The sequence below is a fragment of the Streptomyces sp. RK9 genome (assembly GCF_045070545.1).
Classification (GTDB): domain Bacteria; phylum Actinomycetota; class Actinomycetes; order Streptomycetales; family Streptomycetaceae; genus Streptomyces; species Streptomyces alboflavus.
Genome location: NZ_CP173704.1, coordinates 421354 through 534229, shown reverse-complemented (window position 1 = coordinate 534229; position 112876 = coordinate 421354). Strand labels below are relative to the sequence as shown.

99 protein-coding genes and 2 pseudogenes (1 of these 101 cut by a window edge) are annotated in these 112876 nt (G+C 72.9%); 53 read left to right on the top strand and 48 right to left on the bottom strand.

Going from position 1 to position 112876, the window contains the following annotated elements:
* Both AB6L24_RS22460 and AB6L24_RS22455 read right to left on the bottom strand, forming a co-directional pair.
* Positions 1–206 carry the beginning of a FecCD family ABC transporter permease gene (locus AB6L24_RS22460; RefSeq protein WP_405663248.1) on the bottom strand. The gene continues 883 nt to the left of window position 1, outside the view, so only the first 206 of its 1089 coding nucleotides appear in the window; it begins with the start codon at positions 204–206; the stop codon falls past the left edge of the window.
* 11 nt (positions 207–217) lie between these two features.
* Positions 218–1216: a FecCD family ABC transporter permease gene (locus tag AB6L24_RS22455; protein ID WP_405657725.1), complete on the bottom strand. Its 999-nt coding sequence runs from the start codon at positions 1214–1216 to the stop codon at positions 218–220.
* A gap of 123 nt (positions 1217–1339) precedes the next feature.
* Between AB6L24_RS22455 and AB6L24_RS22450 the strand changes: the two genes are divergently transcribed.
* Complete coding sequence (locus AB6L24_RS22450; RefSeq protein WP_405657723.1) at positions 1340–1996, top strand: HAD family hydrolase; 657 nt, start codon at positions 1340–1342, stop codon at positions 1994–1996.
* Here AB6L24_RS22450 and AB6L24_RS22445 read toward each other — a convergent pair.
* Positions 1960–2223, bottom strand: coding sequence for a hypothetical protein (locus tag AB6L24_RS22445; RefSeq protein WP_380846252.1), 264 nt, complete (start codon positions 2221–2223; stop codon positions 1960–1962). The two genes, AB6L24_RS22450 and AB6L24_RS22445, sit on opposite strands and share 37 nt — an antisense overlap.
* Positions 2224–2433: 210 nt before the next feature.
* Between AB6L24_RS22445 and AB6L24_RS22440 the strand changes: the two genes are divergently transcribed.
* Positions 2434–2817, top strand: coding sequence for a cold-shock protein (locus AB6L24_RS22440; RefSeq protein WP_030363393.1), 384 nt, complete (start codon positions 2434–2436; stop codon positions 2815–2817).
* A 216-nt stretch (positions 2818–3033) separates the two neighbouring features.
* Here the strand turns inward: AB6L24_RS22440 and AB6L24_RS22435 are convergent, their stop codons facing one another.
* The 4 genes from AB6L24_RS22435 to AB6L24_RS22420 all read right to left on the bottom strand — a co-directional run bounded on the left by AB6L24_RS22435 (position 3034) and on the right by AB6L24_RS22420 (position 6746).
* Complete coding sequence (locus AB6L24_RS22435; RefSeq protein WP_380846249.1) at positions 3034–3897, bottom strand: 1,4-dihydroxy-6-naphthoate synthase; 864 nt, start codon at positions 3895–3897, stop codon at positions 3034–3036.
* Entirely contained in the window at positions 3890–4720 is an 831-nt protein-coding gene (locus tag AB6L24_RS22430; RefSeq protein WP_405657720.1) for a futalosine hydrolase, read from the bottom strand. Before AB6L24_RS22430 ends, AB6L24_RS22435 begins: the two co-directional genes overlap by 8 nt.
* Entirely contained in the window at positions 4684–5184 is a 501-nt protein-coding gene (locus tag AB6L24_RS22425) for a hypothetical protein (protein WP_030363390.1), read from the bottom strand. Before AB6L24_RS22425 ends, AB6L24_RS22430 begins: the two co-directional genes overlap by 37 nt.
* Positions 5185–5336: 152 nt before the next feature.
* Complete coding sequence (locus AB6L24_RS22420) at positions 5337–6746, bottom strand: MFS transporter (protein ID WP_405657718.1); 1410 nt, start codon at positions 6744–6746, stop codon at positions 5337–5339.
* 747 nt (positions 6747–7493) lie between these two features.
* Here AB6L24_RS22420 and AB6L24_RS22415 point away from each other — a divergent pair.
* From AB6L24_RS22415 to AB6L24_RS22390, 6 genes are all read left to right on the top strand, one after another.
* On the top strand, positions 7494–8432 hold the full coding sequence (locus AB6L24_RS22415; protein WP_405657716.1) for a DUF3027 domain-containing protein: 939 nt from the start codon (positions 7494–7496) through the stop codon (positions 8430–8432).
* 950 nt (positions 8433–9382) lie between these two features.
* A complete protein-coding gene (locus AB6L24_RS22410) occupies positions 9383–12667 on the top strand; it encodes a molecular chaperone Hsp90 (protein WP_405663246.1) in 3285 nt (1094 codons plus the stop codon).
* Between the two features lie 169 nt (positions 12668–12836).
* Positions 12837–13691, top strand: coding sequence for a calcium-binding protein (locus AB6L24_RS22405; protein WP_405657714.1), 855 nt, complete (start codon positions 12837–12839; stop codon positions 13689–13691).
* Positions 13692–13799: 108 nt separating this feature from the next.
* Positions 13800–14576, top strand: coding sequence for a DUF5707 domain-containing protein (locus AB6L24_RS22400; RefSeq protein ID WP_405657712.1), 777 nt, complete (start codon positions 13800–13802; stop codon positions 14574–14576).
* Between the two features lie 79 nt (positions 14577–14655).
* Positions 14656–15486 (top strand): calcium-binding protein, encoded by an 831-nt coding sequence (locus tag AB6L24_RS22395; RefSeq protein WP_405657710.1) that lies wholly within the window; start codon positions 14656–14658, stop codon positions 15484–15486.
* Positions 15487–15656: 170 nt separating this feature from the next.
* Complete coding sequence (locus AB6L24_RS22390) at positions 15657–16436, top strand: calcium-binding protein (RefSeq protein WP_405657709.1); 780 nt, start codon at positions 15657–15659, stop codon at positions 16434–16436.
* Positions 16437–16525: 89 nt separating this feature from the next.
* Here AB6L24_RS22390 and AB6L24_RS22385 read toward each other — a convergent pair whose 3' ends face one another.
* Positions 16526–18928 carry an HAD-IC family P-type ATPase gene (locus AB6L24_RS22385; RefSeq protein WP_405657707.1) on the bottom strand — a complete coding sequence of 801 codons (2403 nt, stop codon included), beginning with the start codon at positions 18926–18928 and terminating at the stop codon, positions 16526–16528.
* A 109-nt stretch (positions 18929–19037) separates the two neighbouring features.
* Positions 19038–19331 carry a DUF2530 domain-containing protein gene (locus AB6L24_RS22380; RefSeq protein ID WP_405657705.1) on the bottom strand — a complete coding sequence of 98 codons (294 nt, stop codon included), beginning with the start codon at positions 19329–19331 and terminating at the stop codon, positions 19038–19040.
* Positions 19332–19557: 226 nt separating this feature from the next.
* Here AB6L24_RS22380 and AB6L24_RS22375 point away from each other — a divergent pair, with 226 nt between their 5' ends.
* Positions 19558–21003 carry an NCS2 family permease gene (locus AB6L24_RS22375; RefSeq protein WP_380846768.1) on the top strand — a complete coding sequence of 482 codons (1446 nt, stop codon included), beginning with the start codon at positions 19558–19560 and terminating at the stop codon, positions 21001–21003.
* Positions 21004–21060: 57 nt separating this feature from the next.
* On the opposite strand, the gene AB6L24_RS22370 is transcribed toward AB6L24_RS22375, so the two are convergent.
* Positions 21061–21237: a ribbon-helix-helix protein, CopG family gene (locus AB6L24_RS22370; RefSeq protein WP_078619340.1), complete on the bottom strand. Its 177-nt coding sequence runs from the start codon at positions 21235–21237 to the stop codon at positions 21061–21063.
* Between the two features lie 165 nt (positions 21238–21402).
* Between AB6L24_RS22370 and AB6L24_RS22365 the strand changes: the two genes are divergently transcribed.
* Positions 21403–21840, top strand: a complete 438-nt coding sequence (locus AB6L24_RS22365) for a MarR family winged helix-turn-helix transcriptional regulator (protein WP_030361471.1) — start codon at positions 21403–21405, stop codon at positions 21838–21840.
* Positions 21841–21865: 25 nt separating this feature from the next.
* A complete protein-coding gene (locus AB6L24_RS22360; RefSeq protein WP_405657703.1) occupies positions 21866–23215 on the top strand; it encodes an MFS transporter in 1350 nt (449 codons plus the stop codon).
* A 108-nt stretch (positions 23216–23323) separates the two neighbouring features.
* Here AB6L24_RS22360 and AB6L24_RS22355 read toward each other — a convergent pair whose 3' ends face one another.
* The gene (locus AB6L24_RS22355; protein ID WP_405657702.1) at positions 23324–23857 is read right to left on the bottom strand and encodes a GNAT family N-acetyltransferase; all 534 of its coding nucleotides are present in this window, start codon (positions 23855–23857) and stop codon (positions 23324–23326) included.
* A 17-nt stretch (positions 23858–23874) separates the two neighbouring features.
* Between AB6L24_RS22355 and thpR the strand changes: the two genes are divergently transcribed.
* On the top strand, positions 23875–24465 hold the full coding sequence (thpR, locus tag AB6L24_RS22350; RefSeq protein WP_405657701.1) for an RNA 2',3'-cyclic phosphodiesterase: 591 nt from the start codon (positions 23875–23877) through the stop codon (positions 24463–24465).
* Positions 24466–24593: 128 nt separating this feature from the next.
* Here thpR and AB6L24_RS22345 read toward each other — a convergent pair whose 3' ends face one another.
* From AB6L24_RS22345 to AB6L24_RS22335, 3 genes are all read right to left on the bottom strand, one after another.
* Positions 24594–25586, bottom strand: a complete 993-nt coding sequence (locus AB6L24_RS22345) for an aldo/keto reductase (RefSeq protein ID WP_405657700.1) — start codon at positions 25584–25586, stop codon at positions 24594–24596.
* A 62-nt stretch (positions 25587–25648) separates the two neighbouring features.
* Positions 25649–26131 carry a Uma2 family endonuclease gene (locus AB6L24_RS22340; protein WP_405657699.1) on the bottom strand — a complete coding sequence of 161 codons (483 nt, stop codon included), beginning with the start codon at positions 26129–26131 and terminating at the stop codon, positions 25649–25651.
* A gap of 113 nt (positions 26132–26244) precedes the next feature.
* Entirely contained in the window at positions 26245–26820 is a 576-nt protein-coding gene (locus tag AB6L24_RS22335; RefSeq protein ID WP_405663243.1) for a MarR family winged helix-turn-helix transcriptional regulator, read from the bottom strand.
* Positions 26821–26834: 14 nt separating this feature from the next.
* On the opposite strand from AB6L24_RS22335, the gene AB6L24_RS22330 reads away from it, so the two are divergent.
* The 3 genes from AB6L24_RS22330 to AB6L24_RS22320 all read left to right on the top strand — a co-directional run bounded on the left by AB6L24_RS22330 (position 26835) and on the right by AB6L24_RS22320 (position 28537).
* The gene (locus AB6L24_RS22330) at positions 26835–27347 is read left to right on the top strand and encodes a carboxymuconolactone decarboxylase family protein (protein ID WP_405657698.1); all 513 of its coding nucleotides are present in this window, start codon (positions 26835–26837) and stop codon (positions 27345–27347) included.
* A 132-nt stretch (positions 27348–27479) separates the two neighbouring features.
* Positions 27480–27893 carry a VOC family protein gene (locus AB6L24_RS22325; protein WP_087887669.1) on the top strand — a complete coding sequence of 138 codons (414 nt, stop codon included), beginning with the start codon at positions 27480–27482 and terminating at the stop codon, positions 27891–27893.
* 116 nt (positions 27894–28009) lie between these two features.
* Positions 28010–28537 (top strand): iron chaperone, encoded by a 528-nt coding sequence (locus tag AB6L24_RS22320; protein WP_405663241.1) that lies wholly within the window; start codon positions 28010–28012, stop codon positions 28535–28537.
* Between the two features lie 25 nt (positions 28538–28562).
* On the opposite strand, the pseudogene AB6L24_RS22315 reads toward AB6L24_RS22320, so the two are convergent.
* Positions 28563–30043, bottom strand: a pseudogene (locus tag AB6L24_RS22315) (helix-turn-helix domain-containing protein).
* A gap of 237 nt (positions 30044–30280) precedes the next feature.
* Between AB6L24_RS22315 and AB6L24_RS22310 the strand changes: the two are divergent.
* On the top strand, positions 30281–30904 hold the full coding sequence (locus AB6L24_RS22310; RefSeq protein ID WP_405657696.1) for a hypothetical protein: 624 nt from the start codon (positions 30281–30283) through the stop codon (positions 30902–30904).
* Between the two features lie 107 nt (positions 30905–31011).
* On the opposite strand, the gene AB6L24_RS22305 is transcribed toward AB6L24_RS22310, so the two are convergent.
* The 5 genes from AB6L24_RS22305 to AB6L24_RS22285 form a co-directional block, all read right to left on the bottom strand.
* Entirely contained in the window at positions 31012–33249 is a 2238-nt protein-coding gene (locus tag AB6L24_RS22305; RefSeq protein ID WP_405657695.1) for an FG-GAP-like repeat-containing protein, read from the bottom strand.
* 2 nt (positions 33250–33251) lie between these two features.
* A complete protein-coding gene (locus AB6L24_RS22300) occupies positions 33252–34727 on the bottom strand; it encodes an integrin alpha pat-2 (RefSeq protein WP_405657694.1) in 1476 nt (491 codons plus the stop codon).
* A gap of 112 nt (positions 34728–34839) precedes the next feature.
* A complete protein-coding gene (locus AB6L24_RS22295) occupies positions 34840–36198 on the bottom strand; it encodes a DUF418 domain-containing protein (protein WP_405657693.1) in 1359 nt (452 codons plus the stop codon).
* 47 nt (positions 36199–36245) lie between these two features.
* On the bottom strand, positions 36246–36437 hold the full coding sequence (locus AB6L24_RS22290; RefSeq protein ID WP_405657692.1) for a DUF397 domain-containing protein: 192 nt from the start codon (positions 36435–36437) through the stop codon (positions 36246–36248).
* Complete coding sequence (locus tag AB6L24_RS22285) at positions 36434–37210, bottom strand: helix-turn-helix domain-containing protein (protein WP_405657691.1); 777 nt, start codon at positions 37208–37210, stop codon at positions 36434–36436. The genes AB6L24_RS22290 and AB6L24_RS22285 overlap by 4 nt, the downstream gene beginning before the upstream one ends.
* 119 nt (positions 37211–37329) lie before the next feature.
* Between AB6L24_RS22285 and AB6L24_RS22280 the strand changes: the two genes are divergently transcribed.
* On the top strand, positions 37330–37749 hold the full coding sequence (locus AB6L24_RS22280) for a hypothetical protein (protein ID WP_405657690.1): 420 nt from the start codon (positions 37330–37332) through the stop codon (positions 37747–37749).
* 69 nt (positions 37750–37818) lie between these two features.
* On the opposite strand, the gene AB6L24_RS22275 is transcribed toward AB6L24_RS22280, so the two are convergent.
* The 3 genes from AB6L24_RS22275 to AB6L24_RS22265 form a co-directional block, all read right to left on the bottom strand.
* Positions 37819–38634: a phosphotransferase enzyme family protein gene (locus AB6L24_RS22275; protein ID WP_405657688.1), complete on the bottom strand. Its 816-nt coding sequence runs from the start codon at positions 38632–38634 to the stop codon at positions 37819–37821.
* 65 nt (positions 38635–38699) lie between these two features.
* The gene (locus AB6L24_RS22270) at positions 38700–40712 is read right to left on the bottom strand and encodes a tetratricopeptide repeat protein (RefSeq protein ID WP_405657686.1); all 2013 of its coding nucleotides are present in this window, start codon (positions 40710–40712) and stop codon (positions 38700–38702) included.
* Positions 40713–40803: 91 nt separating this feature from the next.
* On the bottom strand, positions 40804–41643 hold the full coding sequence (locus tag AB6L24_RS22265) for an SDR family oxidoreductase (protein WP_405657685.1): 840 nt from the start codon (positions 41641–41643) through the stop codon (positions 40804–40806).
* A gap of 308 nt (positions 41644–41951) precedes the next feature.
* Between AB6L24_RS22265 and AB6L24_RS22260 the strand changes: the two genes are divergently transcribed.
* Positions 41952–42617 carry a TetR/AcrR family transcriptional regulator gene (locus tag AB6L24_RS22260; protein ID WP_405657684.1) on the top strand — a complete coding sequence of 222 codons (666 nt, stop codon included), beginning with the start codon at positions 41952–41954 and terminating at the stop codon, positions 42615–42617.
* On the opposite strand, the gene AB6L24_RS22255 is transcribed toward AB6L24_RS22260, so the two are convergent.
* The 3 genes from AB6L24_RS22255 to AB6L24_RS22245 all read right to left on the bottom strand — a co-directional run bounded on the left by AB6L24_RS22255 (position 42586) and on the right by AB6L24_RS22245 (position 44148).
* On the bottom strand, positions 42586–43203 hold the full coding sequence (locus tag AB6L24_RS22255) for a hypothetical protein (RefSeq protein WP_405657683.1): 618 nt from the start codon (positions 43201–43203) through the stop codon (positions 42586–42588). The two genes, AB6L24_RS22260 and AB6L24_RS22255, sit on opposite strands and share 32 nt — an antisense overlap.
* A gap of 106 nt (positions 43204–43309) precedes the next feature.
* Positions 43310–43669 (bottom strand): hypothetical protein, encoded by a 360-nt coding sequence (locus tag AB6L24_RS22250; RefSeq protein ID WP_405657682.1) that lies wholly within the window; start codon positions 43667–43669, stop codon positions 43310–43312.
* Positions 43666–44148 (bottom strand): hypothetical protein, encoded by a 483-nt coding sequence (locus AB6L24_RS22245; protein ID WP_405657681.1) that lies wholly within the window; start codon positions 44146–44148, stop codon positions 43666–43668. Before AB6L24_RS22245 ends, AB6L24_RS22250 begins: the two co-directional genes overlap by 4 nt.
* A gap of 222 nt (positions 44149–44370) precedes the next feature.
* On the opposite strand from AB6L24_RS22245, the gene AB6L24_RS22240 reads away from it, so the two are divergent.
* On the top strand, positions 44371–44844 hold the full coding sequence (locus AB6L24_RS22240; protein ID WP_405657680.1) for a profilin: 474 nt from the start codon (positions 44371–44373) through the stop codon (positions 44842–44844).
* Between the two features lie 9 nt (positions 44845–44853).
* Here AB6L24_RS22240 and AB6L24_RS22235 read toward each other — a convergent pair whose 3' ends face one another.
* Entirely contained in the window at positions 44854–45939 is a 1086-nt protein-coding gene (locus AB6L24_RS22235; protein ID WP_405657678.1) for an AraC family transcriptional regulator, read from the bottom strand.
* Between the two features lie 126 nt (positions 45940–46065).
* Here AB6L24_RS22235 and AB6L24_RS22230 point away from each other — a divergent pair, with 126 nt between their 5' ends.
* The gene (locus tag AB6L24_RS22230) at positions 46066–47040 is read left to right on the top strand and encodes an MBL fold metallo-hydrolase (protein ID WP_405657677.1); all 975 of its coding nucleotides are present in this window, start codon (positions 46066–46068) and stop codon (positions 47038–47040) included.
* 79 nt (positions 47041–47119) lie between these two features.
* Complete coding sequence (locus tag AB6L24_RS22225) at positions 47120–48373, top strand: serine hydrolase domain-containing protein (protein WP_405657676.1); 1254 nt, start codon at positions 47120–47122, stop codon at positions 48371–48373.
* A gap of 90 nt (positions 48374–48463) precedes the next feature.
* Here AB6L24_RS22225 and AB6L24_RS22220 read toward each other — a convergent pair whose 3' ends face one another.
* Entirely contained in the window at positions 48464–49135 is a 672-nt protein-coding gene (locus tag AB6L24_RS22220) for a GDSL-type esterase/lipase family protein (protein ID WP_405657675.1), read from the bottom strand.
* A gap of 112 nt (positions 49136–49247) precedes the next feature.
* Between AB6L24_RS22220 and AB6L24_RS22215 the strand changes: the two genes are divergently transcribed.
* Complete coding sequence (locus AB6L24_RS22215) at positions 49248–50294, top strand: WD40 repeat domain-containing protein (RefSeq protein ID WP_405657674.1); 1047 nt, start codon at positions 49248–49250, stop codon at positions 50292–50294.
* Here AB6L24_RS22215 and AB6L24_RS22210 read toward each other — a convergent pair.
* Positions 50291–51052 (bottom strand): TetR/AcrR family transcriptional regulator, encoded by a 762-nt coding sequence (locus AB6L24_RS22210; RefSeq protein WP_405657673.1) that lies wholly within the window; start codon positions 51050–51052, stop codon positions 50291–50293. The two genes, AB6L24_RS22215 and AB6L24_RS22210, sit on opposite strands and share 4 nt — an antisense overlap.
* Before the next feature lie 154 nt (positions 51053–51206).
* Here AB6L24_RS22210 and AB6L24_RS22205 point away from each other — a divergent pair, with 154 nt between their 5' ends.
* Positions 51207–52256: an ATP-binding cassette domain-containing protein gene (locus AB6L24_RS22205; protein ID WP_405657672.1), complete on the top strand. Its 1050-nt coding sequence runs from the start codon at positions 51207–51209 to the stop codon at positions 52254–52256.
* A gap of 23 nt (positions 52257–52279) precedes the next feature.
* Positions 52280–53131, top strand: a complete 852-nt coding sequence (locus AB6L24_RS22200; protein WP_380846762.1) for an ABC transporter permease — start codon at positions 52280–52282, stop codon at positions 53129–53131.
* A 154-nt stretch (positions 53132–53285) separates the two neighbouring features.
* On the opposite strand, the gene serC is transcribed toward AB6L24_RS22200, so the two are convergent.
* Positions 53286–54404, bottom strand: a complete 1119-nt coding sequence (gene serC / locus AB6L24_RS22195; protein WP_405657670.1) for a phosphoserine transaminase — start codon at positions 54402–54404, stop codon at positions 53286–53288.
* A 313-nt stretch (positions 54405–54717) separates the two neighbouring features.
* On the opposite strand from serC, the gene AB6L24_RS22190 reads away from it, so the two are divergent.
* The 9 genes from AB6L24_RS22190 to AB6L24_RS22150 all read left to right on the top strand — a co-directional run bounded on the left by AB6L24_RS22190 (position 54718) and on the right by AB6L24_RS22150 (position 67674).
* Complete coding sequence (locus AB6L24_RS22190) at positions 54718–57567, top strand: FAD-binding and (Fe-S)-binding domain-containing protein (RefSeq protein ID WP_405657669.1); 2850 nt, start codon at positions 54718–54720, stop codon at positions 57565–57567.
* Positions 57568–57792: 225 nt separating this feature from the next.
* Positions 57793–58698 carry an EamA family transporter gene (locus AB6L24_RS22185; RefSeq protein ID WP_405663238.1) on the top strand — a complete coding sequence of 302 codons (906 nt, stop codon included), beginning with the start codon at positions 57793–57795 and terminating at the stop codon, positions 58696–58698.
* A gap of 228 nt (positions 58699–58926) precedes the next feature.
* Positions 58927–59733 carry a TIGR03084 family metal-binding protein gene (locus AB6L24_RS22180; RefSeq protein ID WP_405657668.1) on the top strand — a complete coding sequence of 269 codons (807 nt, stop codon included), beginning with the start codon at positions 58927–58929 and terminating at the stop codon, positions 59731–59733.
* 89 nt (positions 59734–59822) lie between these two features.
* Positions 59823–61505 carry an acyclic terpene utilization AtuA family protein gene (locus AB6L24_RS22175; RefSeq protein WP_405663235.1) on the top strand — a complete coding sequence of 561 codons (1683 nt, stop codon included), beginning with the start codon at positions 59823–59825 and terminating at the stop codon, positions 61503–61505.
* Positions 61502–63103: an acyl-CoA carboxylase subunit beta gene (locus AB6L24_RS22170; protein ID WP_405657667.1), complete on the top strand. Its 1602-nt coding sequence runs from the start codon at positions 61502–61504 to the stop codon at positions 63101–63103. The genes AB6L24_RS22175 and AB6L24_RS22170 overlap by 4 nt, the downstream gene beginning before the upstream one ends.
* A gap of 21 nt (positions 63104–63124) precedes the next feature.
* Positions 63125–64999, top strand: coding sequence for a biotin carboxylase N-terminal domain-containing protein (locus tag AB6L24_RS22165; protein ID WP_405657665.1), 1875 nt, complete (start codon positions 63125–63127; stop codon positions 64997–64999).
* 91 nt (positions 65000–65090) lie between these two features.
* The gene (locus AB6L24_RS22160; RefSeq protein WP_405657664.1) at positions 65091–66254 is read left to right on the top strand and encodes an acyl-CoA dehydrogenase family protein; all 1164 of its coding nucleotides are present in this window, start codon (positions 65091–65093) and stop codon (positions 66252–66254) included.
* 9 nt (positions 66255–66263) lie between these two features.
* Positions 66264–67025, top strand: a complete 762-nt coding sequence (locus AB6L24_RS22155; protein ID WP_405657663.1) for an enoyl-CoA hydratase family protein — start codon at positions 66264–66266, stop codon at positions 67023–67025.
* A gap of 13 nt (positions 67026–67038) precedes the next feature.
* Positions 67039–67674 carry a TetR/AcrR family transcriptional regulator gene (locus AB6L24_RS22150; RefSeq protein ID WP_405657662.1) on the top strand — a complete coding sequence of 212 codons (636 nt, stop codon included), beginning with the start codon at positions 67039–67041 and terminating at the stop codon, positions 67672–67674.
* Between the two features lie 194 nt (positions 67675–67868).
* On the opposite strand, the gene AB6L24_RS22145 is transcribed toward AB6L24_RS22150, so the two are convergent.
* Positions 67869–68969 (bottom strand): citrate synthase 2, encoded by a 1101-nt coding sequence (locus AB6L24_RS22145; RefSeq protein ID WP_405657661.1) that lies wholly within the window; start codon positions 68967–68969, stop codon positions 67869–67871.
* Between the two features lie 262 nt (positions 68970–69231).
* Here AB6L24_RS22145 and pdxH point away from each other — a divergent pair, with 262 nt between their 5' ends.
* Positions 69232–69981 (top strand): pyridoxamine 5'-phosphate oxidase, encoded by a 750-nt coding sequence (pdxH, locus tag AB6L24_RS22140; RefSeq protein WP_405663233.1) that lies wholly within the window; start codon positions 69232–69234, stop codon positions 69979–69981.
* Positions 69982–70033: 52 nt separating this feature from the next.
* Here the strand turns inward: pdxH and AB6L24_RS22135 are convergent, their stop codons facing one another.
* Positions 70034–70900, bottom strand: coding sequence for an alpha/beta fold hydrolase (locus AB6L24_RS22135; RefSeq protein WP_405663231.1), 867 nt, complete (start codon positions 70898–70900; stop codon positions 70034–70036).
* 552 nt (positions 70901–71452) lie between these two features.
* On the bottom strand, positions 71453–72145 hold the full coding sequence (locus AB6L24_RS22130) for a metal-dependent transcriptional regulator (protein ID WP_030361523.1): 693 nt from the start codon (positions 72143–72145) through the stop codon (positions 71453–71455).
* 178 nt (positions 72146–72323) lie between these two features.
* On the opposite strand from AB6L24_RS22130, the gene AB6L24_RS22125 reads away from it, so the two are divergent.
* Positions 72324–73142 (top strand): SIS domain-containing protein, encoded by an 819-nt coding sequence (locus AB6L24_RS22125; RefSeq protein ID WP_078619350.1) that lies wholly within the window; start codon positions 72324–72326, stop codon positions 73140–73142.
* Here the strand turns inward: AB6L24_RS22125 and AB6L24_RS22120 are convergent.
* Entirely contained in the window at positions 73130–74449 is a 1320-nt protein-coding gene (locus AB6L24_RS22120) for a sensor histidine kinase (RefSeq protein ID WP_405663228.1), read from the bottom strand. The genes AB6L24_RS22125 and AB6L24_RS22120 overlap by 13 nt on opposite strands.
* A 113-nt stretch (positions 74450–74562) precedes the next feature.
* Positions 74563–75231, bottom strand: a complete 669-nt coding sequence (locus AB6L24_RS22115; RefSeq protein WP_405657660.1) for a response regulator transcription factor — start codon at positions 75229–75231, stop codon at positions 74563–74565.
* A gap of 153 nt (positions 75232–75384) precedes the next feature.
* Between AB6L24_RS22115 and AB6L24_RS22110 the strand changes: the two genes are divergently transcribed.
* Genes AB6L24_RS22110 through AB6L24_RS22095 form a run of 4 tightly spaced genes read left to right on the top strand, consistent with a single transcriptional unit; the run spans position 75385 to position 78954 of the window.
* On the top strand, positions 75385–75876 hold the full coding sequence (locus AB6L24_RS22110; RefSeq protein WP_405657659.1) for a hypothetical protein: 492 nt from the start codon (positions 75385–75387) through the stop codon (positions 75874–75876).
* On the top strand, positions 75873–76943 hold the full coding sequence (locus tag AB6L24_RS22105; RefSeq protein WP_405657657.1) for an efflux RND transporter periplasmic adaptor subunit: 1071 nt from the start codon (positions 75873–75875) through the stop codon (positions 76941–76943). Before AB6L24_RS22110 ends, AB6L24_RS22105 begins: the two co-directional genes overlap by 4 nt.
* Entirely contained in the window at positions 76940–77743 is an 804-nt protein-coding gene (locus AB6L24_RS22100) for an ABC transporter ATP-binding protein (RefSeq protein WP_405657656.1), read from the top strand. Before AB6L24_RS22105 ends, AB6L24_RS22100 begins: the two co-directional genes overlap by 4 nt.
* Positions 77740–78954, top strand: a complete 1215-nt coding sequence (locus tag AB6L24_RS22095; RefSeq protein ID WP_405657655.1) for an ABC transporter permease — start codon at positions 77740–77742, stop codon at positions 78952–78954. Before AB6L24_RS22100 ends, AB6L24_RS22095 begins: the two co-directional genes overlap by 4 nt.
* 572 nt (positions 78955–79526) lie before the next feature.
* Here the strand turns inward: AB6L24_RS22095 and AB6L24_RS22090 are convergent.
* The 4 genes from AB6L24_RS22090 to AB6L24_RS22075 form a co-directional block, all read right to left on the bottom strand.
* Positions 79527–80891 (bottom strand): PAS domain-containing protein, encoded by a 1365-nt coding sequence (locus AB6L24_RS22090; RefSeq protein WP_405657654.1) that lies wholly within the window; start codon positions 80889–80891, stop codon positions 79527–79529.
* 439 nt (positions 80892–81330) lie between these two features.
* Positions 81331–82947, bottom strand: coding sequence for a transporter (locus AB6L24_RS22085; protein WP_405657652.1), 1617 nt, complete (start codon positions 82945–82947; stop codon positions 81331–81333).
* A complete protein-coding gene (locus AB6L24_RS22080) occupies positions 82944–83735 on the bottom strand; it encodes an ABC transporter ATP-binding protein (RefSeq protein WP_405657650.1) in 792 nt (263 codons plus the stop codon). The genes AB6L24_RS22085 and AB6L24_RS22080 overlap by 4 nt, the downstream gene beginning before the upstream one ends.
* A 238-nt stretch (positions 83736–83973) precedes the next feature.
* Positions 83974–84660 (bottom strand): bifunctional DNA primase/polymerase, encoded by a 687-nt coding sequence (locus AB6L24_RS22075; RefSeq protein WP_380846093.1) that lies wholly within the window; start codon positions 84658–84660, stop codon positions 83974–83976.
* 390 nt (positions 84661–85050) lie between these two features.
* Between AB6L24_RS22075 and AB6L24_RS22070 the strand changes: the two genes are divergently transcribed.
* Together AB6L24_RS22070 and AB6L24_RS22065 are read left to right on the top strand one after the other, a co-directional pair.
* A complete protein-coding gene (locus AB6L24_RS22070) occupies positions 85051–86439 on the top strand; it encodes a transcriptional regulator (RefSeq protein ID WP_380846090.1) in 1389 nt (462 codons plus the stop codon).
* Positions 86440–86684: 245 nt separating this feature from the next.
* Positions 86685–89327, top strand: coding sequence for a hypothetical protein (locus AB6L24_RS22065; RefSeq protein WP_405657648.1), 2643 nt, complete (start codon positions 86685–86687; stop codon positions 89325–89327).
* Between the two features lie 104 nt (positions 89328–89431).
* On the opposite strand, the gene AB6L24_RS22060 is transcribed toward AB6L24_RS22065, so the two are convergent.
* Positions 89432–90856, bottom strand: a complete 1425-nt coding sequence (locus AB6L24_RS22060; RefSeq protein WP_405657647.1) for an ABC transporter substrate-binding protein — start codon at positions 90854–90856, stop codon at positions 89432–89434.
* 118 nt (positions 90857–90974) lie between these two features.
* On the opposite strand from AB6L24_RS22060, the gene AB6L24_RS22055 reads away from it, so the two are divergent.
* The gene (locus AB6L24_RS22055) at positions 90975–91475 is read left to right on the top strand and encodes an SCO4402 family protein (RefSeq protein WP_078619351.1); all 501 of its coding nucleotides are present in this window, start codon (positions 90975–90977) and stop codon (positions 91473–91475) included.
* Between the two features lie 109 nt (positions 91476–91584).
* Positions 91585–92478: a formyltetrahydrofolate deformylase gene (gene purU / locus AB6L24_RS22050; protein WP_405657646.1), complete on the top strand. Its 894-nt coding sequence runs from the start codon at positions 91585–91587 to the stop codon at positions 92476–92478.
* A gap of 299 nt (positions 92479–92777) precedes the next feature.
* Here purU and AB6L24_RS22045 read toward each other — a convergent pair whose 3' ends face one another.
* Positions 92778–94037 (bottom strand): zf-HC2 domain-containing protein, encoded by a 1260-nt coding sequence (locus tag AB6L24_RS22045; RefSeq protein ID WP_405663226.1) that lies wholly within the window; start codon positions 94035–94037, stop codon positions 92778–92780.
* Positions 94038–94498: 461 nt separating this feature from the next.
* Positions 94499–95092 (bottom strand): sigma-70 family RNA polymerase sigma factor, encoded by a 594-nt coding sequence (locus AB6L24_RS22040; RefSeq protein WP_405657645.1) that lies wholly within the window; start codon positions 95090–95092, stop codon positions 94499–94501.
* Between the two features lie 314 nt (positions 95093–95406).
* On the opposite strand from AB6L24_RS22040, the gene AB6L24_RS22035 reads away from it, so the two are divergent.
* The gene (locus AB6L24_RS22035) at positions 95407–95781 is read left to right on the top strand and encodes an STAS domain-containing protein (RefSeq protein WP_405657644.1); all 375 of its coding nucleotides are present in this window, start codon (positions 95407–95409) and stop codon (positions 95779–95781) included.
* A 306-nt stretch (positions 95782–96087) separates the two neighbouring features.
* A complete protein-coding gene (locus AB6L24_RS22030; protein WP_380846072.1) occupies positions 96088–96585 on the top strand; it encodes an EF-hand domain-containing protein in 498 nt (165 codons plus the stop codon).
* A gap of 24 nt (positions 96586–96609) precedes the next feature.
* Here AB6L24_RS22030 and AB6L24_RS22025 read toward each other — a convergent pair whose 3' ends face one another.
* The gene (locus tag AB6L24_RS22025) at positions 96610–98163 is read right to left on the bottom strand and encodes a class I adenylate-forming enzyme family protein (RefSeq protein ID WP_405657643.1); all 1554 of its coding nucleotides are present in this window, start codon (positions 98161–98163) and stop codon (positions 96610–96612) included.
* Between the two features lie 158 nt (positions 98164–98321).
* Between AB6L24_RS22025 and AB6L24_RS22020 the strand changes: the two genes are divergently transcribed.
* From AB6L24_RS22020 to AB6L24_RS22010, 3 genes are all read left to right on the top strand, one after another.
* Positions 98322–99464 (top strand): acyl-CoA dehydrogenase family protein, encoded by a 1143-nt coding sequence (locus tag AB6L24_RS22020; protein WP_405657642.1) that lies wholly within the window; start codon positions 98322–98324, stop codon positions 99462–99464.
* A 7-nt stretch (positions 99465–99471) separates the two neighbouring features.
* Entirely contained in the window at positions 99472–100365 is an 894-nt protein-coding gene (locus tag AB6L24_RS22015; protein WP_405657641.1) for an acyl-CoA dehydrogenase family protein, read from the top strand.
* Positions 100366–100831: 466 nt separating this feature from the next.
* Positions 100832–101302, top strand: coding sequence for an ATP-binding protein (locus AB6L24_RS22010; protein ID WP_078619323.1), 471 nt, complete (start codon positions 100832–100834; stop codon positions 101300–101302).
* Between the two features lie 507 nt (positions 101303–101809).
* Here AB6L24_RS22010 and AB6L24_RS22005 read toward each other — a convergent pair.
* Complete coding sequence (locus tag AB6L24_RS22005; protein WP_405663224.1) at positions 101810–102754, bottom strand: cyclase family protein; 945 nt, start codon at positions 102752–102754, stop codon at positions 101810–101812.
* 137 nt (positions 102755–102891) lie between these two features.
* Here AB6L24_RS22005 and AB6L24_RS22000 point away from each other — a divergent pair.
* The 4 genes and pseudogenes from AB6L24_RS22000 to AB6L24_RS21985 all read left to right on the top strand — a co-directional run.
* Positions 102892–103800 (top strand): annotated as a pseudogene (locus AB6L24_RS22000) (SDR family NAD(P)-dependent oxidoreductase); the annotation flags it as partial.
* 212 nt (positions 103801–104012) lie between these two features.
* A complete protein-coding gene (locus tag AB6L24_RS21995) occupies positions 104013–105308 on the top strand; it encodes an acyl-CoA dehydrogenase family protein (protein ID WP_405657639.1) in 1296 nt (431 codons plus the stop codon).
* Positions 105305–106354 (top strand): Zn-dependent alcohol dehydrogenase, encoded by a 1050-nt coding sequence (locus AB6L24_RS21990; protein ID WP_405657638.1) that lies wholly within the window; start codon positions 105305–105307, stop codon positions 106352–106354. Before AB6L24_RS21995 ends, AB6L24_RS21990 begins: the two co-directional genes overlap by 4 nt.
* Positions 106355–106445: 91 nt before the next feature.
* Entirely contained in the window at positions 106446–107654 is a 1209-nt protein-coding gene (locus AB6L24_RS21985; protein WP_405657637.1) for an MFS transporter, read from the top strand.
* 71 nt (positions 107655–107725) lie between these two features.
* On the opposite strand, the gene AB6L24_RS21980 is transcribed toward AB6L24_RS21985, so the two are convergent.
* Together AB6L24_RS21980 and AB6L24_RS21975 are read right to left on the bottom strand one after the other, a co-directional pair.
* Complete coding sequence (locus AB6L24_RS21980; RefSeq protein WP_405657636.1) at positions 107726–108298, bottom strand: GNAT family N-acetyltransferase; 573 nt, start codon at positions 108296–108298, stop codon at positions 107726–107728.
* A gap of 61 nt (positions 108299–108359) precedes the next feature.
* Positions 108360–109397 carry a GlxA family transcriptional regulator gene (locus AB6L24_RS21975; protein WP_405657634.1) on the bottom strand — a complete coding sequence of 346 codons (1038 nt, stop codon included), beginning with the start codon at positions 109395–109397 and terminating at the stop codon, positions 108360–108362.
* 60 nt (positions 109398–109457) lie between these two features.
* On the opposite strand from AB6L24_RS21975, the gene AB6L24_RS21970 reads away from it, so the two are divergent.
* Positions 109458–110855 carry an MFS transporter gene (locus AB6L24_RS21970; protein ID WP_405657633.1) on the top strand — a complete coding sequence of 466 codons (1398 nt, stop codon included), beginning with the start codon at positions 109458–109460 and terminating at the stop codon, positions 110853–110855.
* An 87-nt stretch (positions 110856–110942) separates the two neighbouring features.
* On the opposite strand, the gene AB6L24_RS21965 is transcribed toward AB6L24_RS21970, so the two are convergent.
* Together AB6L24_RS21965 and AB6L24_RS21960 are read right to left on the bottom strand one after the other, a co-directional pair.
* Complete coding sequence (locus AB6L24_RS21965; RefSeq protein ID WP_405657632.1) at positions 110943–111755, bottom strand: flavin reductase family protein; 813 nt, start codon at positions 111753–111755, stop codon at positions 110943–110945.
* Between the two features lie 102 nt (positions 111756–111857).
* Positions 111858–112385 (bottom strand): MepB family protein, encoded by a 528-nt coding sequence (locus AB6L24_RS21960; protein ID WP_405657631.1) that lies wholly within the window; start codon positions 112383–112385, stop codon positions 111858–111860.
* Between the last annotated feature and the right edge of the window lie 491 nt (positions 112386–112876).

The window sequence follows — 112876 nt, the reverse complement described above, 5'->3', positions numbered from 1 at the left end:
TTCAGGACTTCCAGGGGTTGTACGAAGGTTTCGCCGATGCAGAGGTAGGCCAGGCAGGCGGCTGCGAGGGTCAGGCCGAGGGCCAGGGCGACGAGGGTGGAGCGGAGGTGAACCAGGAAGTTCGCTTGCCGGAAGCGGAGTACGGCATAGCCAGGGGGACGCACCCGTGACGGTTGCCCGGCACCGTGGGCACAGCGCTTGCGCATGTCGGTTCTCGTCACGCCGCCACCGCCTTCCTGCGGACCAGGGCCACCAGGAACGGGACGCCGATGAGAGCCGTCATGACGCCCGCCGGGACCTCGCTCGGGGGGAAGACGATGCGGCCGATCGTGTCGGAGACGAGGAGCATGACCGGACCCAGGAGTGCGGCGAGGGGGAGGACCCAGCGGTGGTCGCTGCCGATGATCGCGCGGGCGATGTGGGGGACGGCGAGGCCGATGAAGGCGATGGGTCCGGCGGCGGCGACGCCGACGGCGGTGAGGACGGTGGCGCCGAGGCCGCCGACGATGCGGACCGTCGCGACCTTCTGGCCGAGGCCCTTGGCCACGTCCTCGCCGAGGGCGAGGGCGTCGAGGCCGCGGGCGACGGACAGCACGAGGAGGAGCCCGACGAGGAGGAAGGGCCAGATCCGGGCGGCGATGTCGGCGTCGCGGCCGGACAGCGAGCCGACCTGCCAGAAGCGGAACTCGTCCAGGGCGGAGGCCTTGGTGGTGAGGACGGCGGTGGTGACGGAGACGAGGAGGGCGTTGATGGCGGCGCCGCCGAGGGCGAGTTTGACGGGGGTCGCGCCGCCGCGCCCGCTGCTGGCGATGGCGTACACGGCGACGGAGGCGATCGCGGCGCCCGCGAAGGCGTACCAGACGTAGCCGGTGAGGGTGTGCACGCCCGCGTAGGCGATGGCGAGGACGACGCCGACGGAGGCGCCCTGGCTGATGCCGAGGATGCCGGGGTCGGCGATGGGGTTGCGGGTGATGCCCTGCAGGGCGGTGCCGGCGACGGCGAGGGCGGCGCCGACCATCACGCCGATGACGGTGCGGGGCACCCGCAGCTCCCGGATCACTTCGGCGGCGTCGCTGTGGCCGCCGTGCAGCAGGGCGTCGAGGACGGCGGAGGGCGCGATCGCGCGGGCGCCGACGGCGAGGCTGAACAGGACCGCGAGCAGCAGGGCCACGACGGCCGCCGTCATCGCGACAGCCCGTCTGACGGACACACGCATCGGCTGGGGCTCGTTTCGCAGGGGTTCGTTACGCAGGGTGCGCAGAGGCTGGTAAGGCTTGGCTAAGTCTAAGCGGGGCCTGGGTCTCCGCCCGGGGTCCGCGGCCCTCGGCACAATGGCCCCATGACCTCACGGACTGACCGGACCACGGCCCCCTTCACCGTCGGCTTCGACCTCGACATGACCCTGATCGACTCCCGGCCCGGCATCCACGCCTGTTACCTGGAGCTTTCCGCGCGTACGGGGACGTACATCGACGCGGACCTGACGATCACCCGGCTCGGACCGCCTCTCGAGGAGGAGTTGAAGCACTGGTTTCCAGCCGATCGTGTCGCGGCCATGGCCACGCTCTACCGTGAGATGTATCCCACACACGCGATCACCCCGACGCCCGCGCTGCCCGGAGCCCGCGAGGCCGTCGACGCGGTGCGCGCCGCGGGCGGCCGGGCCCTGGTGGTGACCGCCAAGTTCGAGCCGAACGCGAAGCTCCACATGGAGCATCTGGCCATCGACGTGGACGCGGTCATAGGCGACCTGTGGGCGGAGCAGAAGGCGCAGGCGCTGACCGAGCACGGGGCGTCGGTGTACGTCGGCGACCACACCGGCGACGTACGCGGCGCGCGTACGGCGGGCGCGCTGTCCGTGGCGGTGGCGACCGGGCCGTGTGACGCAGCGGAACTGCGCGCGGCGGGCGCCGACGTCGTACTCGACGACCTGACCCGGTTCCCCGCCTGGCTGGCGGCCTACCGGGCGGACGGCTCCGTCGCCGACCTGGCCTGACGCCGCTGCACGGCGATACCGCGCAGCACGCCCGCGCCCGCGATGAGGAAGCCCACTCCCATCAGCATGCAGACCGCGTACGCGATGGGTGGGAATGTGTCGCCGCCGAGGAACAGCGGTGCCACCGTGACCAGTGTGGCCACGGCGCCGACGAAGAAAACGATCGCGCCAATCCGTACGAGGCCGTCGCCCGGTCCGGTGGAATTCGCTTGGGTTTTGTCACGCACCGGACCAGGGTAGTTCCCAGCGCGTAGGAAGAAACCGGGGACGTCTTGTCACCGGCCCGGGGACCCATAGTCTTGGTTCCGGCGGGTCGGGGCGACCCGCTGTACTGCTATCCAGAGCCGTTTACGCCCGGCGGGCCGGACCGACCCGTCCGCCGGAACGCGTCGCGGCACAGACGAGTACGACGACGAGTACGAGGACGAGGACTTCACGTGCCTACCGGCAAGGTCAAGTGGTTCAACAGCGAGAAGGGCTTTGGCTTTCTCTCCCGCGACGACGGCGGCGACGTCTTCGTGCATTCCTCCGTACTGCCCGACGGCGTCGACACCCTCAAGCCCGGCCAGCGCGTGGAATTCGGCGTGGTCGCCGGGCAGCGGGGGGATCAGGCTCTTTCGGTGACGCTGCTCGACCCGACGCCCTCCGTCGCCGCGGCGCAGCGGCGCAAGCCGGACGAACTGGCGTCCATCGTCCAGGATTTGACGACCCTGCTCGAAAACATCACGCCCATGCTGGAAAAGGGGCGCTACCCCGACAAGGCGTCCGGCGCGAAGATCGCGGGGCTGCTCCGGGCGGTGGCGGACCAGCTGGACGTCTAGTCGCCCCCAGGGGGCTCCGCCCCCGGCCCCCGTAATCGGCGCTCCGCGCCTCGTCCTCAATCGCCGGACGGGCTAGAACTTCGCCGGTGCGGGCCAGAACCGGGCCCGCACCGGCGAGATATATAGCCCCTCCGGCGTTTGAGGAGCGGGGTCTGGGGCGGAGCCCCAGTTACGGGAAGGGGCGGGATCGGGGAGCCCCCGGCAGGGCCCCACCCGTCACGGAAAGGCCAGCGCCCCCGGCCGAAGCGCGGGCACCAAGCCCTCGGCCGCAGCCCGCGTCAGGAGCCCACGCACGGCCGCGTACCCGTTCTCCCCCAGGTCGGCGGTGAATTCGTTGACGTAGAGACCGATGTGCTGATCGGCGACGGCGGGATCCATCTCCTGGGCATGCTCCCGGACATAGGCCCGAGACGCCTCAGGATCGTCCCAGGCCATCCGCACGGAAGTGCGGGCGGCATCGGCAAGCCCCCGAAGGACCTCCTCCCCGAGCGCCCGCCGAGCAATGATCGCCCCGAGCGGAATCGGCAGCCCCGTCACGCCCTCCCAGTGCTCGCCCATGTCCGCAAGCTTGTGCAACCCGTAGTCCTGATACGTGAACCGCGCCTCGTGGATGACGAGCCCCGCGTCCACCTTCCCGTCCCGCACCGCGGGCATGATCTGGTGGAAGGGCAGGACGACGATCTCCCCGACCCCGTCCGGCAGGACGTCCGCAGCCCAGAGCCGGAAGAGCAGATAGGCGGTCGACTTCTCACTCGGAACGGCGACGGTCTTCCCCGTGAGGTCGGCCCCGGCCTCCCGCGTGAGGACGAGCGGCCCGCACCCTCGCCCGAGCGCCCCGCCGCACGGCAGCAGCGCGTACTCGTCGAGGACGTAGGGCAGGACGGCGTACGAGACCTTCAGGACGTCGAACTCGGCGGAGCCGCGCTCGGCGATGCCGTTGGTGATGTCGATGTCGGCGAAGGTGACGTCGAGTTCGGGGGCGCCCGGCACCCGCCCGTGCGCCCACGCGTCGAAGACGAAGGTGTCGTTCGGGCAGGGCGAGTAGGCGATCTTCAGGGACCGGGGCGGGGCGTCAGTCATGCCTGTTCCAACTCTCCAGTACGGGCGCGTGCTTCCCGATCACGGGCGTGAACTTCCCGAACGCGCCGGTGAGCGCGGCCAGCGCGGCCCCGATCCGCCAGGCGTCGCGGTCGCGGGGGCCCACCGGGTTGGACACGGCGCGGACCTCCAGGACGGGGAGCCCGTACAGGGCGGCGGCCTCGGCGACCCCGAAGCCCTCCATGGCCTCGGCGAGGACACCGGGGTGGCGTGCGCGCAGCGCGTCGGCGCGGGCGGCGGAGCCGGTCACGGTGGAGACGGTCAGGACGGGTCCGGCCGCGGCGCCGATGGCGGCGGCCAGGGCGCTCACGAGCGCGGGCGGGGGCAAGTGGGTGACCCGGCCGAAGCCCAGGTCGGTGACGGGCAGGAACCCGTCGGGCGTCTCGGCGCCCAGGTCGGCGGCGGTGACGGCGTCGGCGACGACGAGGGAGCCGACGGGGGCGCCGGGCTGGAAGCCGCCGCCGATGCCGGCGGAGACCACCAGGTCGTACGGGGCGTCGGCCGCGGCGGCGAGGGCGAGGGCGCGGCCCGTGGCGGCGGCAGCGGCGGCGGGTCCGACGCCGGCGACGAGGAGGTCGACGACGGGGGCGGGGTCACCGCCGGGGAGGCCGGACGGGCCGGAGTCGCCGGACGGCTCGGAGTCACTGGACGGCCCGGTGGGGCCGGATGACGCGGACAGGCCGGACGCCACCGCGTCCCGCTCGGCGGGTACCGCGGTGGCGATCAGGACGCGCGGGCCCGGGGGCCGGGTCCGTGGTGCGGTCCCGGTCAGGCGTCCGAGTCCTTCTTGAACTTGAACGACCACAGACCGGTGGCCTTGGCGCCACCCTCGGCCTTGCCGCCCTCAAGGAGGCTGACCGTGGTCGAGTTGCCGCTGCCGCCGTACTGCTGGTTGAAGAACACGCTGCCCGGGATGACGACGTACGTCTTCTTGCTGGCCTCGGTCAGCGGGCGGCCGTTCATCAGGAGCGTCCAGCCCTTGTCGGCGATCTCCGGGTCGACGCCGAAGCGGACCTTCTCGTCGGGGTCGACGGTGATGGACTTGACGTCCTTCTTGTCCTTCAGGCAGTCCTGCACCTCGGACTCCGTCAGTTCCTTGCCGTCGTTGTAGCAGGACGCCTCGGAGTGCACGGAGTCGCTGCCGACCGTCACGGTGGCCAGGGGCGTCGGCTTGTCACAGGCCGACAGGACGAGAAGTCCGGCGGAGGCGGCGCCGAGAGCGGCGACGGTACGGCGGCGACGCGCCGAGCGGGGTACCAGGATGGTCATGGCGGAAGGCTATCGGGCGCCGGGGTGACGCCTGCGAGGTGGGTGCGGCGTGCCGCCGGGTGGCGCGGCTCGGGCCGACCGGGTGGCGAGGCTCGGGCGGACCGGGTGGCGAGGCCCGGGCGGGCGCTGCGGCGGGGCGGGCGCGGTGCCGGTCAGGCGACCCGGGGGCGGCGCGCGCCGCCTCTGCGCGCCGCCGCGAGGAGCCCCTTCACCGTCGGCACCCAGCCCACCGCGATGATGCCCGCCGCGACCCACAGGCCCAGCGTGCCGTTGAGCGGAAGGGCGATGCCGATGCCGCCGCCGACCACCCACGCCATCTGCAGCAACGTCTCGGACCGCGCGAACGCCGACGTCCGCACCTCCTCCGGTACGTCCCGCTGGATCACCGCGTCCAGCGACAGCTTCGACAGCGCCTGCGCGAAACCCGCGACCGCCGCGAGTGCGGCGATGCCCACCGGGCTGACGAAGACCGCCGCGCACACCGCCACGCCCAGGACCACCGCCACCACCGTCACGATGATCAGCTCCGGCGCCCGGGCCTTCAGCCACGCCCCGACCGCCGTGCCGAGCGCGTTGCCCGCGCCCGCCGACACGCCCACGACGCCCAGGGACACCGCGGCGCTCTGCCCGGCCAGCGGATGCTCGCGCAGCAGGAACGCGAGGAAGAAGATGAGGAACCCCGAGAGGCCGCGCTGCGCGGCGTTCACGACGAGGCCGTGCGTCACGGACGGGCCGACGGTACGCAGCCCGAGGCGCCGTCTGCGGGAGCTGTCCTCGCGGTCCCGGGCGCGGGCCAGGTGCAGATGCTCCTCGTCGGCGACGAGCAGCGCCTTGCGCTCGCCCTTCGCCGAGTCCACCTTGTGGGGCAGCGTGAACGACAGGACCGTGCCCGCGATGAACAGCACGAACGCCCCGTACAGCGGCCAGCGCGGCCCCAGCGCCTGCAGGCCCGCGCCGATCGGGGCCGCCACGCCCGTGGCGAGGAGGCCGCTCAGGGTCACCCGGGAGTTCGCCTTCACCAGGGAGAACGCCGGTGGCAGCAGGCGTGGCACGACCGCGCTGCGCACGACGCCGTACGCCTTCGACGCGACCAGGACGCCCAGCGCCGCCGGGTACAGCTCCAGGCCGCCCGTCACCACCGCGCCCGACAGCGTCAGCGCGAGCAGCGCCCGCGCCAGCATCGCGCCCGCCATCGCCGCGCGGCGGCCGTGCGGGAGGCGGTCCAGGAGGGGGCCGATGACCGGGGCGAGGAGGGTGAACGGGGCCATCGTGATCGCCAGGTACAGGGCGACGCGGCCCCTCGCCTCGTCCGTCGGCACCGAGAAGAACACCGTCGAGGCGAGGGCGATCGTGATCATCACGTCGCCCGCGCCGTTCACCGCGTGCAGCTCGATCAGTTTGCCGAGGCCCGACTCGCCCGCTCCGTGGGCGTGGGTCGCCTTGCGGATGCCCTTCGCCGTGCCGGTGAACGGCAGGTGCAGGGCGCGGCCCAGCGCTCGGGCCGCCCGGGTTGTCGCACCCGGTGCGCCCGCTCTCTGAGACGACGACCTGACGCCAGTCACCCAGTCATAGTGCCCCGTCCGGGGGTGGAGTAGCGGGATAACCACTCGTGCACCAGCCTCGGCCTTCGCGGGGCGCCCCAGTCCCACCCCTTTCCCGAAACCGGGGCTGCGCCCCTGGACCCCGGGGGTGGGTGTCCCGTGCGGGTGGGACGGTCCTCCCCCGAATCGGCGCTTCGCGCCTCGTCCTCAAACGCCGGACGGGCTGAAACTACTTGGCCGGGGCGGGCTGAAAGGTGCCGGGAGCGGGCCGGAGAGGTGTCGCGCGGCGGGCGGGCTTGATGGTGCCGACTGCCTGGACGCAGTAATGGCGGGGGCGGGTGGGTGGGAGAAAGCCCGTCCGGCGAGGACGAGGCGCGGAGCGCCGATGCGAGGGTGACCCCTTCGGGGCTGAGGGTGCCGGGCTTTCGGGTAGGCCGGTGCGAGTTTGGGCGGGTGGGTGGGAGAGAGCCCGTCCGGCGCTTGAGGACGAGGGCCGCAGGCCCGAAAACGGGGGCGCGGGAGCCCACCCACGGACAGGCGCCCGGTACGCCGGTGTGGGCCCAGGGGCCAGGAGAAGGTAGCGTGCGTAACGCGCCTGCGGCAGCAGTCCTCGGCCGCGCGCCTGCCGGCCATCCCGCAGAATGGATGGCGTAGGTGCGCCCGGTGACGTCGGGCGCGGACGTCGACGCGGCCCACTGGTCCGCTCCGTCCGTGCCGCCGCGTAAGAGTGGCGCACTCGTGAGACGGCGTAGGAGAGAAGCGATACCTGTGAGCGCAGCGACAACGCGAAGCCGTACCCAGCGCACCCCGCGTACCCCCGACCGTCTCTGCGCCGAGGCGATCGGCCTGGCCCGTGCCGCCGCCGAGGAGGCCGCCGCGCCGGGTGTCGTCGGCGAGCACGTCGAGGTGGTCGTCGAGGGCGACCGCGTCGTCACGCATCTCTTCGAGTGCAAGGAAATGGGCTACCGGGGCTGGCGCTGGGCGGTGACCGTCGCCCGTGCCTCCCGCGCGAAGGTCGTCACCCTCGACGAGACCGTCCTGCTGCCGGGACCCGACGCCCTCCTCGCCCCCGAGTGGGTGCCCTGGAGCGAGCGCCTTCGGCCCGGCGACATGGGTCCCGGCGACCTGCTGCCCACCGACGCGGAGGACCTGCGGCTCGAGCCCGGTTACTCCGGCGAGGACGAGCCGCCGCCCAACTCCGTCCTGTCCGCGGACATGGCCGAGCGGGTCGAGGCCGAGGACGCCGAGGTCACCGCCGGGGCGCCCGCCGACCTCACCGTCGCGCCCGCCCGCGGGTCGCTCGCGGCGATCGCCGACGAGCTGGGGCTGCGGCGCGCCCGCGTCCTCTCCCGGTACGGGCTGCACACCGCGGCCGACCGCTGGGAGGAGGCGTACGGCCCGAAGACCGCGATGGCGCAGGCCGCGCCCGCGCCCTGCGTCAGCTGTGGGTTCCTCGTGCCGATCGGAGGGTCGCTCGGACAGGCGTTCGGGGTGTGCGCCAATGAGTTCGGGCCCGCCGACGGGAGGGTCGTGTCCCTCTCGTACGGGTGCGGGGGGCACTCCGAGGCCGCCGTCATGCCGAAGCCGCCTCGGCCGGCTCCGCCCGTGCTCGACGAGACCAAGGTCGACGTGCTGCCGTTGCGGCCCGCACCGGATTCCGGGTCGGTGCTGCCGGTCGGGGTCGGCGAGGACCTGGGCCACAGCTAGCCTCTACGGTTCCTGGGACTCCGGTACGCCCGGTCGTACCGCGCCCCGTCCCGGAGCCTCGGCTGCGTCCCACCCACCCACCCGTTTGCCCGGAGCATTCCGCTCGGGGGCTTCGCGTGCGGGCCGGTGGGTGGTGACGCCACGCTGCGCGCGGCGCTTTGCTCCCACCCGCCCACCCGTTCGCCCCTGACGTCAAGGCTCGGGGGCTTCGCGTGCGGGCCGGTGGTCGGTTGCGCCGCGCTGCGCGCGACGTGTCTCCCACCCGCCCACCCGTTGCCCCCAGAGGCGGCTTCCTGGGGCTTCGCGTGCGGGCCGGTGGTCGGTTGCGCCGCGCCGCGCGCGACACCTGCTCCGCCACGCTCCGCGTGATGCTCGCTCCCGCCCACCCCGTACCGATGTGCCCCGTGTCCGCCGTGTCCGCTGTGCTCCCCGAGCCTGCCCCTTGCCCAAGGAGCGTCCGTACCCGAACGATCCGGTGCCGAGCAACGGGTGGGCGGGCGGGCACGCCGCCGCGCGCAGCGCGGTGGAAACCGACCGCCGGGCCGCACGCGAAGCTCCTGAACGGAATGTTCGGGGTGAACGGGTGGGCGGGTGGGACGCACGTCGCGCGCAGCGCGGCGCAACCGACCACCGGACCCGCACGCGAAGCCCCAAGAAGCCGACGTTGGGGGTAACGGGTGGGTGGGTGGGAGACACGTCGCGCGCAGCGCGGCGAACAGCTGACCACCGGACCCGCACGCGAAGCTCCCGAGCGGAATGTTCGGGGTGAACGGGTGGGCGGGTGGGACGCACGCCGCGCGCAGCGCGGCGGACAACCCACCGCCGGGCCGCACCCGAAGTCCACCCCCCAGCGGGACGCGATACCGTCGCCCCCCGACGACGACCACCACCACGACCACAGCCAGCAGCGGCCCCAGGCCCGTATCCGCAGGCAGAGGGAGAGCGACCACGTGAGCAAGACCGTGCGGCCGGCCGACGAGGGCACCGACCCGTTCGGCACCGCCCGCCTGCGCCGCTCAGTCCTTGAGGCCTGGGCGGCGAGCCCGGCCCGGTTCCGCGAGGACGCGAACGCCGAGGAGGACATGGCCCTCGGCGGCTACCGCGACCGCCTGGTCGTGGAGCTGGCCCAGAACGCCTCGGACGCCGCCGCCCGCGCGGGCGTACCGGGCCGTCTGGCCCTCACCCTCCAGGACGGAGTCCTCGCCGCGGCGAACACGGGCGCCCCCCTGGACGCGACGGGCGTCGAGTCGCTGTCCACCCTGCGGGCCTCCGCGAAGCGGGAGGACCGCGACAACCGCCTGGACCGGCAGAACGGACCGCGGGCCACCGGGGCGGGCGAGCCCGGAGAGGACCCCGCCGCCAGGCGGACGACCGGCCGCTTCGGCGTGGGCTTCGCCGCCGTCCTCGCCGTCTCCGACGCCCCCGCCGTCGTCGGCCGCACCGGAGGCGTCCGGTTCTCGCTCGCGGAGGCCAGGGAACTGGCCGCCGAGACGGCCAGGTTCAGCCCGGGCCTCGGGGACGAGATCCGGCGCAGGGAGGGCCACGTACCGCTGCTGCGGCTGCCGCTGCCCGCGGAGGGCACCGCTCCGGAGGGGTACGACACCGTCGTGATCCTGCCGTTGCGGGACGCCGCCGCCGAGGACTTGGTGGCCCGGCTCCTGGAGGGCGTCGACGACGCGCTGCTGCTGGCCCTGCCGGGTCTGGAGGAGGTCACGGTCACGGTGCCGGGCGGCCCGGTCCGCACGATGCGCCGCGCGGCCGACGGACCGTACACCGTCGTGGAGGACAGCCGTGACGGCACGACCCGCTGGCGTACCGTCAGCAGCCAGGGCACGCTGGCCCCCGAACTGCTCGCGGACCGCCCCGTCGAGGAGCGGCAGCGGCCGTACTGGCATCTGACGTGGGCCGTGCCCGCGGGCCCGGACGGCGCCCCGGAGCGGCCGCGGACGAGCGCGGTCGTGCACGCGCCCACCCCCAGCGACGAGCCCCTCGGCGTACCGGCCCTGCTCATCGCGTCGTTCCCGCTGGACACGAGCCGGCGTCACGCCGCGCCGGGCCCGCTCACGGACTTCCTGGTGGAGCGCGCGGCGGACGCGTACGCCGAACTGCTCGCCTCCTGGCGGCCGGTGGCCGAGGGCGTCATCGGCCTGGTGCCGGGGCCGCTCGGCCAGAGCGAGCTGGACGGGGCGCTGCGGGGCGCCGTGCTCGACCGGCTGCCGCGCACCGCGTTCCTGCCGCCCGCCGTGCCGCCCGCGCGGACGGACGGCGCCGCCGCCGGTGACGAGTGGCTGGACGCCGAGGCCACCGAGGTCCCCGAGACGCTGCGGCCGCGCGACGCGGAGGTGGTGGAGGGCGCGGGCGCCGACACCGTGCGGGTCCTCGCCGAGGTCCTGCCGAGCCTGCTGCCCGCGGGCCTGGAGCGGCGCGGCGAGCTGCGGACGCTCGGCGTCGCCCGGGTCCCGCTGACCGAGGCCGTCGACCGGCTCGCCGGCCTTGAGCGGGAGCCGTCCTGGTGGCGGCGGCTGTACGACACCCTCGTCGGGGTCGACCCCGACCGGCTGTCGGGCCTGCCGGTGCCGCTCGCCGACGGCCGCACCACCATCGGCCCCCGCCAGGTCCTGCTGCCCGCGCCGGGCACGAGCACCGCCGACGAGAGCGGCTCCGCGGCCCTGGCCAGGATCGGCCTGAAGGTCGCGCACGCCGACGCCGCCCATCCGCTCCTGGAGAAGCTGGGCGCCCTGCCCGCCACGCCCCGCGCGGTCCTGACGACCCCGCAGGTGCGGGCGGCCGTCGCGGGGTCCCTGGACGACGACAGCTGGTACGGCGACGGCGACGGGCCCGGCGGCGAAGGGGCCCTGGACGCCGAGGAGCTGGCCGAGCTGGTCCTCACCCTCGTACGGGACGCGGATCTCGCGCCCGGTGACGAGCCCTGGCTCGGGGCGCTCGCGCTGCCCGACGAGGACGGTGAGCTCGCGCCCGCCGGGGAGCTGGTGCTGCCCGGCAGCGCGTTCGAGGCCGTCATGCGGGAGGGCGAACTCGCCGGGGTGGACGCCGACCTCGCGGAGCGGTGGGGCGAGCAGCCGCTCGCCGCGTGCGGGGTGCTCGCCTCGTTCGCGCTCGTACGGGCCACCGACGTCGTCCTGGACCCCGATGAGCTGGAGCCCCGCGACGGCGACTTCGCCGAGCCCGACGACGCGGGTCTGCTCGACGCCGTGGACGTGTGGTGCGAGGACATCCTGGACCGGCTGCCGGACACGCCGGTGCCGCCGGTCGCGACGGAGCTCGTCGCCGTCCGTGACCTCGACCTCGTCGACGACGACGCCTGGCCGCGGGCCCTCGCCCTGCTCTCCCGGCCGCCGCTGCGCGACGCGCTGACCCAGCCGGTGCGGGTGCTCCTCCCTGACGGCACGACGGAGAGCGTGCGGTCGTACACGGCGTGGTGGCTGCGAGGCCACTCGGTGCTCGGCGGCCGGCGCCCGGCGGGCCTGCGGGCGGCGGGCGGCGACCCGCTGCTCGACGGCCTCTACGACGACGCCGACGCGTCCGGGTTCGACGACGAGCAGGTCCTCAGGGCGCTGGGCGTGCGCACGTCGGTCGCCTCGCTGCTCGCGGAGCCGGGCGGGGCGGCCGAGCTGCTCGACCGGCTCGCGGACCCGGAGCGGACCGTTTCCGCGGCGCAGCTGCACGCGCTGTACGGGGCGCTCGCGGACCTCGACCCGGAGCAGGTGACGCTGCCCGACGAGGTGCGGGCGGTCCTGGGCGGCGGCCCGGACGGGGAGGTGGGGGAGATCGTGATCGTCGACGCGGCGGACGCGGTCGTCGCCGACGCGCCGGACCTGCTGCCGTTCGCCTCCGGCGTGCCGCTGCTTCCGGTCGCCCCGTCCCGCGCGGCCGACCTGGCCGAGCTGTTCCAGGTGCGGCGCCTGAGCGAGCGGGTGGCGGCGGAGGTCGACCCGGAGGGCGGGGTGGAGCACGAGGTGCCGGAGTCCGTGCGGGTGCTGCTCGGTCCTGCGACCCCGGCGACGTACCGGGAGTACGAGGAGCTGGTGGCCGACGGCGTCGACCTGGAGTGGCGCCGCACCTCCGACGGGGTCGTGCACGCGGCGACCGTGGAGGGCGTGGCCGCGGGTCTCGCGTGGGCGGCACGGCAGTGGCCGCGGCGGTTCGAGGTGGCGGCGCTGCTCGAGGATCCTTCGCGTACGGAGGAGCTGGCCCGGGACCGGTGGTTCGACTAGCCGGGGTGTGAGGGGGTGGGGTGGTCGGGAACACGAACTTCACCCCCCGTACAACCTCTGGCCAGGGTTGTGGGTCTGATCTGCCGAGTCAATCAGACTCCTAGATCACCGGGACCTCGCGAGCGGGCTTCAACACCGCGCGGCCCCCTTCTCCACCTGGGGAAAACACATGCGTATCCGTGCCACTGTCGCCGCTGTGTCCGGCACCCTGGCTCTGTCCGCTCTCGCTGTTCCGGCCGCCCACGCGGGGGATGAGCCGGTTGCCCCCAAGGCGTCCGCCGCCGTCGCCGACGCCACCGAGGCCGTGGGCGCGCAGCGTGCCGTCGCGGGCGACATCAAGGTCACCGACGTCACCGTCAACGGTGGCAAGGACGTCACGCTCGGCACGTCCGCGAAGAAGAAGTTCACGCTCACCATCACGGCCAGCGACCCGGCCGGGATCGAGCTCTCCAGCGGCTACCTCTGGCTCGGCGACGACCCCGACGCCCCGACCGGGATCATCACCCCGGCGACCCAGGCGGAGTACAACCCCACCTGCGCCGACGTGGACGACACCACCACGACCTGCACCGTGAACGTCACCGCGGACCCGGCACGGCTCCGCAACGTGGGCGCCGGTGTCCGCTGGAACGTCTTCGCGGCCGTGACCAACAAGAACGAAGAGCAGGTCACGATGGACGACCTCAAGTCGGACATCCGCCTCAAGCGCGCCTCCCGCCTGACGGTCAACGCCTCCCCGGAGCCGGTGAAGAAGGGCAAGACCATCACGGTGGCCGGTGCCCTGACCCGCGCCAACTGGGACACGAAGAAGTACGCGGGCTACACCCAGCAGCCGGTGCAGCTCCAGTTCAAGAAGAAGGGCGCCTCGTCCTACTCGACCGTGAAGACGGTGAAGTCGGACAGCAAGGGCAACCTCAAGACCACGGTGAAGGCGTCGGTCGACGGCACCTTCCGTTACGTCTTCGCGGGTACGTCGACGACCCCGGCCGTGACGTCCGCGGGCGACGCCATCGACGTCCGCTGACCGCGGCCCTTCAGCTCCCTCCAGGCCCCAGCGGCCTTCCCGTTCACCCCCGTCCCGCGGCGCCGCCACCCCGGCGCGCCGCGGGGCCCGCACCACCCGAGGAACATCATGCGTACCCGCGCCACCGTCGTCGCCGTCTCCGGCGCCCTCGCCCTCTCCGCCCTCGCCGTCCCGGCCGCGCAGGCCGACTCGGTCAAGGGCGACACCAAGATCACGAAGGTCGTCGTGAACGGCGGCAAGGACATCGTGGTCGGCACGTCCGCCAAGAAGGTCACAGTCACCGTCACGGGCACCGACCCGAAGGGGATCAAGGACGGCATGGCCATCCTGTGGCGCGGCACGAAGTTCGAGCCGGGGCACCTGAAGGGCATCGTGGACCCGGCGAACGAGGCCAAGTGCACCAAGGTCGACGCCACCACCGGGACGTGCAAGCTCGTCCTCAAGGCCACCCCGCGCAAGCTCGGGAACGGCAACGCGGGCAGCTGGAAGGTGATGGCCGGTCTGCTGGCCAACGGCCGCGCCGAGAACCACGTCATCAAGGAGACGTACACGACCGTCGGCGTCAAGCGCGCCGCGAAGCTGACGGTCAACGCCTCCCCGGAGCCGGTGAAGAAGGGCAAGGCCATCACGGTGGCCGGTGCCCTGACGCGCGCCAACTGGGACACGAAGAAGTACGCGGGTTACACCCAGCAGCCGGTGCAGCTGCAGTTCAAGAAGAAGGGCGCGAGCGCCTACACCACGGTCAAGACCGTGAAGTCGGACCGCAAGGGCAACTTGAAGACCACGGTGAAGGCGTCGGTCGACGGCACCTTCCGTTACGTCTTCGCGGGTACGTCCACGACCCCGGCCGTCACGTCCGCGGACGACGCCATCGACGTCCGCTGACCTTCGCGCTCCCGCTGACCTTCCGCTGCCGCGGCGCCCCGCGGCAGCGGTCGACTCTCCACATCCCCAAGGAACCACCATGCGCATCCGCGCCACCGTGGCCGCCGTCTCCGGCGCCCTCGCCCTCTCCGCCTTCGTCGCCCCGAGCGCCCAGGCCGCCCCGCTCGCCGACCCCGGCTTCCCGCTGAAGGACGCACAGCAGGGCGACACCAAGATCACGAAGTTCGTCGTCAACGGCGGCAAGGACCTCGTGGTCGGCACCACGGCCAAGAAGAAGTTCACCATCGCCGTCACCGCGACCGACCCGAAGGGTGTCGCCGGTGCCGGCGGCCTCCTGTGGCACGGCGAGAAGCTGAACGAGCGTTACGTCGACGGCATGCTCACCCCGGTCGACGACGAGAAGTGCACGCACGCGAACGAGACCACGGCCACCTGCACGGTCACCATCACGGTGAACCCGAAGGCGTCCCTGGAGAACAACGGCCTCGGCAACCACCTGGCGGGCGGCGGCTGGAAGCTCCTCGCCGCAGCGGGCGGCAACGACGACGACTACGTGGTCCAGACGGCCCTCAAGCCCGGCATCCGCCTCCAGCGCGCCGCGAAGCTGACGGTCAACGCGTCCCCGGAGCCGGTGAAGAAGGGCAAGGCCATCACGGTGGCCGGTGCCCTGACGCGCGCCAACTGGGATACGAAGAAGTACGCGGGCTACACGCAGCAGCCGGTGCAGCTGCAGTTCAAGAAGAAGGGCGCGAGCGCCTACACCACGGTCAAGACCGTGAAGTCGGGCAGCAAGGGCGAGCTGAAGACCACGGTGAAGGCGTCGGTCGACGGCACCTTCCGTTACGTCTTCGCGGGTACGTCCACGACCCCGGCCGTCACGTCCGCGGGCGACGCCATCGACGTCCGCTGATCCAACAGCACCTGACCCACCGCGAGTTGTGCGTAGTCGGTGAAGCTGCTGCGTACAACCAGTGATGCCCTTCGCATGTCTGATCGTGCGAGCCAACAGGCTCCTCGATCACCGGGGCCCCGCGTGCCGATCCACGCTCGCGGGGCCCCGCTTTCCAGTTGGGGAATCACATGCGCATTCGTGCCACTGTGGGCGCGCTGACCGGCGCCCTCGCCCTCTCCGCCCTCGCCGTCCCGGCCGCGCACGCGGACGAGGCCGACGGTGACGTCGAGATCACCAAGGTCGTGGTCAACGGCGGCAAGGACGTGGTGGTCGGCACCTCCGCCAAGAAGTTCACCGTCTCGGTCACCGCGACCGACCCGTCCGGGATCGAGGTGGCCGCCGCCACGCTGTGGCACGGCCCGAACTTCGCCGACAAGGACGGTCAGCTGGTCCTCGACCAGGCCTCGGGGCTTTCGTGCGTCGAGGGGAACGCGAAGACCGCCACGTGCACGGGCACCGTCATCGCCGACCCGAAGAAGAACCTCAAGAAGAACTCCCTGGCCGACGACTGGAAGGTCTTCGCCTACGCGCGCTCCGAGGACGACGACATGACCGTCGTCGACTCGTACCCGACGAAGGTCCGTCTCCAGCGCGCCGCGAAGCTGACGGTCAACGCCTCCCCGGAGCCGGTGAAGAAGGGCAAGGCCATCACGGTGGCCGGTGCCCTGACGCGCGCCAACTGGGACACGAAGAAGTACGCGGGTTACACCCAGCAGCCGGTGAAGCTGCAGTTCAAGAAGAAGGGCGCCGCGTCCTACACGACCGTCAAGACGGTCACGTCCGGCACGAAGGGCAACCTGAAGACGACGGTGAAGGCGTCGGCCGACGGCACCTTCCGCTATGTCTTCGCGGGGACGTCGACCACCCCGGCCGTCACGTCGACCGGGGACTCCGTCGACGTACGCTGAGCCCCGCGCCCCAAAAGGGGCGCGGGGAACTGCGCGACAAGCCCCCACCGGCCCGCGGGGAAGAACCGCCCAAGGCCCAGGGGCCAGAGCTAGGCCGCGAAGCGGCGGTCGACCCAGCGGAAGGCGAACTCGATCGCCGCCGCCGCGACCGCCGCGATCGCGACCGCCGCCCACGGCATCGTCGTGCCGACCAGCTTCAGGGCGAAGAAGTCCTGGAGCCAGGGGATGACGAGGACGAGCAGGAAGCCGAGGCCCATGGCGGCGACCAGGGCGATGCGCCACCACGTGTAGGGGCGGGCGATGATCGCGAGGACCCAGAGGGAGACGAGGAAGAGCGCGAGGGTGGCCGCGCTGGTCTCGGCCTCGCGGGCGCCCTCGCCGGTGTAGTGGTGGCGGGCCAGGAGGTACGTGGCGAAGGTGGCGACCGCCGCGATGATGCCGCCCGGCAGGGCGTAGCGCATGACCCTGCGGACGAAGTGCGGTTTCGCGCGCTCCTTGTTGGGGGCCAGGGCGAGGAAGAACGCGGGGACGCCGATGGTGAGGGTGGACAGCAGGGTCAGGTGGCGGGGCAGGAAGAGGTACTCCACCTGGGAGCAGACCACCAGGAGCGCGATGACGACGGAGTAGACCGTCTTCACGAGGAACAGGGTCGCCACGCGCGTGATGTTGCCGATGACGCGGCGGCCCTCCGCGACCACGGAAGGCAGCGTCGCGAAGCTGTTGTTCAGCAGGACGATCTGCGCGACCGCGCGCGTCGCCTCGGAGCCCGAGCCCATCGAGACGCCGATGTCGGCGTCCTTCAGGGCGAGGACGTCGTTCACGCCGTCGCCGGTCATGGCGACCGTGTGGCCCTTGGACTGGAGCGCCCCGACCATGTCCCGCTTCTGCTGCGGGGTGACGCGGCCGAAGACGGAGTTGGCGTCGAGGGCCTCGGCCATCTGGTCCTGGTCGGTGGGGAGCTGCCGGGCGTCGACGGTGTTCTCGGCGCCGGGCAGGCCGAGCTTGCCCGCGACGGCGCTGACGGAGACCGCGTTGTCGCCGGAGATGACCTTCGCCTGGACGTTCTGCTCCTCGAAGTACCGCAGGGTGTCGGCGGCGTCGGGGCGCAGGCGCTGTTCGAGGACGACGAGGGCGGTGGCGTGGGCGCCGGCCGCGATGTCGGGGGCGTCGAGGTCGCCCGCGGCGCGGGCCAGGAGCAGCACGCGCAGGCCCTGGTGGTTCAGGTGCTCGATCTCGTCGAGGGTCGGGTCGCCGGTGGGCAGCAGCACGTCGGGGGCGCCGAGCAGCCAGGTGGAGTCCTCGCCGTTGCCCTCGCTGAAGCTGGCGCCGCTGTACTTGCGGGCGGAGGAGAAGGGCAGCGACTCCGTGCAGCGCCACTCGTCGCTGTCGGGGTAGGCGTCGATGATGGCCTGGAGGGAGGCGTTGGGGCGCGGGTCGGACTCGCCGAGGGCGCCGAGGACCTTGCGTACGTAGGCCTCGTCGGAGCCGTTCAGGGGGCGCAGCTCGGTGACGTCCATGCCGCCCTCGGTGAGCGTGCCCGTCTTGTCGAGGCAGACGGTGTCGACGCGCGCGAGGCCCTCGATGGCGGGGAGTTCCTGCACCAGGCACTGCTTGCGGCCGAGGCGGATCACGCCGATCGCGAAGGCCACGGAGGTCAGCAGGACCAGGCCCTCGGGGATCATGGGGACGATGCCGCCGACGGTGTAGGCGATCGACTCCTTGAAGTTGTCGTCCTTGACGACGAGCTGGGAGATGATCAGGCCGATCGAGGTCGGGACCATCAGCCACGTCACGTACTTGAGGATCGTGGAGATGCCCGAGCGCAGTTCGGAGTGGACGAGCGTGAAGCGGCTGGCCTCCTCGGCGAGCTGCGCCGCGTACGCCTCGCGGCCCACCTTCGTGGCGGTGAAGGCGCCGCCGCCGGCGACCACGAACGAGCCCGACATCATCTTGTCGCCCGGCTTCTTCAGGACCGGGTCGGCCTCGCCGGTGAGCAGGGACTCGTCGACTTCGAGGCCGTCGGCCTCGACCGTCTCGCCGTCGACCACGATCTTGTCGCCGGGGCCGAGTTCGACTAGGTCGCCGAGGACGATCTCGGAGGTGGAGATCTCGGCGGCCACGCCGTCGCGCCGGACCGTCGGCTTGGCCTCGCCGATGACGGCGAGCCCGTCGAGGGTCTTCTTGGCGCGCAGCTCCTGGATGATGCCGATGCCCGTGTTGGCGACGATCACGAAGCCGAAGAGGCTGTCCTGGATCGGCGCCACGAACAGCATGATCACCCAGAGCACGCCGATGATGGCGTTGAAGCGGGTGAACACGTTGGCGCGGACGATCTCGGTGGTGGACCGGCTGCTGCGGACGGGTACGTCGTTGATCTCGCCGCGGGCGACCCGCTCGGCGACCTCGGCCGCCGTGAGGCCGGTGGCCCGTGCCGTCGGCGGCGCCACCGGGTGGACCGGGTCCAGCTCGGCGCCCGCGTCGATATGCGTCATGCAGACGACGGTACGGGGGGAGTGGGGGGTTCACCCCTTGAGTACCGGAAAGATCCGACCTCGGTAGGACGGGGTTTGCCCTCAGGTCGTATGCCGTACTGCCGACGTACTACACCGGCTCGGAGTCCTCCGACTGCACCGGCTCGGCGGTCTCCGCGGCCGCCCGCGCCCGCTTGATCGCCGCGTCGCGCGAGCGGACGTACCAGATGCCGATCAGGCCGAGGCCGCCGCCGGCGAGGCAGGTCCACACCCACCAGGTGAGGTCGCGGTCGTCGAACCAGCCGTAGAACGGCATCTGCACGACGAAGAGGACGAACCAGAGGATCGTGCCGCCGGTGATGGTGGCGACGATCGGGCCCTCCAGGGGCTCCGGCGCCTCGTGCTTGGATGTCCACTTCGCCATGGCCCCCAGCTTAGTCGGGGCCGGTTCCGGCCTCCGGCGCGCACTCACACCCCTTGTGCCACAAGGCTCTACGCGCGGAGATGGCCATTTCTCGTTCATGTATTCATACTGAAACGGCTTCTTAATGGCCAGTTGCTTTCGTACGAAGACACAATCTCGCGCAAGCGAAGACATCATCTCGCGCAAGCCCGGCACATCCCGTTCAACAGAGGTCATGAGGTCCCGCATGTCCCCCTCGGCCAGCGCTCCGGTCGACGCCAAGCAGCCCCCGAATTCCCCGCAGGGCGGGCTCGACGGCTTCTTCAAGATCTCGGAGCGGGGCTCGACCCTGGCCAGGGAAGTACGGGGCGGCTTCGCCACCTTCTTCGCGATGGCCTACATCATCGTGCTCAACCCGATCATCCTCGGCAGCGCCAAGGACATGTACGGCCATCAGCTCGACAACAAGCAGCTGGTCACCGCCACCGTCCTCACGGCCGCGTTCACCACGCTGCTCATGGGTGTCATCGGCAACGTGCCGATCGCCCTCGCCGCGGGCCTCGGCGTGAACACCGTGGTCGCCCTGCAGCTGGCGCCCCGGATGTCCTGGCCGGACGCCATGGGCATGGTCGTCCTCGCGGGCTTCGTGGTGATGCTCCTGGTGGCCACGGGCCTGCGGGAGCGCGTGATGAGCGCCGTGCCGCTCGGCCTGCGCAAGGGCATCGCGATCGGCATCGGCCTGTTCATCATGCTGATCGGCCTCGTCGACGCGGGCTTCGTCTCGCGCATCCCCGACGCCGCGCACACCACCGTGCCGCTCCAGCTCGGCGGCGACGGTCACCTGAACGGCTGGCCGGTCCTGGTCTTCGTCCTCGGCGTGCTGCTCACGCTGGCGCTCCTGGTGCGGAAGGTGCCGGGCGCGATCCTGCTGTCCATCGTCGTCATGACGGTTCTGGCCATGATCATCCATGCGGTCGCGGACGTGCCGTCCTGGGGTCTGACGACGCCGGAGTGGCCCGGCAACCCGGTGTCGACCCCCGACTTCGGCCTGGTCGGCGAGATCAGCCTGTTCGGCGGCTTCGACAAGGTCGGCGTGCTCACCGGCGTGCTGTTCGTCTTCACCGTGCTGCTCTCGTGCTTCTTCGACGCGATGGGCACGATCATGGGCATCGGCGACGAGGCCCACCTGACCGACGACAAGGGCAACATGCCCGGCATCAACAAGGTGCTCTTCGTCGACGGCATCGCGGTCGCCGCGGGCGGCGCCTCCTCCGCTTCGGCCACCACCTGCTTCGTGGAGTCCACGGCGGGCGTCGGCGAGGGCGCGCGGACCGGCCTCGCCAACGTCGTCACCGGCGGTCTGTTCGCCGTGGCGCTGTTCCTCACGCCGCTCGCCACGATGGTGCCCTCGCAGGCGGCCACGCCCGCGCTGCTCGCGGTCGGCTTCCTGATCCTGTCCGGCTCGATCGGCGCGATCGACTGGAGCGACTACACCATCGCGATCCCGGCGTTCGTGACGATGCTGATGATGCCGTTCACGTACTCGATCACGAACGGCATCGGCATGGGCTTCATCGCCTTCACCGTCCTGCGGCTCGCGGCCGGGCGGGGCCGTGAGGTGCCGGTCGCGATGTATGCGGTGTCCGCCGTGTTCGCCTTCTACTACCTGATGCCGGCGCTCGGTCTCACGTAGCACCCCGAAGGGGCGCGGGCCGGGGGCGGGGGCCCCGGCGGTGCCTCTGGGCGCCCCCTAGGCGTAGAACTTCTCCGTCGCCTCGACGGACGACTTGAACCGCTCGTCGAAGTCATCACGGATGAGCGTCCGGGCCACATAGTCCTGGACGCTCATTCCTCTTTTCGCGGCGTGCTGCCGGATCCGGTCGAGCAGATCGCCGTCTATCCGCAGGCTGAGCACTGTCGATGCCATGCGTACAGCGTTGCCGCCCTCGCGTGGGGGACGCCCGGCTTTCCGAATCCAGCTCACTCATTTGGGTGACGAAAGGGTTCTGTGTGCCAGATCACGGGCAACCCGGGCTTCCCCGGCCGGTAACCGAGTGGTCTTTAGTTAGGGTAATGAGTTACGCTAAAGAACATGCCGGACCTCTCCCATGGTGACAACGCTGCCGCCGTGAACTCGCTGCGCTCCGCCGTGATGCGCCTCTCCCGTCGACTCAAGCACCAGAGGGTCGACGAGTCGCTGAGCCCCACCGAGATGTCGGTGCTCGGCACCCTCGCCCGCTGTGGCAGCGCCACACCGGGCGAGCTCGCCCGCAAGGAGCATGTGCAGCCGCCGTCGATGACCCGCATCGTCGCGCTCCTGGAGGCCAAGGGCCTGGTCAGGCTCGAACCGCACCCGGAGGACCGCCGCCAGAAGGTGGTGACCCAGACGGAGCAGGCCGAGGCCATGCTCGAGGAGAGCCGCCGCAAGCGGAACGCGTGGCTCGCGAACCTCGCCGCCGACCTCGACGAGGACGAGTGGGAGGCGCTGCGCGCCGCCGCTCCGGTCCTGGAGAAGCTGGCCCACCTCTGACCTGACGCCAAGGAGGCGAACCCTTTTGAGTACGGGATCCGGAGCAGACTCCGCCCCCGCACCAACCGCCCTCGACCAAACCGTCCGCCCTCACAAGACCACGATGTTCAGCTCCCTGCGCATCCGGAACTACCGGCTGTTCGCAGCGGGAGCCGCCGTCTCCAACACCGGCACCTGGATGGCCCGCATCACCCAGGACTGGCTGGTCCTGAGCCTCACCGGCTCGTCCGCCGCCGTCGGTGTGACGACCGCGATGCAGTTCCTGCCGATGCTGCTCTTCGGCCTGTACGGCGGCGTCATCGCCGACCGGTTCGCCAAGCGGAACCTGCTCTTCTTCACCCAGGGCGCCATGGGCATGGGCGGCCTCTTCCTGGCCGCGATGACGCTCTCCGGCCACGTCCAGGTCTGGCACGTCTACGTCACCGCGTTCTTCACCGGCCTGGTGACCGTCGTCGACAACCCGACCCGGCAGTCCTTCGTGTCCGAGCTCGTCGGCCCCGACCAGCTCCGCAACGCCGTCTCGCTGAACTCCGCGAACTTCCAGTCCGCGCGCCTCATCGGCCCGGCCGTCGCGGGCCTCGTCACGGCCGCCGTCGGCCCCGGCTGGGCGTTCCTCGCCAACGGCCTGTCCTTCCTCGCGCCGCTGACCGGACTCCTGCTCATCCGCACCGCCGAGCTGACCCGCAGCCCGCTCGCGCCGCGCGGCCGCAAGGGGCAGCTCCGCGAGGGCCTGAACTACGTCTCCCGGCACCCGGAGCTGATCTGGCCGATCGTCCTCATCGGCTTCATCGGCACGTTCGGCTTCAACTTCCCGATCTGGCTGAGCGCGTACGCCGACGACGTCTTCCACGGCGGCTCCGGCATGTACGCCCTGTTCACCACGCTGATGGGGGCCGGGTCGCTGATCGGGGCGCTGCTCGCCGCGCGGCGGCGGTCCTCGCGGCTGCGGATGCTCGCGGGCGCGGCCGGTCTGTTCGGCGTCGCGCTGATCGCCGTCGCCGCGGTGCCCAACGCCTACGTCTTCGCCGCGCTGCTCGTGCCCGTCGGCGCGATCGGGCTCACCGTCAACGTCACCGCCAACTCCTCGGTGCAGATGGCCACCGACCCCGAGATGCGGGGGCGGGTGATGAGTCTGTTCATGATGGTGTTCGTGGGGGGTACGCCCCTTGGGGGGCCGTTGTTCGGGTGGCTCACCGATGCGTACGGGGTGCGCGTGAGCTTTGCTCTGGGTGGGCTGATCGTGGCTGTCGCCGCGCTCGGGGTCGGCCTGATGCTGGCGCGCGCGGCGAATCTCCGGTTGAAGGTGGACCTTCGGCGGGGCCGCACCCACGTGGAGTTTGTCGCCCGGGAGCGGGAGTTGGCGCCTGCGGCGTAGCGGCGTAGCGGATGGTGGGGGACTGCGCGTTCTTGTCGGGCTGCTGCTCGGTGGGGGCTTGTCGCGCAGTTCCCCGCGCCCCTTACGGGGCCCCAGCCAGGCCGGGAGTCACACGCGGCGTTCCAGGACCTGGCCCGGCCACGTGCCGTCCTTCTCCGTGAAGGATTCCGTCCGCACGAAGCCGTTGCTCTCGTAGTACGCGACGAGGCGGCCCTCGTTGCCCGCGTAGCAGTCGACCCGGAGCAGGGAGATGCCCTTCCTCCGGGTCTCGGCCGCGGCGTGGGCCAGGAGGGCGCGGCCCACGCCCAGGCCGCCGAAGCGGTGGTCGGTGGCCAGGTAGTGGACGTACTGCTCGGGCTCGGCGACCGGGGGGATGTAGGAGCCGGGGCCGTCGGTGAGCATCAGCATCCCCGCGGGCTCCCCGCCGACCTCGGCGATCCACGGCGAGCCGGTGGCCACGTACTTCTCGATCGCCTCGACGACCTTCGGGTTCCGCGACAGCGGCTCGGTGCCCCACTGCTTCGTGTGGCCCCGGGAGACCAGCCAGGCGACGGCGCTGTCGAGGATGCCGAGGAAGGCGGGGACGTCGGCGGGTCCGGCGGCGCGTATGCGTACGGAATCGGAGTGATCCAAAGCGTCCATGGAGGCAGGCTAGTCGCATGAGACTTTTCGCGGCGGTGCTGCCCCCGGAGCCGGTGGCGGACGAACTGGCCGGTGTGGTGGCGGGGTTGAAGCAGCTGCCGGGCCCCGACGGGGTGCGGTGGTCGAGCCGGGAGAACTGGCACTTCACGCTGGCGTTCCTGGCCGAGGTGGACGACGAGGTGGTGCCCGGGGTGTGCGAGCGCATGGAGCGGGCGGCGCGGCGCACGGCGCCGTTCGCGCTGTCGCTGCGCGGCGGTGGTCACTTCGGTGGCCGGGCACTGTGGGCCGGGGCGGGCGGCGCGGTCGCCGAGCTGCGGATCCTGGCGGGCCGGGCGGAGGCGGCCGCGCGGAAGGCGGGCGTCACGATGACCGAGCACCGGCCCTACCGCCCGCACCTGACGCTGGCCCGCTCGCGCGGCGACGCGGACTTCACGCCGTACGTGGCGGCCCTCGGCGCCTTCGCCGGCACCCCCTGGACCGTGTCCGAGCTGGTGCTCGTGCGCAGCAATCTGCCGACGAGCGGGGTGCCGGGGGAGCGGCCCCGGTACGAGGCGGTGGGGCGATGGCCGCTGGGAGGCGCCGCGAAGGACGCGGACGCGGCCGGTTAACCTCGATGGCGTGAACCCCAAGACCAGGAACCGGATCATGGCCGGTGTGCTCGTGCTGATGTTCGTCGTCGTGGCGCTCGCGGCGGCGCTCGGCCAGTAGCCGAGGCCGCCGCGAGGGCGACGATCCCCTACCAGGCGAAGGCCTCCGGTGACGGGCCCGGGCCCGGGAAGATCTCGTCGAGCGACAGCAGCACGTCCTTGCTCAGCTTCAGCTCGACGGCGCGCACGGCCGAGTCGAGCTGCTCCGCGGTGCGCGGGCCGACGATGGGTCCGGTGACGCCGGGGCGGGTGAGCAGCCACGCCAGGGCGACCTCGCCGGGGTGCAGGCCGTGCTTGTCGAGCAGGTCCTCGTACGCCTGGACCTGTGCGCGCGTCGCCGGGTCGGTGAGGGCGGACGCGGCCCGGCCCGAGGCGCGGCGTGAGCCCTCGACCTCCTTCTTCAGGACGCCGCCGAGCAGCCCGCCGTGCAGCGGGGACCAGGGGATGACGCCGAGGCCGTAGTCCCGGGCGGCGGGCAGGACCTCCATCTCGGCGCGGCGCTCCGCGAGGTTGTAGAGGCACTGCTCGGTGACCAGGCCGTAGCTGCCGCGGCGGGCGGCCAGCTCGTTCGCCTGGGCGATCTTGTAGCCGGGGAAGTTGCTGGAGCCCGCGTACAGGATCTTGCCCTGCTGGACGAGGACGTCGACGGCCTGCCAGATCTCCTCGAACGGGGTGTTCCGGTCGATGTGGTGGAACTGGTAGATGTCGATGTAGTCGGTCTGCAGGCGCTTGAGGGAGGCCTCCACGGAGCGGCGGATGTTGACCGCCGAGAGCTTGTCGTGGTTCGGCCAGGGGGCGACGCCGTCCGGCGTCATGTTCCCGTACACCTTCGTGGCGAGGACGACCTTGTCGCGTCGGTCGCCGCCCTGCGCGAACCAGGTGCCGATGATCTCCTCGGTGCGGCCCTTGTTCTCGTGCCAGCCGTAGGTGTTGGCGGTGTCGAAGAAGTTGATGCCCGCGGCGAGCGCGGCATCCATGATCGCGTGACTCTCCGCCTCCCCGGTCTGCGGCCCGAAGTTCATCGTGCCGAGAGTGAGGCGGCTGACCTTGAGTCCGGTGCGTCCCAGCTGCGTGTACTTCATGGGGTCTTAGCCAACGGGGTGGAGTGGGCTCTAGGCAAGGGGGTGTGGGGGAGGGGGGTGGTTCAGTCGCGGGAGAAGTCGGAGGTGTTGAGGGTGAGGCCCATGGGGGTATGGATCTCCTCACCGAAGGTGACCGTGAGCCGTCGCGCGTAGTCGCTGCCTTTGGGAGCCGAGTAGAGGTGGCTTCGCTTCGTGTCCGGGTCGACGACGAGGTAGAGCGGGATCTTCGAGGTGGCGTAGGCGGCCAGCTTCGGGCCGTAGTCCATGTAGTGGGTGGCTTTGCTGACGACTTCGGCGATGATCTCGATGTCCTGGTGGCTCCAGGGAGAGGCCGCGTCGGCCCGGTAGCGGACCACGTCGGGCAAGAGGAAGTCCTCGTACTCAGGCAGGGTGACCTGGAAGGCCCGGACACCGGACCTCCTGGGAGGGCCCACTCCCAACTGGGCGGCCAGGTTCCGGATGATCCGAACGTGGTCCGCGCGCTCCGGCGCGATGACCACGCAGTGGTCGACGATCTGCGTGCGGTAGCCCCGGCGTGCGAGCACCCTCCACATGAGAGCCCGGTGTAAATCCTGGACTCCGGCCATGGTTCTCCCCCTCCTGCGCGGGGACCGCTGTGCACGACCCCGGAGGCATAACGTGACGCGTGGCCGAGGCGTCACGCCCCGCCCAGCCACCCCGCCGCGTCCAGTCGGAACGCCTCCGGCGGGACGACCGCCCGCAGGTCGTCCTCCAGGGCGCCGACGCGGTCCGGGCCGAGCGCCCGCGTCCACTCCGCCCGCAGCTCGTCGAAGACCGCCGCCGAGCGGGCCAGGGCGTCCAGGCCGTGCGGGGTGAGGCGGACCAGTTTGCGGCGGGCGTCGGCCGGGTCGTCGGCGCGCTCGGCGTACCCGAGGGCGACCAGGCGGTCCACGGTCTTGCCCGCCGCCTGCTTGGTCACGCCGAGCCGCCGCCCGATCTCGCTGGCGCTCGCCCCGCCCGCTCCCACGGCCTGCATCGCGAAGCCGTGCGCGGGGCGCAGGTCGGGGTGGCCCTGGCGGGCCAGCTCGGCGTGCAGGCGGTCGATGAGGGTGCGGAAACCGGCGAAGAGGAGGAGGGGCAGCTCGTAGCCGGGGCGGTCCGGGGCGGGGGCCGCGGAAGCCCCTGCCCTCGCCGTCCTCTGCTCGGGGCGAGTCGACCCCTTCCCTTTTTCGACAACCTGGTTTACCTTCTTGTCGTCAACCATGTTGTCTATTTTAGGGGGACGGGATGTTCGCCGCACACACCGTGGAGACCGCGCCAGAAGGATCCCGGGCCGCCATGGAGGACGTCGTACGCGCCTTCGGCGTACTGCCGGACGCCGTCGCCAAGCTCGCCGCCTCACCCGAACTGCTCACCGGCTTCCTGGAGCTGAGCGCGAAGTTCGAGCGCACGACGCTGGACCCGCTGGCCCGCGAGACCGTCATCATGACGATCGCCGTGCGCAACGACTGCCACGTGTGCGTCACCCTGCACACCGGCAAGCTGTGCAAGCTCGGCGCCGACGCGGCGCTCGTGGCCACGCTCCGCGAGGGCGGGGAGCTGCCCGAGGGCCACGAACGCCTCGAAGCCGTACGGCAGTTCACGCTCCGGGTCGTCGAGCGTGCCGGGGGTGTGGACGACGCCGACGTGAAGGCGTTCCTCGCGCACGGCTACACGGAGCGCAACGCCCTTGAGGTCGTCATGGGCATCGGTACGTACACGATGTCGACCCTCGCGAACCGGCTCACGGGCGCCGTGTGAGCCCTGTCTGAGCCCTGTCTGAGCCCTGTCTGAGCGCTCCCCGAGCGCCATCCGAGTGTCGTCCGACTGCGGCCCGGTGACTGGTCAGGATTCGAGAAGCGCCGGTCACCGGGCCGCAGTTAAATGACGGACATGGACATCACCATTCACACCACGGCCCTTCCGCACACCGACCCGGACGCCTCCGTCGCCTTCTACCGCGACGCCCTCGGCTTCGAGGTCCGCACCGACGTCGGCGAGGGCGCGATGCGCTGGATCACCGTCGGCCCCGCCGGCCAGCCCGACACGTCCATCCTGCTCGCGCCGCCCGCCGTCGACCCCGGGATCACCGAGGACGAGCGCCGGGTCATCGCCGAGATGATGGCCAAGGGCACGTACGGCTGGATCCTGCTCGCCACCCACGACCTCGACGGCACCTTCGCGAAGGTCCAGGCCGCCGACGCCGAGGTCGTCCAGGAACCCACGGAGCAGCCCTACGGCGTGCGCGACTGCGCGTTCCGCGACCCCGCGGGCAACCTCATCCGCATCCAGGAACTCCAGGGCTGAGGGGGCGTCCCATGTGCCGTCCCGAGTGGTCACGCGCGCTCACCGCCGCGTACGTCGCAGGCGAGAACAGCGGGTCCAACGACGAGATCAGCGGGTCCAACGAGAGGGGAACTGTCATGGCCGCCACGAGGAAGACCACCAAGAGCGCCGTCACCGAGAACATCGGCAAGACCGGGACGACCGAGAACGCCGGGGCCGCCGAGAAGCACGAGGGGTTCACCGAGGACGAGCGGAGCGCCATGAAGGAGCGCGCCAAGGAGCTGAAGACCTCCTCGCGGCGCGGCCCGCGCTCGGCCAAGGCGGCCAAGGCGGACGGCGAGAGCGACGTGCTCGCGAAGATCGCCGAGATGCCGGAGGCGGACCGGGTGCTCGCGGCCCGCGTCCACGTGATCGTCAAGGCGAACGCGCCGGAGCTGACGCCGAAGCTCTGGTACGGCATGCCCGCGTACGCCAGGAACGGCAAGGTCCTGTGCTTCTTCCAGGCCGCGCACAAGTTCAAGTCGCGCTACGCCACGCTGGGCTTCAGCGACGAGGCCACCGGCCTCGACGACGGCACCATGTGGCCGACCGTCTTCGCCCTGACGGAGCTGACCGCCGCCGACGAGGCCCGCATCGGGCAGCTCGTCAAGACGGCCGTCGGCTGAGGCGCCCGCCGGACGCGCCCCGTCCTCAGCTGTAGCTCCCCCACCGGCGCCCCGCGGTGTCGTACGCGTACCGGGGCAGGCCCTTGATGGCGCTGGTGCGGAACGGGCGGCCGTCGTCGTCGACGCGCACGGTGCCCTTGTGGCCCTGGGAGGACCAGTCCAGCTCCAGGTACCAGCGGCAGTCGCACGAGCTGGTCCCGGCCGTGACCAGCAGGACCTCGGGGTCCTTCGCCGAGACGCGGTAGGGCATGCGGACGGCCGGGATGGGCGTGCCGGAGTCGTTCCCTGCGACCGCGCGGGCGAGGGGGCGGTCCTTGTCCAGGTCCACGGCGAAGGACCGGGGAGTGACCGCACCGCCGCATCCCCCGTCCATGGCGTACGCGTTGCCCTTGACCGGTGTCGTACGGCCGACCACGCGCACGCGCAGCGCCTCCAGTACGACGGCCGTGTCGCTGCGGCCCTGCACCGACAGTTGGACGAGCGTCTCGCCGCCGTGCACCGCGCCCTGCGTCGCCGCCCAGGGCGCCGCGTCCTGCGGGACCGGGGGAGGGGGGACCTGGCTCGGCGGTTTGGCGACCACGTAGTCGTGGTCGCAGCCGAGCTTCCAGGCCTGGGAGTTGACGGACCAGGTGAGGGGCTGCCCGGCGGGCTTCTCGCCGCGGGGCGGGGTGGAGGTCGCGCCGGGCGGGCGAGAGGTGCCCTGCTTCTTCTTCGCGTCCTTCGAGTCCTTCGAGTTCTTGGAGTTCTTCGGGGCGGCGGAGCCGGAGGGCCGCTCGGCGTCGGGGGCGGTGTCGTCCGGGTCGGGCGCGCCGCCCCGCCGCTCCGGCGCCGCGGCCTCCGTCGTACCGGCGCCCCGGTCGGGGCCGTCGGCGGACGCCCGCCGCCCGTCCGGCAGCACGGAGAAGGCCCCGAGCGTCGCGAGGACGGCGCAGGCGGAGGCCAGCGCGACGACGAGACGTCTGCGGCGGTACCAGGGGCGGTGCGGGGGCGAGGGCGCGTCGGGCGGTCCGGGCGGTCCGGCGTCGGGGTCCGTTTCGGCGACCGGGCCGCTGGTGGGCTTTGGCTCCGTGTCCGGCGTGGCGACCGGGCCGCTGGTGGGCTTTGGCTCCGTGTCCGGCGTGGCGACCGGGCCGCCGTCGGCCTTCGGCTCCGCGTCCGCTTCGGCGGCGCCCTCCACTCCCGCATCCGGGTCGGCGGTGCCCTCCACCGCCGCGCCCGCTCCCGCCGTACGAGGCCGACGGCGGGCCTCCACCGCCAGGAGCCAACGCCGGTGGAGTTCCAGGCGTTGTTCCGAGGTCGCCCCGCACAGGGCCGCGAAGCGTTCCACGGGGCGAAGTCGAGCGGCACCGCGTCGCCCGCGCAGTAGCGGTGCAGCGTCGAGGTGTTCATGCCGAGGCGGCGGGCCAGCGAGCCGTAGCTCCGGTCCGTGCGCTCCTTCAGCTCCCGCAGCAGCGCCGCGAACTCCGCCACCGCGTCGATGCCGTCGCCGTCGTCCTGTGCCGACACGGGTCCCCCGTCCTCGTACGCCCCCACCCGGCCCGGGACGGTATCCCAGGCACCCCATGTACCTGCACGTCAGACGGGCTGGGATGGTTCCACCGCCGCAGGTTGTTGCGCCCGGCCGCCGCGACCGCTGATGCTCTTGGTGCCGCACCGACCAGGCCCGCACCGATCTGACCCGGGCCGACCGGTCGACCTCTTCGCGGCATCCACGTCCACGCACTCACCCTCGGGGGAACTCCCATGTCCTTGCGCATCCGTACGAGCGCCTGCACCGCCCTCGCCGTCGCCGCCCTCGCGGCGGGCACGGTCCTCACCGCACCGGCCGCAGGCGCCGCGCCGCAGGCCGCCGCACCCAAGTTCCTTTCGGCGTCCCAGCTGCCGCCGCACCCGTCGTCGTCCTGGACCGCCGGGCCGGTCGAGGACGGGTTCCCGGAGGGTCTCGGCACCTGCGTGAGCACGGAGGGCGTGCCCTCCTACGACTACCGGCACCGGGAGTTCCGCACCGGCCTGGACACCAACGCCGTGCAGCTGACCGTCGTGGCGGACACGTCCGCCCACGCCAAGGCCCTGGCGAAGCACTACGACGACCTGATCCGTGGCTGCGCCGACCGCATCGAGCAGGGCTCGCCCGACATCGAGGCCAAGGGCCGGGACTACGGCAAGCTGCCGGTCGAGGAGGGCGCCCGCGTCCGCGGCGTGCACACCGAGTCGTCCGGGGGCGCCACCGACATCGCGCTGCTTTCGGTCGGGCGGGACGGCAGGACCGTCACCGTCGTGCAGTGGGCGCAGCTGGGCGACTTCGGTGACGCGCCCGTGTCCGCCTTCAAGAAGACCACGACCACGGCCGTCAACAAGCTGTACTGACCGGCGGCCCTTCGAGGGGTGGTGCCGGGGCCGTCCTCCCGTCGCGGGGGCGGGAGGACGGCCCCGTATCCGTCATGTCCCCGGGGAGGGGACCGTCAGGAAACGGGCTAGCCCAGGGAAGCCCACTGCTTCCAGTACGGCGCGTCGCCGGACGCGACGCGGTTGGCGAACGTCCCGTCGCCCTTGCCCGCGTTGAGCCACAGGCGGCCGCTCGTGTCGCGCGCCAGCAGGTCGTGCTTGCCGTCGCCGTTGACGTCACCGGCGCCTATGACGTCCGTGTACGAGGCGCCCCAGTCCTTGAACACGCGGACGCGGTCCTTGAGCTTGCCGGTGCGCAGGCCGTCGTAGCGCCACAGCTCGCCGGACTTGTCGAGGGCGAGGACGTCGCCGACGCCGTCGCCGTCGAGGTCGCCCGCGCCTATCACGCGGGTGTACCCGGTCCAGGCGGAGCGGATCTTCACTCGCGGCTTGAAACCCGCCGCCCCGTCGTGGGCGTACAGATACACATTCCCGGTGGCCTTGTCGCGGGCCAGCAGGTCCGGGCGGCCGTCGCCGGTCTGGTCCCCGCTCGCGAGGAGCGTGTCGTACTTGCTCCAGTCCCGGGCCAGGCGTTGGTACGGCGAGTCCGGGGTGGGCAGGCCGCCGCACACCGGGGTGTAGAGGCGGGCCTCGCCGCCGGGAAGGCGCACGACCAGGTCGTTGCAGCGGTCCCCGTCGGCGTCGCCGAACGGTATGACACGCGTCTTGTCGTCCCACGGGGAGGCGTAGAACGTCTCCGTGGGGTTGGTGGCGTCGCCCGTGTACAGCTTCATCGAGGCGCTGAACGACAGGCCCACGACGTCCCCTCGGGAGTCGTCGGCGTAGTCGTGCCACTTCGGCTTGGCGCGGGTGCCCGTGGTCGCCGTGTACGCGGTGCTCTTGCCGTCGGCGGCCCGCTGCGCCCACACCGCCACCGGGCGGCCCTTGTCGTCGACCGCCGCGAGACCCGTGCTCGTGCTGTCCTTCGTCTGCGCGCTGAGGGTGCGCGGCTTGGCCGGGTCACCGCCCTTCACGGTCTGCGCGACGAAGTCGCCGCGCACGGAGCGGCCCAGCTCGAAGCGCTTCTGCGTGTACGTCACGACGACCGTGCCGTCCGCCGTGGCCGTCGCGCCGAGGGAGTCGGAGTCGACGTACGAGGCGAGCTTGCGGGTCGCGCCCCAACTCCCCTTGTCGGCGGGGCGGCCGGCGACGCCCGGGGTGTCCTTGCCAATGAAGCCGACCGCCGTGACGTCGCCGTCGGGGGTGGTGAGCAGCTCGGCGGGCGCGTACGCCCGTGCCCCCACGCCGGTCTGCTCGACCGCGCCCCACTCGGCCGCCCCGGCCGTCTTGCGGGCGTAGTCGCCGCCCGCGAGCAGGTGGAACCCGCCCTTCGGGTGGGCGGCGAACGCGACCTTCTTCGGCTTCTCGCCGAGCTGCGGCAGGTCGCGCGGCGCGCTCCAGGAGGAGCCGTCGGCGGCGGGCTTCTCCAGGTACTTGTAGTGCCACTTGTACGCCGACGGGTCCGGGTCGACGCCGTCGCCGGTGTAGTGGCTGTTGCCGCCCCAGATCACGCCGACGGTGCCCGCGGGGTCCACGGCGATGCGCAGGTCCCACAGGACGTAGTTGTAGACGTTGTCGTCGCGGACGATCGGGTCGGGGAGCCGGTCGAGGGTCCTGGGCGCGGACCACTGGCCGTCGGGGCCGGTGCGGTCGACGACCGTCAGGCGGTGCTCGGCGTCCATCCACGCGACGGCCTGGTGGCCCTTGGCGTTGGTGGCGAACGTCGTCAACTGCGTGCGCCGGTGCGCCCAGTCGCCGGCGAGCGTGCCGGTGGCGACGTCCTCGGCGGGCCCGAACTCCTTGCCGTCGGGGGCGAGGCGGGCCAGCTTCAGGGTGCGGCTGCCGCCGTCGCCCGCGGCCGTCCACGACAGCAGGGAGAGCGCGCCGTCGTCGGTGCGCTGGAGCGTGGCGCCGTCCGGCGCGGGGACGGCGGCGCCCCAGGTGGTGCTGCCCGCGGGCCGCACCGCCAGGACCGTCTTGCCGTCCTGCGTGAACAGCCCGGCGACCGTGCCGCCCGAGGTCGCCTTCAGGTCCACGACGCCGCTGACGCCGGGCAGTTCCTTGGGCGCGGCCCAGGGGCCGAGCCCGGCCGGGACGGCGTTCGCGGGCGTGGGCGCCTCGGCGGCGGTGGTGGGTGCCGTGGCCGTGGCAGCCTGGGCGCCCGGTCCGGCGGTGCCCAGGGCGAGCGCGGAGATGAGCGCGCCGCCCAGGAGGGCCGAACTGGTGCTTCTGCTGGGTCTGGAGCTTCTGTTGTTTCTGCTGGTCATGGTCAGCCCGCCATCCGGTAGCCGAAGTTGCCGCCGGTCGCGGGGCCGCCGGCCGTGCCGAGGTGGAAGCTGGTGGCGCCCTCGCCGGTGACACCGGAGGCGCCGGTGGCGAGCTTCCAGACGCGGCCCTTGAAGCCGTCCTCGCCGTTGCCGCCGACGTACAGCTCCTTGGCGCCGTCCGCGCCCGAGTCGACCACGGCCACCGAGGCGCCGAAGTGGTCGTCCTTCTCCGAAGTGCTCGGTATGCCGCGGGAGTTCTGCGTGAACGACGCGGCGCCCGTCGTGGTGATCCCGTCCGCGCCGCCGCGCAGCACCGTGATCGCGCCCGAGCCCGTCGCGGCCGGGTCGGAGCCGGTCTCGTACGAGGCGCCGACGATCAGGTCTCCGTAGCCGTCGCCGTCGGTGTCGCCGATGGCGAGCGACGAGCCGAACCTGTCGCCCGCCTCCTCGGCGCCGGGGACGCCCGCGCTGGCCTGCGTGTACGCGCGGGACTTCACGGTGGTGCTGACGCCGTCCTTGCCGCCGTACGTCACATAGACCTTGTTCTGGCGGGCGTAGCCCGTGACCAGGTCCTGGTAGCCGTCCTTGTTCAGGTCGCCGAACGCGGAGGGCATGGAGTCCTCGCGCCCGTACGGGCCGCCGAACTCGCTGCCCTTGACCCAGCCGTTCGCGGAGCCCTTGAGGACGAACCCGCCCGGCTTGCCGTTGCCGAGGACGACGCCGCCGCTGGCCACGACGTCGTCGATGCCGTCGCCCGTGAGGTCGCCCACGTACACCGTGCCGATGACGAGCTTGTCCTCCTTGTCCACGGCGCGGTGCCACACCCCGGCCGGCTTGCCCGTGGTGCGGTTCAGCGGGCCGAGCAGTGCCGTGACGCCGTAGGACCGGCCGTCGGCGGCGCGGCTCACGAAGTCGTCGACGCCGTCGCCGTTGACGTCACCGACGCCCATGCCGCCGCCGAGCAGTTTCGGCGAGGCCGAGGTGTAGTCGCCGCGCGGCACGGTGGTGCCCTCGCCGGTGATGCCGTCCTTGCTGCCCCACAGCACCATGTTCTTCTCGACCCAGTGCACGACCAGGTCGTCGTACCCGTCGCCGTCCAGGTCGCCCGCGGCGCTGACCTCGCGCCACTTCCCGTCCGCGACCGGCTCGCCGGGGACGCCCGGCGTGGCCTGGCTCAGGATGCCCGCCGTCTCGTACTTCAGGCCCGTCGCCGAGCCGTACGCCACGGTGACGACGCCCGCGCGCTCGATGTCGCCCACGGTGGCGGTGTGGGCGCCGATGGCGAGGTCCTGGAAACCGTCACCGTTGAAGTCGGCCTTGTCGCCCCCCTGAGCGCCCTGCCGCTCCGGCTTGGCCTGCTTGCTCTGCTTCTTCTGTACGTCAGCCGTCGGTGCGGCCGGGGCGGCGGATGCCAGTCCGGTCGTTCCGACGATGGCGGCCGCGCAGACGGCGGCCGCGGTGAGCGCTCTGCGGCGCATGTGGTCCCCCCACTTCCCATGGCGGACCGGGCGAACCGGAGGTCCGGTTGCCCGGAATAGCCGCCAAAAGATCAAATCCAGCCAGATGATAAGCGGAGATGGGCGGGAACGCTCACGTCCGTTTCCCGTACATCAGGCGCCGCAGCAGTGTCTCCGCGGGGCCGCGCTTCCCCCGTATCTCCAGGGCGTACGCCCCCGCGACCGTCACCAGCCACACCCCGAGGGCGAAGAGCACCATGGTCGCGCTGGTCAGGTGCTCGCCGAGGCCCAGGCCCCAGGCGGCGAGGATCGGGGCGAAGAGGAGGGAGTGGGTGAGGTAGCAGGAGAGGGAGCGCTTGCCCACGGCTGAGATCGCCGTGATGGCGGTGGCGACCGGGGTCGAGGTGAGCGTCGTCGGCGTGGCCGCGGTGGCCGCCGTCGGCTTGCCCGCCGGTGTCGTCGGCCCCGGCTCTGCCTTCCGCTGCTGCTGCCGCCGCGTCCACCAGTGCACGAACAGCGCCACCAGCGCCACATAGCCGAGACCCGCCGCGCTGCCCGTCACGTCCCTCAGCGCCATCAGCGCACCCGTGTCGCTCTCCGCGTCCGGCGGCACGTCCAGCGCGCCGACGTGCGCCAGCGCGGCGGGCAGTCCGCCCAGCCAGCCGACCGCTATCCCCACGATCGCCGTGACCCGCAGCAGCTTCAGGTGCTTGCCCGGCTCCTCCAGGATCCGGCGCCGAGCCGCCCAGAACCCCAGCAGGAAGATGAAGCCGCCGCCGGTCACAAGCACGAGCGGTGCGGCCATGCCCACCAGGAAGAAGGCCGTCGTCATGCGCGTGCCCGCCGCCGCCAGCCAGCTTCCCTCGCCCGCCGCGTACGCCTCGCTGCCCGCGTCCGCCCCCGCGTCCCCCAGCGAGCCCAACTCGCCCTGGAGCGCCGCCGTCACGACCGGCTGCGCCGCCGCCGCGACCGTCACCGTCAGGGATATCCAGATCCACCACTTCAGCGCCCGGTCCCCGCGCCGCAGGAACAGCCAGCCGAGGGCCAGGCTCAGCAGTCCGTAGTACCCGACGATGTCCCCCGCCATCAGCAGGCCCGCGTGCGTCAGCCCTATGACGATCATCCACAGGCTCCGCTTGCGCAGCAGCGCGGCCGCCTTCCGCTCCGACGTCCCGCTCGCCGTCTGGCGCAGATACAGCTGCATCATTCCGTACCCGAACAGGAACGCGAAGAGCGGATAGATCCGGAGGTCCAGGCCCACGATCATCGCGAACTGCACCGTGTGGTCGAGCCAGCCGCCGTTCACCGGCTGCCATCCCGACGGCCCGTAATCCGAATTCCACAGATGGAACGCCGTGTTCGACATCGCGATGAACAGCAGCATCAGGCCCCGGGCCAGGTCCGGCGCGAGGGCTCGCTCGGTTGCGCGGACCCCTGTCGGGCGGGGAGCCACGGGACGGGTCGCCTCGTCGGCGGCGGTGTCGAAGGTCATGCTTCGACGCTATGGCTGGCGCCCGCGGTCGAGCGTCAGCCGATCGGCTATGTGCGGCTACCCAAAGGTGAGTGTGCGGCGAGGAAGGCGGTCCAGGTGGCGGGGTGGAGGTGGAGGATCGGACCGGTTGGGTTCTTGGAGTCGCGTATGTGGATCGTGGTGGTTGCTCTGGCCACCTCCACGCAGTCCCCCTGGTCGCCGCTGTAGCTGCTCCTCAACCAGTTCAGGCCGGTGCTCATACTTTGCCTGCCACCCGTTCAATCAGTTTCGCCGAGTCTTCCGGACTTAGAGCCTGGGCTCGCAGGATCCCATAGCGTGCGAACAGGTGACCTAGCTCGGGTTGCTCGTCCACGAAGAATCCGCCACTTTGGCCTTCGACGTAAGCGAGTTGCCGGTGCTCGGCCGTCTCCAGGAATGTCATCGGCCCGTTGAGTCCCGCATGGGTCTGGCGCGTGGGCGGCATCACCTGAATCTCGACATTTCGGAGCCGGGTCACGTCGAGCAGGTGGTGCAGTTGATCCCGCAGGGTCTGTGGCCCTCCGATGGGGCGAGTGAGCGTGATCTCTTCCAGGACGAAGCTGACGATGGGCGCGGGCTTGCGGTGCAGGAGTTCCTGGCGGCCCAGTCGGGTCGCCACGCGCGCTTCGATCTGTTCGTCGTCCAGTGGCGGGCAGTGACAGTCGAAGACCGCTCGTGCGTATGCCTCAGTCTGCAACTGCCCAGGGACAACGTGGTTCTGGTACACGTGCAGGGCAACGGCCTTCGCTTCCTCCTCCGCGTACTCCGCGAACCATGACGGAAGATGGCTGACCCGCAGCGCCTCGGTGGCAGCCAAGAGTGCACCCTGTGCACCCAGGACGTCATCCGCGATCTCCACGAACTGCCCCTTCGGCGACCGCTCTCCCCGCTCCACCATGGCCACTTGCGACTTGGAGTACTTCACGTACGCGCCGAGGCCGTCCTGGGTCATCCCGGCCCGCTCGCGGAAGAAGCGCAGCAACGCGCCGAACATCTTGAGGTTCCCCGAACCTCGTTCACCGGAGTGCACAGCGTCCTCCCCAGGTGCACAACATCGCACGGCCTTCACCAGGCCCTGGTCACAGTATGTGAGCGCCCGTAAGCATTTGCTCCATGAACCTGGAAAATCCCCCCACCCTCGTCCACCCCTGGATCCCGGCCCACGGTCACGCCCTGCGCCACACCGGCGTCCTCTTCGACGCGATCCGGATCCCCGGCGCCCTGGGCGACCAAGTCGCGTACGAACTGATCCAGTTCACGGACTTCAAGGCGGGCCCGATCGTCCGCGAAGCCGCAGGAGCCCGGAACATGTACTTCGTCCTGCGCGCGGGCACGGCCGCCCTGCACGTTTGGCGCGGCGGGGCCCGGGCTCTCGGCCGCGACGGCCGGGGCGTCGCCTTCGTCGGCGTACCCGCCCTGGACGGCAACACCTGGCCGCTGGACTGGCGCTCGCTGCCGACGTGGGAAGCGCCGTTCGTGGAGGGGGAGTTGCTGCGACAAACGGTGGAGCGGGTGTTGGCTGCGGCACGATGACCGTGCGATCGCGCTCTGTGCGAGAGGCCGCGAAGGCTCGGCCTGTCGGCCTCATGGCCTCTGAGCGCGTCAGTCCGACAACGCGGCTGTGAACACCTCGCGGTGAGCCGCCAGCCAGCCCTGGATGCGGTCCCAGCGCTGCCAACCGCCGTTCTCGGACAGCGCCCGGGTGAACACGGGGTCGCCGTCGGCCACTCGGCCGGCGACGAAGGCCCGGCAGGCTGCGGTGGCCTCTTCGATGACGCCGGGCAACTCGGCGCGCTCCTGCGGGGAGAGGCCGTAGCCGTCGGCGAGGATCCGCAGGCGTGCCGGGGCGTCCAGGCCTGCTGGGTGGAGGACTGTCGCGGAGGCGGGGTCGAGCATGGGGACCCAGTAGCGGGCGGTCATGGCGACGTCCCAGACCGGTCGGCCGGGGGCCGCCATGTCGAAGTCGATCAGGGCGACGGCGCGGCCGTCGCGGAAGACGACGTTGTCCGGGCAGACGTCGTTGTGGCACAGCAGCGTCCCGCCCGCCGGGTCGGACAGGGAGCGGGGCCACTCGGCGCGCGCGTCGACGGGGATGACCGCGCTGACGTCGTGCAGGCGCCGCAGCAGGCTTCCCACCGATCGCAGCGCGGTCTCGGTCATCGCCCAGCGCGGATACGGCGACAGGGCGACGTCGCCGGGGATGAAGGTCAGCTGCTCGCGGCCGTCGGCGGTGAGCCCGACCGGCCTCGGGGCGGCGTCGAACCCGTGCTCTTCGAGCGCGAGGAGGTGGGTGTGGAGGGCGCGTGCGGTGGGCGGCGCGGGGCGTTCCACCACGGCACCGCGCCGGAAGACCGCGCCCACGTTCACCATGCCCCCGACCAGGGCTTCCCCGTCCGCCGTCCCGCCCTCAGCCGTCATGTGGATCACGCTACCGCCGGGTCGACGCGTGTGCGGGACGGCCCGGAGAACGGAAACGGGCCTCGTCAGTCCGGGGTGTTGCCGGCCGCGGCCTCGCTCCGGATGGCTTCGGCTTCTTCGGGGCGGCCGGTCCGGTCCAGGAGGAGGGCGAGGTTGCGCGTGGCGTTGGGGTGGCCTTTGTTGTGGGCGTGACGGCAGAGGGCTTCGGCTTCTTCCGTTCGGTTGGTCTTGCTCAGGAGCACGGCGAGATTGTTCGTGGCACTGAGGTCGCCGTGGTCGTGGCCGTGGCGGTACAGGGTCTCCGCTTCTTCTGTGCGGCCGAGTCGATTGAGGAGGTTGGCGAGGTTGAACGTGGCGTTGAGGTGGCCGTTCTCGTGGGCGTGGCGGTAGAGGGCTTCCGCCTCTTCGGTTCGGTCGGCCTCGCTCAGGAGGTTGGCGAGGTTGTGTGTGGCATTGAGTTCGCCCCCGTTGTGGGCGTGGCGGTAGAGGGCTTCCGCTTCCTCGGTTCGGTCGGTATGGCTCAGGAGCAGGGCGAGGTTGTACGCGGCGTTGAGGTGGCCCTTCTCATGGGCCTGGCGATAGAGGAGTTCGGCTTCCTCGGCGCGGCCGGTCTTGGCCAGAAGATTGGCGAGGTTGATCGTGGCGTCGAGGTGGCCCTTCTCGTGGGCTTGGCGGTAGAGGGTTTCGGCTTCTTCGGTTCGGTCGGTCTGATTCAGAAGGATGGCGAGGTTGATCGTGCCGCCGGGGTGGCCCTTTTCGTGGGCCTGGCGATAGAGGGCCTCCGCTTCCTCGGCGCGGCCGGACCGGTCCAACAGGACTGCGAGGTTGAATGTGGCTTGTCTGTTGCCCTTGTCCGCCAGCGGCCGCACCCCCGCCTCCGCGACGTGGAACACGCCGGCTCGGTAGGCGCTTGTCGCCACGCCCGCCCGCTCGTTGTCGTGGAACGCGTGCGCGAGCGCCGTCTCCCGCACCCACTCCGGCACCGCCGCCTCCGCCCCGTCCACGAGATAGTCGAACGCCGACCACCACCCCTCCCGCACCGGCACCAGTGGACTCGTCACCCCCAGCCGCACCCGCGAAGCCCACGCGAACGCCTCCTCGATCCCCTCCGGCCGCAGCACCGAACCGCCCGCGTCCGCCAGGCACCGCTCGTGCACCTCCACCAGCAACCCCCGCGAGTACGGCCCTCGCAACCCGGCCCGCGACAGATCCACGGCCGCCGTCACGAGCGCCGCCCCCCGCGCATGCCCGCACGCCCGGCGCGCACGCTGCCACTCCCGCAACAGCACCGGCCCCGCCGCCATGTACTCGGCGATCCCGTACGTCCCGTGGTGCGCGACCGCATCCGCGATCCGTGAGTCGTCACTGTCCCCGGCGCGGGACAACTCGCCCTCGCTCCACAGCCGCTCCAGGTCGACCACCTCGGCCATCCGCAGCACCCGCGCCCCGAGCCCGGCCCAGCTCTGCGCGGCGCCCACGGCATCGGCGCCGTCGTCCTCGCCCGCGCTGAACGTCTCGTACGGCTTCAGCCGCATCGTCGCCACCACCGGCACCCGTAGCCGTACGAACTCCGCTAGCACCTCCGGCTCAAGCCCCTCCGGACCCAGGTACTGCTCCAGGTCGTCCAGCCACACCACACACCGCAGGCCCCCGCAGCCCTCAAGCACCTCCGGAGCAGGCCGCAGCCTCGCGCCCACCGGGGGCGCCAACACCCGGTACTCCGGCAGGAGGTCCCGTACCGCCTCGAACGTCGCCCGCGTCTTCCCGGCCGTGGAGTCGCCCACGACCAGCACGAGCCCGCCCTCCTCGGCCGCCTCCCGTATCCGCTCCCGCAACTCCTCGTCGACGTCCCGCGCGACGTACGGCGGCAACTTGCTGCCGTCCTCGCCGGGCCGCGCCCGATGCGCCCCGGCCGTGAGGGCGTCCCAGTCGCGGGCGCGCGGCCAGCGGTCGGGGTCCTGCAAGTACCGCTGCCGCTGCGGCCCGGCCCGTTCCCCGCCGAATGTGACGGACCCGATCGACTGCGCCTGGATGACGTCGCGCTGCTCGCCGCCGGAGATGTGGTTGTCGCCCGTCATGCCTACCTACGGTAGTCGGGGGCGTGTCCTCAATCTCCCTGTTCCCGGGGGAGATTGGGGCTGGTGGTTCAGCCGGTCGTCGTGCGGTGGCTCATCCGGTCGTGAAGTCGGCCATGTGGTCGGCGGCCCACGTCGTGAACGGGCGCGCCGGGCGGCCCGTCAGTTCCTCGACCGTGGAGGTCAGGGCTACCGGCTTGCCGTCGTTGGACTCCCACCAGTTCAGGAGCGCGTCCGCGTACTTGGCGGGGATGTACTCCGCCATTTCCTCCTTCCACTCCTCGCGTGTGACCCGCTTGATCGAGGCCGGGCTGCCCGTGACCCTGGCGAGCTGGTCGATCTGCTCGGTGAACGACAGCGACTCGGGGCCACTCAGGGTGAACGTGCCGCCGTGGTGCCGGAGTTCCCGGATGACGGCCCGGGCCGCCTCCGCCACGTCCAGCTCGTGGATCGGGTCGGTGTGCGCGTCCGGGAACGGCAGGCTCACCGGGCGGCCGGCCTTGATGGGCCACGCCCAGGCCGAGGCGTTCGAGGCGAAGGAGCCAGGGCGGAGGATCGTCGTGGTGATCGACGAGGCCAACAGGGCGTTCTCCACGGTCAGGTGGGACGCGGCGAGCGGGTCGTCCTCGGGGGCGGGGCCGAGGACGCTCGACGAGGACAGCAGGACGATGTGCTCGACTCCGGCCTGTTCGGCGTGGGTGATGAAGTCGGCGACGCGGTCGGGGGAGGCGTAGAGGAAGACCGTCTTCACGCCGGTCAGGGCGGTGGGGAAGTCGGCCGGGTCGGTGAGGGCGAGGCGGGTCGTGGGGACACCGGAGGGCGGGGCGAGGTCGTCGGGGTGGGCCGAGCCCAGGCGGAGGGGGAGGCCGTCGGCGTGGAGGAGGGCGGTGAGGCGGGTGGCTACGGCGCCGCGGGCGCCGGTGATGAGGATCATGAGGGATCGGGTCCTTTGGGGTGGTGAGGGCTGAGTGGTCCGGGCCGGTCCTGGGTGGGCCGGGCCCGGGCAGGCCGAGCGGGCCGGGCAGGGCAGGCGAGTCGGGAGGGCCGGGTGAGTCGGGCGGGCCGTGAGGGCCGTGAGGCCAACGAGTCCCGCCGTCGTCGTGCCGCCGTCGTCGTACCGCCGTCAGGAAGAACCGCTGACGACCGACGTTCGTCACGAACGGCGTTCGTTTCGATACGTCCAAGCTAGGTAACGAACGCTGTTCGTGTCAAACGGCGTTCGCCCGCAGCTACGCTTCCCCCATGACCACCCCGCCGACCAGCCGCCGCGCGCGCCCCGCCAAGGCGCCCCTGAGCCGCGACGTCATCGTGCGGACCGGCCTGGAGATCCTGGACCGCGACGGCCTGGACGCGCTGACGATGCGCCGCGTGGCGAAGGAGCTCGACACAGGGCCGGCGTCGCTCTACGTCTACGTAGCCAATCGCGACGACCTCATGACGGCCATGCTGGACGCGGCCCTCGCGCAGGTCCCTGTCGCCGCGGAGGGCACCTGGCAGGAGCGGCTCCGGGCGCTGATGGCCGCCGCTACGGAGGCGATGAGCCGCCACGAGGGACTGGCGGCCGTGGCCCTCGGGGTGATCCCCACCGGCGACAACGCGCTGCTCGTCCTGGACCGCATGCTCGCGCTGCTCAAGGAGGGCGGCCTCGACGACACCACGGCCGGGTGGGCCGTGGACCTGCTCTTCCTCCACGTCGCCGCGGCGGCGGCCGAGCGGAGCGTGCACAACACCAAGGACATCGGGAAGGTCGACGCCATCACCGCGGCGGACCGCCGCTACGCGTCCCTGCCCGCCGACAAGTACCCCATGATCACCGCACTCCGCGCGTCCCTGTTCGCCCACGGCGACCGCGACACGTGGCACCTGAACGTCCTGATCAACGGCATCCTTCACACGCCCGCGCGCTGAGGCGCGCGCCTTCGCGCTCCCCGGCGGGGGTGGCGCCGGGGCGACGGCGGCGGTAGTACGCGACGGCGAGGGCGATGATGGCGGGCCCCCACACAGCGGTCGGCGACACGCACACCGTGGCGAGCGCCTGCCAGGCACTGTTGGAGTACTCGACGGTTTCGGTGACGCCGAACAGTGAGAGCCTGCGGCGCTCGCCGATCGGTACGTCGGTGAACAACGCGGTGAGGATCAGACCGCCGACGACGGCGGGCACGACCGCCGCGAGCGGCCGCACGCGCCTGCCGCCGATGACCGGGATCCAGGCGGGCGCCACCTCTCCCCAGCCCCGCACGAGCCCGATGGCCAGGATCGCGGTCACCTCGCTCAGCACGCTGAGCGCCACCACGTACGGGACGCTCACCCAGTACGGCGGCATGCCCAGATCCTGCACCTGCCCCATCTCGAAGTGCACCGCGAACGGCAGCCGCCACAGGCACGACGGCAACAGAAGCAGCGGAAGCGCGTACGCGAGCCGCGTCGCCCAGCGCGGAACGGGCCGCTCGGTGTCCGGGACCTGCGGGGGCGTGTGAAAGATCTTGAAGGCCATGGGTCCAGCGTCGCGGGGCGGCCGAGACGAGGAATCGCCCACCGGGGCGAAGCGGCTCCGCCGCGCGGGGGAGGCGGGTGTCGCCCCGGGGTGTGCGCTATCGCCGTTATCGACGGTCGGTCGCTCGGGGGTGTGCGGTCCCCGCGTAGGTGATCCAGCAGGTCTCGCGCGCCGCGTCGACCAGGTACCAGACGCGGCCGCCTCCGGTCACCTCGATCTGCCACTGCTCGCAGGTCTGCCCGCGGTGAGTGCCGTGTGCCAGCGTGCCTTTGAGGCGATGGTGACGGGGTGTCTCGGTCGTGGGCCGGGGTTCCGTACGCATGGAGATCCACGCTCGGTACGTGTTCTCGCGGGCCTGCTGGCACAGGCTCTCCCAGCCCTTCGCCGAGGCCGCGTCGGCGAAGCGGACCTCCCAGTGACCCTCGGGGGCCGGGGGTGCGGCTCGGTTGCCGCGCCCCGGAGTCACTCGGCCTCCCGGGGGTCGGCCGCCCGGCCATAGTCCGCGTCGTGGTCCCGCGTCAGAGCGGCCAGCAGCTCGGGGTCGGAGTGGACCTCCGCCGTGTGCTGCCAGGCGATGAGGAGTTGGGCGACGGCGGCGCTGTTGGTGATGGACTCGGCTGCACGCATCGTGTCGACCAACTCGACGGCGAACGCGTGGACGTCCGTCTCCGGCAGGAAGCGGACCCAGGGGAACGCGTCCGGCAGTATGTCCAAGAGCAGTTCCATGCTGCCGGGCTCCCGTCGCGCCATGGCGACCAGCATGCGCGTCGCTGCAGACACCACCGTCTGGTCCTGCTCGGCCCGCGCGGCAGTCGTGAGCACCAGGTCCTCACCGTCCCTGCGGTGGAGCAGCAGGCGTGGTGAGTCTCTGAGCCTGGCCAGCGTCTGCTTGTTCTTGTTCACCAACTCGGAGAAGTTCACGGCTGCCGCGCGCTCAGTGCTCATGGCTTTGAAAGTACTTCGAAAGTCTCCCGGCGGCCATCGCCCGCAAGAGTGGTGTCCATCGGCCTGTGGGCATTGGCTTGTGCGCATCGGCTAGCGCCGGAAACCGGCCCCGTGGCCGGGATCTCCATATCGGAACTCGGCTCGCGGACACTACGTTTCCATGGAGAGATCCTCTCGGGGGACGCCGTCAGAAGCAGTGGAACGGTCGGCTAGGAGGCACCTGTGCGTGAGCGTTGGAAGAAGTACATGGGGCAAGGGGGCGACTTCGGGGATCAGTACCAGCGGCCCGGTGACCAGTGGTCCACGAAGCCCGGTGACGAGTGGCAGCAGTACATGGACTACTACCTGATGGGCAGCGGCGCCTTTGCCAGCGGCGTCATCCTCGACTTCGAGGGCAGGACCCTCGCCACCTCCCACGACATCCAGGTCACCGAGAAGGAGGGCTATCTCCTCGGCGCCCTCGTCGACGAACCGGAGAACCTCGGCTCCCGGTCGGTGCGGATAGGCGGCAACGAGTACGCCAACCTGGGGCACGAAGTCCGTACGCTCTACGGCTCGAACGGCTTCAACGGCTTCCTCGCCGCCAAGTCCAAGACCGCCCTCGTCGCCTGCCTGTATGTCGAGGGGCAGCCCCGGAGCGACGCCTCCAACGTCCTGGAGAAGTTCGTGGACTTCCTGGTGAAGAAGGGGCTCTGAGCGGCTGCGTCAGGGCGTGGCGCCGGAGGCCGTGTCGGGTGGGGCGCCAGGTGCGGCGCCGGGCGTGCCTGCGCGCTTCCTGTACCGGCCCGGCGTCACCCCGAACTCCCTGCTGAACGCGTGCGACAGCGCGTACGGCGAGCCGTAGCCCACCCGGCGCGCGATCGCGTCCAGGGGCGCCTCGCTGTCCCGCAGCAGCGCCGCCGCCCGCGTCATCCGCCACCAGCTCAGGTACGCCATCGGCGGGCGGCCCACCAGGGTCGTGAACTTGCGGGCCAAGGTGGCCCGGGAGACGCCCGCCCGGGCCGCGAGGGCCGCGTTCGTCCAGGGGTGGGCCGGGTCCCTGTGCAGCACGCGCAGGGCCGTCGCCACCGCCGGGTCGCCGAGCGCGCACGCCCAGCCCGGCGTCCCCGCCTCCGCCCGGTCGGCCAGCCACGCCCGGATCAGGTAGACGAGGAGCAGGTCCAGAAGGCCCGGTACGGCGATGTCCGTCCCGGGGCGGGTGCCCGTCGTCTCGTGCGCCAACAGGGCCAGCGCCGAGTGCAGTTCGGGGTGGCGGTCGGGGGCCGCCGGGAGGTGGACCACGTCGGGCAGCTCGGTGAGGAGGGGGTGGGCGCGGGCCCGGTCGAGGCGGTATTTGCCGCACATCAGCTCTGCGGTGGGGGTTTCCGGGGCGGGGGTGCCGGGGCTGTGGGTGCTCGGTCCGGGGGTGCCTGAGCCGGGGGCGCCCGAGCCGAAGTTGCCCGAGCCGAAGGTGCCCGAGCCGAAGACGCCCGAGCCGGGGGCGCTCGGTTCGTGTCGGCCCGACCAGCTCTCGAAGTCCACCGCCCGCCTCGCCGCCGCAGGACCCTCCGCCGCCGCGTCCGCGAGCACGTGCTCCGAGCCGTGCGGAAGCAGCACCACATCGCCCCGGCCCAGCGCGACCGGGCGGCGCCCCTCGTCGAGGAGCAGCTGACACCTGCCCGCCAGGACCACGTGGAAGCCCGCCCCTTCGTACGCGGACAGCCGGGCGCACCAACTCCCGCCCGCCCGCACCCGGTTCGCCGAGGGCTCGCCGACCCGCACCGCCGCGATCGCGTCGCTCACCACGTCCATGCGGACAGCGTACGCGGAGAGTGAGACGTCTGCGTATTCAGCTGAGGTCTTCTCGCATTGAGGCGCTCAGGAGTGGCTCTTAGTGTGAGGGCGTGGCGGTCGTTGGCCGACGCGAGGAGATGGTGGATGGAGGGCGGGGTCATGGAGCGGTTCACGCTGGGGGACGTCGAGGTGCTGCGGGTCGAGGAGCTGCGCGGGCGCTTCGGGTCCGGGCGGGTGCTCGTGCCCGACTGCCCGCCCGAGGTGTGGGACGCCCACCGGAAGTGGCTGGAGCCGGACTTCTGGGAGCCCGGGGACGACCAGGTCGTCGGCGTAGTACAGACGTGGGTGCTGCGCAGCGAGGGGCGGACGATCCTCGTCGACACGGGGGTCGGCAACGGCCGGCGGCGGCCCGGATCGCCGCACTTCGACCAGCTGGAGACGGACTACCTGGGGCGGCTCGCGGCCGTCGGCGTACGCCCCGAGGACGTGGACGTCGTCGTCAACACCCATCTGCACGGGGACCACGTCGGCTGGAACACGCGCGCGGAGGGCGACAGTTGGGTGCCCGCGTTCCCCAACGCCTCGTACCTCATGCCCGCCGCCGACCACGCGTACTTCTCGCCGGAGGGCGCCGCCGCCCGGCCCGTGCCCCGCGACGACGCCGGGCGCGCCCGCCGCGAGGAGCAGCGGAACATCTTCGCGGACAGCGTGGAGCCGGTGGTCCGGGCCGGGCAGGCCGTGCTGTGGGAGGGCGGCCACCGCATCGACGGGCACCTCGCCCTCGAACCCGCCCCCGGCCACACCCCGGGCTCCTCCGTGCTGCGGCTCGCCTCCGGCTCGGACCGGGCCGTCTTCGTGGGCGATCTGCTGCACACCCCGGTGCAGATCCTGGAGCCGGGGTGCAGCAGCTGCCTGTGCGAGGACCCGGCGGGGGCGGCCGTCAGCCGTCGGCGGGTGCTGGAACGGGCCGCTGATGAGGGGGAGTTGTTCGTGCCCGCGCACTTCGGGGGATCCGGGGTGGCTGAAGTGCGGCGAGAGGGCGGGAAGTTCGGGATTCGGGGGTGGGGGGAGCAGGGCTCGGGTGCCGGGAGCGGGCGGGGATCAGGGGTGGGGGCATAGGGCCCCTAGTGTGTTCCCCTGAGCGATCTCCGGGGGATTCCTGATGGAGCGGGGTGGGCCCGGCTGATGAGCTGGATCCATGAATCACAGCTCGCTGCGCTTACCGTCCCGTCGTCGCCCGGCCGTCCTCGGTGTGGTCCTCGGTGCCGTGTGCGCGCTCACCGCCGCCGCGCCGGGCTTCGCTGCCCCCGCCGACAAGCCGCACCGGCCGCCGCCGTCCCCGGGACACACGCGGCCCCCGGCACACGCCCCGACCCAGGCCGCCCTCGACCGGATCGTCGAGCAGGGCACGCCCGGCGTCATAGCCCAGGTCAGGGACGGGCGCCAGGTGTGGCACGGCCGCGCCGGGGTCCGCGACCTCACGACCGGGCAGCCGCGCGGCAGTGCCGAGAAGTTCCGCATCGCCAGCCTGACCAAGACCTTCACGTCCGTCGTGCTGCTCAAGCTGGAGGCCGAGGGGCGCCTGTCCCTGGACGACAGCGTCGAGAAGTGGCTGCCGGGCGTGGTGCGCGGCAAGGGGTACCGGCCGGGGGCCATCACCGTGCGGCACCTCCTGAACCACACGAGCGGGATCTTCGACTACAACATGGACGAGGGCTTCCGCGCCAAGTACGCGGGGGACGAGTTCGACAAGAACCGATACACGCGGTGGAAGCCCGCGCAGCTGGTCGACATCGCGCTCGCCCACCCGCCCAACTTCCAGCCGGAGCAGGGCAGCAGGCCCGGCGCCCCCGGTAAGTGGGACTACTCGGACACCAATTACATACTCGCCGGAATGATCATCGAGAGGGCGACGGGCGACACGTACAAGAAGGCGGTCGACCGGCTCGTCATCCACCCGCTCCGCCTGCGCGGCACCAGCGTGCCCGGCCACGCGCCCGAGCTGCCCCGGCCGCACGCGACGCACTACTCCACGCTGTTCGAGGACCCGCCGCACGCGAAGGTGCGTGACGTCACGGAGTTCAGTCCCACGGTCGCCTTCGCCGCCGGGCAGCTCATATCGACCACGGCCGACGTGAACACGTTCATGGCGGAGCTGCTGCGCGGCCGGCTCCTGCCGCCCGCCCAGCAGCGGGCCCTGCTCGCCGCGGTCCCCGTGGACGGCGACAAGGGGCACGGCGGCCCGGATGACGTCTACGGCCTCGGCATACGTCACTTCGAGCTGAAGGAGGGCTGCTGGGCCTGGGGCCACGGCGGCATGATCCCCGGCTCGGCGAGCCGCACGGTGGGCTCGGCGGACGGACGGCATGTGCTGACCATGAACCGCAACGGGGACTGGGGCGAGCAGAAGGGGGAGGACGCGGTGGTCGAGGCGGAGTTCTGCGGGCGCTGAGGGCGGGCTCCGCGGGAGCTGGGGCCGGGCTCCGCTGGGGCTGACGAGCCCCTGGGCCCTGCGGGACGCCCCGCAAGGTCGCGGGGCCGCCTACTCCGGAGGGCCGCCCAGCCCCCACGCCTCCCACATCGCCGCCGCGAACGCCGCCGCCAGCTTCCGCTCGCCGTGTTCGTTGGGATGGGTGCCGTCGTAGGTGTCGAGGTGGATGTCGTACGCGGAGGGGGGTGAGGCCAGGAGCAGGGCGGAGGCGGAGGTGTCCAGGTCGGCGACCGTCTTGCCGAGGAGTTCGTTGAAGCGGGCGACCTCGGTGGCGAAGTCGGGGTCGTCCTCGGCGCGGACGTTCGGTATGACCGGCAGGACGGCGAGGGCGACGCGCGGGTTGGCGCGGCGGGCCTCGGCGACGAAGCGGGCCACGTTCGCGGCGGTCTGCTCGGCGTTGGTGTAGAAGCCCAGGTCGATGAGGCCGAGGGAGACGAGGAGGACGTCCGCGCGGTCGGCCTTGACGGCGTCGGAGATCAGCGGGGTCAGGTGCTGCCAGCCCTCGCCCCAGCCGGCCAAGTGGCGGCGGGGGAAGTCGGGTTCGGCGTACTCGTACGACGTGGGGGCCTCGGTGGCCTTGTCGTACAAGGTCTCCCGAGGGCCGACGATCTTGAAGGGGGCGCCGTGGGTGGCGCACAGGTGGCGCCACATCCAGTAGCGCCAGGTGTGTTCCCCGGCGCTACCGATGGTCATCGAGTCGCCGACGAACATGAACCTGAGCATCCGCTCATCATCGCGGTACCGGGGGGTGTCCGGCCGCCCCGCCGCGTGTGAGGCTGAGCACGCCGCGCGACCCCGGGGCCGGGTGCGCCGCGCGGATGGCACGCTTGGGGCCATGCGCACGCTTCCGCCTGTGGTCCCCGGTGCCGTCGCCACCGCCGCCGTCGCCGTGTCCACGGCGCTCGCCCTCACGGTCCTCACCGCCCCGGCGGCCCACGCCGACGACGGCAAGGGGGGCAAGGGCGGAAAGGGAAACGACGGGTTCAGCATCAAGGACCCCCGGATCACGGAGTCCAGCGGGCTCGTCGCGTCCCGCGCGCACCCCGGGGTGTACTGGACGCACAACGACCAGGACAAGGGCGCGTTCCTGTACGCGGTGGACAGCGCCACGGGGAAGACCGTGGCCACGGTCACGATGACGGGGGTGGGCAAGCCGCGCGACATCGAGGCGATCTCGATGGGGCCCGACGGCGATCTGTACGTCGGCGACATCGGCGACAACCTCGGCGGCAAGTGGTCGTTCGTGTGGATCTACAAGCTGCCCGAGCCCAAGCAGCTCAAGGACCAGTCGATCCGCGCGAAGCAGTACGTCGTGAAGTACTCGGACGGGCCGCGTGACGCCGAGTCGATGATGGTCCACCCGAAGACCGGCCGGGTCTACATCGTGGACAAGAAGGAGGACGGCGAGGGCAGTCTCTACCAGGGCCCGCCGCCCGCGCGGATGTCCACGTCCCGGACCAACGTCTTCCAGCGCGTGGCCGACGTCGACCTGTGGGCGACCGACGGCGCCTTCTCGCCCAACGGCAAACAGCTCTCCCTGCGCGGCTACCTCGGCGGCGTCACCTACCGCTGGGAGGGCGACGGCAAGATCAAGCGCGAGGGCCGCCTGAGCGTGCCCCTCCAGCGCCAGGGCGAGTCCCTGACGTACAGCCCGGACGGCTCCCGCCTCATGTTCGGCACGGAGGGCCAGGAGAGCGACGTCGAGCCGAGGGACGTGGAGGGGGCGGGGGCGCCTGCGGGGTCGGCGGGCGGCGGCTCGGGGTCCGACAGCGACGACGGGGGTGCGTTCGGCGGCGGGTACAAGGGTGGTGCGCTCGCCATCGCCGCCGTCCTGGTGGCGGTGTTCGGGCTGAAGCGGCTGTTCGGGAAGAAGGGCGGCTAACCCGCGGACTCCCGCTCCCGGCGTTCCACCAGGACCTCCAAGCCGTCCAGGATGCGTTGGAGGCCGAATTCGAAGTGGTCGAAGTCGGAGCCGAAGGCGTCTTCTGAGAGGGCTGCGATCAGGGGGAAGTTGCCGCTTTCCATGATGCGTTCGAGGACGGGGCGCTGGGCCTCCCAGAAGGCCTCGTCGGAGAGTTGTGAGTCGGCTGCGGCCTGGGCCGCGTGGACGTGGTTGCGGGCGACGCCGGAGACGTATCCCTCGACCATGATCAGGACCGAGATCAGCTCGGGGTCGGTCAGGCCCATCGGCTTGATGTACGTGAGGACCCGCTCCAGGCCGCCGACCGCGCTCGGGCCGAGCACGGGGCGTGCCTGGTTGACCTGGAGCAGCCAGGGGTGGCGTCGGTACTGCGCCAGCGTCGCGCGGCCGTACGCCGCGACGGCCGTGCGCCAGCCGCCGTGGAAGGCCTCCTCGTCGTCGCCGGGCGCCTGCACGTGGTTGAGCATCAGGTCGAGCAGCTCGGCCTTGCCGGGGACGTAGCGGTAGAGGGACATCGTGCCCGTGCCCAGCTCCGTGGAGAGGCGGCGCATGGAGACCGCGGCGATGCCCTCGGCGTCGGCGAGCCGCACCGCCGCGGTGACGATCCGCTCCAGCGTCAGGGCCGGTTTGGGTCCGCGCGTGGGGCGCTCGCCGCCGCCCCACATCAGTTCCAGGCTGCGTGTGATGTCGCCGCTGCCGCTGGTCTCCGTCGTCGCCATGGATCTCACGATAAGCCCTTGGGCCGAAACTGAGTACGGTGTACTCTTAATTGGGTACGGTGTACTCATTGGTGGTGGCCCGTGCGGTGCGGGCGCCGGTGGCCCGGTCCGCGCGGATGCGGCACACGGATCGGGAACGGGAGTTGGAGGGGCAGTGAGCGACAGTGACTTCGGCGGGCGCGACGACGCCGGCGAGTACGCGGTCCGGGCCCGCGGCCTGGAGAAGCGGTACGGCGACAAGAAGGCCCTCGACGGCTTCGACCTGACCGTGGCCCACGGCACGGTCCACGGCTTGCTGGGGCCGAACGGCGCGGGCAAGACCACGGCGGTGCGCATCCTGTCCACGCTGATCCGGCTCGACGGCGGCAGCGCCACGGTCGGCGGCGCGGACGTCCGGCGCGAGCCCCGAGTCGTACGCGGCCGCATCGGCCTGACCGGGCAGTACGCAGCGGTCGACGAGATCCTCAGCGGGCGGCAGAACCTGGAGATGTTCGGCCGCCTCTTCCACCTCGGCGGCAAGCGGGCCGCGCGCCGCGCCCAGGAACTCCTGGAGCAGTTCGGCCTGGAGGCCGCAGCCGACAAGGGCGCGGGGACGTACAGCGGCGGCATGCGGCGCCGCCTCGACCTCGCCGCCTCGATGATCCTCGCCCCGTCCGTCCTCTTCCTGGACGAGCCGACGACCGGCCTCGACCCGCGCGGCCGCAGCGAGGTCTGGGACTCCGTGCGGGACCTGGTGGGCCGCGGCACCACCGTCCTGCTCACCACGCAGTATCTGGAGGAGGCCGACAAGCTCGCCTCCCGCATCACCGTCATCGACCAGGGCCGCGCCATCGCCGACGACACCCCCGACGGCCTCAAGGCCACCGTCGGCGGCAGCCACCTGGAAGTCGTCGTCGCCGAGCCCGCCGACCTGCCCGCAGCCGTCAGGGCCGTCGCCCGCGTCGCGGACGGCGTGCCCGAGACCGTCGACGCGGAGCGCCGCGTGCAGGCCGCGGTCAGCGATCGGGTGGGCGCGCTCACCGACGTCGCGCGCACCCTCCAGGACGAGGGGATCGCGGTCGAGGACATCGGGCTGCGGCGGCCGAGCCTCGACGACGTGTTCCTGCGGCTGACGGGGGGACGGCCCGCGGGGGAGCCGGAGGAGCAGGGGCAGCAAGGGCAGGGGCAGGCGCAGAAGTTGGACCGGACGGGAGCCGCGGCATGAGTGACGTGATGACGACGAGGACGATGAGTGGCGGGGGTTCCGGGGGCGGCCAGGCCGGCGGTCTCGCCGTCGGGGCCGAGCGCGGGCGGGCGTACTGGGCCGTCGCCGACACCCTCAACATCACCCGCCGCTATCTGACCCACTTCCAGCGCCAGCCCATCATGATCGCCTGGCAGCTCGGCTTCCCCATCATCAGCGTGCTCCTGTACGGCTTCGTCTTCGGCGAGGCCATGAAGGTGCCCGGCGGCGAGGGCGACTACAAGCAGTTCCTGATGCCCGGCATGTTCGTGATGACCATGGCCTTCGGCTTCATGAACACCGCGATGGGCGTCGTCACGGACGCCTCCAAGGGCGTCATCGACCGCTTCCGCTCCATGCCCATGGCGCCCTCCGCGGTGTCGGCCGGGCGCGGACTCTCCGACCTCGTCGTGGCCTGCGCGGAGCTGACGATCCTCGCGCTCACGGCCCTCGCGATCGGCTGGCGCCCGGGCAACGGCGTCCTCAACGCGGTGTCCGCGTTCGCCCTCCTCCTGCTCCTGCGCTTCAGCCTGATCTGGGTCGGCGTCTGGCTCGGCCTGCTCGTGCCCAGCGCGGAGGCCGCCGGCGGTCTGTACGCGGTGGCGTTCCCGCTGACGATGATCTCCAGCGTGTTCGTGGCGCCGTCCCTGATGCCGGACTGGCTGGCGCCCGTCGCCGCCTGGAACCCGGTGTCGTCCACGGGGACGGCGGCCCGCGAACTCTTCGGCAACCCCGGCGCGGGCGGGTCCAGCTGGATCGAGCAGAACGCGGTGCTCATGGCGGTGGTGTGGCCGCTGGTGCTGACGGCGGTGTTCCTGCCGATGGCTGTGCGGAGGTTCAAGCGGCTCAGTCGGTAAGGGGTGCTGCGCTCGGCGTTCGGGGGTTCGGGCGCTGAGGGTGCGGGGGTACGGGGACGGCCCGGGTGCGCTTGGTGCGTGCCCGGGCCGTTCTCGTGTGTGGAGTGCGGTGTGCGGAGTGCTGCGTGCTCGGTAGGTGGTGCGGTGCTCGGGGCTACAGCTTCTCGATCACGTAGTCCACGCACTTCGTCAGCGCGTCGACGTCCGCCGGGTCGATCGCCGGGAACATCGCCACCCGCAGCTGGTTGCGGCCCAGCTTGCGGTACGGCTCCGTGTCCACGATGCCGTTCGCGCGCAGCGCCTTGGCGACGGCCGCCGCGTCGATCTCGTCGGCGAAGTCGATCGTGCCGATGACCTGCGAGCGCTTCGCCGGGTCCGTGACGAACGGGGTCGCGTACTTCGACTCCTCCGCCCAGCCGTACAGCGTCCGCGCCGACGTCGCCGTGCGCCGCACCGACCAGTCGAGGCCGCCCTGGCCGTTGATCCAGTCCAGCTGCTCGGCGAGCAGGAACAGGGTCGCGAGGGCGGGGGTGTTGTACGTCTGGTTCTTGCGGGAGTTGTCGATGGCCGTCGGCAGGCTGAAGAACTCCGGTACGTGGCGTCCGCTCGCGTGGATCCGCTCGGCGCGCTCGATCGCCGCCGGGGAGAACGCGGCGACCCACAGGCCGCCGTCCGACGCGAAGGACTTCTGCGGCGCGAAGTAGTACACGTCGCTCTGCGCGATGTCCACGGGCAGGCCGCCCGCGCCCGACGTCGCGTCCACCAGGACCAGGGAGCCCGCGTCGGCGCCCGGGACCCGCTGGATCGGGGCCGCCACGCCGGTCGACGTCTCGTTGTGCGTGAACGCGTACACGTCCACGCCCTCTTCCGCCTCCGGGTCGGGGTGCGTGCCCGGGTCGGCCGTGATGACCGTCGGCTCCGCCAGCCACGGGGCCAGCTTCGCCGCCTTCGCGAACTTCGAGCTGAACTCGCCGAACGACAGGTGCTGCGACTTGTTCTCGATCAGGCCGTGCGTCGCCACGTCCCAGAACGCGGTCGAGCCGCCGTTGCCGAGGATCACCTCGTAGCCCTCGGGGAACTGGAACAGCTCACGCACGCCCTCGCGGACGCGGCCCACCAGGTCCTTCACCGGCGCCTGGCGGTGGGACGTGCCGAGGAGGGAGGTGCCGGTCGCGGCCAGGGCGTCGAGCGCCTCCGTCCGCACCTTGGAGGGGCCCGCGCCGAAACGGCCGTCGGCGGGCTTGATGTCAGCGGGAATCTGGATCTCAGCCACGGGGGGAGCGTAGCTGTTTCGGGACGTGGGGGGTCGGCCTCGTCCATCCCGCGAGACGTTGCCCGGTGCCGGGCGTGGGTGGTTTCCCGCGCTACCGCGCGGGTTTCTCTCCCACCCGCCCACCCGTTTCCAGTCGACCGATGGCTCTGCGCCCCCGGCCCGCCCCGCGTCGACCTCCGGTCCCGGCCGACCGGGCCTCCCGGTGCCGGGTTCGGTCGTTCGGCGTCGCCGGGGTGGGTGGGCACAGCCCCGGCCGACAGTGGCGTTGATGTTGGCGGTGACTAGGCACGCGGCGCTGGGCAACCTCTGGGGCATGGGCACTGGAAACGAGTTGGAGCAGGTACTGCGGCGCGCGGTCCGGGGAGAGGTGGACTTCTCCGTCACGGGGCGGGCGTTGAACACGATGGACGCGTCCAACTACCGGAGGGTCCCGCTGGGCGTCGTCGCCCCGCGCGACGCGGCCGACGTGGCCGCCGCCCTGGCCGCCTGCCAGGAGCACGACGTGCCGGTGGTGGCACGCGGCGGCGGGACGTCCATCGCGGGGCAGGCCACGGGCACCGGCGTGGTGCTGGACTTCACCCGGCACATGGCGGGGATCCTGGACCTCGACCCGGACGCCCGCACGGCCCGCGTGCAGCCCGGCCTCGTCCTGGACACCCTGCGGAGCGCCGCCGCCCCGCACGGGCTGACCTTCGGCCCCGACCCCTCCACCCACAGCCGCTGCACCCTCGGCGGCATGATCGGCAACAACTCCTGCGGCTCCCACTCCGTGGCCTGGGGCACGACCGCGGACAACGTGGAAGGCCTCACGGTCGTCGGTGTCGCCGACACCACGGGCGCACCGCGCCGACTTCAGCGGGGCACCTGGGACGGCGCCCCCGACGGGCTCCGCGCCCTGGTCGACGGCGACCTCGCCCTCCTCCGCACCGGCTTCCCCGACCTCCCGCGCCGCATCTCCGGCTACGCCCTCGACGCCCTCCTCCCGGAGCACGGCCCCGACCTCCCCCGCTTCTTCTGCGGCAGCGAAGGCACCCTCGGGATCCTGACGGAGGCCACCGTCCGCCTCGTCGAGGCGCCGCGCGCCCGCGCCCTCGCCGTCCTCGGCTACACCGACGAGAGCGCCGCCGCCGAGGCCGCCCCCGGCCTGCTCCCGTACCGGCCCCTCACCGTCGAGGGCATGGCCGCCGACCTCGTGCGCGACCCGCGCGGCCTGCCCAAGGGCGGCGCCTGGCTGTTCGTGGAGACGGGCGGCGGCACGGGGGCGGAAGCCAGGGCGGGCGCCGAGGACGTCGTGCGCGGCGCGGACTGCCTGGACGCCGTCGTCGTCACCGACCCCGCCCGGCAGCGCGCCCTGTGGCGGGTCCGCGAGGACGCCTCCGGCACGGCCACCCGGATGCCCGACGGCAGCGAGGCCTGGCCCGGCTGGGAGGACTGCGCCGTGCCGCCCGCCCGCCTCGGCCCCTACCTCCGCGACTTCCGCGCCCTCCTCGGCGAGCACGGCCTGCGCGGCACCCCGTACGGGCACTTCGGTGACGGGTGCATTCATGTGCGGATCGATTTCGATCTGCTCACCGATGCCGGTATCGGCCGGTTCCGGCGGTTCTCCGAAGACCTCGCCGATCTCGTCGTCGTTCATGGCGGCTCCCTCTCCGGCGAGCACGGGGACGGGCAGGCCCGCGCCGAACTCCTGCCGAAGATGTACGGGACCGGACTCGTCCGCCTCTTCGAGCGCGTCAAGGACCTCTGGGACCCCGCCGGACTCCTCAACCCCGACATGCTCGTCCGGCCCGCCCCCCTCGACACCAACCTCCGTTTCGCGCCCCTGCCCCGCGAGCCCGTCGATGTCGCCTTCGGCTACCCGCACGACGGCGGGGACTTCTCCGCCGCCGTCCGCCGGTGCGTCGGCGTCGCCAAGTGCCGTACGACGACCGCAGCGTCGGGCGGCGGCGTGATGTGCCCGTCCTTCCGCGCCACCGGCGAGGAGGAGCACTCCACGCGCGGCCGCGCCCGGCTCCTGCACGAGATGCTCGCCGGGGAGGTCGTCGAGGACGGCTGGCGCTCCACCGAGGTGCGCGACGCCCTCGACCTGTGCCTGTCCTGCAAGGGCTGCCGCTCCGACTGCCCCGTCGGCGTCGACATGGCCACGTACAAGGCCGAGTTCCTGCACCACCACTACGCGGGGCGGCGGAGGCCCGCCGCGCACTACGCCATGGGCCGCCTGCCGCGCTGGCTCCGCCTGCTCGCCGCGACCCGCACGGCCCGCGTCGCCAACCTCCTCGCCGCCGTCGGACCGCTGGCCGCCCTCGCCAAGCGGCTCGGCGGGATCGAGCCCCGGCGTGCGCTGCCCCGGGTGGCGCCGGTGACCTTCCGGCAGTGGTGGCGACGGCGTGCGCGCGGTGACATGTCCACCCAGGGCGCGGTCGGCAGCGTTGGCGCCGTTGGCACCGTTGGCACCGTTGTCCTCTGGCCCGACACCTTCACCGACCACCTCTCGCCCTCCGTCGCCCGCGCCGCCGTCCGCGTGCTCGAAGCCGCCGGGCTGACCGTCGTGCTGCCCCCGGACGGCGTGTGCTGCGGGCTCACCTACGTCTCCACGGGCCAGCTCGACCAGGCCCGCGCCGTGCAGCGCCGCACCCTGGAGCTGATGCGCCCGCTCCTCGCCGCGGGCACCCCCCTCGTCGTCCTCGAACCGAGCTGCGCCGCGGCCCTGAAGACGGACCTGGTCGAACTGGCCGCGCCGGACGAGCCGGGGGCGCGCGATCTGGCCGCTTCGGTACGTACGTTCGCGCAGGCCCTGGAGGAGTACGCCCCCGACTGGCGGCCGCCGCGCCTGGACCGGCCCGCCGTCGGCCAGACCCACTGCCACCAGCACGCCGTCCTCGGTGACGAGGCCGAACGCCGGCTGCGCGCCGCCGCGGGCCTCGACGGCGACCTCTCCGGCGGCTGCTGCGGCCTCGCCGGCAACTTCGGCTTCGAGAAGGGGCACTACGACGTGTCGGCGGCCTGCGCGGAGGAGCAGCTGCTGCCCGCCGTCCGGCAGGCACCGCCCGGCGCGGAGGTCCTCGCGGACGGCTTCTCCTGCCGCACCCAGCTCGACCAGCTGGCGGGGGTGCGGGGACGGCACCTGGCGGAGGTCCTGGCGGAGGCGCTGGACGAGGGGTGAGGGTGTACGCCCCGTCGTCCCGTTCGTAAGCTGCGAAAGGGTTTCACAATCCTGACCTAGTCCATTACCTTGGACGATGAAGTCCATGAGATTGGACTGTACGGCTGGTCGTCGTGGCGACGACGGCGGGAAAGGCTTGGCGTGAACATCTCGCGTACGGACGGGGCGGCGGCGCCCGAAGGAGTGGCTGCCGCCGAGGCACCGGTCACGGTCGGGCAGCCCGAGGTGGCCGGGGCGGCCGCCGAGGGTGCGTCCGGCGCAGGAGGCGGCCGCCGTGCCGCGCTCGGTCCCGTCGGCCTCGTCCTCGCGGGCTGCGTCTCCGTCCAGTTCGGCGGCGCCATCGCCGTCAGCCTGATGCCGCGCGCCGGAGCCCTCGGCGTGGTCACGCTGCGCCTGCTCTTCGCCGCCCTCGTGCTGCTGGTCATCTGCCGCCCCCGGCTGCGCGGGCACTCCCGGGCCGACTGGGGCACCGTCCTCGCCTTCGGCGCGACGCTGGCCGCCATGAACGGCCTCTTCTACCAGGCCGTGGACCGCATCCCGCTCGGCCCCGCGGTCACCCTCGAAGTCCTCGGCCCGCTCGCCCTGTCCGTGATCGCCTCGCGCCGCCTGGTGAACGTGGTCTGGGCCGGGCTCGCCCTGTGCGGCGTCTTCCTGCTCGGCGGGGGCGGCTTCGGCGAACTCGACCCGGTCGGCGTGGCGTTCGCGCTCGCGGCGGGGGCGATGTGGGCGGCGTACATCGTGTTCAGCGCCCGGACAGGACGCCGCTTCCCGCAGGCGGACGGCCTCGCCCTCGCGATGGCCGTGGCGGCGATCCTCGTGCTGCCCCTCGGCATCGTCGAGTCCGGCTCGAAGCTGACGGTCCCCAGCACGCTGGGCCTCGCGGCGGCCGTCGCCGTCATGTCCTCCGTCCTGCCCTACACCCTCGAACTCCTCGCCCTGCGCCGCCTGCCCGCGTCCACGTTCGCCGTGATGATGAGCCTGGAACCGGCCATCGCCGCCGTCGCGGGCTTCCTGATCCTCGACCAGGCCCTCACCCTCGTCGAGTCCCTCGCGATCACCCTGGTCATCGCGGCGAGCATGGGCGCGGTGCGGACGCAGGTCGGGCGGGGCAAGGCGAAGACGGCACCCTGACGCGCCGGGGATCCGGCCGGCGTCGCCCTGCGGGGTCCGGCCGCCGCCCCCTGCGAATCCGGCCGACGGCCGCCTCTCCCTCCCGTCACGACCCCTCCCTCCCCGTCGCGACCCCTCTCTCCCCGTCACGCCCCCCGCGCGGCCGGAAAATAACCAAGCACGCTTGCTTGTTTCTCGCGGCGCTGCCATGCTCCCTGGCACACCGCCCTGCCCGGAGGGGAGCGCACCGTGTCCGACGTCAGTGCCGTGCTCGACGACCTGCGTGCCGAGAGCGACGAACTCGACCAGCTGGTCGGGGACTTGGGAGAGGCGAGCTGGGCGCTCGACACGCCCGCGGTCGGCTGGACCATCGCCCACCAGATCGCACACCTCGCCTGGACCGACCGGGCCGCACTGCTCGCGGTGACCGACGCCGACGCGTTCGCCGCGCACGCGGCCGTCGCGCTGAAGTCGCCGGACACGTTCGTCGACGACGGTGCCCGTGAGGGGGCCGCGGTGCCCCCGGGGGAACTCCTCGCCCGGTGGCGGGCCGGGCGCGAGGCGCTGCGGGGCGCGCTGCGGGCGGCGCCCGCCGGGGCCCGCTTCCCCTGGTACGGGCCGCCCATGTCCGCCGCGTCCGTCGCGACCGCGCGGATCATGGAGACCTGGGCCCACGGCCAGGACGTCGCCGACACCCTCGGCGTCCGGCGCGCCCCCACCGACCGCCTCCGGCACGTCGCCCGCATCGGCGTCCGGGCGCGGAACTACGCGTACGCGGTACGCGGACTCACCCCGCCCGCCGAGGAGTTCCGCGTCGAACTCCGCGCACCCGGCGGCGACGTATGGACGTACGGGCCGGAAGAAGCGGCCCAGCGCGTCACCGGCCCCGCCCTCGACTTCTGCCTCCTCGCCACCCGCCGCGCCCACCGCGACGACCTGGCACTCCACGCGGAGGGCCCCGACGCCGACCAGTGGCTCACGATCGCCCAGGCGTTCGCGGGGCCGCCGGGGGAGGGGCGAGCGAGCGCGAAGGGCGCCGAGGAGGGCGGGGCGTGAGGGCCGGGGACGAGGGCCGAGCCGGACGTCGGCCCGAGGACGGCGCCGCAGACGCCCACCGTCCGGCCGGGACCCGGGAACCCCTCCGCGTGGGCAACGCCTCCGGCTTCTACGGCGACCGCCACACCGCCGTCAAGGACATGCTCACCGGCGGCCCCCTGGACGTCCTCACCGGCGACTACCTCGCCGAGCTGACCATGCTCATCCTCGGCAGGGACCGCCTGAAGGACCCGGACCGGGGGTACGCGAAGACGTTCCTGAAGCAGATGGAGGAGTGCCTGGGGGAGGCCCTCGACCGGGGCGTGCGGGTCGTCACCAACGCGGGCGGCCTCAACCCGGCCGGCCTCGCGGAGCAGCTCCGGGAGCTGGGAGAACGCCTCGGCCTGGACGTGCGCGTCGCCCACGTCGAGGGCGACGACCTCGGCCCCCGCTTCCGCGACGCCCTCACCGCCCACGCCTACCTCGGCGGCTTCGGCATCACGGAGGCGCTGCGCGCGGGCGCCGACGTCGTCGTGACCGGCCGCGTCACCGACGCCGCCCTCGTCACCGGGCCCGCCGCCGCCCACTTCGGCTGGGGCCCCGGCGACCACGACCGGCTCGCGGGCGCCGTGATCGCCGGGCACATCCTGGAGTGCGGCACCCAGGCCACCGGCGGCAACTACGCCTTCTTCGACGAGTTCGACCCGGCGACACTGCTCCGGCCCGGCTTCCCGCTGGCCGAGGTGCACGCCGACGGCTCCTGCGTCATCACCAAGCACGACGGGACGGGCGGGGTCGTCGACGTCGGCACGGTCACCGCGCAGCTCCTGTACGAGACGTCCGGCGCCCGCTACGCCGGGCCCGACGTCACCGCCCGCCTCGACACCGTCCGCCTCACCCAGGAGGGACCCGACCGCGTCCGCGTCGACGGCGTGCGGGGCGAGGCGCCGCCGCCCACCCTCAAGGCCGGGCTCACCCGCGTCGGCGGGCACCGCAACGAAGTCGTGTTCGTCCTCACCGGCCTCGACGTCGACGCGAAGGCCGCCCTCGTGCGCGCCCAGATCGAGGACTCCCTCGACCGCGCCAAGTCCCGCCCCGCCGAGGTGCGCTGGGAGCTGGCCCGCACCGACCGCGCCGACGCGGACACGGAGGAGACCGCCAGCGCCCTGCTGCGGCTCGTCGTGCGCGACCGGGACGCGGACGTCGTGGGCCGCGCCCTCAGCGGCGCCGCGATCGAGCTGGCCCTCGGCAGCTACCCCGGCTTCCACGTCACCGCCCCGCCCGGCAGGGGCACCCCGTACGGCGTGTTCGAGGCGGTGCGCGTCGACGCGGCCTCCGTACGGCAGGTGGCGGTGACACCGGACGGGCTGCGCGTGGACATCCCGGCGGCCACGGCGGGCGGGACGCGGGAACTGGCCGACGTCGAACCGCCGGAGCTGCCCGAGCCGTTGACGTACGAAAGGACCCGGCGGCTGCCCCTCGGGACCGTCGCCGGAGCCCGGAGCGGCGACAAGGGCGGGGACGCCAACGTCGGCGTGTGGGTGCGTACGGACGACGCCTGGCGGTGGCTCGCCCACCACCTGACCGTCGAGAAGTTCCAGAGCCTGATCCCGGAGAGCCGCGAGCTGAAGGTGACCCGGCACGTGCTCCCCAACCTGCGCGCCCTCAACTTCCACGTCGAGGGCATCCTCGGCGCCGGAGTCGCCTCACAGGCCCGCTTCGACCCGCAGGCCAAGGGCCTCGGCGAGTGGCTGCGCGCCCGCCACCTCGACATCCCGGAGGTACTGCTGTGACCGTGCTCGCGTCCGCGCTCGACCCGGCGAGCCCCGAGTACGCCGACCACCGCGCCGCCATGCTCGCCAAGCTGGCCGAACTCGACGCCGAGCAGGCCAAGGCCCTCGACGGGGGCGGCGAGAAGTACGTCGAGCGCCACCGCGACCGGGGCAAGCTGCTCGCGCGGGAACGCATCGAGCTGCTGCTCGACCCGGACACGCCGTTCCTGGAGCTGTCGCCGCTCGCGGCCTGGGGCAGCGAGTACCCGGTCGGGGCGTCCATGGTGACCGGCATCGGGGTCGTCGAGGGCGTGGAGTGCCTGATCACCGCCAACGACCCGACGGTACGCGGCGGCGCCAGCAACCCCTGGACGCTGAAGAAGGCGTTCCGCGCGCACGAGATCGGGCACGCCAACCGGCTGCCGTCCATCCACCTGGTGGAGTCCGGGGGCGCCGACCTGCCGTCGCAGAAGGAGATCTTCATCCCGGGCGGCGCCCTCTTCAAGCACCTCACGCAGTCGTCGGCCGCCGGGATCCCGACGATCGCCGTGGTCTTCGGCAACTCCACCGCGGGCGGCGCCTACGTCCCCGGCATGTGCGACCACGTGATCATGGTCAAGGAGCGCGCGAAGGTGTTCCTCGGCGGGCCGCCGCTGGTGAGGATGGCGACCGGCGAGGAGAGCGACGACGAGTCGCTGGGCGGCGCCGAGATGCACGCCCGCACCTCCGGCCTCGCCGACTACCTCGCCGAGGACGAGCACGACGCGCTCCGCCGGACCCGCCGCGTCGTCGCCCGCCTCAACTGGCGCAAGGCGCACGCCGACCCGGCCGCCCCCGCCGAGCCGCCCAAGTACGACGCCGACGAACTCCTCGGCGTCGTCCCCGGCGACCTGCGCACCCCCTTCGACCCGCGCGAGGTCATCGCGCGCGTCGTCGACGGCTCCGACTTCGACGAGTTCAAGCCCCTGTACGGGACGAGCCTGGTGACGGGCTGGGCGCGCCTGCACGGCTACCCGGTCGGTGTCCTCGCCAACGCGCAGGGCGTGCTGTTCTCCGCGGAGTCGCAGAAGGCCGCCCAGTTCATCCAGCTCGCCAACCAGCGCGACATCCCGCTGCTGTTCCTGCACAACACCACCGGCTACATGGTCGGCAAGGAGTACGAGCAGGGCGGCATCATCAAGCACGGCGCCATGATGATCAACGCGGTGTCGAACTCGAAGGTCCCGCACCTGTCCGTCCTCATGGGCGCCTCCTACGGCGCCGGGCACTACGGCATGTGCGGGCGCGCCTACGACCCCCGGTTCCTGTTCGCCTGGCCCAGCGCCAAGTCCGCCGTCATGGGCCCGCAGCAGCTCGCGGGCGTCCTGTCGATCGTGGCGCGGCAGTCGGCGGCGGCCAAGGGCAAGCCGTACGACGACGAAGCGGACGCGGCCCTGCGGGCGATGGTGGAGCAGCAGATCGAGTCCGAGTCGCTGCCGATGTTCCTGTCGGGGCGTCTTTACGACGACGGCGTGATCGACCCGCGCGACACCCGCACCGTCCTCGGCATCTGTCTGTCCGCGCTCCACACGGCCCCCGTCGAGGGCGCGCGCGGCGGCTTTGGCGTCTTCAGGATGTGAGGAAAGGTGACGGAATCACCCATGATCTCCAAGCTGTTGGTCGCCAACCGGGGCGAGATCGCCTGCCGCGTGTTCCGTACGTGCCGTGCGCTCGGCATCGCCACGGTCGCCGTGCACTCCGACGCCGACGCGGACGCGCCGCACGTGCGCGAGGCGGACGAGGCGGTACGCCTGCCGGGGTCGGCGCCGTCCGAGACGTATCTGCGCGGCGAGCTGATCGTGAAGGCCGCGCAGGCGGCGGGCGCCGACGCGGTCCACCCCGGCTACGGCTTCCTGTCGGAGAACGCCTCCTTCGCGCGGGCCGTCGCCGACGCGGGCCTGGTGTGGATCGGACCGCCGCCTCAGGCCATCGAGGCGATGGCGTCCAAGACGCGCGCCAAGGAGCTGATGGGCCTGGTGCCGCTCGCCGTGGACGCGGTCACGGAGGCCGACCTGCCGGTGCTCGTGAAGGCGGCCGCGGGCGGTGGCGGGCGCGGCATGCGGGTCGTACGGGAACTGGACGCCCTGAAGGGCGAGTTGGAGGCCGCGCGGGCCGAGGCGGCGAGCGCCTTCGGGGACGGCGAGGTGTTCGTCGAGCCGTACGTCGAGGGCGGGCGGCACGTCGAGGTGCAGGTCATGGCCGACGCGCACGGGACGGTGTGGGCGCTCGGGACGCGCGACTGCACGCTCCAGCGCCGCCACCAGAAGGTCATCGAGGAGGCCCCGGCACCCGGGCTCACCGACGCGCAGGTGCGCGACCTGCACGAGGTGGCGGTGCGGGCCGCCCGCGCCACCGACTACCGGGGCGCGGGCACCGTCGAGTTCCTGCTCGCCGCCGACGGCGGCGCGCACTTCCTGGAGATGAACACCCGCCTCCAGGTCGAACACCCCGTCACGGAGGCCGTGTTCGGCCTCGACCTCGTCGCGCTGCAGATCCGGATCGCCGAGGGCGAGCCGCTGCCGGGCCCGCACCCACCGGCCGCGCACGGACACGCCGTCGAGGCCCGCCTGTACGCGGAGGACCCGGCGGCCGGCTGGGCCCCGCAGACCGGCACCCTGCACCGCGTCGCCGTGCCCGACGGGGTCCGCCTGGACTCCGGCTACGCGGACGGCGACACCGTCGGCGTGCACTACGACGCGATGCTGGCGAAGGTCGTCGCCCACGCGCCGACCCGCGCCGAGGCCCTGCGCAAGCTGGCGGGCGCCCTGGACCGGACCGTGGTCCACGGCCCCGTCACCAACCGCGATCTCCTCGTGCGCTCCCTGCGGCACCCGGAGTTCACGGCGGCCCGCATGGACACCTCGTTCTACGACCGGCACCTGTCCGGCCTCGCCGAGCCCGCCGCGGGCCCCGACGTCCGGTACGCGCCCCTCGCCGCCGCCCTCGCCGACGCCTGCGGCCGCTCCCGCTTCGGCGGCTGGCGCAACCTCCGCTCGCAGCCCCAGGTCAAGCGCTACCGGACCGTGGCCGACGGCATCGAGCACGAGGTCAGGTACACGCACTCGCGAGGCGGCCCGGTCGCCGACGGCGTGCGCGTGGTGCGGGCCGCGCCCGACGCCGTCGTGCTCGAAGTGAACGGCGTGCGGCGGGAGTTCACCGTGACGTCCTACGGCGGCGGGCGCGTGTACGTCGGGAACGTGGCCCTCGACGCCCTGTCGCTCCTTCCCGAGCCCACCGTGCGGCAGGAGCCGGGCTCGCTGCTCGCACCGATGCCGGGCACCGTCCTGCGGGTCGCGGAGGGCCTGGTGGAGGGCGCGCGGGTCGAGGCGGGGCAGCCGGTGGTGTGGCTGGAGGCGATGAAGATGGAGCACCGCGTGGTGGCCCCCGCCGCGGGCGTCCTCGCCGCGCTGCACGCCGTACCGGGGCGGCAGGTCGAGGTGGGCGCGCTGCTCGCGGTGGTCCAGGAGGACGCGTAGCCGACGGCGGCCCGCCCGGGCGTACGGCCGCGGCGGTGCAGGAAGACGTACAGCTCACTGTGGTCAAGGAAGACGTACAGGAGGAAGAACTGTGAACGCTCCCGTGCTCGAAACCGAGGAACACCAGGCGCTGCGCGCGGCCGTCGCGGCGCTCGGCAAGCGCTACGGCCGCACCTACATGACCCGCGTCGTGCGGGAGGAAGGGCACCCCGACGAGCTGTGGGCGGACGCCGCCAAGCTCGGCTACCTGGGGGTGAACCTGCCCGAGGAGTACGGCGGCGGGGGCGGCGGCATCGCCGAACTCTCCATTGTCCTGGAGGAGTTGGGGGCGGCAGGCAGCCCGCTCCTGATGATGGTGGTGTCCCCGGCGATCTGCGGCACGGTGATCGCCCGCTTCGGCACCGAGGCACAGAAACAGACCTGGCTGCCGGGGCTCGCCGACGGCAGCCGCACGATGGCGTTCGGCATCACCGAGCCCGACGCGGGCTCCAACTCGCACCGCATCACCACCACCGCCCGCAGGGACGGCGACGACTGGATCCTGACCGGCCGCAAGGTCTTCATCTCCGGTGTGGACATCGCCGACGCGACCCTGATCGTCGGCCGCACCGAGGACGCCCGCACCGGCAAGCTGAAGCCCTGCCTGTTCATCGTGGAGCGCGACGCGCCGGGCTTCGCCCGCCATCGCATCGACATGGAACTCCAGGCCCCGGAGAAGCAGTTCGAGCTGGTTCTCGACGAGGTGCGGCTGCCCGCCGACGCGCTCGTCGGTGACGAGGACGCCGGGCTGCTCCAGCTCTTCGCCGGGCTCAACCCGGAGCGGATCATGACGGCCGCGTTCTCCGTCGGCATGGCGCGCTTCGCGCTCGCACAGGCCGTCGCGTACGCCAGGGAACGCAGCGTGTGGAAGTCCCCGATCGGCGCCCACCAGGCCATCGCGCACCCCCTCGCCCAGTCCCACATCGAGATCGAACTGGCCCGCCTGATGATGCAGAAGGCCGCCAGGCTCTACGACGACGGGGACGACCTGGGTGCGGGCGAGGCCGCGAACATGGCGAAGTTCGCGGCGGCGGACGCCTGTGTGAAGGCCGTCGACCAGGCCGTGCACACCCTCGGCGGGAACGGCCTGACCAAGGAGTTCGGGCTCGCCTCCCTGATCGTGGCGTCCCGGGTCGCGCGGATCGCCCCGGTCAGCCGGGAGATGATCCTGAACTTCGTGTCCCACCAGAGCCTCGGCCTGCCCAAGTCGTACTAGGGAGTTCTGATGGAGTTCCGGACAGCTTCGGTCCTGGTCTCGGCTCCCGACCGGGGCATCGTCACGCTCACCCTGGACTCGCCCGCCAACCGCAACGCGCTCTCGGCGGCGCTGGTGGCCGAACTGGCGGGTGCCCTGGCCGAGTCGGGCGCGGACGAAGACGTCCGCGCGGTCGTGCTCACCCACACCGGCAACACCTTCTGCGCGGGCGCCGACCTGCGTGAACCGCCGGACCCCGGGGCGTTCGTGGCGCTGCTCCGCCAACTCGTGGAGCTGCCCAAGCCGGTCGTCGCGCGGGTGCGCGGGCACGTCAGGGCCGGTGGGCTCGGGCTGCTCGGGGCCTGCGACATCGTGGTGGCGGGAGGACCGGACGTGTCGTTCGCGCTCACCGAGGTGCACATCGGGGTCGTGCCGGCGGTGATCTCCCTGACGCTCCTGCCCCGCCTGGACGCCCGGGCGGCGAGCCGCTACTACCTCACCGGCGAGCGCTTCGGCGGGGCGGAGGCGGCCCGGATCGGCCTGGTCACGGCGTACGCGGGCGCCGACGACGGGGTCGGCGTGGTCCTGGAGCCCGTGCTCGAAGGGCTGCGCAAGGCCGCTCCGGGGGCGTTGGCCGACGCGAAGAAGCTCGTCACGGCTAGGGTTCTTGACGCATTCGACAAGGAAGCGGACGCCCTCGTGGCCCTCTCCGCCCACCGCTTCGGCTCCGCCGAGGCCAAGGAGGGGATGGAGGCGTTCCTGGAACGACGGGAGCGTTCATGGGCGCTGTGACCGAGGAGAGCCGATGGGCGCCGTGAACCGAGGAGCGCCGGTGGGCGCCGCGGCCGAGGACGACCGCGCGCCCAAGCAGGACCGCAGCCGGGTCACCCGGCAGCGGCTCCTGGAGGCGGCCGTGGCCTGCCTGGCCGAGCACGGCTGGGCGGGCTCGACGGTGTCCGTGGTGGCGGAGCGGGCCGGGGTCTCGCGCGGCGCCGCCCAGCACCACTTCCGCACCCGCGAGGAACTCTTCACGGCCGCCGTCGAGTACGTCGCCGAGGAGCGGTCGGCCGCGCTGCGCGGGCTCTTCCCCGAGGGGGCCGCCGCCGGGGCCGACCGGACCGCCGTGGTCGCGGCCCTGGTCGACCTCTACACCGGCCCGCTGTTCCGGGCCGCCCTGCAGCTGTGGGTCGCCGCCTCCAATGAGCCCCAACTCGGCCCGAGAGTCGCCGAGTTGGAGGCCCGTGTCGGTCGGGAGACGCATCGCATCGCGGTGGAGCTGCTCGGCGCCGACGAGAGTGTGCCGGGGGTGCGCGAGACCGTGCAGGGCCTTCTCGACATGGCCCGTGGGCTCGGCCTCGCGAACCTCCTCACGGACGACGGGGCCCGTCGGAAGCGGGTGGTGGGGGAGTGGGGGCGGTTGGTGGAGGATGCGCTGCGCTGAGCAGTCCCCAACCCCGCCCCTTCCCGAAACCGGGGCTCCGCCCCGGACCCCGAATCGGCGCTTCGCGCCTCGTCCTCAATCGCCGGACGGGCTCTATATAGCCCCTCCGGCGTTTGAGGAGCGGGGGTCTGGGGGCGGAGCCCCCAGTTACGGGAAGGGGTGGGATCGGGGAGCCCCCGGCAAGGCCCCCCACCTCAGCCCTTCAGCTCCCCGTACCCGCCGATCTCCTGCGGCCCACGCGCGGCCGGCCCGACGTAGCGAGCGGACGGCCGCACGAGGCGCCCGGTGCGCTTCTGCTCCAGGATGTGCGCCGACCACCCGGCGGTGCGGGCGCAGGTGAACATCGACGTGAACATGTGCGCGGGGACTTCGGCGAAGTCCAGCACGATCGCGGCCCAGAACTCCACGTTCGTGGCGAGCACCCGGTCGGGCCGACGGGCGTGCAACTCGTCGAGGGCAGCCTTCTCCAGCGCCTCGGCGACCTCGAACCGGGGCGCCCCCAGCTCGCGAGCGGTGCGCCGCAGGACACGGGCACGCGGGTCCTCGGCACGGTAGACGCGGTGACCGAAGCCCATGAGGCGTTCGCCCTTGTCGAGGGCGTGCTTGACGTAGGCGACGGCGTCACCGGTGCGCTCGATCTCCTCGATCATGCCGAGGACGCGGGAGGGCGCACCGCCGTGCAGCGGCCCCGACATGGCGCCGACGGCACCGGACAGCGCGGCGGCCACGTCGGCACCGGTGGAGGCGATGACGCGGGCGGTGAAGGTGGAGGCGTTCATGCCGTGCTCGGCGGCGGACGTCCAGTAGGCGTCGACGGCCTGGACGTGCCGCGGATCGGGCTCACCGCGCCAGCGCCGCATGAACCGCTCGACGACGGTCTCGGCCTTGTCGATCTCGCGCTGCGGGACCATCGGCAGGCCCTGGCCGCGCGCGGACTGGGCGACGTAGGAGAGGGCCATGACGGCGGCGCGGGCGAGGTCGTCGCGGGCCTGGGCCTCGTCGATGTCCAGGAGCGGGCGCAGGCCCCACACGGGGGCGAGCATGGCGAGCGCGGACTGGACGTCGACGCGGATGTCCCCGGAGTGCACGGGGATCGGGAACGGCTCGGCCGGGGGAAGCCCGGGGTCGAAGGCGCCGTCGACGAGCAGGCCCCACACGTTGCCGAAGGAGACGTTGCCGACCAGGTCCTCGATGTCGACGCCCCGATAGCGCAGGGCACCGCCTTCCTTGTCCGGTTCGGCGATCTCCGTCTCGAACGCGACGACTCCCTCAAGCCCGGGTACGAAGTCGGACATCAGGCGGCTCCTCATGATGTGGGCGACACGGTGTGTACGGCGGTGTGTGTACGACTGGCATGTGTGCGACCCGAGGCCTGGGCTCTGGGGTCGGGGTAACCCGGTGATGCCCCGCGCGGCCGGAGGTCACCCAACCGACACGGCTTCGGAACGATAACCCTTGGTGCCACCCTTGGCGATGGACTGCGGCACCCAGTGCCACACATCACCTTCAGATGGGTGTGCGCGCCCGCCGACTGCCGCTGTGGGGCGAGGTGTTCGTATACGGCAGGATGACCACGTGACCGACTTCCGTGCCACCGCCCCCGACGCGCCCGGGCCTGCTGCTTCCGGCCTCGGCGGCGCCCTCTCCGACGTGGCCGCGATGCGTGCGCAGTACCGCGCCGAGGGCATCGCCGAGGCCGACTTCCCCGCCGATCCCGTCGAACAGTTCGGGCACTGGTTCGCGGCCGCGGCCGCCGAGGCCGCCGCCGACGACGGGGTGATCCGGGAGCCGAACGCCATGGTCGTGTCGACCGCCGACGCGGACGGGCGGCCCAGCTCCCGCACGGTGCTCCTGAAGGGCTACGACGCGCGGGGCTTCGTCTTCTACACCAATTACGAGTCCCGCAAGGCCCGGGACATCGACGCCAACCCGCATGTCTCGCTGCTCTTCCCCTGGCACCCGATGGCCCGGCAGGTGATCGTCGCCGGTACGGCGGAGCGGATCGGGCGGGACGAGACCGTGCGGTACTTCCGGGGGCGGCCGCACGGGTCGCAGCTCGGCGCCTGGGCCAGCGCCCAGTCGTCCGTGATCGCCTCGCGGGACGAACTGGACGCCGCGTACGCGGAGTTGGCGGCGCGCTATCCCGAGGGCGAGCAGGTCCCGGCCCCGCCCAACTGGGGCGGCTACCGCGTCACCCCGCTGACCGTCGAGTTCTGGCAGGGCCGCACGAACCGGCTGCACGACCGCCTCGTCTACAGCCGCGCCACTCCGGACGCGCCCTGGGTCCTGCGGCGCCTGAGCCCCTGACCGGGCGGCGGCGGCCTCGTGGCGCGGGGCCGCCCGTGGGGCCGGTGGAGGGCTAGGACCCCGCGAGGACGCCGTCCAGGAACGGCTCGATCGCCTCGCGCCAGCCCTCCGGCTGGTCGTAGTGCACGAGGTGGCCGGCGTCGGGCACCTCCGCGTACGCCCCGCGGGGCAGGACGCGGACCATCTCCTGGGACTCGGCCCGGCCCAGCTCGCCGTCGAGCCCGCGCACGACGAGCGCGGGGCACTGGACCTGGACCAGCTCCTCCCAGTGCGCGTCGTACACCCAGGTCTCCCGGGACTTCAGCATCTGCGCGGGGTCGAAGACCGGCCGCCAGCCGTCCTCGCCCTCGGCCATGACCTCGGAGAAGAACGCCCCGCGCGAGGGGTTCGGCCGCTCCACCCACGGATCGTCCTCGCCGAACCACTTCCGCACGTCCGCGAGCGTCGCGAACGGCACCGGCCACGACTTGAACCAGTCCTCCCACTCCCGCTGGGAGGCGGCGCCGAGGGCGGACGCGCGCATGTCGCAGATGATCAGGCCCCGGACCAGGTCCGGGCGGCGCGCGGCGAGCTGCCAGGCGGTGAGCGCGCCCATGGAGTGCCCGATGAGCACGGCGGGCGCGAGGCCCAGCTGCTCCAGGGCGGCCTCGGCGTCGTCCACGTACGCCCCGCGGTCGTACGGTCCGTCGGCCGGTTTGTCGCTCTGGCCGTGGCCCCGCTGGTCGAGCGCGACCGCGCGGTGGCGCTCGGAGAGCCAGCGTGCCGTGCCCGCCCAGTGCGAGGCGCGGCCCATCAGGCCGTGCAGTAACAGCACTCCGCCCGGGGGCGAGTCGGCCTCCCTGGATTTGGGAGGGTCGGCGTACTCCCAGGCGGCGAGGCTCACGCCGCCCGCGCCGGTCACGTCGATGCGCCGCACCATGGTCCCAGGCACCCCCCTTGACTCCGCTCGGGTCGTTCACTCACGCATCCCGGCACGCTATCGAACTCTCATTCGGTAGCGGCCGTCTCGCCGCCAACACCCCTCGTTCGGGTGACCATGCTCAAGGATTGACCGCCGCCGCCGAGGGGAGATCTTCAACGGGGGGCGGGCCGCTCGGGGAAGCCGGTCCGAGGGGGATGACCCTGGGAGCTCGGGGCTCCGGGTCAGCACAGGGGAGGACAGGCCCCGGCGCCCAAGGGCGCCGGGGCCCTCTGCGTGCCGGGCGCGTGGCGCACCGCGCCCCGCGCGCCCCATCTCGCCTGCCGGGCACATCGTCTGTCCCCTCTCCGGTGCCGTCCCGGTCCCGAGACGGCCAAGAGTCCTCAGGTCATATGCCTCACGCGACAGCCTCGCACGCAAACCGCATCGGCGCTGCGATTCGGCACACTGAATCTTGGACTCCGGCGGGTCTCGGACTCACCTCAACTGCACCTGTGGTAACGGGAGTTGATGGCCGTTACGAGACCCGCCGGGGTCCGGAGCCGGGCGCGGTCAGCGCTTGGCGACGAACACGTGCGACGCGACATCGGCCGCCAGCTCGGCGGCCTCGCCGCTGCTGCCGACGAGTACCCCCCCGGCGGACTCCGTCACACTCACGACCGAGCCGGGCTGCACGCCCGCGCGCCGGAGCGTGTACATCAGCTGGGCGTCCGTCTGGATCGGCTCGCCGATCCGGCGCACCACGACCGTCTTGCCGTCCGTGCCCGGGTCGAGGTCGATCAGGGAGACCATGCCCTCGTCCAGGAACGGGTCGGCGCCGTCCTTCTCGCCCAGCTCCTCCAGGCCCGGGATGGGGTTGCCGTACGGCGACTCGGTGGGGTGGCGGAGCAGCTCCAGGACGCGCCGCTCCACCGCCTCGCTCATCACGTGCTCCCAGCGGCAGGCCTCGGCGTGCACCTGCTCCCACTCCAGGCCGATCACATCGACCAGGAGACATTCGGCGAGGCGGTGCTTGCGCATCACGCGCGTGGCGAGACGGCGGCCCTCCTCGGTCAGCTCCAGGTGCCGGTCGCTGGCGACGGCCACCAGGCCGTCGCGCTCCATGCGTGCCACCGTCTGGCTCACCGTCGGACCGCTCTGGTCGAGCCGCTCGGCGATCCTGGCGCGCATGGGGACGACACCCTCCTCCTCCAGCTCGAGGATGGTGCGCAAATACATCTCAGTGGTGTCAATAAGCCCCGACATGGGTGCCCCTCAGATTTCGCTCGTGCGCTGGCCCTGCCCTCAATTCTGACGCATACCACTGACAACCGGGTTGCGCCGGGAAAAGAGGCGGTCGGAGGCCGTATTGACAGGGCACTGGTCCAGACCGCACCGTGATCCGCGACACGACGGGACACGGCGGGACGAAGGGGTTTCGCGGATGGGCAAGGGAAGCCAGGGCTCGGACGGCGGCAGCGGCCCGGACACGGGCGGCGGATCGGACGGCGGCGCGGACCTGCTCGCCGCGCGCTACCTCGACGCCGCCATCGACCTGCTGCGCCGGGTCCGGGACGAGGAGTCCGCGGACATCACCGCCGCGGGCGAGCTGATCGCCGACGCCGTCACCGCGGGCGGCCGCCTCTTCGCCTTCGGCGCGGGCCACTCCTCGCTCGCCGCCCAGGACGTCGTCTACCGCGCGGGCGGCCTCGCCCTGATGAACCTGCTCTCCGTGCCCGGTGTCGTCGGCGTCGACGTGATGCCGGCGACGCTCGGCTCGGCCCTGGAGCGCGTCGACGGCCTCGCGGGCGCCGTCCTGGACTCCAGCCCGGCCCGGTCCGGCGACGTCCTGGTGATCATCTCCCTGTCCGGGCGGAACTCGCTGCCCGTGGAGATGGCCATGAACGCCCGCGCCATCGGCCTGAAGGTCATCGGCGTGACCTCCGTGGCGTACGCCACGGAGACGAGGTCCCGGCACGTCTCGGGGACCTTCCTCAAGGACCACTGCGATCTCGTCCTCGACTCCAAGATCGCCGTGGGGGACGCGGAGATCGCCCTCGACTCCGTGGACGCGCCCTTCGGGCCCGCGTCCACGATGGTCGCCAGTGCGTTGATGCAGGCCATGATGGCCACGGCGGCCGCTGCGCTGGCTGAGCGGGGGATTCAGCCTCCCCTGTTGCGGTCCGCGAACGTGGATGGCGGCCATGACTGGAACGGGCGGGTTTTCTCGGAGTACGGGGATCGGATTTTTTACCGGCACTGAGTGCTCCGCTGGGTGGGTTGTGACTGTTCTGCGGGCCGGTGGGGGCTGGTCGCGCAGTTCCCCGCGCCCCTGACGGGCGCGCCTTCGGCAGCGCCCTGAGGGAAGCGCACGGTCACCCGTAGGCCGCCGCCCCTGCCGTTTGCCTCTGCCTCCGCCGTCCCGCCGTGTGCCCTCGCTATCGCCGTCACTATCGACAGGCCGAGGCCCGCGCCCTCGCCGCGGGCGTGGGTGCGGGGGCGCAGGCGGTGGAACGGCTCGAAGAGGTGGGTGACGGTGTCGGGCGGGATGGCGGGGCCCGTGTTGGTGACGGTGATCGCGTCGGGCGCCGTGGTCACCTCGACGCGGCCGCCGACCGGGACGTTGTGGCGTACGGCGTTCGCCACCAGGTTGTGGACGAGGCGCTCCAGGAGGACGCCGTCGCCGTGGACGGTGAGGGGCGCGGCCCGCACGGTGATCGCGACGTGGCGCCGGGCGGCCTCCTCCGCGAGGGCGTCGGCGACCTCGTGGGCGGTGACGTCCAGGGCGACCGGCTCGTGCCGCTCCAGGGCGCGGTCGTGGTCGGGGCCGCCCGGCGCGTCGGCGGTGGCGAGCAGCAGCAGGCCCTCGATGAGGCTCTCGCTGTCGTCGGCGACGGAGATCAGCTTCCTGCGGATGCGGGCGACGTGCGCGGGCGGCGGGTCCCCGGCGAGCCCGATCTCGGCGGCGGCCCGCTGCACCGCCAGGGGCGTGCGCAGCTCGTGCGCCGCGTTGGCCGCGAACCGCTGCTGCGCGCCGACGAGGCGCTCGATGCGGTCGAGCATCGCGTCGAAGGTGTCGGCGAGCTGCTTCAGCTCGCCCGGGGGCGCGTCGAGGGCGATACGTTCGTGCAGGTTGGAGCCGGACAGGCGGCGCGCGCTCTCGGTGATCACGGCGACGGGGCGGAGCACCCGGCCCGCCATCCACCAGGCCAGGGCGACGGACAGCACGGTGTACGCGGCCAGGACGATCACGGACATCGAGAGCAGCCGCCCGAGCGCGGCCTCCCCCGCGGCGTCGCTGACCCGCGTCACCGCCTGCGCGGGCACCGTGTCGGCGGGCAGCATGGGCCGCGCCGCCACCGCGAGCCCCGCCGTCGGCTGGATCGCCCACGGCGGCCCGAAGTCGTCCCGGTCGACCCGGGGCCCGGGCACGGCCGTGGTGACCGCCGTGCTGATCGACGAGTACAGGCCCTGCCGCACGAGGACGTACACCACGCCGGTGAGCAGCGCCCCGGCCAGGACGAGCAGGACGCCGTAGAGCGCGGTAAGCCGGACCCGCTCGCCGCGCACGCCGAGGCCGCGGGGCGCGCCGGGTCCGAGGAGGGCGCCGAGCCCGCGGAGGCGGTGGGCGCCGGGCAGGCGCGGCACGGCGGAAGCGCCCGGGGCCTCGGCATGCGCGGCCCTCACAGCGACACCCCCGAGATCCGGTACCCCGCCCCCGGCACCGTCTCCACCACCCCGGGCTCCCCGAGCTTCGCGCGGAGCTTGGAGAGGGTGACGCGGACGGCGTTGGTGCGGTAGCTGGTGTCCTCCTCCCAGACCTGCTCGATCAGGTCCTCGCCGCTGACCACGGCGCCGTCGGCGCGGAGCAGCGCCTCCAGGACGGCGAACTCCTTGCGGGACAGCGACAGGTGGCGGCCGTCGCGGCTGGCCTGGCGGCGCGCGGTGTCCAGGACGAGGCCCGCCCGCTCGATGACCGGCGGCAGGGCGGGCCGGGCGCGCCGCCCGAGGGCGAGGACCCGGGCGAGCAGCTCGTCGTACGCGAACGGCTTGGTCAGGTAGTCGTCGGCGCCGAGCCCGAGGCCCGCGACCCGGTCGCGCACCGTGCCCGCCGCCGTGAGCATCAGGACGCGGGTGAGCAGCTTCTGTCGCACGACGCGGCGGCACACCTCGTCGCCGTGCACGCCGGGCAGGTCGCGGTCCAGGACGAGCACGTCGTACTCGCCGAGCTGGAGCTTGCGCAGCGCGGTCAGGCCGTCCGCCGCCACGTCGACCGCGAGCGCGTCGCGGCGCAGCCCGACGGCGATCATCTCGGCCAGGAATTCCTCGTCCTCCACCAGCAGTACGCGCATGCCGCCCTGTGTACCCGAGGGCCACCTTTCGCCGGTGTAAAGGTTTGCCGTGAGAGAGACGAAACCCCGCTTCCCGTGAGCCTGGGCCGCGGCGGGCGCGACCGGCGCCGGCCACCGGACCCATCGACACCACCATCGACATCAGGGGAAGCCATGACACGTACGCGTACCCGCAGCCGTTCGGCCGCGTTCGCCGCGGTCGCCGCCCTCGCGCTCTTCGCGACCGCCTGCTCCGGCGGAGACGACGGCGGCGACGGCAAGAAGGACTCCGGCGGCAAGGAGAACGCCGCCGACAAGGCCTTCAAGGAGCGCGAGTGCCTGCGCAAGCACGGTCTGAAGGTCCCCGAGCCGAAGTCGGGCCAGGACGGCAACGGCATCACGATCGGCGGGGACCTCAGCAAGGAGAAGATGCAGAAGGCCCTCAAGGAGTGCACCGGCAAAGGCCCCGGCTCGGCGGGCGGCGGCATCTCGCAGGCCGACAAGGACAAGATGCTGAAGTACGCGCAGTGCATGCGCAAGAACGGCTACAACATGCCGGACCCGAAGTTCGAGGACGGCATGGCGCAGGCGATGCCCGCCCCCAAGGGCGCCGAGATGAAGAAGATGGAGAAGGCCGCCGAGGCGTGCAAGGGCATCGTCGGATGAGGCGGCGCACGGCAGTCGTCTCGACGGTCGTCGCACTGCTCGCGGTCGCGGGCGCCGGGGTCGCCGTCACCGGGACGGACGGGTCCGGCGGCGACGGCGGCGGGTCGGCGAGGAGCGCGGACCTGCCGCCCGCGACCGCCGCCGTCCAGCGCGGCGACCTCAGCAGCGGCACCCAGCTCGACGGCACCCTCGGCTACGCCAAGGAACGCAAGGTCAACGCGGGCGCCGCGGGCATCCTCACCCGCACCCCGGGCGCGGGTGACACGATCCGGCGCGACGGGCGCCTGTACGAGGTCAACGGCGTGCCCGTGCGCCTCATGTACGGCACCGTGCCCATGTACCGCACCCTCAAGCCGGGCTCCGAGGGCGAGGACGTGCGGCAGCTGGAGCAGAACCTCCAGGCGCTCGGGTACGCGGCCGGGCTCGCCGTCGACGACGAGTACACGGCCGGGACGGCGGCCGCCGTGAAGCGCTGGCAGAAGGCGCACGAGCGGCGCCAGACCGGCCGGGTCGAGCCCGGGGACATCGCCTTCTCGCCGTCGGCGGTGCGCGTGAAGTCCGTGGCGGCGGCGGTCGGCGACCAGGTGTCGCCCGGCCGTCCCGTGCTCACGACGACCGCGTCCGAGCGCGTCGTGCGCTTCCAGCTGGAGGTGTCCGACGGGAAGCTGGCAAAGGTCGGCACGAAGGTCCAGGTGTCGCTCCCGGACGGCTCGACGGCGTCCGGCCGCGTCTCCGCGGTCGGCCGGACCGCGAAGCCCGGCGACGACCCGGCCGACAAGACCCCGAAGATCCCGGTGACGGTGTCCTTCGACGACCCCTCCGACGTGCGCGGCTTCGACCAGTCCCCGGTCACCGTGAACCTCACCGGCGAGACCCGCGAGGGCGTCCTGTCCGTCCCCGTCAACGCCCTCCTCGCCCTGCCCGGCGGTGGCTACGGCGTCCAGGTCGTCGCCGGGGGCAAGGCCCGCCAGGTGCGCGTGAAGCTCGGCATGTTCGGCTCGGGCCGGGTCGAGGTGAGCGGCGGCGGGCTGCGCGAGGGGATGAAGGTCGGGGTGCCGAAGACATGAGCGCGCGGCGTGCGGAGAGCACGTACGAGAACCACGCGGAGTACGAGAAGGGCGCTGAGGGGGCGTCCGGCGGCGGCAGCCCCGGTCCCCGTCCGGTCGTCCGCCTCACCGGAGTCACCAAGGAGTACCCGGGCGGTGTCGCCGCCCTGCGCGGAGTCGACCTCGACGTCGCGGAGGGCGAACTCCTCGCCATCGTCGGCCCGTCGGGCTCCGGCAAGTCGACGCTGCTGCACATCGTCGGCACCCTGGACCGGCCGACGGCGGGGACGGTCGAGATCGCCGGGCACGACGTGGCGAAGCTCTCGGACCGCAGCCTGTCGGCGCTGCGGGCCCGCCGCATCGGCTTCGTGTTCCAGGCCTTCCACCTCGTCCCCGGCGTCAGCGCCCGCGACAACGTGGCCGAGGGCCTGCTCTACTCCGGCCTGCCGCGCGCCGTGCGCAGGGCCCGCGCCGCCGAGGCCCTGGACCGCGTCGGCCTCGCCGACCGGATGCGGCACCGGCCGCACGAGCTGTCCGGCGGCCAGAAGCAGCGCGTCGCCATCGCCCGCGCCGTCGTCGGCGAACCGGACCTGCTGCTCGCCGACGAACCCACCGGAGCGCTCGACTCCGCCTCCGGCGAGGCGGTCATCGAACTCCTCCACGGCCTCAACTCCGAGGGCGCGACCATCGCCGTCATCACCCACGACGGACAGATCGCGGACCGGCTGCCCCGGCAGGTCAGGATCCGCGACGGCCGGGTGGTGCACGACGGCGCCCGCCAGGACCAGGACGTACGAGCACAGGGAGCCGTGGCGCGATGACCGCTGACCGTACGCGGCCGAGGCGGCTGCGCGCCGCCCGGCTGAGCCCCCGCGACATCGTCCACGTCGGCGCGTCCGGGCTGCGCAGCCGCCCGATGCGGGTCGTCCTTTCCGCCCTCGGCATCGCGATCGGCATCGCCACGATGGTCGCGGTGGTGGGCGTATCCGCCTCCAGCAAGGCCCAACTCCTCGAAAAGCTCGACAAGTTGGGTACGAACATGCTGGTGGCCGCGCCGGGCGACCCGCTGTTCTCCGGCGAGGACCCGAAGCTGCCGAAGGACGCGGTGGGGCGGGTGTCCCGGATCGAGGGCGTCGAGGACGTCGGGGCCACCGGCGACATCGACCGCACGGTGCGGCGCAGCGAGAAGATCCCCGAGGGTGAGACCGGCGGGATCTCCGTCAAGGCGGCCACCGAGGACCTTCTGAAGGTCCTGCGCGGCCGCACCGCCAGCGGCACCTGGCTGAACGCCGCCAACTCCCGCTATCCGTCGATCGTCCTCGGCCACGTCGCCGCCCGGCGCCTCGGCATCACCTCGCCCGGCCAGCAGGTGTGGGTGGACGACCGCTACTTCACGGTCATCGGCATCCTCGCGCCGCTGCCGCTCGCCCCCGACGTCGAACGCTCCGCGCTCACCGGGTGGGCCGCCGCGAAGTCGCTCCTCGGCTTCGACGGGCACCCGACGTCGCTGTACGAGCGCTCGGCGGACGACGCCGTGCACGACGTGCGGGCGCTGCTCGGCGCGTCGATCTCGCCCGAGAGCCCGCGCGACGTCAAGGTCACCGACCCCTCGGCGGCCCTTCAGGCCAAGGCGGACACCGAGGGCGCCTTCTCCACGCTCCTCCTCGGCCTCGGCGGCATCGCCCTCCTCGTCGGCGGCGTCGGCGTCGCCAACACCATGATCATCTCGGTCCTCGAACGCCGCTACGAGATCGGCCTGCGCCGCTCCCTCGGCGCCACCCGCGGCCAGATCCGCGTCCAGTTCGTCACCGAGTCCCTGATGCTGTCCGGCCTCGGCGGGCTCGCGGGCGTCGCACTCGGCGCGGCGGCGACAGCCGCGTACGCCGCGTCCGGGGGTTTGCCGTGGGTGGTCCCCCTGTGGGCGGTGACGGCGGGCTTCGGCGCGACCCTGGCCATCGGAACCGTGGCGGGGCTCTACCCCGCGGTGCGGGCGGCCCGGCTCTCCCCGACCCTCGCGCTGCACGCGGCGTAGCCGACGCCGGGGTCACCCCCGAATCGGCGCTCCGCGCCTCGTCCTCAAACGCCGGACAGGCTCTCTCCCACCCACCCGCCCGGACTTGACCGACCTCGGCGACAGCCCGGCACCCCCAGCCCCACCGGGGGCACCCCCGCCATCGGCGCTCCGCGCCTCGTCCTCAATCGCCGGACGGGCTCTCTCCCACCCACCCGCCCGGACTTGACCGACCTCGGCGACAGCCCGGCACCCTCACCCCCACCGGGGGCACCCCCGCCATCGGCGCTCCGCGCCTCGTCCTCAAACGCCGGACGGGCTCTCTCCCACCCACCCGCCCCCACCTGCACTTGCTGGGCAGCAGCCCGGCGCCTTCAGCGCGAAACGGCTCACGCCGCAACGTCCCCCGAACCGCCCCGGCACATTTCAGCCCGCCCCGGGGATGTTTCAGCCCGTCCGGCGATTGAGGACGAGGCGCGAAGCGCCGATCAGGAGAGGACCGTCCCACCCGCCACGGGACACCCACCCCCGGGGTCCAGGGGCGAAGCCCCGGTTTCGGAGAAGGGGCGGGACCGGGGCGCCCCGCGAAGGCCCTACCCCCCCACCCCCGCCAGATCCAGCGCCGCCGCAACCCGCGCAGCGACACTCTCCGCGTAAGCGGCATCGGACCGCTCGAACTGCGCCCGAGCGGCCCCCCGCAGAAAGGTGATGACCCCCAACGTCCGCCCCCGGCTCCGCAGGACGGCGCACAGCGCGTGGACGGACGACTCGGGCCACTGCCGGGCAAGGGCCCACTCCCGCGCCCGCCCAGGATCGGCGGTGGCCGCCGTGGCCCGCACGGACCCGGCCCGCTCGACGCACTGCGGCGCGGGATGCCCCTCCAGATACCGCAGCGGCAACCGCGCCTTGCCCGCCGGCTGACAGGGCCCGGGCGCCCCGGCGGGCGTGACGGCGGCCCGGACGAGCCGCAGCTGGGGCTCCTCGCTGTCGATCACGTCGATCAGGGCGTGGTCGGCGAACCCGGCGAGGGCGAAGTCGAGCTGGACGGTGGCCGCCTCCATGGGGTCCTCGCACTCGGCGGCGGCCCGCGCGGCCCGGTGCAACTGCTGCGACCGGAAGCGGAGCTGCGCCGCCTCGGCCTCGGTCTGCTTGGCCTCGGTGACGTCGAGGAACAGCCAGCCGACGCCCAGCGGCACGGGCTCCTCGGCGAGCGGGGACCCAAGACGAAGGAACCCGCTGCGCCAGCAGCGCCGCTCCGGTTCACCACCGTCGCCGCGGACGGCGAGCCACATCTCCGCGGGGGCGGGCGGCGCGCCCTCCGCGAGCACGTGCGTGAGGGCGCTCTCCAACTCCTCGACGCCCTGGGTGAGGACCTCGCCGAGCGGCCGCCCGAGCAGCGCCGTGCGCCCCATGCCGAGAGCCCGCGCGGCGTGGGCGTTCACCACGGCGGGCCGCAGGTCGGCGTCGACGAGCACCACACCCCACGAGGCGTTCTCGAACAGCGCCTCGCTCAGGGCGATGGACCGCTCCAGGTCGATCTGGGTGTGCACCTCGCTGAAGGCGCAGTACACCCCGCTCGGCTTGCCGTCGCCGCCGCGCACGGCCGAGGTCTGGGTCCGCACGAGCACCCGCCCGCCGTCCTTGGTCAGGAGCGCGAACTCGTCGACCTGCCGCCCCGGCGCGTGCATGGCGGAGAGGAGCCGCCCCTCGACGTCCTCGGCGTCGGCGCTGCGCACGGCCCAGTCGGCGAACCCGCGCCGTCCGACCGCCTCCGCGGCCGTCCAGCCGAGGATCCGCTCCGCCTCGCGGTTCCAGTGCGTCACGACTCCGTCGGCGTCGAACGCGCACAACGCGGCGTCCATGCCGTCGAGCAGCGCCGCGAGGAGTTCGGCCCCGCCGGGCTCGGGCTCCTCGGGGCCCAGTTCGTCGGTGGTTCCGCTCTGTCGGGAAGCACTCACCCGGACCCCCCTGCAGGCTGTGTCCTCATCGTCCTCGTCGCCAGATCATTCAACTTGAACGTGACACAGCACACAGTAAGTTCCCGGAAGTTGAGGCAAATCGTTGCCGGACCAAGGTCTCAGAAAAACAGTTGAACGACTCGGGCGGGCTTCCTAGGGTGAGTGTCACTTCGGAGAGGAGGTGGTTCGGCAGATGTATGAATACCGGACGGAAGAGGTGACTGCGGGCTAGCGGCCCGCCACCACACCCAGTGCGGTGCCGGACCAGCGTGCGAAACAGGCACGCAGCCGGCCGTAATTCCAAGCAGTCACCCGACCCGCGAGCCGCCGGTACGTCCGGCCGGCTTCCCCGGCCTCACGGCAGGGGAACCACGGCTCGCGGGTCGCTCCGTGTCCGGGACAGGACGGGACCAGCGCGCCCCCGGGCCACCCGCTCACCTCACCCCTTGCTCACCGCCGCCAGGATCTCCGGCAGCCGCCGCGCCACCCGCGGCGCCGCGAGCCGCAGGCCCGCCGCGGTGACGGCGCCTCCGTAGAGCGCCCCGACGGGCAGCAGGACCCAGCTCAGGGAGCCGTGGTCGGCGGCGTGCAGCCAGATGGTGAGGGCGAGGACGGGCGCGCAGAGCGCGGCGGCGGCGATCATCCCGCCGAGGATGGAGATCCAGGCGAGGCCCGCCTGGCCGGGGGCGACGTTCTTGTAGCCCTGCTGCGGGATGGAGTAGGGGAAGCGGGCCGACGACCAGGCGCCGGTGGCCAGCATGGCGCCGAGGAGCGCGAAGGACAGGCCGAGCGCCTCCGGCAGGGCCTGCCACTCGCCGAGGAGCGCCGTCGTCAGAACGGTGACGAGGGTCGCGTACGGCAGTGTGATCACGAGCAGGGCGAGCGCACGGGCCCGCAGCTCCTCGTACGCGTCCCGGGCGGAGGAGATCGTCATCGCGACCATCCAGAACGCGGACGTGTCCTGCCCGAACTGGTTGTACATCTGGATGCCGAGCATCCCGGCGGCGAAGCAAGCGAAGTAGACGGAGCCGGTGCCCTGGAGGGCGTTGAACAGGGGCACGATCAGGCCGATGGCCAGGGATGTCACCCAGGCCGCCTTGGTCTTGGGGTCGCGCCAGACATAGCGCAGGGTGCGCTCCATGACGGGGCCGGTGCGGCCCGCGGGGAGCCGGGCGAAGAGGCCGCCGCCGCGGCCCTCGCGGGACGGCTCCGCCGCGGCGAGCGTGGAGCCGTCGGGCGCGGTCATCAGGCGGGTGAGGCTGCGCTGCCACAGGTGCAGGAGCAGGGCGAGGGCGGCGCCGGACAGGGCGAGTTGGGCGACCGCCGTGGCGTACCGGGCCTCCCCGGCCGCGTGCACCGCGGAGAGCGCCGACGACGGCGGGATCCAGCCGAGCACGTCCGCCGCCGGGTCCAGCTCGCCGAGCCCCGCGTCCGAGGAGCCGAGCCGCTGCGCCCCGAAGTTCACGACCTGTGCGCCGACGGCGATGACGAGTCCGCTGAGGACGGCGAGGTCGCGGCCCTTGCGGCTGGTCAGGAGCCGGATGTTGGCGGCGGCGACGGCCCGCGCGAGCGCCACGCAGACGAGCAGCGTCAGCGGTACGGCGACGACACCCACCGCGACCGCCGCCCCGCCGTCCGCCACGGCGATGACCGCGCCGAGCGCCAGGCAGAGCGTGAACAGGGGCCCGATGCCGACGAGCGAGGCGACCAGGAGGGCGCGGACGAGGGGCCGCGGGCGCAGCGGCAGCATCACGAGCCGGGTGGGGTCCAGGGTCTCGTCGCCGCTGGGGAAGAACAGCGGCATCACGGCCCAGCCGAGGGCGAGGACGGCGACGAGGATGATCGACACGGTGGCGGCGTGCTCGTTGCCGCGCAGCAGGATCAGGCCGAGGAGCTGGAGCGCGGCGAACAGGAGCGCGACGACGGCGGACGCCACGTACGCGGCGCGGCGTCCCGAGGACTGGCGCAGGCCGTTGCGCAGGAGGGACAGCTTCAGGCGTACGAAGACAGGGGTCAGGCCGGTGCCGGGGGTCGCGGTGGTGGCCGGGGCGGTCATCGGGCGCCGCCGCCCAGCCAGTCGAGGTCCGAGCCCGTGTCGCGGCCGTTCGCGCCGACGAGTTCGAGGAACGCCTCCTGGAGCGTCGCGGCGTCGCCGCGGACCTCGGCGAGGGGGCCCTGGGCGCGGATGCGGCCCGCCGCGATGACGGCGACCCAGTCGCACAGGGACTCCACCAGCTCCATCACGTGGCTGGAGAAGACCACGGTCGCCCCGGAGGCGGTGTAGCGCTCCAGGACGCCGCGGATGGTCTGCGCGGAGACCGGGTCGACGCCCTCGAACGGCTCGTCGAGGAACAGCACTTCCGGGTTGTGCAGCAGGGCCGCCGCCAGGCCGATCTTCTTGCGCATGCCGGTGGAGTAGTCGACGACCAGCTTGTGTTGGGCACCCGCGAGGTCCAGGACGTCCAGGAGCTGGGTGGCCCGCTTGTCGACCTCCTCGCCGGGCAGGCCCCGCAGCCGTCCCGTGTACGCGAGGAGTTCGCGGCCGGACAGGCGCTCGAACAGGCGCAGGCCCTCGGGGAGTACGCCGATGCGGGCCTTGACCTCGGCGGGGTCCCGCCAGACGTCGTGGCCGACGACCTCGACCGTGCCCTGGTCGGGGCGGAGGAGGCCGGTGACCATGGAGAGGGTGGTGGTCTTGCCCGCGCCGTTCGGGCCGACGAGGCCGATGAACTTGCCCGCGGGGAGGGTGAGGTCGATGCCGGCCACGGCGAGTTGCTGGCCGAAGGCCTTCCACAGGTTGTGTACGCGCACCGCTGCCGCGGGGGTTTCCGTCGGGTCGGCCACCGTTGCCCCTTTGTCCTTGCCGTCGTCCTGTGCGCACGATACGTCGGCGTGGTGGAGCTTGGACGATGGTGGCTGTCGGCCGGGCTGCGCCCGCCCGTGCCGCCCCTGGCGGCCCAGTCGCCCGCAGGGCAGAGCAGAGCGCGCAGGGCAGGGCAGAGCAGAGCGGCCGCAGGGCAGAGCAGAGCGGCCGCAGGGCTGACGGAGCGGCCGCAGGACTGAGCAGCGCGGCCGCTGGCTGCTACTTCCTGCGGGCCTCCCTGCCGCAGGCGTAGGAGAGGGGGGAGATCACTTCTTCGGCGTCGGGGAGCCAGCGGTTGGCGGGGGTGGGGCGGTTGGCCCACTGGACGGCGCCGGAGGCGCCGAAGCGGGTGGGGGGCGCGGCCACGTAGCCGCCTTCACCGAGGGTGACGAGGTCGAGGGCGGCGGGCGGCCAGCCGAGCTTGCGGACGAGGTCCGGGACCTTCGCCGCGGCGCCGGGCAGGACGAGGAACTGCATGCGCCGGTCGGGCGTGCACGTCACCGGGCCGAGCGTCAGCTCCATCCGCTCCATGCGGGCGAGGGCGAGGAAACCGGCTGTCTCGGGCACGTCGATCGCGTCGAACGTGCGGCCCGTGGGCAGCAGGATCGAGGCGTTCGGCTGCTTCGCCCACATGCGCCGGGCGACCGTCGCACTGCCCGTGGCCTGCGTCGGCCAGTCGTCGCGCACGGGGTGGGCGCCGGGCGCGGGGCAGGCGGCCTCGCCGCACGAGCAGCGCCACGTGCCCTCGACGGACTCGAGCCAGGCGCCGGGGAAGACATCCCAGTGGCGTTCCTCCGCGTACCGAACGGCCGTGTCCTGCAGGGCCTCTCCGCGCTGCTTCGGGATCTGCGCGGCTGACGTGACTCCGATGGTCTCTTCCACGCACCTCTCAACTGCGCGCGTCATGTCGGGTTACGGGGTGTCACGTGCGCGGGGGAGGAGCATCGATCCTGCGGCGGGGCGCATGGGTGCACGGGTGGGGGCGCGCATGGGCAAGCGGGGCCGGGCGCGGGTAGCCACGTCTGGGGCAGTCGGAGTTCGACCGAGTTCATCCTTGTTCATCGGACAGCCATGTTCACCCGGCTCGCTGACGTGTGCCGCACTCTGCCGTGTTGAGGTGCGAAACATCAAATTCAGGCAGGTTGCTGTGCATCTGTGGTGTATGTGGTGCATCTTCCGGTTGTTCCCAGGGCATTGATCATCTGGGCGATGCGGGCAAACCGGCCCGGACCGTTCCTCATTCGACATCCACATCCGAAGTTCCAGATGGTCCACGGTGCACACAGGGGGTACGCCATGGCCGCCAGGCCTCTCGTCGCACGGCAGCCGAACGAACGGCTGCAGGCGCTCATTCAGGAAGCCGGCTGTTCCAACGCCGGCCTGGCCCGTCGCGTGAACATGTGCGGCGCGGAGCACGGTCTCGACCTTCGATACGACAAGACGTCGGTGGCTCGCTGGCTGCGCGGCCAGCAGCCGCGCGGGCGCGCGCCGGGCATCATCGCCGAGGCGCTCGGCCGCAAACTGGGGCGCACGGTCACGATCGACGAGATCGGCATGGCGAACGGCAAGAACCTCGCCTCCGGCGTGGGGTTGCAGTTCTCGCCCACCGTTCTCGGCGCGATCGAGCAGGTCTGCGAGCTGTGGCGCAGCGACGTGGGCAGGCGGGACTTCCTGTCCGGCTCGTCCGTCGCCGCGTCCGCGCTCGTGGAGCCGAGCAGGGACTGGCTCATCTCCTCGCCGGACGCGCAGGTCGGCCGCACGGCCGGGCCGCGCGTCGGGCTCTCGGACGTGGCCGCCGTGAAGGCGATGACGGAGGCCCTGACGCAACTGGACCACCAGTACGGCAGCGGGCACGTGCGCCCCGTCGTCGTGCACTACCTCAACTCCGTCGTCTCCGGGCTGCTCGCGGGTTCCTACCGCGAGGCCGTGGGCCGGGAACTGTTCGCCGCGGTCGCGCGGTTGACGGAACTGGCCGGATACATGGCCGTCGACACGGGCCAGCCCGGCCTCGCCCAGCGGTACTACATCCAGGCCCTGCGCCTGGCCCAGGCGGCGGGCGACCGGGGGTACGGAGGGTACGTACTCGCGGCGTCCATGAGTCATCTCGCCGCGCAGCTCGGCAACCCGCGCGAGATCGCGCAGTTGGCGCGGGCGGCGCAGGAGGGGGCGCGCGGGCGGGTCTCGCCGCGCGCGGAGTCGATGTTCTACGCCGCGGAGGCGCGGGGCCACGCCCTGCTCGGCGACGCCCGGTCCACGCAGATCGTGGCGGGGCGCGCCGTCGAGGCCATGGAGCGGGCCGTGGGCGAGGAGGACTCGGGCGACGACCCGGTGTGGATCCGCCACTTCGACCAGGCGTATCTGGCCGACGAACTGGCGCACTGCCACCGCGACTTGGGCCAGGCCGACGCCGCCGCCCGGTGTGCGGAGGAGTCCCTGGCCGGGCATCCGCCGACGCGGGCGCGCCGCCGCGCCATCGGTCTGGTGCTGCTCGCCACGGCCCAGGTGCAGCGCCGCGAGATCGAACAGGCCTGCCACACCGGCCTGAAGGCCGTCGAACTCCTCGGCACGCTGCGGTCCAACCGCGGCGCGGAGTACCTGGACGACTTCCAGCAGCGGCTCGAACCGTTCCGGGAGGAGCCGGTGGTACGCGAGTTCGGGGCGCGGCTCGACCTGCAGGCGGCGTGACGGTCGCCACGGCGAGTACGGCCGCCGACGGCCTGTCGGGGGGCGTGTGGCGTGAAAGGGGCGCAGGGAGTCCTGCGCCGGGACGCACGCCCCCTTCAACAGCGTCTGTCGTACGACTTCTGTTACTTCTGTGACGCCTGCGTCAGGGGTGGCGTCCGGCGCGCTCTGAGCTGCGTGGCCGAGCGCCACGGGGACCCGGTAGCGTGAGCCGACGTTCCGAAGGTCCCCCATTCGTAGGAGTCCCGGTGACGCAGCAGAGCGGGCAAGGCGCTGCTTCCTCCGAACCGCAGCAACCCGCGGCGCGGCACGCGCACGAGGGCATCGTGCTGCCCGCGGACGGCAGCGAGCCGCTGATGCCGGGCACCACCGGCGACCACGCCGCCCCACCGGTCGGCAGCCCCTGGGGCGAGCCCTGGGGCCCCGACACCGCGGCCCCCGCACCGGGCGCGGGCCAGTCCTGGGGCGCACCCCAGGAGCCCGCCGCACCTGCGCCGACCGGCGCCGGGATGCCGCTGCCGCCGGAGGGCACACCACTGCCGCCCGCGACGCCGCCGACCGCTGCTTCGTACGAGGGCGCTTCGTACGGCGGGTCGTACGGATCCCCGCTGCCGCCCGAGGGGGCGGGGCAGGGGTACGCGCCGGGAGCGGGCGCGATGCCCGCGCAGGGGCCCGGCCCGATGCCCGGACAGGACTCGGGTCGAATACCCGGCCAGGGCCCGATACCCGCCGAGAGCGGACCCATGCCGCCCCAGGGCCAGGGACCGCGACAGGGATACGGCCAGGGACCGGGGCAGGGTCAGGGGTACGACCAGTTCTCGGGCCAGGCCCCGCTTCCGGACCAGGGCTCGCTGCCGGGCCAGGCTCCCCTCCAGGGCCAGGGCCAGGGCCAGGGCCAGGGCTCGCTGCCGGGTCAGGCTCCTCTCCAGGGTCAGGGCCAGGGCTCGCTGCCGGGTCAGGCTCCCCTCCAGGGTCAGGGCCAGGGCTCGCTGCCGGGTCAGGCTCCTCTCCAGGGCCAGGGCCAGGGCTCGCTGCCGGGTCAGATACAGGGCCAGGGCCAGGGCCAGTTCCCGGGCCAGAGCCCGCTGCCGGGTCAAGGCTCACCTCATGACCAGGGCTCGCTCGCGGGCCAGGCGCAGGGCCAGTTCCCGGGCGAGGGCTCGCTGCCGGACCAGGCGCCGTTCCAGGACCAGGCCTCGCTCGCGGGTCAGGGCCAGTTCCAGGGCCAGGCCCCGCTTCCGGGCCAGAGCCCGCTTCCAGGTCAGGGCTCGCTTGCAGGCCAGGCCTCACCTCAGGGCCAGGCCTCGCTCCCGGGCCAGGCACAGTTCCCGGGCCAGGCGCAGCCCCAGGGCCAGGCCTCGCTCCCGGGCCAGGCACAGTTCTCGGGCCAGGCGCAGCCCCAGGGCCAGGCCCCGCTTCCGGGGCAGGCCCCACTCCCCGGCCAGGGCTCGCTTCCGGGCCAAGCCCCCCTCCAAGGCCAGGCGCAGGCCCACTTCCACGGCCAGGGCCAGGCACAGACCCCGCTCCCCGGACAGGCGCAGGCCCATGGCCAGACCCAGTTCCTGGGCCAGGGCGCCCACCAGGGCCTTCCCCCCGCCGGTCACGCCCCCGCGCAGGGGCACGAGTTGCCCGGTGGCTCGTACGGTGGGCAAGCCCCCGCGCACCTGCCGCCCGCAGGGTCGGGCGGCATGCCGCTCCCGTCGGCAGGACAGGCAGGACCGGCAGGACCGGCAGGGCAGGCAGGGCGGGGCGCCGGGCCGCACGACGGCGGCGGATACGGGACGCCGTCCGCCGTGAACGGGGGCGGGCGGCACGCGGCGCCCTCGGCGGCGCCCAGCGGGCCCGACGCCGAGGCCACCCAGTTCATCTCCCCCATCGGCGGCCCCGCCTCCCCGGGCGCGCTGCCGCCGGAGATGCCCGCCGACGGCTCCACCCAGTTCCTGGGCCGTGCCGCCGACGTCATGCCGGGTGCGCCCGCCGCGCCGGACGACAACGCGCCCACCCAGTTCATCGCGCCGATCACGGACGGCGGCCCGCCCGCCGCCGCCAACGCCGCGTACGGCGTGCGCCCCGGTGCGCCGGGCGACCGGCAGCCGCCCGCCGAGTTCGACAGCCTCTTCCGCCGGGAGCCGGAGCCCGACGAGGGCCCCGCGTCCACCCAGCAGATGCCGCGCTTCCAGGCGGCCGCCGCCGCGCCCGCCCCGGGCCCCGCGGCCGAGCCGGAGCCCGTGCCCGGGCGCGCGGGCCGGGGGCGTACCGGCTCCAAGATGCCGCTCCTCGTGGCCGTCGGCGTCGCCATCGCCGTGCTCGGCGTCGGCGCGGGCGCGATGCTCTCCGGTGGGGGCGACGACGACAAGAAGGACGACAACGAGCCGCTCGCCGCGACCGCGTCTGCGGGCGACGAGGAGTCCAAGAAGCCGTCGCCGAGCGCCGACCCCGCCAAGAAGCAGGCCGTCGCCCTGGACAAGCTCCTCGCGGACAGCAACAACAGCCGCGAGTCGGTGATCGGCGCCGTCCGCGACGTCGGCAGGTGCGACAACCTGGGGAAGGCCGCCACCGACCTGCGGGACGCCGCCAAGCAGCGCAACGGCCTCGTCGGCAGGCTCTCCGGCCTCACCGTCGACAAGCTGCCCTCGAACCAGCGCCTGACCACCGAGCTGAACAAGGCGTGGAAGGCGTCCGCGTCCGCCGACAACCACTACGCCGCGTGGGCCGACCAGGTCGCCCGCAAGAAGGGCTGCCGCAAGGGCCACGCCCGCCAGACCAACCACTCGGCCGCGGGCAACCGCGCCAGCGGCGAGGCGACCCGCGCGAAGCAGCAGGCGGCGACGTTGTGGAACGCCATCGCGACGCAGCACGGGCTCACCAAGCGGAGCCCGACGCAGCTGTAGCCCGTGCCAGTCCCGTGCCAGTCCCGTGCCAGTAGGGGAGTGGACGCAGACGTGGAACGGCCGGTGGCCCCGATCTAGATCGGGGCCACCGGCCGTTCGTGGGTTCAGCGGGCGGACTCCAGGGTCTTCGCCACGTTCACGAACTGCTTGCGGGCGAGGATCAGGCGGCCGTCCCGCACCACCTGGAAGGTGACGTCCGCGTTCACCAGACGCGGGTAGTCGCCCGCCGCCAGCATGTCCTCGAAGCGCCAGCGCAGCATCGGCGTGAGCCCGCCGGTGTCCACGCGCAGACCCTGGTCGAGGGTGCGGCGCAGCGAGCGGGCGGTGACGGCGTCGCCGTTCAGGGACTCGACGGCCTGCCGCAGGACGGTGAACGCGATCCACGTGGTCTGGGTGCCCGCGTCCGTCGCGTCGACCCGGTTGTCGCCGAAGGCGTGCTCGCGGATGACCTCACGCATCTTCGACCAGCGCGCGTCGCTCGCGGCCGGGTACCAGCCGGTGACGTACGCCCCCTCGTACGGCCCGTTCGCACCGCCCGTGCGGTCGACGAGCGACTGGTCGACACTGCCGAGCACGGAGGCCGTCCGCACCGGCGGGTACGCGTCCTCGGTGCGCCGGAACGAGTCGAAGAAGGTGTCCGTGCGGGCGCCGAGGGCCGCCGCGACACAGCCTTCCTTGTCGCCCGCGCGGGGCGCGGCGGCGTCCCGCGTACCGATGGCACCGCCACTGCTGCTGCCGGAGTCCGACCCGGAGCCGGAGCCGGAGCCGGAGCCGGAGCCGGACCCCGAGCCGGACCCCGAGCCCGCGCCGCCCGACGCGCGGTCCAGCGCCTGCTCGGCCTGCGCCGTGTAGTCCGTGCCGTCCTCGGGCGCCCGGATGTCGGCGGACGCCGCGCGGTTGCCCTGGGCGAGACCGGAGTCGAGGAGCTTGGAGAGGTTGTCGCCCGCTATGGTGTCCGGCCGCACCAGCGAGACGCGGTCGCAGACGTCGGCGAGCTGCCGCCCGTTGCCCGCGAGCAGCGCGGGCTGCCCGCCGTTGACGGGGTACGACAGAGGGCTCGAGAACTCCTCGTCGGTGAGGCCGTAGCCACCGATGTACGGGATGCCGGCCGACTCGAGCGGTCCGAAGAACGCGCGGCCGTGCTGGCTGTAGGAGCCGACGACGGCGGCGACGTCCTCCTCCACGGCCCGCCGGGCGCAGTTGCCCGCGCCGACCGGGTTGTTGCGCTCGTTGCAGGTGATGACTTCGAGCTTGCGGCCGTCGAGGCCGCCGGTGTCGTTGACCCAGCGGGCGTACGCCTTGGCCATCGCGGGCATGCCGGGCTTGTTGGTCGCCCGGGTGTGCTCCGGCGCCCACGTCATGACCGTGACGGGGTCATCCTCGGAACCCCCCGTGGTACCGGGGATGACCCCACAGCCGACGGCCAGGGACGCACACGCCGTCACGACCACCGCACTGAACAGCGCTTTTCGCGCTCGGGGCGCGGTCTGGACGGGGCGGGGAGGGAAGACGCGTCGCAAGGCGGTCATGGACACGCACGATTCCGGCAACGGACCAACCGCGGAGTGACGCGTATTCAACGGTTGGTGACCAGAGGGTGAACTGGTGGGGCCGTAACCGCGCAGGTGATGTGGGAACGTACGATCGATGACCGTGCAAGGAACGGAGAAGTCTTCCCGTCGCGGCCGTCGGTCGACGACCATAGGCGGCATGCCAACGAACGACATGCCGTGGTGGCGCTGGCGCAGCAACGTGCGCTCGGCGCTGCACATGCTCTCCGACCCGGTCTTCCAGCGTGAGTGCTGGCTCGCCGGGCGCGAGGAGTACGGGGATGTGACCGACGCCGTGTACCGCCTGGTCGAGGACACGTGGCTGGACAACTGGTCCGCGGAGAAGTACGTCGGGACGATCTTCCGGGACTCCCAGGAGGCGGCGCTCGTCGACGCCGCCGTGCTGCGGGTGCTGCGCATCATGCACGAGGTCGGCGCGGACGCGGCGGTGTCCGTGTATCTGGACCACCCCGGCTGGCCGGACGCGGTGCGGGCGGCGCGGGACGCGCATGTGCGGCTCGCGGCGGCGGACGGGGAGGATCCGGACGGGGCGCCGCGGACGCTGGAGGTCCTGCGGATCCTGACGCGGTCGGGCTGAGGGGTTCGCGTACGCGGGCGGGTTCGGGGGTTCCCGTACGCGGCCGGGGTGACCGTGGGGGGTTCGGCGGCGGTCCGTGGGGTGCCCCCGGGTATGGGACCCTGGGCGGATGAACGAGCAGTCCGCCGTCGCAAGGGACCAGCGCGCCGACAGCGCCGAACAGTACGTCCTCACCCTCTCCTGCCCCGACAAACAGGGCATCGTGCACGCCGTGTCGAGCTACCTCTTCATGACCGGCTGCAACATCGAGGACAGCCAGCAGTTCGGCGACCACGACACCGGACTCTTCTTCATGCGGGTGCACTTCTCGGCCGAGGCGCCCGTCACCCTCGACAAGCTCCGCGCGAGCTTCGCGGCGATCGGTGACTCCTTCCAGATGGACTGGCAGCTCCACCGGGCCGACCAGAAGATGCGGATCGTCCTGCTCGTGTCGAAGTTCGGGCACTGCCTGAACGACCTGCTGTTCCGCTCGCGCATCGGCGCGCTGCCCGTCGAGATCGCGGCGGTCGTCTCCAACCACACCGACTTCGCCGAGCTGGCCGCCTCCTACGACGTTCCCTTCCACCACATTCCGGTGACGCGGGACACCAAGGCCGAGGCGGAGGCGCGGCTGTTGCAGGTCGTGCGGGACGAGGACGTCGAGCTCGTCGTGCTCGCCCGGTACATGCAGGTCCTCTCGGACGACCTGTGCAAGCAGCTCAGTGGGCGGATCATCAACATCCACCACTCGTTCCTGCCGAGCTTCAAGGGGGCGCGGCCCTATCACCAGGCGCATGCGCGCGGTGTGAAGCTGATCGGGGCGACCGCGCACTATGTGACCGCCGAGCTCGACGAGGGGCCGATCATCGAGCAGGAGGTCGAGCGGGTGGGGCACGGGGTCACGCCCGACCAGCTGGTGGCTGTCGGCCGGGACGTCGAGTGCCAGGCGCTGGCGCGGGCCGTGAAGTGGCACGCCGAGCACCGCATCCTCCTCAACGGCCACCGCACCGTCGTCTTCGCCTAGCCCCCGCTGTACCTCCGGCGCGGGGTCCGGTCGTTCGGCGTCGACGGGGCCGGTGGGTGGTTCCCCGCGCTGCGCGCGGGGCCCGCCCCACCCGCCCACCCGTTTACCTCGCGCCGCACAGTCACCCGGGGGCGGACATCCTCGCCCGCCCCCACCGCTGTGGGCAATCGTCCCGCAGGGCGATAGGGGTCTCCCCTGCTCGAGCGAAGCCGAGAGCTTGGGGAAGGGTGGGCACAGCCCCCGGCCTACGGCACCGTTTACGTCGGCCTTGACGTGGACGAGCCGGAGGCGCCCCCGCCCTACAGCCGGCTCAACGACGCCGCCGCGAACAGCACGTCCCGGATCGCCTCCCGGTCTCCCAGCTGCCCGGCCGCCGCCTCCTCGGGCGCCACATGCCCCGCCGCCAGGCGGCAGAACTCCACGCCGTCCAGGGCGATGTGCGCCACCTCGGACTCGGCCGACCCGCTCGCCCCGGGCGAGTCCAGCGGGATCAACCATTCGCCGCCACCGACCCCCTCGACCTCGAGGCGCAGGCTGCGCCCCGGCGCCCCCGCCGCGACCAGCTCCCGCGAGGGCGCGGCCCGCCCGGAACGCCGCCGCTCGGCAAGCGTGGTCGGCAGCATCCGGGCCGCCAGGTCGATCATGTGGTGCAGATGCCGGGGCGACGGCGGCTCGTAGGGATAGTCCACCGCCTCGGCGATGTCCTCCGCGTGGATCCAGCACTCGAAGGCCCGCTCCACCATCGAGTCCCGCAGCGGAAGTTCGACCCGCTGCCCGTCCTCGCCACCGGCGTCGTCCACGGTTCCGTACCCCACGGCGAGCCGCCCGGACCCGCCGCCCGCGAAGGACACGGTCCGGATCAGTTCGTGCGTCTGGTCCCGCCAGGGCTCGCGCACCGCACGGGTGGGCGGGAAGTGCGAGGCCCGCCAGAACGCCTCCGTGCGCCGGGTCGGGTCCGGCACCGGCGGGGCCTCCGCGCCGAGCGGGTCCTGGAGGCCGAGCGCGGTGCCGACCAGGCCGTCGACGGCGAGGAGGTGCGCGATCACCCCGGCGACCGTCGTCTTGCGGCTCACGGGCCCGTCGTTCTCGAACCACCGCAGCCGCACCGGCGCGTGCCACTCGGCGTCCCCGATGTCCTGGAGGAGCGCGTCGAGCCGTGCGGTCTCGGCGTCGTACGGAGCGGCCCACTCGGGCAGCGGGATGCGCGGTGGGCGCCGCCCCAGGCAGCTCTCCAGGACGCGGGTGCGCAGGCCGGGGTCGAGGTCGAGGCTCTCCTCGGGATGCAGCAGGCCGACGGCCTCGCGCAGCCGCAGGGCCTCATCCGCGCACGGCCCGCAGGTGCCGAGGTGCTCCTCGACGGCCGCCGACTCCTCGGCGGAGCAGGCGGCGAGCGCCCAGGCCCCGAGCAGCGACTTCAACACGTGATGGTCGAACCCGTCGACGTCCCGCGCCCCCATACCCACACCCCCGTCCGACGCGGCCCCCGCCCCCGTCCCAGCTCCCGATCCCGTACCCACCCCAGCGCCCCTACCCGCGCCGTCTCCATCCCGGACACTCACATCCGGACGAGCCTCCGCCCCCGAACCCGCCCCCCGACCGACCTCCGGCCCAGCATCCCGCCCGGGCGGCACGTCCGCCCCTGACTCCGCGGAGGCACCGGCCCCCGAACCCGCTTCCGCCCCCGAATCCGGTATGCCCGCACCGCTCTGCGGCCCCACGTCCCGCCCGGGCCGCAGCTCCGGCTCCGGCTCCGGGTCGGCACTGGCCTCCGAGCTCGCGTCGGCGTCGGAGTTCGCGTCGGCCTCCGGGTCCGCCCCGGCCCCCACCGAACCACCCCCGGCCCCCCGCCCAGGGGACCCCCACCCCTCCGGCAGCGGTCCCCCGCCGTCCTCCACCGACACCCGCGGCGCGGGTATGCGCGGTGCGCCGCCGCCGGTGCGTCCCGCTGCGCCCGGGGGCTCCCCGCCGTCCGGGCGGCCCGTGTTGTCGTCCTCGTACGGGTCCGGCTGGTCGGGCCTGGTCACAGTGCTCTCCCGTAGCCGTGGGCTCCGGTGTCGGTGGGCTCGTCGGTGGGCGCGGTGTCGTGCGCGGTGGAGAGGAGCTGGAGGCCGAGGCGGAGCCTGCGGCGGGCCTCGTCCTCGGTGACGCCGAGGTCCGCGGCGGTCTGGCGATAGTCCCGGCGCTGGAAATAGGCCAACTCGAGGGCGGCGCGCAGCGGGGCGGGCATGGCCGTGACGATGTAGTCGGCGCGGGCGGCGGCGGAGGCGCGGCGGACCGTGCGCTCCAGGTCCTCGGTGGTGCCCTCGCCGCCCCGGGCGAGCGCCGCGGACTCGGTCCTGCGCAGCCGGCGCACGGCCTGCTGGTGGGCGAGCATGGCGATCCAGGAGCGCAGCGGGCCCTGCTTGGGGTCGTACGCCTCGGGGTTCTCCCAGACGTGTGTGAAGACCTCGCGCGTGATGCGGTCGGCCGCCGCCACGTCGCCGAGGACGCGGTGCGCGAGGCCGTGCACCAGCGACGCGAAGTGGTCGTACAGCTCCCCGAGCGCGGCTGCCTCTCCGTGCGCCAGGCGCTGCTGCATGCGGCGGTCCCAGCGGCGCGGCGCGTCCTTCGGCATGCGGCCCCCTCGTGCGCTCGCCGTCGTAAGTCCTCATCCTCACCGTTACATCGAATGTAGTCGGCGGCACTGACAGCGCACCGCCCTTTCCCCGCGCTTTCCCGTTCTTTGCGGCAATACGGGCCCCGGCGGCGCCGTGGATGATATTGAACTCGGCCATCGTCACCGGCCCGCTTCCGGGGCGTGTGGGGCTCTGGTGTTTCATGGAAGAGCCGTGGGGCAGCCGCGAAAGAGGAACCGAAGGAGCTGCTTCCGGATCAGTCGGCATCGGTCGACATCGACGAGAGTCGGATCCACGGACGAGAGGCTGACGCGTGGCGCTGAAGGTGGCCGTGGGCGAGCAGGGCGACTGGGTCGTGCTGCGGGTGTCGGGGGAGATGGACCTCCTGGCGTCACCCGTGCTGCGCCAGCGTGTGCACGACGCCGTGGCCGAGGGCCGCCGCAGTGTGGTGCTCGACCTGTCCGACGTGTTCTTCTGCGACTCCAGCGGCGTCGGCGTGCTGATCACCACGCGCCGTCTGATGCGCTCCTGCCGCGGCCGGCTGCGCCTGATCCTGCCCGCCCAGGGAGCCGTCGACGGCTCGCACGTGAACCGCGTCCTCGCCGCCCTCGGCGTACGCCGCCTCTTCGAGGTGTATCCGGACGCCGAGTCGGCCGTCGACGACAGCGCCGCGCCGCTGACCGCGTAGGCCCGCGCGACCGGGATCGAAGGACAAGCGGAGGGCAACGGAGCCCCACGTCCCGGTCAAGATCGCGATGCTGATACAACCGTCCCGAGCGGATGCCCCGACCGGCGCGCGCCGCGTCGGGATCGCGCCCGTGACACACCTGTGTCCCGGAATTCCAGCGGTCTTGGCACAGGCGTCGCTTTTCCGCCTCCCGGCGGGCGGCGGCGTCGTACGCTCCTGGACAGATACCTGTAGTACGGCCGCCAGGCTCCGGCTCGCGGCGGCCGAACCCCCCAACCGCATGAGAAGTGAGGCGGCCCGAAGACCATGGACAGTGCCGAGTACGAACGCAGGATCGCGGCCCGTTTCGCCACCTTCGACCAGGACGGCAACGGCTACATCTCCCGTGAGGACTTCAGCACGGCGGCCAAGGCGCTGCTCGCGGAGTTCGGGGTGACGGCGCGGTCCGAGAAGGGCCAGGCCCTCTACATCGGGGCCGAGGCGTTCTGGCAGGGCATGGCGGGCATCGCCGACCGGGACGGGGACCAGCGGATCACCCGGGACGAGTTCGTGGGCGGCGCCGTGAAGCGCCTTCGCGACAACCCCGCGCGGTTCGCGGAGATCGCCCGGCCGTTCCTGCACGCGCTGATCGCCCTGGCGGACGGCGACGCCGACGGGTCGGTCACCGGCGCGGAGGTCGAGCGGGTCCTCCGGGTCCTCGGCGTGCAGCCGGGCGTCGCCGCGCAGGCCTCCGCCGACCTGGGCACGGTCACCGAGGACCAGGTGGTCAGCGCCTTCGCCTCGTACTTCACGGTTCCCGAGTAGCTCGTCACCCCGCGTGACCCCGCGTCACTCGGCATAGCGCTCCCGCAACTTGTACTTGAGGACCTTCCTCAGCGCCTCGTTGCGGGGCAGCGCCGTCACCAGCTCCAGGCGCTCCGGCAGCTTGTGCACGGACAGGCCCTGCCCGCGCAGGTACGCGGTGGCCTCCGGGAGCGTCAACGCGGGGGCGTCCGGGGCCCGTTCCACGACCGCGCACACCCGCTCGCCGCGCTCGGGGTCCGGCAGGCCGATCACGGCCACGTCGGCCACCGCCGGGTGGGTGTGCAACAGGTCCTCGATCTCCTTGGCGGAGATGTTCTCGCCCTTGCGGATGATGATGTCCTTGGCACGGCCCGTGAGCACGAGGTGCCCCGACTCCCGTACGTGCCCCAGGTCTCCGGTGATCAGGAACCCGTCCGCGTCGAAGGCTGCCCGGGTGGCGGCCGCGTCCAGATAGCCCGCGCAGACGGCCTCGCCGCGCAGCCGCACCTCGCCGTCGGTGCCGGCCGGCAGTTCCTTGCCGTCGGCGTCGGTGATGCGGATCTCCATCCCGGCGGGCGGGCGTCCCTCCGTGGTGGCCAGGTGCTCGGCGCTGTCGTCGGGGTCGCCCATCGTGATCATCGGGACTTCGGTCATGCCGTAGCCGTGCGTCAGTTGGCAGCCGAGTTCGGTCACGACGGCGTGGTAGATGTCGGGTGGCTTGGGGGCGCCGCCGCCCGCGAGCAGGCGGAGCGTGGGGATCAGCGGTTCGGCGGGCCGCTCGCGCCGCTGGGTCAGGAACATCGAGTAGAACGCCGTCGAGCCGCCCGCGACCGTCACCCCGTGCCGCCGGTAGCCGGCCAGCGCGTCCGGCAGCGCGAAGTGCTCGAACATGACGGCCGGGAAGCCGTACAGGAGCAGCATCACCGTGTAGTCGGGGCCCGCGATGTGCGCGAAGGGGAAGGCCATCGAGCCCACGTCGGCGGGGGTGAGGCGCAGGGCGTGCGCGAGGCAGGAGCCGCCCGCGATCAGGGAGCGGTCGGTGTGCAGGACGCCCTTGGGGTCGGACGTCGTCCCCGAGGTCCAGTAGATCCAGCGCACCGCGCGGCCGTCGGTGGGCGGCGGGGGCAGGATGCCGGGGTCGCCCTCGGGCAGGTCGTCGTAGGCGGTGAACACGCCGCGCGCGCCGAGCCGTCGGGCGAGTTCGGTGTGGTCAAAGCCCCGCCACACGCCCGGCACCGCGAAGTACGCGGCCTTCGACTCCCGGAGCGCGAAGCCGACCTCGCGGTCCCGGTAGAAGGGGATCACGGGCGACTGGACGGCGCCGACGCGGGCGAGCGCGAAGGACAGGACGGCGGTCTCGATCCGCGTCGGCAACTGCCAGGCGACGACCGTCCCGGGCCGCACCCCCATCCCGTACAGGCCCGCCGCCACCCGCTCGCAGCTGTCCCGCAGTCCGCCGAAGGTGAGGACGCGGTCGGCGGCGGGGTCGGCGGCGGCCTGGATCAGGGCGGGTGCGTCCGGGGTGAGGGCGGCGCGGCGTTCGATCAGCTCCCAGAGCGTTCCGCAGGCGCTCAGGGCGTGGGCGGTGTCGTCGTGCACGGCGGCCCCCTCGTGGTCGCGGTGGTGCCCGGGACAGTGATTCTGACGGGTTGTCAGATGGTGCGGTGAGCGTAGAGCCCCACTCCTTGTCGGTCCAGGGGTGCGGGGCTAGCCTGCTGCTGACGATCCGTCAGAAATGGTCGGGCGAGGGGACCTCGATGGACCTGACGTACACGGAGGAAGAGGAAGACTTCCGGGCCGGGCTGCGGACCTGGCTCGCCGAGGTGCTGCCGAAGCTGCCCGGGAAGCCGTCGCCCGACGACTGGCCGGGACGGCGGGCGTACGACACCGCGTGGCAGCGGACGCTGTACGACGCGGGCTACGGAGAGGTGCACTGGGACGCGTCCCCGACCCGGCGGCTGATCTTCCTGGAGGAGACGGAGAAGGCGGGCGCCCCCTATGTCGGCGCCAACTTCGTCGGCCTGCTGCACGCCGGACCCACCATCGCCTCCGAAGGCACCGCCGAGCAGCGCGAGCGGTGGCTGCCGCCGATGCTGCGCGGCGACGAGGTGTGGTGCCAGGGCTTCAGCGAACCGGACGCCGGATCCGACCTCGCGTCGCTGCGCACGCGCGCGTGGAGGGACGGCGACGACTACGTAGTGAGCGGTTCGAAGATCTGGACCTCGCACGCGGAGGTCGCCGACTGGTGCGAACTCCTGGTGCGGACCACCCCCGTGAGCGCGGACGTGCCCAAGCACCGGGGCATCACCTGGCTCGCGCTGCCCATGGACGCCGCCGGGATCACCGTGCGCCCGCTGCGGACCCTCGCGGGCTCCGCCGAGTTCGCCGAGGTGTTCCTCGACGAGGTGCGGGTGCCGGTCGCGCATCGCGTCGGTGCCGAGAACGACGGGTGGCGCGTGACCATGGTGACCCTGTCGTTCGAGCGGGGCACGGCCTTCGTGGGGGAGGTCGTGGCCTGCCGCAGGCTGCTCGGCGAACTGGCCCGCGCGGCGCGCGCCAACGGACGCTGGGACGACCCGGTGCTGCGGCGCGGCCTCGGGCGCCTCAGCGCCGAGTTCGCCGCCCTGTGGCGGCTCACCCAGTGGAACGTCAGCGAGGCCCAGCGGACCGGCGGGGTGCCCGGCGTCGGCGGCTCCGTCTTCAAGCTGCGCTACTCGCACGCCCGCCAGGAGCTGTACGACACGGCGGCCCAGGTGCTCGGCCCCGGCGCCCTCGACCTCGACGAGGCCTGGACGCGCGAGCGCCTCTCCTCGCTGTCGTACACCATCGCCGCCGGGACCTCGCAGATCCAGCGGAACATCGTCGCCGAGCGGATCCTCGGCCTGCCGAAGGGCCGGTGAGCGGCGCGTGGACTTCCAACTCAGCGAGGACCAGCGGGCGTTGCGGCGCGGGCTGCGGGACGTGCTCGAAGGGCGGTTCGGGCGGGACGCGCTGCGGGCCGCCGTCGACGCGCCCCGCCTCGACCGGGAGCTGTGGCGGGCGCTCGGCGACGCCGGGTTCTTCGCGCTCTGCCTGCCCGAGGACGCGGGCGGCGTCGGACTTGGCCTGCCCGAGGCCGTGTTGGCCTTCGAGGAGGCCGGCCGGGTGCTGCTGCCCGGGCCCGCCGTGGCGACGTTCCTCGCGGCCGGCGAGGTCGCGGGCGCCGCCGAGGGCAAGACGGTCGTCACCGCGGTCGACGGGCCGTTCGTGCCGTGGCTGGAGGCGGCCGACGTGGTGCGGGGGGAGGCCGCGGGGGCGGTGGCCGTGCGGTCCGTCGATCCGCTGACACCCCTGCACCGGGTACGGGAACGTGCGCCGGGCGGGGGCGCGCGGGACCTGCCCGGCGGGGCGGCCCAGGACCCCCGCGCCGTCCTCCTCCGCGCCGCCGAACAGCTCGGCTCCGCCGTCCGCACCGGCGAACTCGCCGTCCAACACGCCCGGCAGCGAGAACAGTTCGGCGGCCCAGTCGGCCGCTTCCAGGCCGTGCAGCACCTGTGCGCCGACATGCTGGTCCGCGCGGAGCTGGCCCGCGTCGCCGTGTACGCCGCCGCCGTCACCGGCGACCCCCTCGAAGCCGTCGGGGCCCGGCTGCTCGCCGACGACGCCGCCGTGCGCAACGCCCGTGACTGTCTGCAAGCGCACGGTGGCATGGGGTTCACCTGGGAGTCCGACGTCCATCTGCATCTGAAGCGGGCGTGGGTGCGGGCGGGGCTCGGCGGGGGCGCGGCGGAGGCCGAGGAGGCGCTGGCGGCGGCGCTGTGAGGGGCCCGGTGCGGGCGGACGGGGGTGCGCCACGGGGCCGGTGTCATGATCGACTTGTGCGGCCGGGAAAAGGCGGTAAGGCTACTGAGCGTCGCACCGAGCGTCGATATCGGGTTGTGTCCTAGGCGTGACTCGTCACGACGCGGAGTCGGCGCCCGGCTCCGGTACCTTGTGTCAGATGCGAGAGGTCCTGAGGCCGAGCTGTGCCGGTGTTGCCCCTGAGGCAACTCCGTGCCTGGTAACGCGCTCCTCTCGCCGCGCAGGACGAGGCCGAGCGCCCGCCTGTTCGACACCCTGCGGCGCGCGTCGCACAGTATGCCGCACGCGTACTCCTTCGCGCTGGAATATGCCCGAAGCGCTTGTTGGGGTGACTGAACGTCAACCATGCTGTCTCTCAAGGGTTTCACGTTCTGTGACCTTGTGGAGTCGCGAGGCGATGTGTCCGCCGGTTCGGATGGTGTGAGCGGTGCAGGTGCTTCAAGTTCAGCTGGAAGTCGGTCCCGATCCCGCAGAAGTGGGCCGGGCCCGCAGATGGGCCCGGTCGCGGCTCGCCGGGTCGGGCATAGCTGCCGACGAGCCGGTGGCGGAGACGCTGATCCTGCTGATCTCGGAGCTGGTCACCAACGCCGTTGTGCACACCGGCTGTCCGGCGGTCCTGCGCATGCTGCTCCCCGGAGTCCCCGCCGACGAGCCCGGCACCGTCCGCGTCGAGGTCGCCGACCGCAGCACCCGCCCGCCCCGCCCCCGGCACGCCGAGGGCGACGACACCAACGGCCGCGGCCTGGAGCTGGTCGACGGGCTCGCCGACCGCTGGGGCTGGCGGCACGAGGGCACCGGCAAGAGCATCTGGTGCGAGGTCGACCGGTGCGAGGCGGGCACCCCCGCCGTCACCTTCGACGGGACCACCCACGAGGACGTCGCGTACGAAGCGGTGTAGCGCACCCGCGCGGGAAGCCGCGTGACCCCACGTACGAACCCGTGTGACCCCAGGGGCGCAGCCGTGTCACCCCCGACCGCCCCCGCTCCCCGTCTGCCTCGCTCCGCCTCCGCCCGCCGCCCCGCGCACCCGCGCCGCCCGGTGTGTCGTCGCATGCGCCGTCCCGTGCCCCGATGCGCGGCCGTGCGCGGGCAGGGGTAAAAGCCGCAAACCCCATAAATCCCCGACTCGGTGTTGACGTACCGTGACCAATTGATCACGCTGGTGTGCAGCGATTCGCCGCGAGGGGACGCCGAGGGGCGCTGGCGCCTGTGGCCCGGTCCTTGGCGAGGTGCGGGTCGTGATTCGGCGTGGCGCTCCTTCAGGGCAGAAGGGGGGCGGGGGCTCGTACGCCGGAGCCGGATGGCGGCGCGCGGTACAGCGCTCGGGGCGGGCGCCGACGCGCCGCCACCCGAACTCCGACCCCAAGGTCCATGCTCGGACCCGGGGCCCGGTGACTCAGGCGACTCAGAAGATCGCGACCGGTGCCACCGGTCCGCCCGTCGCGCCCGTGAAGGGCTCCGGGGTCGCCGACAGCAGGAAGCTGTGGCGGCGCTCTTCTCCACAGGCTGTGGACAACTCTTCGAGATTCCAGTTCTGCCCCTGCGGCATGCCCATCTCGACCAGGTCCAGGGCGTGCACGGGCAGCCACAGGTTCTCGATCTCCGGCGGGAAGATCTCGAAGGTGAGCGTGTCGTTGGCGACGGCCGCCACGTCCCGCGCGTGGAACCACTCCGGCGTCCGCACCGAGAGACCCGGCGACGGATAGCCGTAACGGCGCCGGTCGCCCGCCAGATACGCCCGGATGTGCCCTGTCCGTACGAGGACGACGTCCCCGGCGCCGACGGTGACGCCCCCGAACTCCGCCGCCTCGTCCAGGTCTTCGGGCGTCACCGCGTGCGCCGCGGGCAGCCGGTCGACGCCCTTGGCGCGAGCCACGTCGAGCAGGACGCCGCGCGACACGACGGACGCGGCCGTCCCGATGCCGCTGAAGCGGGCGCCCCCGTGCGCGGTGATCGTGTCCGCCGGGCGGCCGTTGTAGATCACTCCCGAGTGCGAGACATGCGGCAGGGCGTCCCAGTGCGTGGCCGCCTGCAGGCCCATCGTGACGGTGTCGTCGCTCGTCGCGACCGAACCGGGCCCGAAGAGCGGCTGGTTGATCTGCACCATCGTGTGCAGCGGATTGACGCGGCCCGGGATCGACCCGGTCTGCACGCCGTCCCGGCGCAGCGGCAGCGCGAGCGGCACCCGGCGGCCCGAGCGGACCGTCGCGGCCGCCGCGCGCACCACCGCGTCGGTGATCAGGTTCAGGGTGCCGATCTCGTCGTCGGCGCCCCAGCGGCCCCAGTTGTTGACGCGCTCGGCGATGTCGAGGAACTCGGGTGGCAGGGGCGGGTCGGGTGGCGTCGGCATGGACGGGGCGGATGGCGCGGCCGGGGCGGCCGCGGGGTCGGACGGCGCTGACATGAGTGCTCCCCGGGGCTTGTCTTCCGGTGTCTGACGGGTCATAAAATCTAACGGTCCGTCAGAAACCGCGGGAAGGGGCCGGTGTGGGGAACTTCTTGGCAGGCAAGGTGGTCGCCGTCACCGGCGCCGGACGGGGCATCGGCAGGGCGGTCGCGCTCGCCGCTGCGGCCGAGGGCGCGAAGGTCGTCGTCAACGACTACGGAGTGTCCGTCGAGGGCGCCGAGCCCACCAGCGAGGTCGCCGCGGCCGTCGTCAAGGAGATCGAGGCGGCGGGCGGCGACGCGGTGGCCGTCGCGGACGACATCTCCACGATGGCGGGCGGCCAGCGGATCGTGGACGTGGCGCTCGCCCGCTACGGGCGCGTCGACGGCGTCGTGTGCGTCGCCGGGATCCTGCGCGAACGCATGCTGTTCAACATGGCGGAGGAGGAGTGGGACCCCGTCCTCGCCACCCATCTGAAGGGCACCTTCACCGCCTTCAGGGCCGCCTCCGCCGTCATGCGCAAGCAGGGCTACGGCACCCTCGTCGGCTTCACCAGCGGCAACCACCAGGGATCCGTCTCCCAGGCCAACTACAGCGCCGCCAAGGGCGGCATCATCTCCCTGGTCCGCAGCGCCGCCCTCGGCCTGCACAAGTACGGCATCACCGCCAACGCCGTAGCCCCCGTCGCCCGCACCCGGATGTCCGCGAACGTCCCCATGGAGCTGACGGAGATCGGCGACCCCGAGGACGTCGCCGCGCTCGTCGTCTACCTGCTCAGCGACCGCGCGCGCCAGGAGCGCATCACCGGCCAGGTGTACACGATCGCGGGCCCGAAGATCGCCGTCTGGGCGCAGCCGCGCGAGCTGCGCGCCGGGTACGCCGAGGGCGGCTGGACACCGGAGCGGATCGCGGAGTTCCTGCCCGGGACGGTCGGCACGGACCCGATGCCGCTCCTGACGAAGCTGGAGGAGATGGCGCGGGCGGCGGCGGCCAAGGAGCGGCCCAACGCGGGGGCTCCGCCGGGGGCCAGGCCGGACGGTGCGGGTGCCGGCGCGGGCTCCGGTGCGGATGGGGGCGCGGTAGCCGGTACGCCCTCCGGCGCGGCTCCTGGCTCGGCCTCCGGCCAGGGTGTGGGCGCCTCGGCCTCCGGCCAGGGTGCGGGCGCTGCCGGACCCGGTGCCGCCCCCGCGTCCTCCTCCCGGCCCGACGCCTAGGCCGCGCCGTGGACTTCGAGTTCGGGGCCGCGGACGAGGCGTTCCGGCGGGAGGCGCGGGCGTGGCTCCAGGAGCGGCTGACCGGGGAGTTCGCGGGGGCCGCGGGGCGCGGTGGGCCCGGCAGCGAGCACGAGCGCGGGGACGTGCGGCGGGCGTGGGAGCGGGAGCTGGGGCGTGGCGGGTGGATCGGCATCGGCTGGGACACGGGCCGGAGTGCCGACCGGGACACGGGCCGAGACACGGGCCGAGACACGGGCCGGGACACGGACCGGGGCGCCGACCGGGCCGCGTACGGCATCCGGCGGGCCACACTGACCCAACAGGTGGTCTGGGCCGAGGAGTACGCGCGCGTGCGCGCGCCGGGTCGCTGCGGCCACATCGGCGAGAACCTGCTCGCGCCCACCCTCCTCGCGCACGGCAGCAAGGAGCAGCAGGACGCGTTCCTGCCGGCCATCGCCCGAGGCGAGACCCTGTGGTGCCAGGGATACAGCGAGCCCGGCGCCGGATCCGACCTGGCGGGCCTGCGCACCACGGCCGTGCGGGACGCCGACGGGACGTACCGCATCACCGGACAGAAGATCTGGACGTCCCTCGCGCACGAGGCGGACTGGTGCTTCGTCCTGGCCCGCACCGAGCCGGGATCGCGCCGCCACCACGGCCTGTCCTTCCTGCTCCTGCCGATGGACCAGCCCGGCCGCATCGAGGTGCGTCCGATCCGGCAGCTGACCGGCACGAGCGAGTTCAACGAGGTGTTCTTCGACGGGGCGCGGGCGCGCGACGCCCACGTCGTCGGCGGCGAGGGCAACGGCTGGCGGGTCGCCATGGGGCTGCTCGGCTTCGAGCGCGGGGTGTCCACGCTGGCCCAGCAGATCGGCTTCACCGAGGAGTTGGGCCGGGTCGTACGGGAAGCCCTGCGGGCCGGGACGGCGGCGGATCCGGTGCTGCGGGACCGGCTCGTGCGGCAGTGGGCGGAGCTGCGGGTGATGCGGTGGAACGCGCTGCGGACGCTGGGGGACGGCGGCGGGGTCGCGGGTGCGCCCAGCGTCGCGAAGCTGCTGTGGGGCGGCTGGCACCAGCGTCTCGGTGAGCTGGGGATGGCCGTGCGCGGGACGGCCGCCGCCGTCGGGCCCGCGGACTGGAGCGCGCGGTCCCCGTACGAACTGGACGCGCTCCAGCGCCTGTTCCTGTTCTCGCGCGCCGACACGATCTACGGCGGCTCGGACGAGATCCAGCGGAACATCATCGCCGAGCGGGTGCTCGGACTGCCGAGAGAGGCCAAGGGGCCGGTGAGGGGTACGCCATGAGAGGCGTGGTGTTCGACGGGGCGCGGGTCGAGGTCGTCGACGACCTGGAGATACGCGACCCGGGGCCCGGGGAGGTCCTGGTCGCCGTCGCGGCGGCCGGGCTGTGCCACAGCGACCTGTCGGTGATCGACGGCACCATCCCGTTCCCGCCGCCCGTGGTCCTCGGGCACGAGGGCGCGGGCGTCGTCGAGGCGGTCGGCGCCGGGGTCGCGCACGTCACGCCCGGCGACCACGTGGCCCTGTCCACCATCGCCAACTGCGGGGCCTGCGCGCAGTGCCACCGGGGCCGCCCCACCATGTGCCGCAAGGCCATCGGCATGCCCCAGCAGCCGTTCTCGCGCGCGGGCGAGCCGCTCTACCAGTTCGCCGCGAACTCGGCGTTCGCCGAACGCACCCTCGTCAAGGCCGTGCAGGCCGTCCGCATCCCCAAGGAGATCCCGCTGACCTCGGCCGCCCTCATCGGCTGCGGCGTCGTCACCGGCGTCGGCGCCGCGCTCAACCGCGCGCGGGTCGCGTACGGGGACTCCGTCGTCGTCATCGGCACGGGCGGCATCGGCCTCAACGTCCTCCAGGGCGCGCGCATCGCCGGGGCCACGACCGTCGTCGCCGTCGACGCCAACCCCGAGAAGGAGGCGGTGGCACGGCAGTTCGGCGCCACGCACTTCTTGTCGTCGGCGGAGGGCGTGCCGGACATCCTGCCGAACGGCGCCGACCACGCCTTCGAGTGTGTCGGCCGCGTCGAGCTGATCCGCCAGGCCGTCGACCTCCTCGACCGGCACGGCCAGGCCGTCCTGCTCGGCGTGCCGCCCGCCACGGCCGAGGCGTCGTTCCTCGTCTCGTCCCTGTTCCTGGACAAGTCGATCCTCGGCTGCCGCTACGGCTCGGCGCGCCCGCAGCGGGACTTCGCGCTGTACGCCGACCTGTATCTGTCCGGGCGGCTGCTCCTGGACGAGCTGGTGACGCGGACGTATCCGGTGGAGGAGTTCGCGGAGGCGCGGCGGGACGCGGAGGCGGGGAAGGTGGCGCGAGGGGTGCTGGTGTTCTGAACCGGCCCTCACCGCTTCTGAGTTCCGGACCTCTCACCCTCCCGGGAAAAGGCGTGGGGCGATGTCAGTGGGGTGACCTACCTTCGTACGCATGAGCTATCGCGAGATCGTGTCGCGGGGGACCCTCGTCTGGGCCGTCGTGGCCGTGGGCGCCCGGATGCCCGTGGCCATGGCGCCGCTCGCCGTGGTGTTCCTGGTGCGCGAGCGCGAGGGCGGGTACGCGCTGGGCGCGATCCTGGCCGCGGTGTACGTGGTCGGCGAGATCGTGGGGGCGGCGCTCCTGGGGATGCGGATGCGGCCCGAGCGGGCGCGACCGCAGCTGGCCGTCGGCCTCGGTGTGGGCGCGGTGGGCTTCGCGGTGCTCGGCGCGCTGCCGGACGCGCCCGCCGTGGTGCTCGCGGCCTGCGCGTTCGTGGCGGGCGGTGCGCCCGGCGCGGCGCCCGGCGGGCTGCGCGCGATCCTCAACAGCCTGGTGCCCGAGCGGGCCGTGGCGCAGGCCATGTCCGCCGAGTCCGTCCTGATCTTCGGCATATGGGCGATCGCGCCCGCGGCCGTCACGGGCCTCGCGCTCGGTGTGGCGCCCGGCCTGCCGCTGCTCCTGGCCGCCGCCCTGATGGGGCTCTCCGTGGCCGGGCTCTGGCTGCTGCCCGCAGGCTGGAAGGCGGACGAGTCCGACCGGGACGGCGAGCCGATGCTGCGCATCATGGCGCGCGCCTGGCCGGTGTACGTGACGGGGGCGGCGGGCCTGTCGCTGCTCGCGCTCGCGGAGCTGGTGCTGCCCGCGCTCCTGGAGCAGCGCGCGATATCCGTCGGCATGTCGGGGCCGCTGCTGGCCGGGCTCGCGGTGAGCTCGGCGGCGGGTTCGTTCGTGTACGGGCTGCGGAGGTGGCCCGGCCGCCTTCGGACGCAGAGCCTGGTGTGCATGCTCGGCGTGAGCGGCTGCCTCGCCGCCGTCGCCGTCCTGCCCACCGCCGCCTGGCTGGCCGTCGGCCTGGCCTGCGCCGGTTTCCTCCAGGCGGGCTCGATGCTCACCCGCAACCTGACCCTGCGCGAGGTCCTGCCCCCGAGCGCGCTCGCGGCGGGCTATTCACTGATGTACGCGGCGGTGGGGGCGGGGTACGCCGTCAGCGGGTCCATGGCCGGGGGCCTCCTCAGCGTCACGACTCCGTCGACGGCGATCCTGGCGGGGGTCGCGTTGACGGTGGTCCTGACGTTGGTGGGGACGCTGGCGGAGGTGCGGCCGGGGCCTGTGCGGTCCGACGACGAGCCTGCGAGGGCGAGGGCCGGTCGCTCCGCCTGAGCGTGGAGGCGCAGAGGCGGGGCCACCCCTGCACACGCGGCACGCACCCTCGCCCGTGCAAGGCCCTGGGCTCAACCCGCAGACGCCGCCGCCGACTTGGCCGCCCGCCACTCCGGGGCCAGGACCGACCAGATCTCCTCGTCGTGCCGCTGCCCCCGGTACAGATGGCTCTCGCGGAGCACGCCGTCGCGGGTCATGCCGAGGCGGCGGGCGACGGCGATGCTGGGGGCGTTGGCCGAGGAGACCCACCAGTCCACGCGGTGGATGCCGCGGTGCTCGACGGCCCAGTCGATGAGGGTGCGGGCGGCCCGGGTCACCAGGCCCTTGCCGGCCGCCGCGGGCTCCAGCCAGCAGCCCGCCTCGGCGATGCCGTGGACCACGTCCATGGTGCGCAGGATGACCGCGCCGACCAACTGCCCGTCCAGGTGGATGCCGCAGATCCGGCCGGTGTCGGCGGCGGCCTTGTCGGCGTACGCCTGGAGGTAGGCCCGGCTGGAGGCCAGGTCGTGGACGACGTCCGGCAGGCCGTTGTGCCGCCCGATGAACTCCCGCCCCCGGTCGATGTGGGCCAGGAACTCCTCGGCCTGCCAGGGCTCCAACGGGCGCAGCTCCGCACCGTCGGCACCCAGGGATATCGCGAACATGCTCGGCACCCTCCCCGTGAATCGTCCGTGTTCCGCGCGCCCATTGTCGACGGGCGCCCCGTCAGGAGCCCTGGCGCGCGTCCTCCGCCCGGAACGTACGCCGGTACGCCGTCGGCGTCACCCCGAGCGCCGCCTGCAAGTGCTGCCGCATCGACTGCGCCGTACCGAACCCGGCGTCCCGCGCGACCTGGTCGACCGACAGGTCGCTGTCCTCCAGGAGGTGCCGCGCCCGCTCCACCCGCTGCCGGGTCAGCCACTGCCCGGGGCTGACCCCGACCTCCTCGCGGAAGCGCCGCGTGAAGGTGCGCACGGACATCGCCTCCTGCTCGGCCATGTCCCGCAGCTGGATCGGCTCGTCCAGCCGCCCGAGCGCCCACGCCCGCGCCCTGGTGGTCGTCGCCAACTGGGGCTCGGGGACCGGCCGTTGGATGTACTGGGCCTGTCCGCCGTCGCGGTGCGGCGGTACGACGGTGCGCCGGGCCACCTCGTTGGCGACGGCGGTGCCGTGGTCACGGCGTACCAGATGCAGGCACAGATCGATGCCCGCAGCGACCCCCGCCGAGGTCAGCACGTCGCCGTCGTCGATGAACAGCACGTCCGCGTCGACCTTGATCCGCGGGAAGAGACGCTGGAAGTGGTCCGCCGACGACCAGTGCGTGGTCGCGGGCCGCCCGTCCAGCCAGCCCGCGGCGGCGAGGACGTAGCCGCCGGTGCAGATGGAGACGAGGCGGGCGCCGGGCCGCAGCCGGGCGAGGGCGGCGGCCAGCTCGTCGGTGAGGCGGCCGTGCTCGTACACGGGCCCCAGCTCGTACGAGGCGGATACGACGAGGGTGTCCGCCTCGGCCAGCGCCTCGGGGCCGTGCTCGACGAGGATCGCGTAGTCCGCGTCCGTGCGGACGGGGCCCGGCGGCCGGACGGAGCAGGTCACGACGTCGTAGAGGCGCTCGCCCGCGGCGTTCCGCGCCCGGCCGAAGATGCGCTGCGGAATGCCCAGCTCGAAGGGGATGACGCCGTCGAGGGCGAGGACGACGACGCGGTGGCGCCGCGCCCGCGCGGGCCGCGCGGGCGCGCCCTGCTCCTGGACCTTGGCCTTGGTCATGGCCCGATCCTAGCGAATGCTGTCCTTCGGGCCACTCGATGGCGGTGGGCGCGACTGCGGATGCTGTGTGACGTGAACGAGACAACCGATCCGCGGGTGCGGACCACTGGCGTGGAGCGGACGGACGGGCCCGAGCTGTCGAAGTCGCCGCAGCCGCCGCAGCCGCGGGAGCGTGACGGCGGCGGTGGCGGTGGCGGCACCCGGCGGAGGTTCCGGATCCACCGAGCCTGGTTCGTCGCCGCCGTCGCCTTCGTGACGATCATCGGCGGCGCCGCCTTCAACTCCCTGCCGGGCCTGCTCATCGACCCGCTGCACGAGGAGTTCGACTGGTCGCGCGGCGAGATCGGCTTCGCGGTCTCGATCGACATGGCGCTGTACGGCCTGACCGCGCCGTTCGCCGCCGCGCTGATGGACCGCTTCGGCATCCGCAAGGTCGTGGTGACGGCGCTGAGCCTGGTCACGGCGGGCGCGCTGCTCAGCGTATGGATGACGGCGAGCTGGCAGCTGATGCTCTACTGGGGCCTGCTCGTCGGCCTCGGCACCGGATCGATGGCGCTGGCGTTCTCGGCGACGGTCACCAACCGCTGGTTCGTGGCGCGGCGCGGTCTGGTGACGGGCATCCTGACGGCGGCGGGGGCCTCCGGCCAGCTGGTGTTCCTGCCGCTGTGCGCGTGGATCGTGGACGAGCACGGGTGGCGCCCGGCGTCGGTGACGGTCGCGCTGGCGGCGCTGGTCGTGGTGCCGTTCGTGTGGCTGCTGCTGCGGGACCATCCGGCGGACGTCGGACTCGCCCCGTACGGAGGGGAGTTCACGCCGAAACCGGAGCCGACGCGGGGGGCGGCGCGGCGGACGCTGCGGGTGCTCGCGGACGCGGCGAGGACGGGCCCCTTCTGGCTCCTGGCGGGCTCGTTCGCGATCTGCGGCGCCTCGACGAACGGCCTGATCCGCACGCACTTCGTACCGTCGGCGCACGACCACGGCATGCAGATCACGGCGGCGGCCTCGCTGCTGGCGGTCATCGGGATCTTCGACGTGATCGGCACGATCGCCTCCGGCTGGCTGACGGACCGCTTCGAGTCCCGCCGCCTCCTCGCGGTGTACTACGGCCTGCGCGGCATCTCCCTGCTCTTCCTGCCGATGCTGCTCGCGCCGACCGTGCACCCGCCGATGGTCTTCTTCATCATCTTCTACGGCCTCGACTGGGTCGCCACGGTCCCGCCGACGCTGGCGCTGTGCCGCGAGCACTACGGCGAGGACAGCGCGATCGTCTTCGGCTGGGTCCTGGCATCGCACCAGGTGGGCGCGGCGGTGGTGGCGTTCCTGGGCGGGGTGGCGCGGGACGTCTTCGGGAGCTACGACGTGGTCTGGTACGCGTCGGGGGCGCTGTGTGCGGCGGCGGCGCTGATGGTGCTGGTGATTCGGAGGCGGGGGGTCGGGGAGGCGGAGCTGGCGGCGTGAGGGCGGCTGCTTGCCTGTGCCTGCCTGCTCGTGCTTTCTCGTGCCTGCTCGTGCCTGCTCGTGCCTGCTTGCCTGTGCCCCGTGTGCCTACTTCGCCGCGTGCGGGGTGAACTCGCCGAAGGCGCCGCGGTGGAAGAGGAGGGGCGCGGCGGCCCCCTCGGCGTCCCCTCCGGCTTGCCCCTCACCCGTGCCGAGGGCTTCCACCCGGCCGACGACGATGAGGTGGTCGCCGCCGGTGTGGACGGCGTGCACGACACAGTCGATCCAGGCCGGGGCGCCGGCGAGCCGGGGGGATCCGGTGACGGGGGCGGCGTCGTAGTCGACCCCCGCGAACTTGTCCGCCCCGCTGACGGCGAAGGCGCGGCACAGGTCGCCCTGCCCGGCCCCCAGGACGTTCACGCAGAAGACGCCCGCGCGGGCGATGCGGGGCCAGGTGGTGGAGGTGCGGGCGACCATGAAGGAGACGAGGGGCGGGTCGAGGGAGAGGGAGGCGAAGGACTGGCAGGCGAAGCCGGCGGGGCCCTCCGGGGTCGGCGGGGCCGGGGGCGCTGAAGGGGCCGAGGGAGCTTCAGTTGCCACGGTCGCCATTGCCGAGCCGGCCGGGGCCGACGGGGTTTCGGTCGCCGCGGTGGTTGCTGCGGGGTTCACCGGGGCCGCTGCGGACGACGGGGGTGCCGGGGGTTCCGGAGTCGCCGGAGCGGTCACCACGGTCACCCCGGTCGCGAAGTGCCCGAGCACCCGCCGGAATTCGGCCGCGTCGACCGGCGCGCGCTCGTCCTCGCGGACGGCCCGAAGATGCGGCCGGGGCAGGGCCTCGACCGGCTGGGCGGCGGTGGTCGGGGCGCCGACGGACCGGAGGTAGCGGACGACGGTGGCGGCCATCCCTGCGTGTCCCATCATGCTTGCCATTGAACCTGACGCTCCGTCAGATAGGAACCCCCACAGCCCGCAGCCCTGAAGCTGCGCAGAACCGAGCCCCGCGCGGAACCGCCCCCTCCATGCTCACGGGTGGTACAGCCTCCGAGCCCGCCCGACGTCGAGGCCGCCCTCCTCGGGCACCGCCAGGAACCACTCCAGTTGCCACCCCTGAGTACGCTCAGCCTGACGGCTGGTAGTGACGACCCACGGTGGATAAACGCGAAAGCCCCGCTTCCCACCCACGCCCCCCTTGGACACGATGCCGCGCTCGCGCAGCACGTCCCGGGGGAACACGAACTGCCCGAAGCGCCCGCCGTCCCGGCTGCTGACGACGAACAGATCGACGGGGTCGGCGTCGTCGAAGGGCTGGATGGGCCCGGCCTCGGACCGCTGCCACACGGTGACGAACTGGCCGACCTTGGTGGGCGTGGTCTTGGCGACACGGAACCGCACGGCGAGCCCGTCCAACGTGAAGGAGTGCGCTCCGTATTCGGCGCTCTCCGCCTCGGGCGCCGGTTGGGAGCAGGTGAGGCCGAGGGGGTCGTAGACGAGAGCCTTGGCGGCGAGGAGGTCGTCGTGGACGGGAGCCGGGTCCCCGGGTTTCGCTGGCATTCGTCCATCCTGGCAGCTTGCTTTGCAGGGGCCGTTTGGTGGCGGGGCTGCCCTTCCCGCGCGCGGGGGCCACGACGGTCGACTCGATGCGGGAGCCGTCCATGCGGGACCACCCCCCGCACGCGCGGGGACCACCTCTTGACCCGAACGCCCCTGCGTCTCTCTGCGGGACCACCCCCGCACGCGCGGGGACCACAAGCCGCTCCTGGCCGTCATCATCTGCGTCGGGGGACCACCCCCGCATGCGCGGGGACCACGGCACGCACCCGCACTGGCGGTACATCGCCGCGGGACCACCCCCGCACGCGCGGGGACCACAACGAGGCCGGGACGTTCCAGTCCGCCGGGCAGGGACCACCCCCGCACGCGCGGGGACCACAGGCCGCGACCTGCGGCTTCAGGTGGCCGCTAGGGCGTTTTCCTTCACTTCTTGAATTCTTTGCATTTCGCCCATATCGGCATAGAAATTTACAAACCCTTGCGCGAGGAGT

Bases quoted from the DNA above. Each gene is read 5' to 3' on its own strand.
- AB6L24_RS22455 (WP_405657725.1), bottom strand. From the start codon at position 1,216: ATGCGTGTGTCCGTCAGACGGGCTGTCGCGATGACGGCGGCCGTCGTG.
- AB6L24_RS22450 (WP_405657723.1), top strand. From the start codon at position 1,340: ATGACCTCACGGACTGACCGGACCACGGCCCCCTTCACCGTCGGCTTC.
- AB6L24_RS22435 (WP_380846249.1), bottom strand. From the start codon at position 3,897: ATGACTGACGCCCCGCCCCGGTCCCTGAAGATCGCCTACTCGCCCTGC.
- AB6L24_RS22425 (WP_030363390.1), bottom strand. From the start codon at position 5,184: ATGACCATCCTGGTACCCCGCTCGGCGCGTCGCCGCCGTACCGTCGCC.
- AB6L24_RS22405 (WP_405657714.1), top strand. From the start codon at position 12,837: ATGCGTATCCGTGCCACTGTCGCCGCTGTGTCCGGCACCCTGGCTCTG.
- AB6L24_RS22400 (WP_405657712.1), top strand. From the start codon at position 13,800: ATGCGTACCCGCGCCACCGTCGTCGCCGTCTCCGGCGCCCTCGCCCTC.
- AB6L24_RS22395 (WP_405657710.1), top strand. From the start codon at position 14,656: ATGCGCATCCGCGCCACCGTGGCCGCCGTCTCCGGCGCCCTCGCCCTC.
- AB6L24_RS22390 (WP_405657709.1), top strand. From the start codon at position 15,657: ATGCGCATTCGTGCCACTGTGGGCGCGCTGACCGGCGCCCTCGCCCTC.
- AB6L24_RS22385 (WP_405657707.1), bottom strand. From the start codon at position 18,928: ATGACGCATATCGACGCGGGCGCCGAGCTGGACCCGGTCCACCCGGTG.
- AB6L24_RS22380 (WP_405657705.1), bottom strand. From the start codon at position 19,331: ATGGCGAAGTGGACATCCAAGCACGAGGCGCCGGAGCCCCTGGAGGGC.
- AB6L24_RS22375 (WP_380846768.1), top strand. From the start codon at position 19,558: ATGTCCCCCTCGGCCAGCGCTCCGGTCGACGCCAAGCAGCCCCCGAAT.
- AB6L24_RS22370 (WP_078619340.1), bottom strand. From the start codon at position 21,237: ATGGCATCGACAGTGCTCAGCCTGCGGATAGACGGCGATCTGCTCGAC.
- AB6L24_RS22365 (WP_030361471.1), top strand. From the start codon at position 21,403: ATGCCGGACCTCTCCCATGGTGACAACGCTGCCGCCGTGAACTCGCTG.
- AB6L24_RS22355 (WP_405657702.1), bottom strand. From the start codon at position 23,857: ATGGACGCTTTGGATCACTCCGATTCCGTACGCATACGCGCCGCCGGA.
- thpR (WP_405657701.1), top strand. From the start codon at position 23,875: ATGAGACTTTTCGCGGCGGTGCTGCCCCCGGAGCCGGTGGCGGACGAA.
- AB6L24_RS22345 (WP_405657700.1), bottom strand. From the start codon at position 25,586: ATGAAGTACACGCAGCTGGGACGCACCGGACTCAAGGTCAGCCGCCTC.
- AB6L24_RS22330 (WP_405657698.1), top strand. From the start codon at position 26,835: ATGTTCGCCGCACACACCGTGGAGACCGCGCCAGAAGGATCCCGGGCC.
- AB6L24_RS22325 (WP_087887669.1), top strand. From the start codon at position 27,480: ATGGACATCACCATTCACACCACGGCCCTTCCGCACACCGACCCGGAC.
- AB6L24_RS22320 (WP_405663241.1), top strand. From the start codon at position 28,010: ATGGCCGCCACGAGGAAGACCACCAAGAGCGCCGTCACCGAGAACATC.
- AB6L24_RS22310 (WP_405657696.1), top strand. From the start codon at position 30,281: ATGTCCTTGCGCATCCGTACGAGCGCCTGCACCGCCCTCGCCGTCGCC.
- AB6L24_RS22305 (WP_405657695.1), bottom strand. From the start codon at position 33,249: ATGACCAGCAGAAACAACAGAAGCTCCAGACCCAGCAGAAGCACCAGT.
- AB6L24_RS22300 (WP_405657694.1), bottom strand. From the start codon at position 34,727: ATGCGCCGCAGAGCGCTCACCGCGGCCGCCGTCTGCGCGGCCGCCATC.
- AB6L24_RS22295 (WP_405657693.1), bottom strand. From the start codon at position 36,198: ATGACCTTCGACACCGCCGCCGACGAGGCGACCCGTCCCGTGGCTCCC.
- AB6L24_RS22290 (WP_405657692.1), bottom strand. From the start codon at position 36,437: ATGAGCACCGGCCTGAACTGGTTGAGGAGCAGCTACAGCGGCGACCAG.
- AB6L24_RS22285 (WP_405657691.1), bottom strand. From the start codon at position 37,210: ATGTTCGGCGCGTTGCTGCGCTTCTTCCGCGAGCGGGCCGGGATGACC.
- AB6L24_RS22280 (WP_405657690.1), top strand. From the start codon at position 37,330: ATGAACCTGGAAAATCCCCCCACCCTCGTCCACCCCTGGATCCCGGCC.
- AB6L24_RS22275 (WP_405657688.1), bottom strand. From the start codon at position 38,634: ATGACGGCTGAGGGCGGGACGGCGGACGGGGAAGCCCTGGTCGGGGGC.
- AB6L24_RS22270 (WP_405657686.1), bottom strand. From the start codon at position 40,712: ATGACGGGCGACAACCACATCTCCGGCGGCGAGCAGCGCGACGTCATC.
- AB6L24_RS22265 (WP_405657685.1), bottom strand. From the start codon at position 41,643: ATGATCCTCATCACCGGCGCCCGCGGCGCCGTAGCCACCCGCCTCACC.
- AB6L24_RS22260 (WP_405657684.1), top strand. From the start codon at position 41,952: ATGACCACCCCGCCGACCAGCCGCCGCGCGCGCCCCGCCAAGGCGCCC.
- AB6L24_RS22255 (WP_405657683.1), bottom strand. From the start codon at position 43,203: ATGGCCTTCAAGATCTTTCACACGCCCCCGCAGGTCCCGGACACCGAG.
- AB6L24_RS22245 (WP_405657681.1), bottom strand. From the start codon at position 44,148: ATGAGCACTGAGCGCGCGGCAGCCGTGAACTTCTCCGAGTTGGTGAAC.
- AB6L24_RS22235 (WP_405657678.1), bottom strand. From the start codon at position 45,939: ATGGACGTGGTGAGCGACGCGATCGCGGCGGTGCGGGTCGGCGAGCCC.
- AB6L24_RS22230 (WP_405657677.1), top strand. From the start codon at position 46,066: ATGGAGGGCGGGGTCATGGAGCGGTTCACGCTGGGGGACGTCGAGGTG.
- AB6L24_RS22225 (WP_405657676.1), top strand. From the start codon at position 47,120: ATGAATCACAGCTCGCTGCGCTTACCGTCCCGTCGTCGCCCGGCCGTC.
- AB6L24_RS22220 (WP_405657675.1), bottom strand. From the start codon at position 49,135: ATGCTCAGGTTCATGTTCGTCGGCGACTCGATGACCATCGGTAGCGCC.
- AB6L24_RS22215 (WP_405657674.1), top strand. From the start codon at position 49,248: ATGCGCACGCTTCCGCCTGTGGTCCCCGGTGCCGTCGCCACCGCCGCC.
- AB6L24_RS22210 (WP_405657673.1), bottom strand. From the start codon at position 51,052: ATGGCGACGACGGAGACCAGCGGCAGCGGCGACATCACACGCAGCCTG.
- AB6L24_RS22200 (WP_380846762.1), top strand. From the start codon at position 52,280: ATGAGTGGCGGGGGTTCCGGGGGCGGCCAGGCCGGCGGTCTCGCCGTC.
- AB6L24_RS22190 (WP_405657669.1), top strand. From the start codon at position 54,718: ATGGGCACTGGAAACGAGTTGGAGCAGGTACTGCGGCGCGCGGTCCGG.
- AB6L24_RS22165 (WP_405657665.1), top strand. From the start codon at position 63,125: ATGATCTCCAAGCTGTTGGTCGCCAACCGGGGCGAGATCGCCTGCCGC.
- AB6L24_RS22155 (WP_405657663.1), top strand. From the start codon at position 66,264: ATGGAGTTCCGGACAGCTTCGGTCCTGGTCTCGGCTCCCGACCGGGGC.
- AB6L24_RS22150 (WP_405657662.1), top strand. From the start codon at position 67,039: ATGGGCGCCGTGAACCGAGGAGCGCCGGTGGGCGCCGCGGCCGAGGAC.
- AB6L24_RS22145 (WP_405657661.1), bottom strand. From the start codon at position 68,969: ATGTCCGACTTCGTACCCGGGCTTGAGGGAGTCGTCGCGTTCGAGACG.
- AB6L24_RS22135 (WP_405663231.1), bottom strand. From the start codon at position 70,900: ATGGTGCGGCGCATCGACGTGACCGGCGCGGGCGGCGTGAGCCTCGCC.
- AB6L24_RS22130 (WP_030361523.1), bottom strand. From the start codon at position 72,145: ATGTCGGGGCTTATTGACACCACTGAGATGTATTTGCGCACCATCCTC.
- AB6L24_RS22125 (WP_078619350.1), top strand. From the start codon at position 72,324: ATGGGCAAGGGAAGCCAGGGCTCGGACGGCGGCAGCGGCCCGGACACG.
- AB6L24_RS22115 (WP_405657660.1), bottom strand. From the start codon at position 75,231: ATGCGCGTACTGCTGGTGGAGGACGAGGAATTCCTGGCCGAGATGATC.
- AB6L24_RS22110 (WP_405657659.1), top strand. From the start codon at position 75,385: ATGACACGTACGCGTACCCGCAGCCGTTCGGCCGCGTTCGCCGCGGTC.
- AB6L24_RS22105 (WP_405657657.1), top strand. From the start codon at position 75,873: ATGAGGCGGCGCACGGCAGTCGTCTCGACGGTCGTCGCACTGCTCGCG.
- AB6L24_RS22100 (WP_405657656.1), top strand. From the start codon at position 76,940: ATGAGCGCGCGGCGTGCGGAGAGCACGTACGAGAACCACGCGGAGTAC.
- AB6L24_RS22095 (WP_405657655.1), top strand. From the start codon at position 77,740: ATGACCGCTGACCGTACGCGGCCGAGGCGGCTGCGCGCCGCCCGGCTG.
- AB6L24_RS22085 (WP_405657652.1), bottom strand. From the start codon at position 82,947: ATGACCGCCCCGGCCACCACCGCGACCCCCGGCACCGGCCTGACCCCT.
- AB6L24_RS22075 (WP_380846093.1), bottom strand. From the start codon at position 84,660: ATGACGCGCGCAGTTGAGAGGTGCGTGGAAGAGACCATCGGAGTCACG.
- AB6L24_RS22070 (WP_380846090.1), top strand. From the start codon at position 85,051: ATGGCCGCCAGGCCTCTCGTCGCACGGCAGCCGAACGAACGGCTGCAG.
- AB6L24_RS22060 (WP_405657647.1), bottom strand. From the start codon at position 90,856: ATGACCGCCTTGCGACGCGTCTTCCCTCCCCGCCCCGTCCAGACCGCG.
- AB6L24_RS22055 (WP_078619351.1), top strand. From the start codon at position 90,975: ATGACCGTGCAAGGAACGGAGAAGTCTTCCCGTCGCGGCCGTCGGTCG.
- purU (WP_405657646.1), top strand. From the start codon at position 91,585: ATGAACGAGCAGTCCGCCGTCGCAAGGGACCAGCGCGCCGACAGCGCC.
- AB6L24_RS22040 (WP_405657645.1), bottom strand. From the start codon at position 95,092: ATGCCGAAGGACGCGCCGCGCCGCTGGGACCGCCGCATGCAGCAGCGC.
- AB6L24_RS22030 (WP_380846072.1), top strand. From the start codon at position 96,088: ATGGACAGTGCCGAGTACGAACGCAGGATCGCGGCCCGTTTCGCCACC.
- AB6L24_RS22020 (WP_405657642.1), top strand. From the start codon at position 98,322: ATGGACCTGACGTACACGGAGGAAGAGGAAGACTTCCGGGCCGGGCTG.
- AB6L24_RS22005 (WP_405663224.1), bottom strand. From the start codon at position 102,754: ATGCCGACGCCACCCGACCCGCCCCTGCCACCCGAGTTCCTCGACATC.
- AB6L24_RS21990 (WP_405657638.1), top strand. From the start codon at position 105,305: ATGAGAGGCGTGGTGTTCGACGGGGCGCGGGTCGAGGTCGTCGACGAC.
- AB6L24_RS21985 (WP_405657637.1), top strand. From the start codon at position 106,446: ATGAGCTATCGCGAGATCGTGTCGCGGGGGACCCTCGTCTGGGCCGTC.
- AB6L24_RS21980 (WP_405657636.1), bottom strand. From the start codon at position 108,298: ATGTTCGCGATATCCCTGGGTGCCGACGGTGCGGAGCTGCGCCCGTTG.
- AB6L24_RS21975 (WP_405657634.1), bottom strand. From the start codon at position 109,397: ATGACCAAGGCCAAGGTCCAGGAGCAGGGCGCGCCCGCGCGGCCCGCG.
- AB6L24_RS21970 (WP_405657633.1), top strand. From the start codon at position 109,458: ATGCTGTGTGACGTGAACGAGACAACCGATCCGCGGGTGCGGACCACT.
- AB6L24_RS21965 (WP_405657632.1), bottom strand. From the start codon at position 111,755: ATGATGGGACACGCAGGGATGGCCGCCACCGTCGTCCGCTACCTCCGG.
- AB6L24_RS21960 (WP_405657631.1), bottom strand. From the start codon at position 112,385: ATGCCAGCGAAACCCGGGGACCCGGCTCCCGTCCACGACGACCTCCTC.